Source organism: Bacillus sp. T2.9-1 (genome assembly GCF_950097965.1).
Lineage (GTDB): Bacteria > Bacillota > Bacilli > Bacillales > Cytobacillaceae > Niallia > Niallia hominis.
This window is the reverse complement of sequence record NZ_CATNHG010000057.1, coordinates 1-81,125: the sequence shown is the minus strand read 5'-3', so window position 1 is coordinate 81,125 and position 81,125 is coordinate 1. Positions and strand designations below refer to the sequence as shown.

Sequence of the window (81,125 nt, the reverse complement as noted above, 5' to 3'; positions counted from 1 at the left end):
TCGGTGTTTGTCAACATAGTTGTCGCATTTAGTTACTTTAGTGTTGTGTTCAGTCAAGGCTACCGCGCTACGCTTGCTGGCCTGATGATTTGAATGGAAAGGAAATCCATTCTTTCCATTCAAATCATCAGGGAATAAAGTGTATTAAGGCGGACTCAACGTTACCTTTTTCCCTCATCACGCATTGGATTAAGTGCTACTTTTTCAATAGGTGTCCAATTTCTTAGACTCCTCGCCCAGCGTTCTGGATGCTTCGCTTTTGCGGCTTCATATACGTCTTTTCTCTTTGTCAATATGGTTACGTGTTCTCCGGCATGACACTGTGCCGGTGTTACATAATTCAGCCCACTATGCAGATGAATATGATTATACCAATGGACAAATTGGTGTGCCCATTGTCTGGCTTCTTCAAGTGAGGTAAAGCCCTTATGCGGATAATCAGGGCGGTATTTAAGTGTTCGAAACATGGCTTCTGAATAAGGATTATCATTGCTTACACGTGGTCTTGAAAAGGAACTTTGGATCCCCAACTTCTCAAGTAAACTTAAAAAGGTCTCAGCTTTCATCGGACTCCCATTGTCTGAATGCAACACCAGTGGTGCCCCTTGGATTTTCTCATTAATGACTGCTTTTTTTACAAGTGATTCAGCGTGTGTCGCTTCTTCCTTTTCCCATACTTCCCACCCAACTGCTTTTCTACTAAATAGATCGAGTATTAAATAGAGGCGATAATACAAGCCTTTCACAGGTCCACCAAGCCACGTAATATCCCATGTCCACACCTGATTTGGCGATGTGGCCAGATGACTCTCGGGGATTCTTCGTGTTGGCTTTTGACTACGTCCACGGTGGTGTTGCATCTTTCCTTCACGTAAAACACGGTAAAACGTAGATTCTGACGCAATATATGTTCCTTTATCCGCAAGCTTTGGGACAATTTGTGTCGGCGGTAAGTCGGCATATTCTTCTTGTGTAACAACCTCGAGTATTTCCTTTTTCTCTTCCTCGGACAACTTATTTTTTGGAACAGGTCTTTTCGCAAAGGGACGCTGATCGACCTTAACCTTACCATCTGCCACCCAGCGCTCGTAGGTTCGTACACTAATATAAAGTTCCTCACAAGCCTTCGCTAACCGCGCACCATTTTGATTGGCTTCTTGGATGAGTTCTACAGCTAATGCGCGATTTGATGGGCTAATCATTCTTCCTCGTCGTCCCCCCAAATCGCTTGGGCCTTTTTTCTAAGTAATAATAACGCCGCAGCTTCCGCTAATGCTTTCTCCTTCTTTTGAAGATCTTTTTCTAACTGTTTTGCCCGTTTCTGTTCTTCCTTTAACGCACCAGATAACTGCTTTGATTGATCAAATACTTGTCCGTTTGCCTGGAGACAAACAGATCGCCATAATTCAATCTGTTCACGGTACAAACCCTTTTTACGACAGTATTCAGCCAATTCCGTTTCGTTCATCGCAAAGGTCTCCATCACGATTAAAAACTTATCTTGACTGGTCCATTTGTCACTTGTTTGTCCATTGCCAGGCGTTGCCACACCAGCTTCACGTGCAGCCTTACGCCACTTGTACAACGTTGGTTCTGTGATGCCTTCTTCCTTCGAGATAGTAGCCACTGATTCGTTATGTGGTGGCATCATTCGTTTAACAATTGCCTCTTTTTGTTCCTTCGAGTATCGTACTCCATTTTTTTCTTTCATATCGATCGACCTCCGTGTTATTTACTTAAAGTATAACACTAAAGTATCATACGACATCTATCCTAACAGAGGGGGTTATCCAAAAGGATAGAGGGTTTTTGATTTTCAATCATAAATGGACAAATGTGTTTTTGTATATTATACTTTGTTTTATTAAAATAAAAATATATTATTATATACAATCCGCCGGTTAATAAAGTAATGAAATAAAGTTATTGAGGTGACAATTAAATATAATAATCAGGAGGAAACAATGACTAATCAACATATACAATTAAATCGAGCTGTTCATAAATCAGCCGTTTGGATGATTATTGTAGGAATAATCTTTATTGCTGCCAATTTAAGAGCTCCGTTAACATCAGTCGGTCCAATAGTAGGATTTATTAGGGATGATCTTCAACTTTCCAATACATTGGCAGGGATGATTACCACATTGCCATTATTATCTTTTGCCCTTTTTTCCCCGTTTGTACCTAAATTGGCTCGTGAATTTGGGGTAGAAGTCATGATTTTGATGTCTATTATCTTTCTTACACTAGGCATTATTTTACGTTCATTATCAGGGGTGGCTGCTTTATATATTGGTACTGCTGTGCTAGGTTTGGCGATCTCGATTTCTAATGTGCTATTACCTAGTCTGATTAAACAAGAATTTCCAACACGAATCGGATTAATGACAGGTGTATATTCTATTTCGATGAACCTGTTAGCTGCTATTGCGTCGGGAATTAGTGTTCCAATTGCCATTGGGCTTGGATTTGGATGGCAAGGTGGATTAGGGATTTGGGGGATGCTTAGCTTCTTATCAATTTTATTCTGGTTGCCTCAAGTAAAACATCTCAAAAAGGAAACCGTCGCTGTTTCAAATAAAGTAGTGGATAGTCAGGTGAATTTGTGGCGTTCTCCACTGGCATGGCAAGTAACCCTGTTTATGGGGTTACAATCGATGGTCTTTTACATACTTATCGCATGGCTGCCTGAGATTTTACAGCAACAAGGAATAAGTTCAGACCAATCTGGTTGGTTGCTTTCTGTTATGCAATTAGCGTTACTTCCCTTTACTTTTATCGTGCCAATTATTGCAGGGCGAATGAAAAGCCAGCAGTCCTTAGTCATTATAACTAGCGCCTTACTTCTTGCAGGAACGCTTGGATTAATGTATGGAAGTGCGAATTTAATTGTATGCTGGATCATCATGATAGGTATTGGGGGAGGATGTGCCTTCAGTTTAGCGATGATGTTTTTTGGCTTGCGAACGGAGAATGGTAGACAGGCTGCAGAACTATCTGGGATGGCTCAATCAGTTGGTTATTTACTCGCTGCTATTGGTCCCACCCTTTTCGGATATTTACATGATGTAACGAATAGCTGGACTATTCCGTTATTCATTTTAGCTGGCGCGTCATTGTTGCTCTTTGTATTTGGATTAGGAGCAGCAAGAGATCGGTATGTAGGCTCCATTAAATAGCTTATCTTTAGCGAAGGTCTCGATGTATTTCTGGTAGACCTTCGTTTTTTTGTGTATTTGTACAAAGGAAGCAGAAAGAAGGATGAATAACTGGAGATTATTGCTAAATCGATATAAAGTTTTGAGGAGCATTTCTGGGGAATAGTTAAAGGACTAAAACAATTGGAGGGAGGATTATTGATGAATAATTATAATGCAGATCCCAACAAGGTAGAAGAAACAGTGAAGGACATGGACAGAAAAGCAATCCATGACAAGCTAGAGAATTTTAATGAGTTTAAATCTTACCTTAGCAGTAAAATAGAAGTAGGAAAAAATCTCGGCATGGATGAAGAACAATTAGCGAAAGGCGCAGAAAAGGTTGCTGGTTATCTTGCTAAAAATGCTGAACCGCAAAATCGGGAGGAAGCACTTCTTCAGGAACTGTGGAAGGTAGGTAACGAAGAGGAACGCCATAAATTAGCACATATGCTTGTGAAATTGGCAAATTAATATTTATTCAGGATTCCATTCCTCGGGAGATAAAAAGAAAACTCGTCTTTGGCGAGTTTTCTTTTTTTGCAAAAAATTAAAATAAAGTGAGACCAAATGATTAAGTCTTTCGTAGAAGAAATAGAGAAGCATCATATATAGGATGAATGATAAACAGTAATAGATTGTAATAACAGGGAGGCAGAAAACATGCATTTAAAAGAATATATAGATTCTACCTTTCCTGGTCTTGTTTTGAAGCCAGGTCTTAATCAGCAATGGAAGAACGGCTTTCATTTTAATTTAGCTAAAGAACTTTATCCATTAAAGGAAAGTACAGAGATTGGGTTGATACGGAAGAGGTAGAAAGACTGTTTAGCTCACAGCCGCATGTAGCTGAGAATCAAGGTGGGAGATAGCTGCCTGTAAAGGTCTGATAAGTGCAATTAACGATTAGGGGGAATTGTATGAGAAAAATCAGTGGGATAGTAATGATTATTATTAGTTTAGTACTAGCTTTTGCTAGTGCTTTGAGTTTTAAAGATGATTTTATCTTTGCCAATATACTATTATGGGTGATTAGTTTTCCGCTCTATATCAGTGGTCAATTAATTAGAACTTCAAAATATGAATTTAAACAGCGAGGCAAGCGTTGGGTATCTATTTATCTATTTTTCTTTCTCATTCTCCCTTTACTAATGTTTTTATTTGAGAGTTATCAGGATTTAAAGGAAACTACCTTTGTAGATGAACAGTTTATCACTTATGAACCTGCATCAGGGGATTTAGGAGTGATAGCGCTTGTTGGCTTTATGATTCTTCTCTCCTTATTTGCCGGACGATTTCTTAATCCGGGTTTAAAACGGAAAGGGTTACTAAATAGCATCATAATAGGGACCATAGTATTCTTAATTGGATTCCATTATTTTATGTTCACTGATTATAGGGGAATACATGAGGAAAAGGGATTGATATCAAGCAATTGGAAAGGGGAGAAAGACATTATAGGTTTTGAGGAGATAGAAAGTGTCTTTGTGGAACCTTATGTTCATTATGCAAATTTGAATATTCCTTCCGATGACACTAAATTTTCTTGGAAAGTAATCTTTCAACCTAATAATCAAAAAGAGAAAGTAATTTATCATTATACTTTAGTGACAAAATCTGGTTTAGAAGAAATGGTTAAAATAAAGACAATATCACAGGAGAATAATATTCCTTTTAATGTAGGTGAAATGGATCAAGAAACGCGGAAGTGGTTTGATCTAGATTTAGAAGTAGAAGAACTAGAGGAAGAACGCTATTATGAGCTTTTTGAAGTGAATAATAGATAGGCCAGCAGCGCTATTTTAAATGTGGATATTTCGAAAAAAGGCAATAATTCTTCTGGAATTATTGCCTTTTTAATAGTAGCTTTTTAACAGTTTTAATCGTTTTCTCTATTTTTCGACAGAAACATTCATAATAGCATTTATTTTTCTCATTTATAATTGACAGAAAAATAAAAACCAAGTATTATAATTGAGAATGATAATCATTAACTATTATAAAGACTAGAAAAAGGAAAGGACATACATATGTTTAAAAAACGCCAAAAGTCATTTATTCAAATTTTCTTATTCTCAGTTGTTGCAATTCTTTTACTAGCAGGTTGTTCAAGTCAGTCATCTCCGAAAACGGATGAAGAAAAGTCCGCTGATTCCAATACAGATTCTCAGTATCCAATCACGATTAAACATGCGTTTGGTGAAAGCGTAATTGAAGAGAAGCCAGAACGCGTTGCTACTATTGCGTGGTCCAACCAAGATGTTGCACTTGCACTAGGCGTTGTTCCAGTTGGTTTCTCTGCAGCAAATTATGGTGTTCAAGATGATAGCGGCATGTTACCTTGGACGGCAGAAAAACTAGAAGAGCTAGGTGAAGAAAATCCAACCATTTATCAAGATACTGATGGTTTAGATTTTGAAGCGATTGCCGATTCGAATCCGGATGTTATTCTTGCAGCATATTCTGGTATTACACAAGAAGAATATGATACTTTAAGTGAAATTGCACCAGTGGTTGCCTATCAAGAAAGTCCTTGGGTAGCGTCTTGGCGTGAACAAGTAACGTACAATTCAATGGGAATGGGCATGGAAGAAGAAGGAAAACAGCTTATTGCCGATACAGAAAAGTTTATTGCTGATAAAGCAAATCAATATCCTGAAATAAAAGGGAAAAAAGCAGCATTCGTAAGCATGAATGGTTCTGATTTATCGAAGTTTTACATCTACTCTCCAACAGATCCTCGTGGTGAATTCCTTACAGAGTTAGGGATGGAGTATCCGGAAAGTATAACAAGTCAAATGACGGACCCAACTAGTTTCTATTTGGAAGTAAGTGCTGAAAATGCTGATATATTAAATGATGTTGATATTTTCGTTTCCTATGGAAATGATGAAACACTTGCGGCTTTACAGGCTGATCCGATTTTCGGGAAAATTCCAGCTGTAGAGAGAGGATCTGTTGTGATTATTGAGGATAATACGCCACTTGCAGCAGCAGGAACACCAAGTACACTTTCCATTGAATATACTCTCGATGAGTACTTAAAATTACTCTCAGAAGCTGTAAGTAAAGTGAACTAAATGGATCATACATCCGTTTTAAAAAATAAGCAGTTAGTAATACCGAGAAAGTTTATGAGCGTATTATTATTTTCTATTATCTTACTCGGTATAAGTATATTGGCGTCTCTTGCTTTTGGCTCTCGTACAGTTGGCTGGAATGAAATAATGGATGGATTATTCCATCCTGACATACAGTCCCATGGGGCAAATGTTGTTCGTCAAAGAATTGCTAGAACTGTATTTAGTTTAATGTGTGGTGCTGCATTAGGAGTTTCTGGGGCTCTTATGCAATCTGTCACACGTAATCCGATTGCAGATCCTAGCATATTAGGAGTAAACACAGGTGCAGCACTATTCGTTGTTTGTGGAATATCCTTTTTTCATATTGGCACTGCTGGTCAATACATTTGGTTTGCATTAGCAGGGGCAATCTTAACTGCCATTTTTGTATTCGGAATTGGTTCGATGGGGAGTGGCGGTGCCACCCCCCTTAAGCTCGTTTTAGCGGGGGCGGCGACAAGTGCTGCTTTATCCTCTCTAGTAATGGCCATTATGATTCCGCGATCCAATGTGATGGATCAATTTAGATTTTGGCAGGTGGGCAGTGTTGGGGCTGGAAATTGGGATTCTATCTCTATTTTCGTTCCTTTTCTTCTTGTTGGTATATTAATAGCCTTTTTTTCTGCTCCAGCCTTAAATGCTTTAGCATTAGGGGATGAAGTAGCTACAGGATTGGGTGTACGGACCGGCACACTTAGACTTGTTGCGGCATTTGGAGGAGTATTATTGTGTGGTGCAGCAACAGCGCTAGCAGGTCCAATTGGCTTCATCGGTCTGCTTGCAACACATGTGATTAGACTCCTTATTGGACCTGATTTGCGTTATATTATCCCCATGTCAGCTGTAGCTGGAGCGATTATACTAACCATTTCAGATGTATGTGGCCGACTTCTTGGTAGTCCTGGTGAGCTCGAAGTAGGAGTAGTCACGGCATTTATTGGTGCTCCAATTTTAATTTTAATAACTATGAAAGCGAAAATGCGTGCGTTATGATGAATGAATCAATGAGTCTAATTATGGTAGGTAGAATAAAAAGACGTCGTCGTTTTATACTTGTAACTTGGCTTCTTGCAATCATTGCTTTTGCGCTATGCTGTACGATGCTTATGTTAGGAAACACGATTTATCCCGTTACAGATGTAATTAGTGTGTTACTAGGTGAACAGGTAAAAGGAGCCTCCTTTTCGGTCGGAACGATACGATTTCCACGAATGGTTGCCGGTGTTTTCGCAGGATTTGCTTTTGGTATTTCTGGACATGTATTTCAAACAATGCTTCGTAATCCTTTAGCAAACCCAAATGTTATTGGAATAACAGCGGGTTCAAGTGCTGCTGCGGTTTTTTGTATTATTGTTCTTCATGCAAGTAGTACGTTTGTTTCGATTGCTTCTATAATCGGTGGACTAGCTACCGTAATCGTCATTTTTCTATTATCAAAAGGAAGTTCTTTTTCGATTGGTAGGTTAATATTGATAGGAATTGGAATACAGGCAATGTTAAATGCGGTAATATCCTATTTATTGCTTATCGGACAGCATCATGATGTTCCTACAGCGATGAGATGGTTAAGTGGTAGTTTAAATGGAGCTAAAATGGAGAATCTTTATGCCCTTATGGTTACTGTCCTTATCTTTGCACCTATCATTATCTTGCTTGGAAAGCGATTAGATATGTTAGAGCTTGGGGAGCAAACAGCAACGTCTCTTGGAGTTAATACAGATAGAACAAGGGTTACTTTGATTATCAGTTCGGTACTAATCATTGCTTTAGCTACTGCTACAACAGGACCCATTGCATTTGTCGCATTCCTTTCTGGACCTATCGCAAAAAGGTTAGTAGGTATTGGTTTTTCTAGTGTTATACCAGCAGGTCTTGTGGGGATTATTTTAGTTTTAGCATCTGATCTTATTGGGCAATTTGCATTTGTTGCTAGATACCCAGTTGGAGTGATAACAGGTATACTAGGTGCTCCATACTTAATCATGCTATTAATTCGAATGAATCGAAAGGAGGAATTGTAATGGATAAGATACATGAATTTCGAGCGGAAAAGTTAACCTCGGGCTATGAAAATAAAATGATCTTAGAAGATATTGAGCTTGAGATTCCGAGTAATAAAATAAGTGTGATAATCGGAGCGAATGGCTGCGGGAAATCAACTCTTTTAAAAACACTATCTAATCTAATTAAATCTTCGTCTGGTAATATTACCCTTGATGGAAAGTCGATTAGTAAGTTCCCACCAAAGCAATTGGCTCGAATTCTTGGCATTTTACCGCAATCTCCTATTGTGCCTGAAGGAATAACGGTAGCAGATTTAGTTGGACGAGGGAGATTTCCTCATCAATCTTTCTTGAGTGGTTGGTCAAAAAAGGATTATGAAGCGGTTGCCGATGCAATGGAAATTATGAAGATAACGGAATTTGCCAATCGTGATATTGATGAGCTATCCGGTGGGCAAAGACAGCGTGTTTGGATTGCGATGGCATTAGCCCAGCAAACAGATATTTTATTTCTTGATGAGCCGACAACTTTCTTAGATATCACTTATCAAGTAGAAATTTTAGATCTGTTAACCGATCTAAATCGGAAATACGGGACAACGATTGTAATGGTTCTACATGATATCAACCTTTCTGCACGTTATGCAGATTATATTTTTGCGCTGGAACAAGGGAGACTTGTAGGAGAAGGAAAACCAGCAGATATTATTACGAGTACATTAGTTGAAGATATTTTTGGCCTCAATTGTACAGTTATTAATGATCCAGTCTCTGGTACTCCTTTAGTTGTCCCTAAGGGCAGGTATCACGTCAAAATATAGAGGAAATCAATATAGGCATATTTTTATGGAAAAAAACCCTTCAAGTTTTAAAGCTTGAAGGGTTTTTTCGATTGCTTAAGATGTTATATATGGAGCAAAATGCACTTGTGGAAAGAAAGTCTTTAGAACCATTTCCTTAGAGAAATCTTTATTTTATAAATAACGTTATAATTTTTGGGAATATTATCTGTTATATGCCAATTTAAAGGATGATTATCATGTCCCTCGCTATTCTAGCATTGTTAGCTTGTTTCGTGTTGATTGTATTTGCGATTGTTCCTAAAGGGTTAACACTTACTGAAATGGTTTTTTTTTACTTTATAATCGGAATATCAACGATTACTTTGTTTACTATACTTGATGTTAATTTGCAATGGGTGCCACTTACTCGAAGTGTGGAAGGTTCTTTTGCCATGTATATATGTCGCTTTATTGTAATACCCTTTCAAATTCTTTTGTCTGTATGTGTACTTCAATCTAATTGGAAAGCAAAATGGCGATGGGGAGCTGCGGCAACCATTCTTTTATGCTTATCATTAGAAGACCGAATATATTTGAGAACTGATATCCTTACATTCCTTAAATGGAACGAATATTACTCTGTTCTTATGTATGGGGTGTTTATGCTATCAGTATGGTGGATAGCACGCTGGTTTATTGGCCTAGATAAAGGAGAAATGAAAAAAAATGAATGAAATACGCTACGATAATAGTTTTAATACGAATGAGTGGAGTATTATCATTTCACTCCTTGTTGGATTTTTGGTGGTGTTCATACTTCCAAAACGATTTCCCAAAAAGACAACCAGTGTGTATCTCATGTGTGGCGTTTTTTTTGGTTTCTTGTTTGATCATACTTTAAGTGTATTGCCAGTTCGTTATTATATAATCAATGATAGTTCTTCCTTTGAACTTATGGATTTTTTATCCCATGTGATGTATGCGCCAATCAGTTATCTTTTCTTTTATTTATACGATCTCTTTAACATCAAACCTAATTTTATTATATTGTATATTTTAGGTTGGGCACTTGTAAGTGTTGGAGTTGAGCGGCTTTGCGGTATCATTGGTATTTTCCACTACCAACATGGATATACCATCTATTATTCTTTTGTTATTTATTTATTAGTGATAAGCATTTGGGTGATCTTTTATAGAATGATTCAAGAATATGGAGAGGAACAATATTAGCTATCCTTGATAAGTATAAATAATAGCCTTGATTAGAAAAAGAAAGAATGCGAATGAGAAGAAGATATTACTTCTTGTTTTTGCCTGAATTTTAACCTAAATAGACCTTTACAAACCTCTATTAACAGGAGTAAGATACAAAAAAATAATAAATTTCAAGTAATGTCGCTGAATTCTCCATTGTAGGAGGAGCGGAGGACCCAATTCTTTTGTGAGTAATCACTAGGGGTGAGTCCTTTTTATGAAAGGTAGGGTTATTTCTTAGACCCGAATCCGACTGCTAACTTCGCAAGCGTTGTAAGAAGAGTGAATCGAACTTGTGCTCATTGCGTAATTCATGGACCACAGTAGGATACCTCTGTGGTTTTTTGGCGTGTGAATTTTAGAATGAAAAATGATGGAATCTAAAATTCCGCGCAAGCTATGAAAGAATCATTTTGTAGGACGTTATGTTGGATGGAAGAAGGGGAAAGAATGAGGATTCCTAAGAAAAAGGATATAATTGCATTAAGCCCACCTCAGATTCTTATTTTCGTATTTTTAGCTTTTACAATACTAGGTACAGTCCTTTTAAAAGTACCTTTGGCTACAAATGGAAACATTTCATGGATAGATGCGTTATTCACGTCTACTTCTGCCATGACAGTTACTGGTTTAGCCGTAATTGATACCGGAGCTTCGTTTACCTTATTCGGAGAAATTGTGATATTATGTTTAATCCAGCTTGGTGGATTAGGAATTATGACGTTTGCTGTATTAATTTTTATGACCTTAGGGAGAAAGATTGGATTTAAGGAACGTCTTCTTATCCAGCAAGCCTTAGGGCAAACATCTATTGGCGGAATTATTAAATTAGCGAAGCAGTTATTTTTATTTTCCATTATTCTTGAGACTGTTGCGGCAGTTCTACTAGCTATCAGGTGGGTTCCAGAAATGGGATGGGGAAAAGGGAGTTATGCAGCAATTTTTCACTCTATTTCTTCCTTTAATAATGCTGGATTTTCTATCTGGCCAGACAATTTAACTAGATATGTAGCAGACCCCGTCGTTAATATCATTATTTCTTTTCTCTTTATTATTGGGGGAATAGGTTTCACTGTTGTGTTTGATTTGTGGAAGAAATCGGAGTTTAAAAAACTTACCCTGCATACAAAGATGATGGTAGTTGGAACATTTGTCATTAATATTATTGCCGTGTTTCTTGTATTCAGCTTTGAATATGATAATCCTCAAACATTAGGAGATTTATCCTTGTCTGGGAAAATCCAAGCTGCTTATTTTCAAGGTGTAGTGCCAAGAACGGCTGGTTTTAATACAATTGATATTGGAGCCTTAAATGAATCAACCTTGTTTTTAATGATTCTACTTATGTTTATAGGGGCAGGAAGTGGTTCTACTGGTGGAGGTATTAAACTAACAACCTTTCTTGCTATCGTATTATCCGTTCTCTCTTTCTTACGAAATAAAGATGAAATCGTTGTTTTTAATCGATCTATTGATGATAGAACCGTTGTAAAATCATTGGCAATCACAATAATAAGTCTTTCTGTTATATGTGTAGCTATTTTTATTTTGGATGTAACCGAGAATAATGCAAGATTCTTTGAAATTGTGTTTGAAGTAGTCTCTGCTTTTGGCACCTCAGGCTTATCGATGGGATTAACAGGTGAATTAACGCCGATAGGGAAAATGGTGATTGTTTTTGTTATGTTCGTTGGAAAAATAGGACCGTTAACGTTAGCCTTTTCTTTAGCAAAACCAAATAAATCGAAAATTCGATACCCGAAAGAAGATATTTTAACTGGGTGAGGAGAGTTCATATCTATGCGTAGAGAACTCTCCCACTCCTTAATGCTTCTCTTTTTCAAATATAAGAATAGCTTCTTCTAAAAAATCGATAATTTCCTTTCTGATAGGATAGAGATTTAGACTGGATGAGATTTTTTCTGATTTACGAACCTCCCAGAATTTTTCTTCCAATTCTTTTTCCCCATTAAATGTTTCTGAAGATAATAACAGTATTTCTTCAGCTATCAGTTGTGCATCTCTTGAATGGGGTGCTTTTTGTTCCTCTAAACAATATTCTATTCGTTTAATGAGGTGAATCCATTTCGTTATATCTTTAGGATCATTTTCTAATTTAGGTAGCTTTTCATTAAGTAACCTCTGTTCTTCTTTATTAAATATAAACTTGATTATTTTTTCTTTCTTATTTAATTCTGTTTTTTCTTTTGTAAATAAAGGAATGAGCTCTTTCCATTCGAGTTCTTCTTCTAATTTAAGAATATTAAGTAATGTGTTCGTATAATTAAGGGATTGTTGAAGCTGTTTGAGATGATTCTCTAGTTGTTCTTTATGAATGGTGAGTGTTTCGAAAATCGTGATATGGTTGATTATCTGCTTTATATCATGTAAAGAAATAGAGGCTGCCTTTAGTAAAATAATTTTTTCAAGTAAAAAAACATCATTATCGTTATATAATCTTTTTCCGTTATCTTCCTTCTTAGAAGGTACAACTAATCCAATTTCGTCATAGTATCGTAGAGTCCGTATTGAAATAGATAGTTTTTTGGAAACTTCTCCTGTTGTATAAAAATTCATAAAAATGCCCCCTAATAAGTGCTTGCAGGTTACGTAACGTGACCATTTAAGCTAAATGTAACATATCAACTGTATAGGAGGAATAATTAAATGAAGCAGGAAAAATTGATTTGGGGATATAAGGAACTGTTTGCGATACTTTTGCTCATTCTTGTGGCTGTTCCAATTATTATTGAAAATATAGGACAGCGTATATTTCAAGATATCTTCCAAAATAACTTGTATGCAGGAACATTGACCGGATTAATAATGGCGGTGGTGTTTATGTGTGGACTTTATCTAATTGTATTAAAACCAAAACAATTGAAGTGGGTAGCTATCGGGCTAAAGCCATTTCCGAGGAGTGATTGGAAAGTAATAGTAGGTGGATTTCTTCTCTTATTTGTAATGAGCATTATCATTTTATTTATAATGGATGTTATGAAAATAGGGATAGATAATAGTAAAACGGAAGCATTGAAGGATGAAAGTACTTGGTTTACTTTTAGTATAGCTTTTATCTCTGCAGCAATAATATCGCCTATATATGAAGAGATTTTATATCGTGGTTTCTTATACAAGTGGTTTCGGCTGAGGTGGGGAAAAGTCTTGGGCATATTATTAAGTTCCTTGATTTTTATGATTGTTCATATTCCAACCTATAACACGTTACCAGTAAACTTTGTTTCTGGAGTTATATTGGCTTGGACTTATGAAAAGAGTGGGTCTATTATGCCGGGGATTATTATTCATGGTTTGTTTAATGGCATTGCTGTGATTTTGACTACGATGTCTTTCTGATATTAAATGATCTATTCACTAATTAGGATAGAATTTTTTTGTATTTTATTGTATCAAATTGTGATATTACATTTTAATAGTAGAATAATAGCATATTTTGTCAGAAAATATGCTATTATTGTTATATTCGAAAAACAAAGAGAGTGCATTTGAAACAACATGGGGGAATAAGATGAAGACCTGGATGCGAATAAATCTATATTGGATGATACCAGGTGTGCTGATTTTATTAGGACTGTTTTTATTGTTTGTCCAAAACTTTTCCAAAGTGACAGCACAGCCGGAATCAGATTGGAGCAGAGGATTATTAGTTGGCCAATCTGAGGTAAATAAATTACCAGCAATAAAAGAAACAGAGGATGGCCATTACTTGTTCTCCTTTTTTCAGAAAAATAAATTAAATACGGCAGCAATGAATAAGGAGTTTCGTATAGAAAAAGAGAAGGAATATGATATTCCGGTAGATAAATGGACACAAATTTATCAAGGAAATGATCAGCTTATTTATTTTGACTATAAAAATATTTATGACCAAAATAAGACGGAATTAGTTGCTGATGTAGAGAAATTCTACCCGCTGGATTCGTCTATTCTATATGTAAAAGAAAATACGCTATTTCTATTAAATCCTGAAACAAAAAAATCTTCGAAACTGATGGAGATTAATCTAGATAAGGAAAAGATTTCTATTGAAGAGAATGATGAGGGCATACATATTCTCTTGTTTACCAAGGGAAAAAGTAATGTCGAGCTAACTTTATACCGTCTGCAGGATGGAAAAATAAATCATTTATATGAAACAAAGGTAAAGGTTGATCCTGGAAAGATAGTAAATGGGATTTCCTTCACTTTTGAGGAACAGAAACTAGCATTATTACTTCAAGAAGAGCTGGAGTTAACACAAGGTAAACCTGAGTATTTTAACTATTTTGTAGAAATTGATATTGCAAGCACCCAACCGCCTGTACAGTATGAGTTAGCATTTCAGGATCCTGCAATAGAGAACGGGAAATTAACGGAAATTTCGGATGTCGCCTTTACTTATAGGGATGGAAAACCGAGTCTTTTATTTAAAGCGAATGGTTTTACGGAAACGAAATATAATGAGAAGAGTGGATTCAATATTTATGAATCTGAAATAGGAGAAGAGGGAGATACCAAAACGGAACGGCGCAGTAATACAGCGGCGATTTCCACTATTCCTCAATGGTTAGATGAGAATACAATTGTTTGGATGGATCTTGATGGAGATGGCAATAAAGTTTATGTTTCTTCCAATGACCTGTCGGGGATAAACAAGCAAATTAAACATACATCGGAAGATTGGCTGCAGGCGCTTGGAAAAACATTTGGAATGCTTTCTACTTCCTTTTTTGCTTTTGCTCTTTCTTTCATTTGGTTAATATGGCCAATCCTATTTGTAATAGTTATGTATTTGTTTTTCAGTAGAAAAGTAGATTATGATCGACCATGGATTTTTTATACGGGAATCGGTATTTATTTAGTCGCCGCCGTACTATTTAAGGATCGTTTCTTTGTACCTAATATATTATCAAGTGCACCGGGATATTTAACCTTTTCAGGCAGTCCTTATGTCTATCTATTATTATTTGCCGTTATCGCATATCTTTTATCTATGTTAACGAAACATGTGAATGAATGGATAGGGGCACCAAGAATTATCTATTTTGTTGGTGTACATATTATTTTATTAACGATATTTTTTGGACCATATATTATTTATTAAATGGAGTGGGAAGAAGATGAATGATGGAGAGCACTTTATATAACGAGATTTTATTTGGATTCGGGCACCACCAATTATAAATAGAGGAATAGCCGATTTCATATAATTGGAGGGAATAGAATGCGGACAGAGAAGCAGATGCAAGATTTAGTGCTGAAAGTGGCTAATGGGAATCATAGAGTGAGAGCTGTTTGTATGAATGGATCAAGAACCAATCCCAATGTACCAAGAGATCCTTTTCAAGATTTTGATATTGTGTATATCGTGGATAATATGAAATCTTTTTTGAATGAGCCTGATTGGGTGGATGTCTTTGGAGAACGAATCATTATGCAAACACCAGAAGATTCTTCTCTATTCCCATCAACGCTTGGTGGGCGATTCTCTTATCTTATGTTATTTGCAGATGGGAACCGGATTGATTTAACGCTTATTCCGATTGAGCAAAAGGAGAGCTACTTCCAAGAGGATGGGCTGACATTGGTTTTATTAGATAAGGATGGTAATCTTCCACATGTCCCGCCTAGTACAGATAAGGAATATTGGGTAAAAAAGCCGACAGCGGAACAATTCGCTGACTGTGTGAATGAATTCTGGTGGGTATCCACTTATGTGGTTAAGGGATTATGGAGGCAAGAAATCCTCTATGCGATTGATCATATGAATATAGTAAGAGCAATGCTTTTAAAAATGCTAGAATGGAATGTTGGCATCAAAACAGAGTTCTCGCTTAGTGTGGGCAAAAATAGTAAGTACTTAAAGCAATATCTTGATGAGCATTCATGGGAGAAACTGCTGGAGACCTATCCTAATGGAGAGTATGACCAAATATGGAGGGCATTATTTTCAATGACGGCATTATTTGAGAGAGTGGCTTTAGAAGTTGGAAAACAGTTAGATTTTTGTTATCCATTGGAAGAGACGGATAAGGTAAAAAGCCATTTAAGGCATGTTTATAAGTTACAGCCTGATGCAACGGAAATATATTAAAGTTTTTGGCGGTCATTTGCAAAGCAGATTGACCGCCTTTTTAGAAAAGTGTGTATTTTTTTTAAATAAAAAGCTGGATATCCGACTTTAAGGCATCTTCCAAATACACCTTTGCATCAACAATTTCTACTTCTGGATAAAATTCTTCTTGTTTGAATCCTAGAATATCTACAGATAGTTTACAGGCAAGAAACTTTATTTGTTTTTTTCGAGCCCCTTTTAAGAAAGCTATTAGTGGAGGTGCCTCTTTTTCATCGAGCATCTCTTGCATCATCCTTTTACCGATGCCAGCATAGTTCATTCTTGATAAAGGGAGCTTTTCCACGTCTTCTGGGGTAAGAACGCCAAACATTTTTTCATAAATAGACTTACCCTCCATATCGATTTTTTTCTGGATCTCTAAGCAATAAGAGGCCCCAAAATGTGAAAAACATCGTAACTTCTATATTTAAATCACGGGCACTATTTGCAAGAATTAAGCCTGCCATCGCTTTATCATATTCGCCACTAAACATTAATAAATTTAATCTTTTTTCCACTGAATTATCCCTTCTTTGTTTTAGAATATTCTTAGCATCCTATCAAAGGGTGTTTGGTATACAGACTTCACTAGATTGTCATAATTAATGGAGGGAAAAGGGAAATAAAAGATACGGGAGGAGAAGAACTAATATGTACTATCGAAAGTTTACAGTAAATGATTTTCCATTATATTATCAGCTAGTATCTGATAAAAGTGTGATGGCACTTATTACAGAGCGAGCAATACCAGAAGAAGAGGCCAAAATAAATTTTCAGAAATTACTATATCGCAATGAGACATATAATGTGTTTGGTTCTTATGCTTTTTTTCATCCAGAAGCGGAAGCGTTTATTGGACTTGGTCATTTGACTGTAAATGAACGGAAAAAGGAGGAGGCAGAACTTGGCTATATGCTTTTACCTGATGCATGGGGGAAAGGATATGGAAGTAAAATCGCGGGAATCATACTATCATTAGCAGAACAAACAAATGTAAAGGTCGTAAAGGCAATTATTGATCCGACTAACATTGCATCGAAGAAAATCTTAATCAAGCTGGGGTTTACTTCTGAATGGATTGGAGACATGGATGGTTTGCCTGGAGAGGTTTTAAGAAAGGAATGAAGAGAATGACCAAAAAAAGGAACTATTATTAGAAAATCTTTTAGAAGTGGTTGAATATGTTTATATGTTCACGTATTATCTAAATTATATGAATTTTTTAAAGGAGTATTAGATCATGCAATCAAGAATTTCTTTTTCCACCTATGCTCTGATTGGTACGATGCTTTTTGGTATGTTTTTTGGAGCAGGCAATTTAATTTTTCCTATCCAGCTCGGACAGCTTGCTGGTACGAACTTTTGGCTAGCACTAGCGGGGTTTCTGGTTACGGCTATTGGACTGCCATTTCTCGGAATATTAGCAATTGGATTATCAGGAAGTAACGGTGTGCGCGAGCTTTCGGATCGTGTTCACCCAGCATTCGGATTTCTCTTTTCTCTCTTTCTTTACTTAACAATTGGACCGTTTTTTGCGATTCCTCGTACAGCTACAGTTCCGTTTGCAGTTGGGATTGAGCCATATATAGAGAATGGATATATTCCGCTTTTTTTGGCTATTTTTAGTTTTCTTTTCTTTTTGCTGGTTTACTATTTTTCATTAAATCCAGCAAAGATTATGGATGTGATTGGAAGATATTTAACGCCCGCTTTTTTAGTGTTTTTATTTTTATTAATTATTGTAAGTCTTGTTCGTCCAATGGGGAGCTTTCAAGAGCCACAAGGAACCTATATAAATAGTGCTTTTATGACTGGATTTAAAGAGGGTTATAATACAATGGATGCCCTTGCATCACTTGCCTTTGGGATTGTTGTGATTAATGCAATCAAAGGGAAGGGGATTAGCGATGTAAAAAGTATTGCCAAAACAACTTGGAAATCAGGAATTTTTGCCATGTTGTTAATGATGCTTATTTATGGATTTATCACCTATATGGGATCTTCAAGTGTACAAGCTGTGGGATCTTTTGAAAATGGCGGGCTTATCTTTGCCGCTGTCGCAAAACATTATTTTGGTTCTTTCGGTGGAATACTGCTTGCAATTATTATTGTACTTGCCTGTTTAAAAACTAGTATCGGATTAATTACTTCTTGCAGTGAGTTTTTTCATGAGGCGTTCCCGAAGATTAGCTATAAAGCCTTTGTGCTAATCCTATGTGTTGTTTCTTTCTTATTTGCAAATCTAGGCTTAAACAAAATTATTCAATTTGCTGTGCCTGTGCTTATGTTTTTATATCCCTTAGCGATTGTGCTTATCTTACTTGCACTTTTTTCGCCATTATTTAAAGGAAAGCAGAGTGTTTATTTAACGGCCATTGTCTTAACGTTGTTCGTAAGTATACTGGATGGTTATCAGGCACTTATAGATAGCATTCCAGAAGCTAAGCTCGGCTTTTTTGAGCAAATTGGGAATTTGTATGAAAATATTCTTCCCTTTTATGAAATAGGATTGGGCTGGGTTTTACCCGCATTTATTGGAGCTTTGATTGGGTATTTGGTTCGTAAATAGGACAAGGAAAGATAGTTCTCTTTCTTCCTTTTTAGGGAAGCAAAAGAACTGTCTTTTTATTTACTCTAAATCAGCTTCTAAATTTGAAATTTGTCCTTCGTCGTATAGATAGGGATACCTGATTCGGTAAGTGTTTCAATATCGCGGTAAATTGTTCGAACGGAAACTTCAAACTTCTCGGCTAATTCGTTTGCTGTTATCGATTTTCTTTCTAGTAAGATATAGACAATTTGAAACAATCTACTTATTTTCATATGTAAAAGCTCGCTCCTTATCCTAGATAATGAATCCTTTAAAAAAAGTTGAGGCTGTGACAAAAGCATTTCAACTAATAATAAACACGAACTTTTGTATAGTTAATATACATAAAAGTTCGTGTTTTTCAGTTTGGAAAAAAGTTTAAAAACGAAGTGAAATGGAGCGGAGGACGCTCGACTCCTGCGGGAAATAGAGGAAAGGCTGAGACCCCGCAGCGCATGCGAGGAGGCTTAGCTTCCTCCCCGGCGCATCGTGCGTCTGTAGCGCAATGGAACGACTTAGTTTTTACACTTAACTATATTTAAAAACTTAGATAACCATCATGAGAAAGTAGCTTTATTTAAGAGCTAAATTAGAGATTGTTCGTCTTTAAAGATTGGTTATTTAGTTTTGTCCCAGCCTCCTCCTTATATTAGAAATGTAAGTAAAATATAGGAGTGATAGGAATGGAACAAACAAAAGCGAAAGTTATAATCATAACAGGAGCTTCTAGCGGTATTGGGGAAGCTACAGCAAAATTGCTTGCAAAGAAGGGAGCAAAAATTGTTCTTGCGGCGAGAAGAGAAGATCGACTCCAAAAGGTATGCAACGAAATAGAAAAAGAGGGAGGAGACTCAATTTTTCTTAAAGTGGATGTCTCTTCTACTCAAGATATGCAAGAATTAATAAAGTTCACTTTAGAACATTATGGAAGAATCGATGTACTAATAAATAATGCAGGAGTTATGCCGTTGTCACAATTGCAGGAATTAAAAGTTGATGAATGGGATCGAATGATTGATATTAATATAAAAGGTGTATTGTATGGTATTGCTGCTGTTTTACCAACCATGCGAAACCAAAAAGGAGGACATATAATCAATATCTCTTCTGTTGCTGGTTATCAAACAAGTCCCACTTCAGCGGTATACAGTGGGACAAAGTATGCTGTCCGAGCAATTACCGAAGGGTTGCGACAAGAGGAATCACCAGAATCAAACATCCGTACTACAATCGTATCACCTGGGATTGTGAAGACAGAATTAACAAATTCAATAAGTTCCAGAGAGGTTAAGGAAATGGTGTCTAAAACAGAGGGGTTTTCTATTTCACCCATAAGTATAGCAAGGTCCATTGCCTTTGCGATTGATGAACCCGAAGATACATCCATCAATTCCTTTTAGGTAGTGAACCGTCCCTCTGTTACCATTTTAATGGTGGTTTATCTAATTGGGCTTGTATTCCTAGCTCGTGTGCTGCAGCTAAAATAAATTCTTTTCGGAAGAAGTAGCTTTGATGGCTCACGATTTTGCCATTCTCTATTTCTTGTGATTGAATATCATGAATTTTTAATCCGTCGTCGGTTGCGGCTAAAACGATAATAACTGGTTTTCCCCATAGTATTTTTTCTACTGCTGTATGACCAGGTAACCCATAGATTAGGGAGCCGTTACGCATTTCGTCTTTAGAATATTCTTGGAAGCCAAGGAATGCTTCGTATTGAGCTTGATCACTATATAGGCGTAACATCTTATCTAAATTTCCTTCATTGAAAGCTTGCAAGTATGCCTGAATCGTTTCTTTCTGTGCAGAATTAGTTCCTGCATAATTTTCGGATTTAGAAAAGTCTAAAGAAGCGATTTTTTTCCTAGCCCGTTGAACAGCAGAATATACCCCACCCGGAGTACTTTTTACAATTCCAGCAACTTCTTCAGCGCTAAAGTGGAAAACATCGAGAAGAAGAAAGGCCGCTGTTTGTTTCGGCGTTAAATTTGATTCCAAGGAAAGTAGAATCTCTTCTAAGAGTAAATGATCAGAAAAAGCAATGGAGGGAGTTTGAATATCATCTAATATTCCAATCTCTCTTTTTCTTTTTCTGCATTGATCAATCCAAGCGTTTGTTGCAATTCGAAAAAGGTAGTTCTTTTTATCTGTAATCTCATGCCACCTTTGCGGAGCCATTCCAAACGATTTAATGATGGTATCTTGATATAAGTCTTCTCCATCCCATGGAGACCCTGTAATATATTTACAATAGTTCCATAAGGCTTTGGAGTGGGATGCAATCATTTCTTCAAATTCATGTAATAGTTTTCTAGATTCATCGGTAAAAATTTTTGTAAAATGCTTTTCCATTGTTTTTTCCCTCCTTAACTTCTTTCACATGTATAACGGTTAGGTAGTGCAGAATTATACGGGATATGTATATTATTTGGTTAATTTTATCATCGAAAGAAAGGAGAAGCGAGGTGATTGAATCTAAATATGACATGATGTTGTCTAGGTAAATGATTTATACTATTAGTAATATTAATGAAAAGAGGATGGTTATATGGAAACTAGATGTGCATGGGCAAATTCTAGTGAAATGATGCGAGATTATCATGATAAAGAATGGTGTGTGCCAAGTCATGATGATCAGTACTTGTTTGAACTGTTGGTGTTAGAAGGAGCACAGGCTGGATTGTCTTGGTCAATCGTGTTAAAAAAGCGAGATGCATATAGACAAGCTTTTCATCATTTTGATTTAGAATACTGTGCAAACTTAACAGAATTAGATATGGAAAATATCAGAACCAATACGGAAGTTGTGAGACATCCGTTAAAGATTAAATCGGTTAAAAGCAATGCATTAGCAATCATGGAGATACAAAAAGAGTTTGGCAGTTTTGCGGAATTTTTATGGGCTTATGTAGATGGAAGTCCAATCGTATCCAACTGGCAATATGATAGCCAAATTCCTGCAGAAACCAATCTTTCAAAAAAAGTCAGTAAGGATTTGAAAAAAAGAGGCTTCAAATTCGTCGGCCCTGTAACCATTTATTCCTATCTACAAGCCATCGGGATAGTTAACGATCACATTAGTAGCTGTGCCTTTCATGGGAATTAAGAATGCGGGGGAACCAGATAGGCATTTTCCTGATCCCTCGCTTTTTTGTTCATAATATGATAAAGGGAAGCGGGACAACTGTCCTTGTAATTACTTAAATAATAGAGGAGTTTCTTCCCATAATGTATGAGCAGCTTCTTTATCAATAGCCCATGGTTTGACACCGATTCTATCGGTGTCGTCTGTAGCTATGGGAGCAATGTCTCCATTTTCGCAATAAACGCCACCATATCCTGCTAGTTGTTGGCTAACTGCACACCATACGATGGTTGCAGCACCTTCTTTGATGGTTTTGTGTTCATTATTGTAGCTATCGTAGCCTCGTTCTCCGTTCTTATTAATTGCTCCCATTTCCGACAATTCTTCATCTGTTAAATTATGAGAGAGGTTTGTAACAATACTTCCTGGATGTACCGCAAAGGATCGAATATTGTCTTTTTTATATAATTCATCAAGCGCAACACTCAATAAGGAAACTGCTGTTTTTGATTGCCCATAAGCCACCCACTTATCATAGGGGGTGTCGATAAAGTTAGGATCACCAAAATGAAAAGGAGAGAACCAATGAGCTCTTGAGGTTATCTGGACAACTTTTGCACCATTCGCTTTCTTTAGTTCTGGCAGCAATGCTTTCGTCATTTTCCGACAGAAGACTCCTTCTTCCATTGTGTGCAGGGCTTTAGCCTAACAAAAAGAGGGAGATGGATGTCGGTTTGCGATAGCCAAAACACATCCTCTTATAGTAAAATAAGAACATATATTCGTGTTAGGGGAGTGAGCGCAGTGATCGTTAATAAAGCATATAAGTTTCGTATCTATCCCAATAAAAAACAAATGGAACTCATCAATAAAACGATTGGTTGTGTGAGGTTCACATACAATTTCTTTCTAGGTAAGCAGAAAGACAAAGACGCTTATTGGTATATTGTTGAAAAAATGGTTCAAAATAGTCAACTTTCAACGAATAATTGGAAAGAAAAATGTTTGAACAAATATGAAACAGTAAAGGCAATTCCAGAATTAAAGAAACACTATTCTTTTCTGAAAGAAGTGGATAGTATTGCTTTGCAGAAATCGGTTGAAAACTTGGCTGATTCTTTTAAACGATACTACAAAAAGCAAAATAAGTACCCACGCTTTAAATCGAAGAAGAATCCTGTGCAATCCTACACGACAAAGCATACAAACGGAAATATTGCGGTTGAAGGTAACTATATGAAGCTGCCTAAACTTGGCCTTGTTCGCTTTGCCAAAAGTCGTGAAGTCGAAGGCAAGATACGGAGTGCTACCATTAGACGCAATCCGTCAGGAAAATACTTCCTTTCCATCTGTGCAGAAGTGGAAGTGATAGAGTTACCTAAAACACATTCCGCTATTGGAGTAGATGTTGGGCTAAAAAATTTTGCTATTCTTTCAGATGGTACAACTTTCTCTAACCCTAAATTCTTTCGCACATTGGAAGAAAAGTTAGCTGAATTTCAACGAATCATGAGCAGACGAACCGTTGGTGGCTCAAACTGGTATAAAGTCAAACGAAAAGTGGCCCGCATTCACGAGAAAATGGCAAACGCAAGAAAGGATTACTTGCACAAAATCTCCACTGATATTGTCAAAAACCACGACATAATCGGGATGGAAGATTTGTCCGTATCAAATATGTTAAAAAATCACAACCTTGCTAAAGCCATTAGTGAAGTATCATGGTCAGCATTCAAAACCATGATGGAATACAAGGCAAAATGGTATGGAAAACAAGTGGTGACAGTGGCAAAGAACTTTCCATCCAGTCAGCTTTGCTCCTGTTGTGGCTACCAAAACAAAGTTGTTAAAAATCTTGGCTTACGTGAATGGGAATGTCCAAAATGCCATACCCATCATGAAAATCGAGATATTAACGCAGCAATCAATCTCAAAAAGGAAGCGTTAAGACTTCTAACCGCAGGAACTGCGGGGGTAGCCTACTAAGATAACTGAAGGATACTTTGGTGTTCGTAGGAATCTCCCCCTTCAATCAGACTGTAAGGTCAATAAGGGGTGAGTAGTTCAAGTAACTAATTTAATAGTACTTAAAGGCTCTGCCTGTGTGTAGAGTAATCGGAATTAGTATGCCTATTTTTAAATAAGCCTTTCATTAGCGGTTATAAATGGGATGGAAAGGGGGAGAATTGTCCTCTCTTTTGTATTTTCTATTTTCTTCCTTCCAGTTATTTCAAAACACAGGCTGCAAAGACCTGTGTTTTTTTATAAGCAGAATGGAGGAATATAAATGGAAGAAAGACAAAAAGCGATAGTAGTAGGAAGAAGACTATAATCGTTATAGGGAATATATTGTTTAATAGAAAGAGAGCGACAGTTTTATTAATTCTTGGAAAGAGGGGATGGAAGGAACCGTTCCTTCCATCCCCCTGCTTCATTCTACAACCTGTATATACATGGAAAAATCTGCTGATTCTCCATTTACGATTAAAGTTCCATCGTCGGTGAAACGTGGAACGACTAATCGTTCGTTAATGTTATTAAAAGTTGGTAGTTCCTTTAAGACATCGTCTTGTAATTGATATAATTTTACTGTATCGGAGTTGTTCTTCTTTACACTTAATGCAATGAATTCCTTATATATAGCAAAATTATTAAACGGAGGCGTTTTTATTTGATGAAAATTGCCATTAGAGAGATCAATGTAGCCTAAAATAGTTGGGCTCTCGTCTTCATTTGAAAATGCGGCATATATTTTATTGTTTACTAAGGTAACATATTCTGCTGATTTATAAGGAACTTTATATTTTCCAATCTGTTCAAGAGTTGTAATATCATAGACATAGAACACTGTTTCATTGCTGTTATTTGTTTTGAATTGTTCAGGAATAACAAGGATGTTCTCATATAAATCAGCCTTGCTATTTCTTCCAATTCCTAAGTTTTCATGTATAATGCCTTCCTCCATGGTTGTTAAGTTTATCCAGTTATATCCATAAGCATCACTATAAATCATCCTATTCTCTTTAAGCTGTAAATCCCCAATAACATTGTTTAGTTGTTTGGGCTGCATTTGTGTTTTTCGATTTAAAATATAAATGTCATCATTTCCTTTTCCCCAAACAAGCCAATTTTCATTCGCGGCCATTTTATAAATATCAATATCTTCCGTAGACTTAACAAGTACTTGCTGTGAGTGAGATGTAAGTGAATAGGAATAGATTATTTTGTTATCGGCAAAAATTAATTCATTCGTACTTCTTATAAAAATAGAACGAATGAAAGAAGAGTAATCTACGTTCGGAATGGTTATCTTTTCTAATGGTGTGTCAAATGTTTCGTATGAAGAAAGCCGATTTAATAGAGAAGGTCCAATTAAAATAATAAGGAGACCTATGATGGCGAGTGTACTGAATATAGGACGGAATAATTTTCTTCTAGGAGGAGTTGATCTTTTCATGTGAGTATTGGCAGTTTGTAAAATTTTTTGTTTATTTTCTTTGGAAAGAGTTATATCACTAGGGATTGTTTCATCTAATAATTGTTTAATATTTTTTGACATGTTTCATCTCCTCCTCGCTAATTGTTAATTGCACTTTTTTTCGTCCTCTTGCTAATCTAGTTTTAACTGTGTTGCTGGAACAATTTAATATATCACTAATTTCTTTTACCGATAATTCTGCATAATAATATAGCCAAATTACTTCCTTATATTTTATTGGAAGTCTATTAAGTATGGCAGCAATATACGATTTGTTTTCTTGCTTTAAATAAGCATCTTCTGGTGATTCTTTATCAATAAGAAATATACTAGCAAGCTTGGAAACTTCTATTTTTCGAAAAGCCCAGCTTTTAAAATAATTTCTGCATTCATTTACAGTTATCCGGTATAAATATGTTTTAATGCTGGATCTACCTTCAAATTGATCGAGATTTAAGTAATAACGGATAAACACCTCCTGCACAATATCCTCGGCTTTTTGTTTGTCTTTCACGAGAGCAAAAGCAAGTCGGGTTAAATAATGACCATAGGTATCCATCGCGTTTGTAAGCAATTTATCTCTTTCTTGCTTCTCCAAATTCCCCTCCCCTTTCTATCTATTGATTTAGACAAAACAAATAGAAAAACGGTTTCTTTATTTAAGGATTTTTGAACCATTTTATATAAATTAATTCTAGCACTATATTTACTAACCTCTTCATATAATTAAAAGAGGAAGAAGAGGGGGTACTTTAGGTGAATATTTTTGATTGCGTTATTATCGGTGCAGGTCCAGCTGGAATGAGTGCTGCGCTCATATTAGGGAGAGCAAGGCGAAATATTGCCATATTCGATGATGGGACAAATAGAAATAGGGTTAGCCATGAATCCCACGGTTTTATTACAAGAGACGGGATAAGCCCTCAGATGTTTAAAGAGTTAGGAATGGATGATTTAATGAAATACACGAATATTTCTTGTTTCAAAGCTAGGGTAACCAACATTGAGAAGGCTAGAGGTGAAAGGGGACTACTGCTAGTTAAAACAAAACATCATGATGAATACTTAACGCAAAAGCTTATTATTGCAACTGGTGTTCAAGAGGTAATCCCAATTCCGAATGCAAGACTATATTATGGAAAAAGTCTGTTCAGTTGCCCTTACTGCGATGGATGGGAATTACGGGATCAAGCGCTAATTGTTATTGCCCATACCGAAGCACAAGTCTTACATATGGGGAAACTGGTTTATAATTGGTCAAAAGATTTAGTCATTGCGACAAATGGAGCGGCAGTTTCAGAGAAAATAACAGAGGATTTTCAGAAAAGAAATATCTCTATCATAACAGAACCGATTAAAAGGCTATTAGGGGAAAATGGCTATCTTCAGCAAGTCGAGTTTAAATCTGGACAAAGGATTACGAGAACAGGTGGTTTTATCGTTCCTTCCTATTATCGATCTAATCAATTTGTGGAGCAGCTTGGGTTAGAGGTTCATCCTAATGGAGTTGTAGCGACGGACGGATTTGGTCGTACCACTTGTAAAAATGTTTATGTGGCAGGAGAAGCAGAAAAAGCAGGCGCATCCACTGTCGTCCTTTCTGCTGCAGACGGTAGTAGGACCGGGGTGGCAGTAAATACAGACTTAGTAATGGAGCAGTTTTAAAAGAAGCGGAGGGAGTAGAATCCTCCTGCTTCCATTAGAAATGATTTCCTATCCTCTTGTCATTGGCAGCTGGTTGCTGCTATTTTTAACGAGTAAATATTGAATAACATCAATATTGCTTGCTTTAAAGGAAGCGGCACATGCTTGCAAATATAAGTCCCACATCCGGATAAAACGTTCATCTTTTATTTTCCGAACTTCCCCTAGATTAGCAATAAAGTTAGCATGCCAAATTTCTAATGTTTTTTGATAATGGCGGCGAAGACTTTCTAAATCAACTAATTGTAGACTTGCTGTCGTCATATGATTAACAAGCTCCGAGACACCAGGAATATATCCGCCAGGGAAAATATATTTATTGATCCAAGCGTTGGTTGCGCCACCTTGCTGTCGTGATATTCCGTGAATCAAGGCTACTCCATCTTCTTTTAGCAAATGGTGAACCTGCTGGAAGTATGCTTGTAGATTCTCTTTGCCTACGTGTTCAAACATCCCCACACTAGTGATCCGATCAAATGTCTTATCCTTTAAATCACGATAATCCATTAAATAGACGGTTATGCTTTCTGATAATCCTTTTTCTTTTGCCATTTTCATCACATAGTCATACTGTTCTTGACTTAAGGTGATGCCGGTTGCCTTAACTTGATAGTCTTTTACAGCGGTAAAAATAAGATTTCCCCACCCACAGCCAATATCTAATAAATGTTGGCCAGGAGCTGGATTTAATTTTTTTAAAATATGATCAACCTTATTTTGCTGTGCAGTTTCTAATGTATCTTCAGGAGTTTGGAAATAGGCACAGGAATAAGTCATGGAACGATCTAGCCAAATTTTATAAAAATCATTGCCAATATCGTAATGATTTTGGACATCTTCTTTACTTTTTGTTTTAGTATGGGACTGTTTGGGAAGAAATTTTCTAAATTTATTACTTTGCATAAAGCTGGATGCATTTTCATAGGCAGAGGCAATTAAATCCTCTAAACTGCCTTTTATTTCTATTTTTCCATCCATATACGCTTCTCCTAAAGCTAATGAAGCATTATTGTAAATATCTTTCATACGAATAGGCTTTTTGAAAATAAGTTCTATTGCAGGATCGCCGTTACCATAGACAGCTGATTTACCATCCCAATAAGTAACCTTAACTGGAATGGTGAAGGAATTGCTTAAAATAGATTTATATATGGTTTTCTCGAACACACCATTCACCCCTTAATCCCCATTGTTTATGTATAATTTTACCTCTATTTCATGAAATATGTGGTCAATATGCTCAAATGGAATAATAGGTGGATATTTTGAGGAAAAAATCATTCCTTGCAAGAGGGAGAATGGTAAGATGGAAATAGGCAGTATAAACGAAAAAGAGGTGAATTAAATGGAATTTATAAAGGCAGAAGCCAATAGGTTAGCAGAAATTAATAGGATATATGTAAAGTGCAAAGAAAATCTAATCAAAAAAAATATCTTTCAATGGGACGAACACTATCCAAATGTGGACTATTTTCAAGAATGCATAGAAAATAAAATGCTATTCGTTTTATTAGAAGAAGATAAGATTGTAGGACATGTGGTATTAAATGAATGGCAAACAGAGGAGTGGAAGACCATTCGATGGATTGGAAATAATCCTTTGATTATTCACTCTCTCATGATTGACCCCAGTTACCAAGGTAAAGGAATAGGGGCAATAATGGTCAAGCGTATGGAAGAATACGCTCTTTTAAATGAATATGATAGCATCCGATTAGATACATTTTCCGGAAACCCTCAAGCTCTTAAGTTATATAAAAAGCATGGATATGTAGAAAAGGGGGAGGTTATCTTTGTCTCTAAGCCTGTTGGACATCAAAAATATCTTTGTATGGAGAAGGAATTAATATGAATATTACCGCTATTACCGAAACGAACCGTGAAAATGTACGATCATTTTTCCAATCTCATTGGGGAAGCGCGGAAATGGTACTTTCTACAGGTATTTATGATTGCAGTGCTTTAGATGGATTTATTGCCTGGAATATAGAAGGAGCAATGATTGGTTTAATAACCTATATATTAAGAGATACAGAGTGTGAAATTATCTCTTTAGACAGTATAGAGGAAGGAAAAGGCGTAGGGACAAATCTTTTACGCACGGTTGAACAATCAGCCAAACAAGTTCCATGCAATCAGGTCAAAATAATTACCACAAATGATAATGTACTAGCATTAAAGTTTTACCAAAAAAGAGGCTATTACTTATCGGAATTGTTAGTGGACGCAGTAAAGGAAGCTAGAAAGATCAAACCAGAAATACCTTTGCTTGGGAACCATGGTATTCCTATTAGAGATGAAGTGGTGCTTGTTAAGACGCTTTCTATAAAATAATGACGCTGAGGTGATTAATTTGGCTATAACATTGGAACTTTATCAAGAAAAATATAAGCAGGAACTAGAAGAATATTTTTTATCGGAGGAGCAGTTATACTATACTAGTATGCCGCTTGATGCTTTAGAAAAATGTATAACAGAAGAAAATCGTCATCCTATCGTCATTTTAAAGGATGGTGCGGTTGCTGGTTTCTTTGTCCTACATGGATGGGAGGGAGTAAAGGCATATAGTGAGAATAAAGAGGCTATTCTAATGCGGGCTTATTCTATCCAGCATTCTTTTCAGAGACAAGGGGTAGGAAGGAAATCTGTGGAGCTATTAATCCCTTTTGTGAAAAAATATTATCCAGCAAAAAAAGAAGTAATTTTGGCTGTTAATGTGAAAAACACCAGAGCGCAATATGTTTATCAGAAAGCAGGGTTTGAGGATACTAGAAGAAGAGTGATGGGAAGGAAAGGAGAACTAATTATTTTCAATCGGAAAGTATAGATAGGACTGTTCTTAAAGAACAGTAAAAAATAATAGTTGCAAAATGCAAATAATAACGTATAATGAAAGTAGCTTCAATATTTTAACAAAGGAAGGAGGAGCTAGGATGGAAAATCTCCGTGAGATTTTACAAATTACCATGAGAAGATTCGGTGTGCTTGATAAAAATTGTTGTTCTGTTGGAAAAACAGAAATATCGCTTGTCCAAAGTCATATTTTATATGAAATTGATAAGAGAAGTAATCCGTCAATGCAAGAAATAGCAGAGCTTCTTGGAATGGACATTACAACCTTTAGTAGGCAAATTCAATCTTTAGCAAAAATGGAATTAGTGAATAAGCAGCAATCCATGACAGATAAAAGAGTATATGTACTCCATTTAACAACACAAGGAAAAGCAATTGCGACTTCTATTGATACGCAAATGAATCAATATTTAGAGGAAGTTCTCTCTTTTATGTCAGACTTTGAAAAAGAAACCGTCATTCGTTCGCTAAAGTTATTGAATAGTTCCATGGCAAAAAGCAATATGTGCTGTCATCCAGTTAAGTAATGAGGAAAATAAAGTGGCTGTGTTAGATATATTTCCTAATATAGCCTGTGTATAATGCTTGTATTTTACAAGTAAAAGGAGGGATGTTAGATGTGGTACGAAGTGCTGAAAAACTTCGCATGGTTAGTAATGGAATTAACTGTTCTTTTTGTGGTTGTATCTTTTGTTGTTAACTTGCTACAAGGCTTTGTTCGCTATGACAAAGTGGAGATATGGATGAAAAAGACCCCACCCATTGTTAGTGCGCTTATTGCAGTTGTTTTTGCTTTTATCACCCCTTTTTGTTCCTGTTCTACCATACCGGTTGTGGTGAATTTATTGAAAAATAAAATCCGTTTTAGCACCGTTATGATTTTTCTATTCACTTCCCCAGTTCTAGATCCAACTATCCTTACCGTGATGGTTGTTCTAATGGGATGGGAAGTAGCTCTCTATTATACAGTAATCACGACGATTCTTTCGATTATCCTTGGCTTTGCACTAGAGAGATGGGGGTTCGAAAAAGAAGTGAAAAATGTCATTATAAAAAATGCTCTTCAAGCAGAGAAGAGATTTAGCTTAAAAAACACGGTTTCAGAAATTTTAACCTTAATGAAAACTGTTTATCCCTTTTTGTTAATAGGGGCAGGTATTGGAGCGGTGATAGGAGGAATCGTGCCGACAGAGTTTGTTGCAACCTACTTAGGCGGAGAGAATTGGTGGCTGATTCCGATTGCTGCAATTATCGGTATTCCTTTATATATTCGGTTATCGTCAATGATTCCGATTTCTCAAATTCTGATTGCCAAAGGGATGGCACTTGGACCGGTAATGGCAATGATGATTAGCTCAGCAGGAGCAAGTCTCCCGGAGTTAAGCTTATTAAATAGCATTTTTAAGCGAAAATTAGTGTTTGCGTTTGTATTATCCGTTTTCTCGATGTCCACGATTTCAGGCTTTTTGTTTTATTTTATATAAGGGAAACCAATTCGTAGGAGGAATGATTTATCATGAACATTTTGAAAAAAATATTCAAAAAAGAGCAGAAAAATGATTGCTGTAACATTATGATAGAAGAAGTAGGAGAAAAGCAAGAGGGCTGCTGCGAGGGAAAGGAGGAGAGAAAGGATGAGCGTAAAGCTTGAGAAGATTTTGAAAGCGCATTGGACAGAGATAGCAGCTATCTATAGATTGGGTATTCAATCTAGACAAGCCACTTTTGAGACTGATGTTCCAGATTGGGAGAAATGGAGCAGTAGTAAAGATCTGTCTACCAGTTTTGTTTTAATAGATGAAGAGGCGAATAGAGTGATTGGTTGGGCAGCTATCAGTAAAGTATCGAATCGCTGTGTGTATCAAGGAGTTGGGGAGCATAGTGTTTATTTACATCCTGATTATCATCACAAAGGTTATGGGAAATTCTTATTAGATGAATTAATTGAACATTCTGAATCAAATGGCTACTGGACACTGCAATCAGGTATTTTTCCAGAAAATATTGCGAGTATCCAGCTTCATAAAAGCTGCGGATTTAGAAGTGTTGGGATTCGTGAGAAAATTGGAAAGCTAGACGGTGAGTGGAGAGATGTTGTATTGATGGAAAGAAGAAGTACGAAATATTGACTTTTTAAGCCGAGAAGGAGGAAGGTTACCTTCTCGACTCTTTCAGATTATACGGAAGGCTGCTCTAAATTCAACGTCATAAACACACTATTCGGATCTTCCTCATAATCCGAAAATGGCCCGCAATACTCAAATCCTAATCTTTCATACAGTCTTTTGGCAGGCAGGAAAGCATCCATGGAACCTGTCTCTAAACTTAATCGACTATAGCCACGATTTTTGGCTTCAGCGATAATATGAAGAAGTAGCTTCTTTGCTACGCCTTTACGCAAATGATGAGGAGATGTCTTCATAGACTTTATTTCGCCGTGCTTGTTATCTAGTTCTTTTAATGCACCGCAGCCGGTTAGCTCCCCGTCCTCCCATGCACTCCAAAAGGTTACTTCTGGTTTTCTCAATCCTTCCACATCAAGAGCATGTATGCTTTCAGGAGGGGAGTGGAGGGTCATGCTATGTAAGTGATCTTCCAATAAAGCAATGACTTCTTTTGAGGTAACATGATCGATAATAATTTTCATCCCATCAATCCTTTCTAATTATTTATTCCTATTTTACTTTTTTCCTTATTCGAGTGGAATGATTATGCATAATTTAACTGGAAATATTTAATGAAATATCTTTATTTAAAAATATTTGCCTTAGAGGTATTTTGTTTGTTATGATATTCACATTAGTTTTAAATTTGTAAGAGGGAAAGGAAAATGCAATAAAATGAATGTATTAGTAGTAAAAGCAAACAATCGCCCAGCTTCTGAAGCTGTATCAAGCAAAATGTATGAAACGTTTATGGAGTCTATTAAAGGTGCTGAAAACCTTAATGTAAATGTATATGATGTATATGCAGAAGATACTCCTTACTTTGGTCAAGAATTATTCGATGCTTTCGGTAAAGTACAAAGCGGAACAGAATTAACAGATATAGAGCAACGTTTATTAGCTGCAAAACAAAAAGCAATGGATGCTTTAACTGCTGCTGATTTAGTAGTATTCGCATTCCCGCTTTGGAACTTAACTATTCCAGCTAAATTACAAACGTTTATTGATTATGTATATGCTGCAGGTTTTGCATTTAAATTTGATGCAGAAGGTAACATGATTCAACTAATGACAGATAAAAAAGCAATTATTTTAAACGCTCGTGGTGGTATTTACTCTACTCCAGAAGCTGCTTCATCTGAAATGGCTGTTAATTATATGCGTGCAGTATTTGGTGGCGTATTTGGAATGGAAATTATGGATGAGGTTATTATCGAAGGACATAACGCAATGCCTGATAAAGCTGCTTCTATCATTGAAGAAGGTTTACAAAAAGTTGCTGCTGTTGCAAATAAATTAGTAGCACAAACTGTTTAATAGAAATTAACTAGATTAAATAGAGTAACTCCGTCTGAAAATAATTTTTCAAACGGAGTTTTTTTATGGGAAAAAGTTTATACTAGGAAAGGGCAAATTTAGGACATATGTCCTTTTCCTATTTTTAGAATTCGATTATCTTTATAAAGGAAATTAAATAGCAAGGAGTCGAACAAATGAGAGGTATATTATTTGCGTTTATGGGTGGTGCCTTTATTACCCTGCAAGGAGTGGCGAATGCAAGGATTAGCCAGGATATTGGTTCATGGCAAGCCGCTACCATTACTCAGTTTACGGGATTTGTGTTAGCCCTTATCATTTTATTAGTAGTGAAAGAAGAAGCATTTTCAAAATATAAACAAGTAAAGCCATTATATTTAACGGGAGGTTCCTTTGCATCGGTCGTTATTTTTAGCACGATTACAGCGATGCATTTAATAGGGGCCACACTAACCATTTCCACTGCTTTAATTGCCCAGCTGTTTATGACCTTTATTATAGATAGCAATGGTTGGTTCGGTTTGGAGAAGCAGCAGATGAAGATGCCGCAGTTTATAGGAATTGGCATGATGATATTAGGTGTTCTTTTATTAAAAATGTAAGGAGACCCATCCGTGAAAGAGATTGGAAATGTAGAGCAAGTAGAAGAATATATGCGTAAATTTCAATTAGAAGCTATTTTTCCGGAAAAATTGAAAGTGCATTTACATCTTTATGCTTTTAACCAAGGAGAATTTATTTGTACGCAAGGACAGGCATCTGAATATCTTTACATTTTGGTAGATGGAAAGATGAAAATATATACAACGACAGCAGAAGGAAAAACGTTAATTCTTTCTTTTAAAACACCAATAGAAATGGTTGGGGACGTTGAATATGTACGAAATACTGATATTCTTAATACAGTTGAAGCGATAACAGATGTAGTGGTAATAGGTGTCCATAAGCGGCATTTAAAGCAATATGCGAGTGACTATGCACCATTCCTACAGTTTTTGCTGGATATCATAACAAAGAAATTCTATATCAAATCGAACTCGATGCGATTCAATTTGTTCTATCCCGTAGAAGTAAGATTGGCTAGTTATTTATTGTCTGTTTCTTTTGATAAAGAGGATCCTTTATACAATCAGGAACGGAATGAAATTAATTTAAAGGATACAGCGAATTTAATTGGCACTAGTTATCGCCACTTAAATAGAGTGATACAGCAATTTTGTCAGGATGGTCTGATTAAACGGAAAAAGGGATTTATTGTGGTGAAAAATCGGGATGGTTTAACAAGCTTAGCTGGAAAAAGTATTTATGAAGAAGGATTGGGTGAATAAAACATGATATATGGCTTACTTATTGCGTTTATTAGCGGTAGTCTTGTTGGGGTACAAAACATCTTTAATAATCGTGTCAATCAGAAGGCGGGTCTTTGGGCTACGACTACTTTAGTATTAGCGCTAGGATTTATTGCTTCTTTTATTCTTGGCTTTATTACAGAAGGAATGGGTCTTTTTCATCTAGAAAATATGCAGACATGGTACTGGTTCAGCGGGATTATCGGTGTTGGTGTTGTTGTTTGTATGACAAAAGGAATCAGGCATTTGGGAGCAACGTATGCCGTTTCGATTTCCCTGTCCTCTCAACTTGTTTTTGCCTTATTATTCGATTCTTTTGGCTTATTGGGATTAGAGAAGGTTCCATTTACCCCACAGCAGTTAATAGGGGTCCTAGTCATCATCGGTGGAATTCTTGTTTTCAAAATGGGAGGAGCTTCAGAAAAGAAACAGCCTGTGAAAGAACTGGCGAAACGATAGGAGAGTATTTGTATGCAGGGGATAAGGAAAGATGATGGCAAAGCTATCGCGAAGACGAATCAAGCAATGGAGGAAGTAAGGGACGTAAAGAAGTATCAAACTCTGCTTTTCGATGTAGATGATACACTGCTGGACTTTGCAGCTGCGGAAGACCAAGCTTTTCGGTTATTGCTGCAGGAGCAAGGAGTCTCTTATAAGGAAGAATGGAAAAGACAGTACCAACAGCTAAATCAAGGCTTGTGGAAATCGTTTGAAGCAGGGGGAATTACGCGTGATGAGGTTGTTAATACAAGGTTTACTTTATTCTTTGAGAAGATGGGCAAGAAAGTAGATGGAGCTTTATTAGAACAAAGCTATCGTGAATATTTAGGAGAGGGAAACCAGCTGCTAGATGGAGCGATGGATTTAATCGCAAAGATTTCAAATCATTTTGATTTATATATTGTGACGAATGGCATGTCGGCAACACAAGAGAAACGATTAAAATCATCTGGTCTATATCCATTCTTTAAAGCTATTTTTGTCTCAGAGGATACGGGCTATCAAAAACCAATGAAGGAGTTCTTTGATTATTGTTTCGATCGAATTCCTTCCTTTAACAAGGAAACGGCTTTAATCATTGGCGATTCACTAAGCGCAGATATTCAAGGCGGGCATAATGCGGGAATCGATACTTGCTGGATTAACCCACTAAAGATGGATAATAGCTTGGATGTTCAGCCAACTTACGAAATCGCAAAATTAGAAGAGCTATTCCTTCTTTTAAAGAGAGAAAAACAATCGAGCCATTAAAGGAACGATTGTTTTTTATTATCCTTGTCTAATTTTCGAACAAAACCAATGCAGGTTCTTGAAAGGAGAAAAGTGCATGTTTCTGTCAATAAAGTATCATACCAATGCCAGCCTTTATTATATTTTATTAAATTTGTGTATTTTTCTAATAGAACCTCTATAAATGTCATTGGAATACTAAAGTAAAATGATTTGAGTATAATTCCAGGCAATTTGGAATGTTGGCTTATTTGATTATAAGCAACGCAAGTGATTGGGAATAATAAATAATCAAATAAAATATTAATTTGAAAATGCTTTGGCAGAAACCGCACAGGGAAATTGAGCCATTTTTTTGAAGTGACAATGCTATCCACAAAACTGGATAAATATCCTTTAAAAAAGAAGACGAGAAACCAGTCCTTTGCTGGTTTTTTTCTAAAGATAACTGGTAAAAGTCCAATTCCCAAAAGGAAAAGGAATCTTAATATTTTCCGTTCCACTTTCATCACCTGTCTTATTAGCAATATATCCGTCCATATGGTAGGGATAGTTTTTTCATAGTTTATCCAAAGGGAGAGAAAATATGAAAAAAGCATCTGTTCTGATGCTTTTAAGAAAATCTTCTTTTTTATAATGCGCTTTTTCGTTTAATTAATTCCGACTGAAGTAAAACAGTCTTTGGAATCTTTCGTTGATCCAGAATCTGTTCGAGGAGTAAAGAAACACCTGTTTTGCATAGTTCCGGTATATCAATATGAAAGGTAGTCAATGGAGGTGAGACATACTTTGCGACACTAATATTATTCACGCTTATGATACTAACTCTGTTTGGAATGGATATATTATATTCATTAAAAGCCTGAAGACTGCCAACTGCAATCGGGTCAGAAGCAATAAAGAAGGCTGTGGGCAATTCCTCTTTTAAGTCGTCCATTACTTTTTTTGTAACCCTGTAGCCATCATTTACGGAAAAATGTCTTTCGCCAAAAATATACCTTTCGTCAAGTATTCCCAAATCCTTCATATGCATTCGAAACGCCTTAAATGATGCACAAGGGTTCTCCAATGCAACCAAGCAATATCCACAGACACTTCAAAAGCATTATCATAGTTTCTGGAAGAAGGATATTAGTGTTGATATTGTAACATTAAATCAAGATCTTACTTCTTATGATCTCGTGATGGCACCAATGCTTTATATGATGTCTAATGAAACCATTTCAAAGTTAGAAAACTATGTTGCAAATGGTGGAACGCTCGTAAGTTCTTATATTAGTGGGCTTGTTAATGAGACAGACCTTGCCCATCTATCAGGGTGGCCAACGTCCTTAAAACGTATATTTGGGATGGGAGTAAAAGAAACAGATACACTTTATCCAAAAGATCGAAATGTGCTTGCTTATAATGGAAAGCAATATGAAATAAAGGATTACTGTACTATTTTGGAAGCGAAAGAAGCAGAAGTGTTAGGCACTTATATGGAAGACTTTTATCAAGGAAATCCTGCGGTTGTAAAAAATAGCTATGGGAAGGGAAAAGCTTATTTTATAGGTGCTAGAACGGAACAAGCATTTTTAGATGATTTATATGGGGATATCCAAAAGGAAATGAATCTCCAAGTGGAAAACGAAATTGTCCATGAAGATGGTGTATCGGTCCAAAGAAGGGAATCGGATGAGCATTGCTATTTATTTGTCATGAATTTTACAGAACAAAAGCAATCGATTACGGTAAAAGAGCCTTTATACGACCTGCTTACAGAGGAGATAAAGCAAGAGCATATAGAACTTTTACCTTATGAAGTAATGGTATTGAAAAAAGAAAAGTAATATAGGCAATAACCAAAAAGGACGACAGATATTGTCGTCTTTTTGGTGCGTGCTAGGTTGTGACCATAGCACCGCCATTTACATGAATCGTTTGTCCCGTCATATATGAGCCGTCGTCTGAGGCAAGCAGTACGTATACTGGGGCAATTTCGTATGGTTGGCCAGCACGTTTCATCGGCACATCCGAACCTAATGTAGCAATATTTTCAGCGGGTTGCGATGCGGGTTGGATAGGTGTCCAAAATGGGCCTGGCGCAACGGCATTAACCCGAATGCCTCTGGTAACAAGATTATTAGCGAGTGCCCTTGTATAGCTGACAATTGCCCCTTTTGTAGTTGAGTAATCAATTAATTGGCTTACGCCGATATAGGCAACTAGTGATGTTGTATTCACAATACTAGCTCCTTTTTTCAAGTGAGGCAAGGTTGCCTTTGTTAAGTGAAAACAAGCGTGAATATTAACATCGAAGGTTAGGTCCCATTGTTCATCAGATATCGCTGTTAAGTCATTCTGAAAAAATGGAACAGCTGCATTATTAGCCAAAATATCAATTTTACCAAATGTTTCTAGCGTTTTCTGGACAATAGATTCACAATGTTCTTTTCTTCTCAGACCTCCTGAAATAAGCAAGCAAGAGCTTCCATAATGCTCGATAGCCTGTTTGGTTGTTTCGGCATCTGTATGTTCATCATAATAAGCGATAACAATATTTGCCCCCTCTTTTGCAAAAGCCACTGCCACCGCTCTACCGATTCCACTATCCCCACCAGTGATAATGGCAATACGTCCTTTTAATTTACCTGTTCCGATATATTTAGGATTATCAAAAATGGGCAAGGGATCCATTAGGTATTCAAAACCGGGCTGCCTTGATTGCTGTTGCGGCGGAAAAGACCATTCGATTTCTTCACATTTTGTTTCAGATCCATAATGCTTCTTATTTGTCACAGAATTAACCTCCATCCATATGATTTTTTCGGCTACTTAGTAAACATTAATATGGGTAAGGAGGAGAGGAAATGTCTAGATAAGGATGAGCAGTAGGTGAAGGTTGTGTGTAATGATTGATTTGATTTGTTATTCCTCCATTTTGTTCACACCCTGGTGGTGGTCCAAGAATTGTAGATTGTTTGATTGGGGCGATTGCGTTTGCGTAGGCAGTTTCATTTACGCAATATGCTCTGTTAGCAATTTCTTTTGGCAAAAAGCGTAAAAAATCAGAACCAAACACAATATCCGGTTTGGGCTGATCAAAGATAGTAAGGAAATGCGTATTATTTCGCAATGCTACTATCCAATGAAACCAACCTTTTGGAAATTGGGATGCTTGCCCTGGCATTAGATGGTAAGTCATAATGCTTTGAGTAAAGGGATTGAAGACAGACGTCATAGCTTCTCCACTAATGACGAATACAAGTTCATTTACATTTGTGTGCCAGTGCGGCTGAACAATGATTCCCTGATTAAGATGCACATTGAATAATCCAGTATGTATAGCCGGCATTTGATCAGAAAATAACTGTGTAATGTAATTATAAGAATCCCTTCTATAATTAACAGACTGGGTCGAATCACCAAAGAGCTGGAAGGAAGGAGAAGCTGGATTAACAGACATATACAAGCCTCCTATTTTTTAAGTAGAAAATTAATATGGATTACTAGCTTAAATATATACAAAACGAGGTTGCCCTATGAGTGGAAAATTGGTTTTGATTTGCAATGGAGATGATTTAGAGTTGTGGAGTTGAGTAAAAGTTTGAAAGGATTAGGGGAAGCTATAATATATGCTCCGAATTAAAGGGATACAATCTAACTTCGCAGAAATAGTCCGAAAAAAGAAGATATGATCCAAACGATGAAAATATGAACCAAACGCCAAAATATAATTCCAAACCTAAACAAAAAACACCACCCAATCAAAAATGATTAAAGTGGTGCAATATATTCATAACCTAATCTCAATCGTGGAAATTCATACCATCTGTTACTTCTTTAACAATGCCAGCACGAATGACAAAATCGCCAAAGTGTTCATTTTCTATGCGTTCTTTTGCAAAACGTGGGAGCAAGACGCGAAGTTCAGACAAGATTTCTTCCTCGCCGACATTTTCGCGATATAGTTTGCTTAAACGGCTTCCGTTGAAGGCAGCGCCTAAGTACATATTGTATTTTCCAGGACCTTTCCCAATAAAGCCGATTTCTCCTAAAGCATGGCGAGCACAGCCATTTGGACAGCCTGTCATACGAATCGTAATTTCTTCTTCTCTCAACCCGTTTTCATCGACAATTTCTTCAATCTTATCAATTAAGACTGGTAAGTATCGTTCTGCTTCTGCCATCGCAAGCCCACACGTTGGTAGGGACACACAGGCAATAGAATTGCGACGAAGTGCGGAGAAACGTTTGCCATCCATTATGCCGTATTGCTCTATTAAATGAGCAATCTGCTTTTTATTGCGGCTTGATACATTGGCGATTACTAAATTTTGATTAGCTGTTAATCGAAAATCGCCAGTATGTACTTTAGCAATTTCGCGTAAACCGGTCATTAAAGGATAGCTTTCATAGTCTTTAATGCGACCGCCTTCGACAAATAAAGTGAAATGCCATTTTCCTTTGATTCCTTTTTCCCAGCCATAGCGGTCGCCATTATGATTGAAGTGGAATTCTCTCGCATCTTGCAGCTTCCAGCCTAAACGATTCTCTAATTCTTCCACAACATTCTCTAAGCCGAGGCGATCTACGGTATACTTAAACCGAGCATTTTTACGAACAGAGCGATTTCCGTAATCACGTTGAATGGTAATAACTTTTTCAGCAAGTTCTAAAATTTGTTCTGGTGTACAGAATCCAATTACTTTTGCGAGCTGAGGATAAGTTGCTTTATCTCCATGGGTCATTCCCATTCCGCCGCCAATGGCAACGTTAAAGCCAACTAATTCTTCCTTCTCCGTAATAGCGATAAACCCAAGATCTTGGGAGAATACATCGATATCATTAGAAGGAGGAACTGCAATTCCAATTTTAAATTTTCTAGGTAAATATAATTTTCCATACATTGGCTCTACTTCTGTTTCCTCCACACTTGGAGTGAAAGCTACTTTTTCCTTATCTAACCATAGCTCATGATAAGCTTGTGTACGAGGCAATAAATGATCACTTAATTTTTGAGACCATTGATATACGTCACTATGCAATGCTGATTGATAAGGATTTGGATTACACATTACATTACGGTTTACATCACCGCAAGCTGCAATTGTATCTAATAAGGATTGATGGATATCTTGGATTGTTTGTTTCATATTCCATTTTAAAATGCCGTGCATTTGGAATGCTTGGCGTGTTGTCAATTTTAATGTATTATTTCCATACTTCTGTGCCAATTCATCCATTGTTAACCATTGTGCTGGTGTAGCTACCCCACCAGGAGTTCGGACGCGGAGCATAAATTGATAGGCAGGCTCCAATTTTTGTTTTGCGCGCTCATTTCGAATATCACGATCATCCTGTAAATAGCTTCCGTGGAATTTCATTAAGCGGTTATCATCCTCTGAAATGCCTGAGCTTAATTCTTCCTCCATGGATTCCTTTAAAGTTCCACGTAAGTAATTGCTTTCTTCTTTTATGCGCTCCACATCACTTGGTGGTCCTTCTGGGGCTTTTAATACTTGTTTTGCCATTTTAGAAAAACTCCTTTCCTGCAATATTATTAGTAAACATCTCGTTGGTAACGTTTGTTTTGTTTCATGGCTGCTACATATTCCTCAGCTTGTTCTAAGGACATTTGACCTTCTTTTTGAATAATAGCAAGAAGAGTTTGATGAACATCATGCGCCATATGCTTTTCATCTCCACAAATATAAAGAACAGCTCCTTCTTCCAGCCATTCAAATAGCTCTTTACTATGCTCAAGCATACGGTGCTGAACATATACCTTTTCTGCTTTATCACGAGAAAAAGCAATATTCATTTTCGTTAACACACCATCTTTAAGCCAATTTTGCCATTCTGTTTGATAAAGGAAGTCTGTGACAAAATGCTGGTCTCCAAAGAATAGCCATGATTTTCCTTCTGCTCCTATTTCTTCTCTTTCTTGCAAGAAAGAACGGAATGGTGCAACTCCTGTCCCAGGACCAACCATAATAATAGGTGTGTCTGGATTTTCTGGAAGCTTGAAATTTTCATTGTTTTGTATATAGATAGGCAGCTTATCTCCTGGCTGAATACGCTCAGCAATTTGAACAGAGCAGACACCGCTGCGATCTCGTCCGTTTGCATGGTAACGCACGGCTCCGATGGTTAGATGTGCTTCATCTGGATTTGCCTTATAGCTGCTGGCAATGGAATAAAGACGAGTCGGCAGTTTACGAAGCAAGGATGCGAATGTTTGTGCATTTGTCTCTAACGGTCCAAAATCTCGGATAAGATCTAATATGTCACGACCATTTATATATGCTTTTAGTTTTTCTTCATTTCCTTTAGCTAGTAGCTCGTCTAGAGATGGATTTGCTGCTATTTTTGCAAATTTTTCTAACAGTGGCTTTGTTAAAACAGTAATTTCATAGTATGTTAATAAAGCTTCGCGAAATGCTAGAACTTCCCCTTGTTTATTTATCGTTACACTTTCTGTAGGAGAGAATCCTAGTTCTTTTACTAAAAGATCTACTAGCTCTGGATCATTATTAGGAAATATCCCGAGGCTGTCGCCAGGCTCAAAGCTAATACCAGAATCCTCAAGAGAAAGTTCTACATGCAATGTTTCTTTATTGGAACCTTGACCATTTAAATTAATGACGTCAAGTATCTCTGCATAATACGGATTGCTGCGGGAATAGCCAGAATCTCGAATAGATTGTGGTATTGTGCTTATTGGATTAGGGGCTGTTGACTCTGCTTGAAGGTTCAAGCCGTTAACAACACCTGAGAACCATTCGCTTGCTGGCTCCTCATAATCGAGATCACAATCCACACGTGGGTAAAGTCTCGTTCCGCCTAATTCTTCTAAACGGGAATCAAATTGTTTTCCTGTTTCACAAAAGAACTCATAAGAGCTATCGCCAAGCGCCAACACCGAGTATTGGAAATCCTCAAGCTTTGGAGCTCTTTTTCCATGCAGGAATTCATGGAAAGCTATTGCGGTATCTGGTGGATCACCTTCTCCATGTGTGCTAACAATAATAAGAAGATTTCGTATTTTTTTAAGATTATTAGGCTTAAAATCAGCCATTGATTGTACTGTTACATTAAATCCCAATTCCTTTAAGCGACTGCCGTGATCCTTGGCAAGGCTTTGTGCATTCCCAGTTTGCGATCCAAAAAGAATGGTAATGTCTTTTGTAATGGGAGTAGCTACCTGTTGTTCCGTTAATGAAGTAGTTAGGCTAGGTTCTCCTGCTGTTGTTGCGATTGCTGCTGTGGAAGCAGATAAATAACCATTTAGCCAAATTTTCTGTGATTCAGTTAAAGTTGGTAAAAGACGGTTTAATAATTCGGTTTGTTCTTGATTAAAGGGACTGTTTATTACTTGAAGCTGCAACACTTTCACCTCGCATAGATAATAGCATTTCTTTTTATAGTTTGATTAGTAAGATAATTCTTGAGATTTATTTTATAATGAAAAGAGAGGATTGTCACTGTGAATTTATTAATCCTATCAGACAAATCGGATTAGAAAATATAAAAGTAGCCTGTTACTTTTTTGAACAAGCAGGGGGATAATATTTTTTCTAAAGATTAGTCTTTATAATTTTAATTGCACTACAAAAGCTATCTGATAAGGATTCACCTAATAAATGACTGTGTTAGGCGTCATAATGGCATACAATTCAACCATGAAAGTGGTCTGCCTAAACTTTCCTCGTATTACACGTACTCTAATTGTACTTTACTGTAAATAAAAGAATGAGTAAAATACATATAATTAATTGCAACTATTAGTAATTCTAATAACTGAAAGCTAAGATGGAGGAAAAGTATGCAATATGATGCGTTAAAGACATTTGTGACACTTGTTGAAGTGAAGAATTTTACAAAGACAGCAGAAATGCTCCTTATGAGTCAGCCTAGTGTTAGTCTGCATATAAAAAACCTCGAAAAAGAATTCCAGACAAAATTATTGGAACGCTCACCAAAGTATTTAAAAGTAACGCCAACAGGCCAGATGCTATATGATTGTGCCGTTCAGATGATTCGCTTATATGAACAGACGAGACAGCATATCTTGGAGCACCATCATGCAATAAAAGGGGAACTGAAAATAGGCGCAAGTTTTACGATTGGCGAATATATTTTGCCTTCCGTACTGCTTGATTTGCAAAAGCAGCATCCTGAATTGCAAATACAAGTAACGATTGGAAACACAGAAGAAATTGTCCAAGCAGTAAGATTATATGAAGTAGACATTGGTTTAATTGAAGGGCAGACAAATGATAAGGAACTGCAGGTTATTCCTTTTATGGAAGATGAGCTATACATTGTCGCATCTATGAATCACCCTTTAGCATACCGAGAAGAAATTTCGATTTCAGAACTACATGATCAAGCGTGGATTACAAGAGAGGTTGGATCAGGGACGAGAGAATACTTAAATCATGTCATTCGCTCCAATGGCTTAAGAGCCCAATCCTTCTTAACCATTAGTAGTAATCAAGGCATCAAGGAGACACTGATTAATGGAAATGGTTTATCGCTTTTATCAAAAAGTGTCATTGAAAGGGATGTAAACAACGGGAATCTGTGTATTATTTCAGTGATAAATACTCGCTTTACAAGAAGGCTATCCTATTTATTTGCACCAATTATGAAGGAGAAACAAAATGTTCTTACCTTTATTGAGACATTAAAGGAGACATTTCCCTATAATGATTAATCATTGGCTGTTCCTATAGGAGTCAAGTGGTCACCTCTCCAAACCAACTTAATATTCGCTTTCAAATAAATTAATTCTAATTTAATTTGGAAAAACTATACTTTTTCAGTGTCCTCATCATTTAAGGTGGGACATATGTATAACAGCAAGTAATTAATCTCATTCTAAAGGAAAAAGCAGAAAATCCTTCTTATATCATAGAAAAATAACTAGTGTTTGTAGTATGATAACAAAGGAATTTTATTAAAAGAAGGAAAAGCAAACGAACTGCTTTTTCTAAATAAGGAGAACTACTTGCCTATGAAAAAAAGAAACAAAACAACTCGTTTGGTTCTACTAGGTCTGCTTACCGCAATTATTATCATTCAAACCATTGTTCCGATATTAGGATATATTCCGACTCCTATACTGAGTTTAACGATTATTCAGGTTACAGTTATTATTGCAGCTATCGTGTTAGGGCCAGTAGATGGTGCAATTATTGGAGGCGTTTGGGGAGTCATTACGTTCGTTCGAGCGTTCACCTATCCAACAAGTCCCCTTGCACCAATTATTTTTACAAACCCATTAATATCTGTTTTTCCAAGAGTGATGATTGGGGTAGTGGCAGGGCTGTTATTTTACAAAGTGCTGAAGGATAGAATGAATGAAACGATTGCGATGAGTATTTCTGGTGTGATTGGTTCACTAACCAATACGATTCTTGTGTTAGGATTTGTCTACTTATTTGTAAGAGAGAGCTATGCAAATGCAATAGGCGTGAATGTTGAAGATCTTCTGCCAGCGATACTAGCGATAGTTGGCACAAATGGTGTACCAGAAGCAATTCTATCAGGGATTCTTACACCAATCATAGCTAAGCCGTTGTTAAAGATAAGAAAAAAATAAGGAACGGAAAATGAGGCTGGGACATAAGCATTTCAATCAATAATAAACACGACTTATAATATAATTAATTCGCATTAATGTTCGTATTTATTATTTCAGACAAAGGTTTAAAACGACTTAGTTTTAACACGTGACTATAGTTAAAAACATAGATAACCATCATGAGAAAGTAGAAGCTTTATTTAAGAGATAAATTAGAGATGTTAGTTGTTACAGATTGGTTATTTCGTTTTGTCCCAGCCTTATTTTTGCAACAAGGTTCTTTTTTTATTATCGGTCATGCACCAGTAAAATGTTTTTTTATATAATGATAACAATTATTCCTCCTTAAATACTAGGAAATAAAAATATAATTCCGACTAAACAACTAGAAAAACTTATTGACAATAATAGCAATTATGATAAAATTTAGAAAATAACGATGCTTATCAAGAGTGACTGAGGGAATTGGCCCAAAGAAGTCCGGCAACCTGCTAAAGTGCAAGGTGCCAAATCCACCAAAATGGATAGCCATTTTGAAAGATAAGGTAAGAATAATTACCTGCTATCTTTCCGAATGGAAGGATTTTTTTAGCTTTTATGCATGATTTCTACATGGATAAATCCAAGCAGTCATTTGGTAAGAGTTTTCGGTACAATAAATGTCTGGCGCAAGCGCTATGCAAATGGTTAATAAGGATTTCACCTTTTTTAAGGAGGGATTTGTTGGTGGGGGAAACAAATCAGCTGGACAAAGTGAAGACTCAATTAGAAGAAATTTTAAAAACAATGCAATTTGGATCTGTCACGTTAGTGGTACAGGATGGGAAAATTATTCAAATTGAAAAAAATGAAAAAATACGCTTAGGAAAATAATTTAGGCGTTTTATAAAGAAGCTGACTAGACAAACTAGAGGCAACTTTAACTGAGAAAGTGGTTAAAGCTGCCTTTTTGCATAAAGTGGCATTTAATCAACGGGATAGTCGATTAAAGAAAATAATGGTTGGTTATACGCAGATAACCAGATGCTTACGCTTTTCTAATAGGGATGGAGGATTGTTTATGAGTGAGTTATTAACCTATGAAACAATTGATACGTATCCTCCTGTTGACTTTTCGAGTGAAACGGAGACAAAGGGAGCTTTAGAGGTTTTAAAGTGGGCCTATGATACGTATAAAGATGATATTGTTTATGCTTGTAGCTTTGGAATTGAAGGGATTGTGCTAATCGATTTAATCTCGAAAATAAAGAAAGATGCTCATATTGTCTTTTTAGATACAGATGTACATTTTGATGAAACCTACGAATTAATTGATAAAGTGAAAAAACGGTATCCTGATTTGCAAATAGAAATGAAAAAGCCGGCTATTACATTAGAGGAACAGGCAGCTCAATATGGAGAGGAGCTTTGGCTATCTAATCCAAATAAGTGCTGTGAAATTAGGAAGGTGATTCCTTTAAATGAAGTATTATCTGAGCCGATTGCTTGGATATCTGGACTTAGAAGAGAACAGTCGGAAACAAGAAAAAACACACAATATCTTAATAAAGATAATAAATTTAAGTCAATTAAAGTTTGTCCACTTATTCATTGGACATGGAAGGATGTTTGGAGATACGCCCATAAGAATTCTTTAGATTACAATATTCTTCATGATAAAGGCTATCCTAGCATTGGCTGCAGAACATGTACACAGGCAGCTATTAATATGGATGATTTACGTTCTGGAAGATGGTCAGGAAAAGGAAAAACAGAATGCGGGTTACACTTACAATAATGAGTAGAGGTACACGGGTATGATCGTTGTTCTAGCAGGTATTATGTCATTGTTTTTTGCAATGAACATTGGCGCAAGTGGTGCAGCAGCAAGTCTTGGTGTTGCATATGGATCAGGCGCTATTCCTAAAAAGAGAGTAGCTTTGCTCATATGTGCAGTTGCAATCTTACTGGGGGCAGTTATTGGCGGAAGTGAAGTAGTAAAAACAGTTGGGGAAGGGTTAATTCCAAGCAATATCCTTGATGCCAAAATCGTTTTAATCATATTATCATCAGCTGCTCTTTCCTTATTTATTGCGAATATAATGGGGATTCCCCTTTCGACAAGTGAAATTACAGTTGGTAGTGTAGTAGGAGTAGGTGTAGCTTTTAAAAGCTTATATATTGCGAATATATTATGGATTGTCTTTTTTTGGATTTTAGTTCCTATCGTTTCTTTTTTTATTGCTTTAGGGGCTGGAAAATATATAAGAAAGCTTGAAAGTCAAAATGAATGGATACGTAATCCAAGTAATGAAAAATATTTATCTATTTTCGTCATTATCGTTGGCTGCTTTGAAGCTTTCTCTGCAGGGATGAACAATGTCGCAAACTCTATTGGACCATTAGTTGGTGCAAACATGATATCTATGCAAACAGGAGTAGTTGTAGGTGGTTTTTTCATTGCAATTGGAGCCTTTTTGTTAGGCGGAAGAGTACTTCAGACCAATGGGAAGAAAATTGTCCAATTTAGCAAGCTTGAAGGAGGACTCATTTCAGGAACAGGTGCAACACTTGTTATGATTGCTTCTATATTTGGATTGCCAGTGCCATTAACACAGGTCACAAGTTCAGCAATTATTGGCATTGGAGTATCAAAGAATGGATATGGAATGCTGAAAAAGAAATTAGTGCTCAGAATATTTAAGGTATGGATTGTTTCGCCAGTCTTATCATTAGTTATTTCTTATAGTCTAATTCAAGTATTCATAAAAGCAGATATCTATAATGTACTTATAATTCTTAGTGTTTGTATTGCAACACTTGGAATTATAAGCTTGATGAAAACCATTCGAGAAGATAATAGCACTATTTATGAAGACGGTGGCGGGATTTAATAGAACGAACTGGAAAAAGGACTTTTATACCTAAAAAAACAATCAAAAACGAAAGGTGTGTTAAAAATGGCTTTAAGTCAACCACACGGTGGAAAATTAATTAATTTATACGATCCTAAATATGATGTATCTGAACTAAAGGTAGAACTAGAAATTGACACGGTTGCACTTAGTGATCTGGAGCTAATTGGAAACGGAGCATATAGCCCGCTAACCGGATTTCTATCACAAAAAGATTATGAAGCAGTTGTGGAAAATATGCACTTATCTACTGGAGAAGTGTGGAGTATTCCTATTACATTACCTATTTCACAGGAACAATCAGAATCTATTAATCTTCACGATACAGTTAAATTAGTATATCAAGGAGAAGTGTATGGTGTACTGACAGTAGAGGATATTTACATTCCAGATAAAGATAAAGAGGCAGTATCTGTTTACCGTACAGATGATTTAGCACATCCGGGTGTTAAGAAAATGTTTGACCGAGGAAATATTTATCTTGGCGGACCAATTAAACTAGTAAAGAAAGTAGATAAAACAGATTTTAGTAGTTTTTACTTAGATCCAGCAGAAACAAGAGCTGTGTTTGCGGAAAAGGGCTGGAAGACAGTAGTAGGGTTCCAAACAAGAAATCCAGTTCACCGTGCTCATGAATATATTCAAAAATCAGCGCTTGAAATTGTCGATGGTCTATTTTTAAACCCATTGGTAGGAGAAACAAAGTCTGATGATATTCCCGCAGATGTTCGTATGGAAAGCTATCAAGTCCTATTGAAAAACTACTATCCAGAAGATCGTGTTTTCTTAGCTGTATTTCCAGCTGCTATGCGCTATGCAGGCCCAAGAGAAGCGGTGTTCCATGCGATGGTAAGAAAGAACTATGGCTGTACTCATTTTATTGTAGGTCGTGATCATGCAGGAGTTGGAAGCTACTATGGAACATATGATGCACAAAGAATCTTTGCTCAATTTACCCAAGATGAGCTAGGCATTAATCTTTTATTCTTTGAACATAGTTTCTATTGTAAGAAATGTGAAAACATGGCTTCTACAAAGACTTGCCCACACGGTAGTGAACATCATGAAATTTTATCTGGTACAAAGGTTCGTGAACTTTTAAGAAACGGAGAAATTCCACCAAGTACATTTAGCCGTAAAGAAGTAGTGGAAGTGCTAATCAAAGGGTTACAAAAACAAGAAATCCATTCTTAAAGGAGAGAGAACGTTTTGAGCCAAAGTACAAATATCACATGGCATGATCATGCTGTAACAAAAAAGGATAGAAGAGAAAAAAATAAGCATCATAGCTATGTCCTATGGTTTACAGGGTTATCTGGCTCTGGAAAATCGACGGTTGCAAATGCTGTCGCCAAAAGATTATTTGACGATCAGACAAATAGCTATGTCCTAGATGGAGACAATATTCGTTTTGGAATTAATAAAGACTTAGGATTTTCTGATGAGGATCGAAAAGAAAACATCAGAAGGATTGGAGAAGTAAGTAAGCTTTTTGTAGATAGTGGGCATGTAGTACTAACTGCCTTCATTTCTCCATTTCGTGAAGATCGTGATAGGGTTAGAGCTTTATTAGAAGAAAACGAGTTTATTGAAGTATATATAAAGTGTTCTTTAGAGGCTTGTGAAGCAAGGGATCCGAAAGGCTTGTACGAGAAGGCAAGGAAAGGCATCATTAAAGATTTTACAGGGATTAGTTCTCCATATGAGGAGCCCGTTCATCCCGAAATAGTAGTGGATACAGAAAAATATTCTATTGATGAGTGTGTGGAACAAATCGTACAATATTTAAAAGAAAAAGAATATTACATCTCTTAATGTAGGGAAAAGGAGAAACCTGGGCGTGGTCTGTGGGATAACTATCCGTTCATTGGTATTTCCTTTCCCCTCTTTTCATTAACCTAAGAGAAACAACGAGAAGGGTGGATAAAATGGGGAAAGTATATCTAGTTGGTGCAGGACCAGGAGATCCAGATTTAATAACGGTAAAAGGACTAAAGTGTATCAAAAATGCAGATGTTATCTTATATGATCGCTTAGTAAATCGAGAGTTATTAGAATATGCAAGACCTAAGGCAGAACTGATTTATTGTGGCAAGCTTCCCCATCACCACGCTATGAAGCAGGAATTGATTAATCAAACACTAATTAAGCATGCCAAAAAAGGAAAGACAGTGACAAGGCTAAAAGGTGGAGATCCATTTGTATTTGGACGGGGAGGAGAAGAAGCGGAAGAATTAGCCAAAAATCAGATTCCCTTTGAAATTGTGCCAGGAATTACAGCAGGCATTGCTGCACCAAGCTATGCAGGTATTCCGGTGACGCACCGTAATTATGGATCCTCCTTTGCTTTTGTAACAGGGCATATGAAAAATGGGGAGGAAGACCATATAAAATGGGAAGCACTTTCGCAAATTGATACCCTTGCTATCTATATGGGAGTAAAAAATCTTCCATCTATTCAGTCAAAGCTGCTCTCTTTTGGAAAAAATAGCACAACCCCTGTAGCTTTAATAAATTGGGGGACAACTCTAAAGCAAAAGACGATTGTAACGGATTTGCAGCATATGATAGAAGATGCGGTAAAAGGGAAAATTGAAAATCCATGTATGATTGTCATTGGAGAGGTAGTAAAAATGCGAGAGAAAATCCAATGGTTTGAAGAAAGCTTCGGAGAGGACATGCCAAAAGAGGTGGTTTTATAGTGGAGGCAATATTATATATCTGTCATGGAAGCAGGGTAAAGGAAGCCAGTGAGCAGGCTATCTCCTTTGTAAAGAAGTGTATGGAGAGCAATGAATTTAAAGGGATACAAGAATACTCCTTTTTAGAATTGTCGGAGCCTTCCATAGAAGAGGGGTTTCGAAATTGTATTGAAAAAGGAGCCACTACTGTTTATATCATCCCTGTGTTGCTTCTCACGGCAGCACATGCTAAAAAAGATATTCCGGAAATATTAGAAAAACTTTCGATAGAATATCCCGATGTTCACATAAAATATGGCAAACCAATCGGTGTTCATCCTCAAATGGTTGAAATTGTTGCAGATAAGATTAAACGTACATCTATTTATAAGAAAACAAAGGAGGAAGTACTTGTTATTCTTGTTGGGCGTGGCAGCAGTGACCCAGATGTAAAACGGGATCTATGCAAAATCGCTTCCCTAATTGAAACGGAAGTAGACCGAATTGTTGTACAGGATTGCTATTTAACTGCTGCACAGCCTAGCTTTGAAGAAGCGCTTCAAATGGCTGACCAATCTTCCTATCGCCATGTGTTAGTTATTCCATATCTTTTGTTTACCGGAGTTTTAATGAAATCGATGGAAAAAACAATAAATAAAATAAAGAGTATCGATAAAGAATACGTCCTCGCTCCTTATTTAGGCTATGACCCATTAATAGCAGGGATATTAAAAGAGAGAATAGATGAAATGATGGTAGGTAATGAATATGATCTCATTACTAGTTGAGCTAAAAGATAGGCATTGTGTGGTAGTTGGTGGCGGCAAGATTGCCTATCGAAAGGTAATGATGCTTTTAGAGGAAGAAGCCAAGGTGACGGTAATCAGTCCTAAAGCATGCAGCGAAATAGAAGAGCTTTCAAAAGGTGAGAAAATAAAGCTGATTCAAAGAAAAGCAGTTGAAGAAGATTTTTCCCATGCTTTTCTAACCATTGCTGCAACAAATGAGGTGGAAGAAAATCGCCGTATCACGCAAAGACTTAAATCGATCAGCTTAGTAAATGATGCATCTGCCTATGAAGAGGGAAATTGTCAAATCCCAGCTAGCTTTAAAAAAGGGCGATTACATTTAAGTGTTTCTACGAATGGTGCCAGTCCAAAATTGGCTAAAAGAATGAAGGAAGTATGGCAAGAGAAGTATGATGATAACTATATTGCGTATATTGACTTTTTATATGAGGTTCGAAACCTTTTAAAGCAAAAATCACTTCCTCCTGAAGTTTCCCATGCAATCTTAGAAGAAATATTAGATAATGCCTATAAAGATTCAGGTGAATTACGACATATTTACTATAAAAAGCTCTTGAACCTCTAACCAAATGAGATGGTTTAGGGTTTTTTTTTATATGCTTTTTTGGACAGGCAGTTATATTGTTTGAAGCACTGCCCCCATTCTAGGAAGTAGACTTTACTGCGCTCTTAACATTTGATCGTTCTTCTAGTGGCTTCAAGTTTCATCCAATTATCATATTGTATCCTTGTCCCGTTTAACATATAATTTTTGTATAATGGTATTATTTTCATAACTTTTAAAAAAATCCCGACCAGTTTAAACATGGCGCTCATTTAAATTGGTAGATTAATAGGAGGATACATGAGATTTAGTACAAAGCTTTATTTTGGTTTAGGAATTATCTTTGTTTTAATTACCATTCTAATTATTGTACTTATGGGTATGCTTCGGCAGCAAAATGACAACATGCATGTACTTGTTACTGATAAGACAGAAAGAATAGATGCTGCATATATTTTAAAAAATGAAATTAATAACTTAAGTAGAGAAATCTATGAATTGTCCTCGCAATCGTCTATAGATTTAAATGATAGAACAATTAGTCAAATGGAAGAAACACGTAAGGAAATAAATAAAGCGTATAATTTCTTGATAGATCAAGACAAAAGAGAAGAAACGCAGGAATTATTAGTCCAGTTTTCAACCATCTATGATGTCTTTGAAGAAAAGGGTCAGCAAATAGTGGAAGCAGAAGACAAAAAAATGGATTCGGATTTTTGGATTAGAGAAAATGATGAAAAAAATAGGCTGTTAGAAATTGCTACCTCCTTATATTCGATACAGCTTAAAGATATGCAAGATGATCTAGAAAGTTCAAAGAAAACCTACGATATCGTTGTAGTGATGACATATATTTATATAATTGTCGGAGTTGTCAGCAGTATTGCTATTGCCATTTATTTAATAAGAGGGTTAACAAGAAACTTAAATAAAGTCACAACTGTCATGTCTGGTGTCTCTTATAAAAAGGGAATAAAATTTCCTCGATTAGAAATTGATTCAAAGGATGAAGTAGGAGAAATTGCGCGTGCTTTTAATGAAATGGTAACGACTTTAGAAAAGTATTCCAAAGATGAAATAGAAAGCAGGGCAAAAGCAGAAGAAAAAAGCTGGTTAGATTCACGTTTGGCAGAAATTACAACAGGTTTTTCAATGGTAGAAACAATGGAGGCGCTTGCTGATTATTTTATTTGTCAGATTACACCAGTAGTTGGAGCACAATATGGAATCTTTTATCAAATAAATAAACAGGAACAAGCGCACTATCTAGAAGAAATAGCTCAATATGCCTTCCATGACCAAGGAAGGTCCCCGATTATACAGCTAGGAGAAGGATTAGTAGGACAAGCAGCGAAGGAAAATAAAAGTATCAGTTTAATAGACATTCCGAAAGAATACATAAAGATTAAATCTGGTTCAGGAGAAGCAGAACCAAAACAAGTTCTTATTCATCCGATCTCCTATGAAGGAAAAGTATTAGCCATTGTGGAACTTGCCTCTTTACAATATTTTAGACCTGTTCAACAACGCTTACTTAAAGAGGTGGTGGAATATTTAGGTATATCCATTCATGGGATTATCAATCGACTGGAAGTTAAGCGATTATTAGAGGATGAGCAACGTTTAACAGAGGAGCTGCAAAGTCAATCAGAAGAGTTACAGGCTCAACAGCAGGAATTAATGGCGATTAATGAGGAGCTACAGACACAATATCGAGTTTCAGAGGAGAAGAATGCAGACCTTGAGCAAATAGGGAAAGAGTTAGAGGAAAAAGCGGAACAGTTAGTCTATAGCTCCCAATATAAATCTGAGTTTTTGGCAAATATGTCTCATGAGCTTAGAACCCCTTTAAATAGCATGCTAATTTTATCACAAATGTTAGTGGAAAAAGAAAATGAAAATTTAAATGCGAAACAAATTCAATATTTGCAGACCATTTATTTTTCTGGAAATGAATTATTAAGATTGATCAATGAAATATTGGATTTAGAAAAAATTGAGACAGGCATGATGGAAATAATAGTAGAACCAGTAAAGATGGAGGAAATTCAAAGTTGTCTGAAAAACCAATTTGCTCCTATTGCTAATAAGAAAAAACTTGATTTTTCAATAAAAATGGCGAAAGAGGTTCCCACTTTTATTGAAACAGATGCCCATCGTCTGAACCAAGTATTAAAAAATTTATTGTCAAACGCTTTTAAATTTACGGAAAAGGGAAGGGTAGAATTGTCTATTCGATTGGAGAATTCTACTAAGTTAGCTAATGCTAATGAAGGCGTAGTATCCTTCACCGTAAAGGATACTGGGATTGGAATTCCAAAGGAGAAAATGGATATAATCTTTGAGCCTTTTAAGCAGGCTGATGGAACAATTAGCAGAAGATATGGGGGGACAGGTCTGGGGTTGTCAATCTGTAAGGAAATTACTCATTTGCTAGGAGGTAGATTGGAGGCAATCAGTATGGAAGGGATGGGAAGTTCTTTTTCTATCTATTTACCTACAATGGGCCAAAAACAGAAGGATGCGGTATTACTTAATGAGAGATTGCTAAAGGAAGAGAGCTACCAACAGACTGCTGCAGCCAATGAAGAAGTGATCGATATAATCCATTCTAATGAGAATGCTAATCTGAAAGGGAAAAAGGTATTAATTATAGATGATGATATCCGTAATATTTTTTCCATCCATGCTGCATTGGAAGAGTACAATATTGATATCCTTTATGCGGAAAATGGCAGGGATGGCATAAGTCTTTTAGAAGCAAATCCAGACGTTGATCTTGTATTAATGGATATTATGATGCCTGAAATGAGCGGCTTAGAAGCTATTTCCATCATAAGAAAAAAGGAGGATTTTAAAACATTGCCCATTATTGCAATAACTGCAAAAGCGATGAAACATAATCGAGAACAATGTATAGAAGCAGGTGCATCTGATTATATTAGTAAACCAGTAAATTTGGAACAGTTATATTCGCTAATTCAAGTTTGGCTTTATAAAGAATAGAAGGACGATACTGATATTCAAGTAATGTTAGTAAATGGCTTGTTAATAGATAGGAGGCTCAAATATAATTATGCAATATTCGGCTCAATCTATAGAACAAAAGAAAAATCTATCTGCTTCAGTATCGGAACCAATCTATATTTTAATGGTAGATGACTTACAAGAAAACCTCTTAGCGTTAGAAGCAGTGTTAAACAATTCTCAGTATCATTTAGTTTTTGCAAAATCAGGGGAAGAAGCTTTAAAATTCATTTTGACATATGATTTTGCCGTTATTTTGTTAGATGTCCAAATGCCAGGGCTAAATGGGTTTGAAACAGCAAAATTGATTAAAGAACGAAAAAAGTCCCGTCATATACCTATTATTTTTATTACCGCTATCAGTCAAGATATGCAACATATTATGCAGGGATATCAAGTAGGTGCCATTGATTATATTGTAAAGCCATTTAATCCAGAAGCGTTGAAAAGCAAAGTGGCTCAGTTTGTTCAAATCTATGAAAGCCATACGAAAAGCCTCCATGAGATGAACTGGCAAACAACATCTGAATTGGAAAAAATGAATAAGGAACTAAGAATAACCAAAATGGATTTAACTAAAAATGCAGTCTTTTCTTCAATCTTACAGAAAGCATTGCAGGATACGATTGTTACTTTTGATGAAGAAGGAACAATTATTAGTGTAAATCCAAGTGTAAGAAGAATGTTTGGCTATGTAGAAGAAGATTTAATCGGTTCTTCTATTGAAGTGCTTTTACATTCGATTGAATCAGAGGTTTCTATAGAGACACCTATTACCTTTGATATGTTAGTTCCAAATTTTATTGGTAGAATGATAGAGGCAAAAGCTAAGCGAAAGAATAATATTGTTTTTCCTGTTGATCTATATATTGGGGACGCAATGGTTGAAGATTACCAACTATTTGTGTGTACGATTCGTGATATTTCCGAAAGAAAAGAGGTAGAACGCTTAAGAAAGCAACAAGTGGATCAACTAGAACATGCCGTGGAAGAAAGGACGCTAGAACTGCTATCCATGAATCATAAGCTACATAGAGAACGAGAAGAAAAATCGAAGGTAACAGATGATCTAATGCTTTCGGAAGGACGTTTTCGGCAAATATTTGAAGCAAGTCCATGCTTGATGGCAATACGCTCCATGGAAGAGCCTGCATTTATTGCTGTAAATAAAAATTGGGTAAAGAGTACAGGATATACGATGGAGGAGCTAAAGCAAGACGGCTATCATTGGAAGATTTTCAAAGATGTAAATGGAATAGAAGAGAACTTTCATGAGGAAGATTGGCAGTTCCCTTTAAAAAATCAAAGAGTCATTTTCACGATAAAGAATGGAGAACAAAAGCAGGGGTTATTATCCACCGAAATAATAACAATTAAGAATAATAATTGTGTATTAATTGTATTAAATGATATAACAGAAAGATTGGCTTTAGAAAAGGAAATGGCAAGGCTAGATCAATTAAATCTAGTCGGAGAAATGGCCGCGGGCATCGCACATGAAATTAGAAATCCAATGACAACAGTTCATGGATTCCTACAAATTGGAAAATCTAATCCATCTAATCTGTCATTAGAACATATGGAATTAATGATTGATGAATTGGATCGAGCTAATAAGATAATCAAGGAATTCCTTACGTTAGCCAAAAACAAGACAAGTGATAAGAGGCGATATTCGTTAAATAGAATTATTGAAATCATATATCCATTAATTAATGCAGAGGCCTTATTGACAGGAAAAAAGGTTAATCTTCAATTAGGAGTTTGTCCAGAACTCTATTTGGATGAGAAAGAAATACGGCAGCTTTTACTTAACCTTGCATTAAATGGATTAGAGGCAATGGAGACAGAAGGAATTCTTACAATAAGAACATTCTGTAAAGGAAAGCATCTTGTGTTGGAAATTATCGATAGCGGTAATGGGATTGATGAGGAAATATTAAAGAAGCTAGGAACGCCTTTTTTTACAACGAAGGACAATGGTACAGGACTGGGACTTGCAGTATGTTATCGAATAGCAGAACGTCATATGGCAAGAATAAATGTTCAGACAAGCGAGAAGGGCACGAAATTCTCAGTATACTTTGAAATAGAGCAAGGAAAATAGAGATTGGCTTAGTCAGCAGTCTTCTATTCTTCTTTATTGGGATGATTTTCGCTCTGTTTAGTAATAAGAAGCCTGTTTTAATAGCGAAATATTTTTAAAGGAAAATCTTGCAGAACCAGCGAACTTATAAATAAAAAATAGGAAGAAGGTGGGGATTTGTATGGTTCCACAGAGGGTTTCATTGCTAACATTAGGAGCTTTGAGATTACCAGAATTGCGTAAGTTTTATCAACTTCTAGGATGGGAGGAAACGGAAGCTAGCTCAGATGAATATGCTGTTTTTAAGACCGCTGGTGTTTTCTTAACATTGTTTCCTTTAGAGGAATTGGCGAAGGATGCTGGGGTGGAGCTTCAAAGTCCGATCGAAGGCTTTAGGGGAGTTACTTTTGCAATCAATGTAAATGCAGCAGAGGAAGTAGATAGTGTTATGGAAAAGGTGAGAATGGCAGGCGGGAAAATTCTTAGAGAGCCAAGTGATGCTTTTTGGGGCGGCAGAACCTCTTATTTCGCAGATCCAGAAAATAATCTTTGGGAAGTAGCTTGGAATCCGAGTTCCGTTTTTGATGAAAGAGGAGCAATGATTGATTTTTAAAAAGAAATGCAGAGGGCAGCAGTTTAGGATTAGCCCCTGGATGCTAGGAGTAGTTGTTAAATGGACTTGAGAAATTTAATTAACAAGAGGCTGGGCCAAAACTAAATAACTAATCTTTAAAGACGAACAATCTCTAATTTAGCTCTTAAATAAAGCTTCTCATGATGGTTATCTATGTTTTTAAATATAGTCAAGTGTAAAAACTAGGTCGTTCCATTGCGCTACAGACGCACGATGCGCCGAGGAGGAAGCTGATCCTGCGGGGTCTAAAGCGTCTCTATTTCCCGCAGGAGTCGAGCCGTCCTCTGCTCCATTTCACTTCGTTTTTAAACCTTTTCTAAAACGATAAAAACGATTATTTATGAGTATAAATTGTACAATTGTTCGTACATATTGTTAGTTAAATTGCTTACGTCCCAACCTCTTTACCTATTATTTATGCTTTACAAAGTCCATCACATAGCGAATATATTTATCATCTCTTGCCAGCCATACTCCATAATTTCTGCGTAGGAAAATTTCTCCTTGCATGAAGGTAGAAAAAGTTTGTTGGAGCTTTGTTTTTTTCTGGTTAATGGCCCACTGGTTTCTACTCACCTGATAAAGGAAGAACACTTCGTCCTGCTTGTTTTCAAATAGAGTACCAAGTGGAGAATCCTTTTTATTGTATTCATTCTTTTTCGGATCTTCACGTAGTGGTTCTAATGCAAAGGTATCTAAGCAGTAATTTTGGTAAGCCTTATCGGTTAAGTTGCAGCCAGAAGCCTTCACATGACCGCCACCTCCATAGGTGCCAGCTACTTTTGATACATCAACATGGTCATGAATTGTACGGAAACCAAGTTTTTTTCCGCCAATATTAACAATTGCTATGTAATCTAAATGAGGATATTCCTTTCCAAGCTCATTCCCTAATTCAGAATGATATTGTTCGGCATAAACCACGCCAGCATATAAACCATCAATTTCTTTTTGGACAAGTTCCCGTCTTTTGCGGCGAATATAACGGTCAATTTTTTTCTCTTCCATATCTAGTATTTGTACTTCTAACTCATCAAAAAAGAAGTGATCATTTGCCTTTAAGCGTGTTACCATTTTTTCAACGAATTCGTCAAAAGAAATAAGATAAAAAAGTGCGTTTAAACGTTGTGCTGCTAGATTATTGTTTTTTTCCCAATATAGCAATAGGTGGGATTTTGAGGTTATCTCCATCCTTTCCCCTGCTCCACACCGTACGTGCGATTTTCACCGCATACGGCGTTCCATCTTTCTTGTTAGATTAAATCATCTCTAAGTTACAAACCTTGCGATATGAGTTTAACTTGTTCAATTGGTTTGTGTTTAAGTTTAGTCCATTTTTCAATCGCTGAATTGTATTGCTATCCGTTGCATGTACTAATTTGTGTACATCAACATGAATAATTCTTAGATTTTTGTACTCATCCGTACCACCGATATCTGAAGGAATAAAATGATGGCAATGTACTAAATCGGCTTCTAAGAATTCTCCAGTAATTTCACATTTGCCCTGTACCATACTGTATCTTGAAATTCTATTGTCCATAAATTCAAGACTATATCCTACAAATTGATGTTTAGCGAGTATCGTTATTTGATACCCAATATCCGCTTGTAGTTTACTATGAATCAACTGTCTTCCCCGTTCGGTGAAAACCGTAAGATTTTGGTTAAAGTTCATAGCTGGACTGAATTTAATATCCGTTATTGGGTATAAAAACCTTCCACTGATTTTCCAAGTCTTTGCATTATTTTTACCATAGAACTTTTTATACGAAGGCGGTGCATTTGCGGTTGACACAAACTTTCCAATCGGACGAAAACGATTGTATTGCAGTCGAGATAGGTCGTAGGCAATTCTTGCAAATACTATGGATACCAACGAACTATGCTTGAAGTATCCATGAACTCCTAAAACAAAACTATTCCATTTCTGAATATTTCCTGCTGTTGGAGAGTTTCGTATTTCTAAAATTATTTCTCTGCCTCGTGCCTTTATTCTCTTGATACTTTTATCTCTGACATCACTACGAGTGACAAAACCACTTTTATGTTTAACTGCCCTAATTCGATAACCCAAGAACTCTGTCCCTTGTTTCCTAAGATTTATTACTTTGGACTTTTCAGGTGAAATATCCAAATTCAATCTATCTTTCAGATAAAGTCTAACTGCATGATACCATTTGTATGCTGTCTTAACATCTGTAGTTAAGATTTTGAAGTCATCCGCATATCTTACAAGATAACCTTGTTTGAGTTTGGTTTTCTTCAACGCATGGTTTCTGTGACTGTTAGTTGAGTAATCGAAATGTGAGGGATGGTCTTCCCATTGACTTGCTATCCACATATCTAAATCATGTAAAACTATGTTGGATAGTAGTGGTGAAAGAACTCCTCCCTGAGGAGTACCCTTTGTTGGTATTCCTACATTTCTGATTGGCGCTTTTAGAATTTTTCCAATTATCACAAGAACTCTTCTGTCTTGAATTCCCATATTCCATAATTGCTTGATGAGAACCCTATGGTTTACATTATCAAAGAATCCTTTGATGTCCATATCTACTGCATACTGCAATTTTGCAGTTTTGACTAGAAAGTTACATCTTGATATTGCATGATGTGCACTTCTTAGTGGTCTAAAACCATAACTATGTTTGAAGAATTTTGCCTCGGCAATTGGTTCTAAAATTTGCTTAATCATTTGTTGGATTAATCTATCCAACATTGTAGGTATCCCTAAAGGTCTTGTATCACCATTTTCTTTGGGAATCAAAACTCTTTTAACTGGTTTCGGCTTGTAGTTGTTTAGAGATTTACGAATTGTTCTTATAAAATCATCTTTACCGATGTTTTTATATTCTTCAATCGTGTAAGTATCCGTCCCAGGTGTCCCAGAACCCTTGTTTTTCTTGATTTTCCTGTAAGCCAGAAGGATATTTTCTTCAGATATTATTAGTTCATAAAGTCTGTTGAATTTCTTATCTTTTTGACTTTCTTTGTACAAGGTAGAGAATGTTTCCGTCATTGAATAGTATTCCCATTGACGTAAAGTCGTCTTCATTGTGGCTAATCACCAAATTCCTGTGCTTAGTTCCCACATTCCTACTCGACCGATGAAGTTCACTTTTAGATAATTTAACTAACTATATTCAGAAAGACTTGGGGCTATCCCTCCACGTTCATTACACGTTTCATTGGTACTGTGCCCCTACTCTCACAAGGATTAAACATGTTGCCATGTAACACTCCACTGATAGGTGTTTAATAAGTGTTCCTTGCTTTCTACGTTCCGATTCCTTTAGCTGTTACCATACGGACTTAGGTGGTTACTATAAGCCTGTGCACATTATAGTGTCATTGTTCACTATCCCGAATTTCGTCCCATGGGAAACCTACTTTTCGGTATTGCACGCCACAATAGTGGCAGTGGACTTTCGTACCACTTCGACATCTAGACCCTTACATTCGCAACTTCGTCAGATTCTTATGAATCATTCTCACCATATCCGTTTTATAGCCCTCCGACCTATCTGTAACCATATAATCCATTTATAGACTACTTAGGTTACATTCAGCCGACTTCACCAAGCTTCACACCCATGACTTCTATCAGAGCCATACGCATGTTGGAGTATTAAGGAAAGTGCTTCGGTTCGACATGATAAACCTCATTCCACTTTTCAAGGAATCAGTTGTTGCTAACATTGTCTTTAAGACTTGTTAGCCCCTCCATTTCCAGCTTTTTATGCTGTTATAGGAGAACGCATCGCACCCCATGTATCATATTGTCTTACTAACTCAACAAATTCTGCAATGGCTGGAGAGGGACTCATATATTCATTTTTGACAAGGTATTCATATAATAAAGAAGTGGCACTTGTTAGTGTTCCTTCATCATCTTGAACAGACACAAAGCCCCATTCAAAATCATTTAAATGAAGAGCTGTCTTATGATGGTCAATAAGTTGTACTTTTCCACCCTTTTTATAATAGTCATCTAGTCGAATCGTATTTTCTTCATTGACAGAAAGGTCGGTAATAAAGAGAAAGGTATCTTCTGTTTTTTGATCTAAGAACTTTTCTACTTCTTGGTTCAGAAAAGAAACGGAGTTATAACGAACCTCTACGTCCTCTCCGAAAGCAAGTTTTGCAATAATGCCGCAGCCGACCCCATCAAGGTCATTATGCGATAATAGTTTGTACATTTTTTTCACCCCTGCCCAATAGTATAATCTAATATGGAAAAAATAGAACAGCTAACAGCCAATTTCTTTTAGAAAAACTTCTAATGAAAAGAAAAAAGGTGTCTCAAATAGGTTTTCACCTAGCTTTGAGACAGCCTTGATATGGTTATTTCATGCCAATGTATACATTTTCGCCGTCTATTTGAATTTCTTTCATATTCTCTATTCTTTCAAAGAAAAGCTGATGAATAATAACTCCTTTATGGATAAGAAAATCATATTCTTTCATTGTTTTGATAAAAGTGGTAGACCCATCAATAAATAAATCGATTTTTTTATCAATAGGCAGATTTTTATCTTTTCGCAAATCCTGAATAGACCGAATGAGTTCCCTGATATTTCCCTCCTTTTTTAATGCTTCCGATATAGTAGTATCGAGCATCACGGTGAAATGTTTATTGGAGGCCTCTTCATAACCAGGCAAATTCGTCTTTCTTTGGAGTATTACTTCTTCTTCTGTTAAGGTAATGCTTTCTTTACTTTCTAGTTTAACAGTTAAATATCCTTTATTTAGAAAGAAATTTATTTGTTCTTCTGTAGCATTCTGTAATATATCTTTTGCACTCTTTACGTTTTTCCCTAACTTAGGTCCTGCCTTTTTAAAATCAAGCTTTAGGGAATAATGAACGTAATCATCGGCAGAATCTACCCAGTTGATGTGTTTCACATTCAGTTCATCTTTTATAATCGACTCAAACTGTAAAAATTCGATAGCTTCGTTATTGTTTGCGGACACAATCAGTAAAGTTGCTAACGGTTGTTTTGTTTTTATTTGATAACGGTGACGAAGGCTTCTCCCTAGCTCCACCACTTCTTTCACTTTTTCCATTTGCTCCTCTAATTGCTTATCTCTCCATTTTGAAATAGTAGAAGGAAAGCTAGTTAAGTGGACACTTTTCCCTGTTAAAGCAAGATGAATGCTTTCAGAAGTAAAAGGAATAAATGGAGCCAATAATTGTGATAAACGAATTAATACTGTATAAAGGGTTTGAAAAGCAGAAACTTTATCTTCTGGCATTCCTGCTATCCAAAATCGTTCTCGATTTCTGCGAATATACCAATTGCTCACGTCATCCATTAATTCCCCGATTTTTCTGGCTGCATTTGTAAGCTGATAATTTTCCATCTCGTTTTTTACCACAACCGTTGTTGTCGTTAATCGAGAGAGAATCCAACGGTCCATGATAGGAATGTTTTTGATCTTTGGCAATTTCGGATCAAAGTGATCAATTTCTGCGTATAAAGAGTAGAAATGAAATAAACTTAAGAATGTATCAATCATTTTTGATTTTGCTTCTTGGACATTTTTTTCTGAGAATCTTTTTTGGTTCCATGGAGCGCTATCTGCAACAAGCGCCCATCGCAGAGCGTCTGCACCATATGTTTGGATAAGCTCAATCGGATTTAGTGCATTCCCCTTACTTTTGGACATTTTTTGTCCGAGTTCATCTAATACATGCCCTGTGGCAAGAACATTTTTATAGGGAACTTCTCCCGAATAAAGGACAGAAACTGCTAAAAGAGAATAAAACCATCCTCTTGTTTGATCAATGCCTTCTACAACAACATCTGCTGGAAACTGTTTTTGAAACAGTTCGCTATTTTCAAATGGGGTATGATATTGGGCAAAGGGCATGGAGCCACTATCGAACCATACATCAATTACCTCAGGTGTCCGGTACATATCTCCACTGCAGGATGGACAAGTAAAGACAAGTTCATCTACATATGGTTTGTGCAATTCCACATCATCAATCGGAGTTTTGTTATAGTTTTTTACCTCAGAAATGCTTTTGGGAGCAATCTCCTTTTGACAGGATGTGCATTGCCAAACATTTAAGGGAGTTCCCCAATATCGATTACGACTAATATTCCAATCAACTAAACCATCGAGGAAATTTCCAAATCGACCATTCTTTATATGCTCAGGGTACCAAGTTACTTCTTGGTTTTTGGCAACCAACCTTTCCTTTGCAGCAGTTGTTTTAATAAACCAGCTTTCTGTGGCATAATACAAAAGCGGTGTGTCGCAGCGCCAGCAATGCGGGTAAGAATGTTCATATTTCTCTTTATGGAATAACAATCCTTTTTGATGGAGTAGCTTGATTATCTCTACATCAACCTTCCCGTCTTTTACAAAGGAACCGGCTAATGGTGTAATGCTTTCCTTGTACCTTCCCCTTTCATCCACTACATGGACAAAAGAAAGATTGTTTGTCTGCACAAGACGATAGTCATCCTCACCGTACGCTGGAGCGATATGGACAATTCCTGTTCCGCTATCGTTTGTGACGAAATTACCATGATGAATGGTGTGCCCTTTTTCCACTTGAACGTATGAAAATGGTGCTGTATAGGAAAGTCCTACTAATGTTGATCCCTTCAAAGTTTCAAGGACTTCCCCTTCTAAGCCGATTACCGGCTGTAATCTATCTTTTGCAACGATGAATATTTCCTCTCCTACTTTTACTCTAACATAGTCTAAATCTTTGTGAACCGCTAAGGCGACATTTGCTGGCAATGTCCAAGGAGTCGTTGTCCAACCGAGTATATATTCGTTTTCTTTTGTGGCAAGCTTAAATTTAACTGTTGCACTCAAGTCTTTTACATCTTTATAGCCTTGTGCGACCTCATGTGAGCTCAAGGAGGTTTGGCAGCTTGGGCAGTATGGTGAAACGCGATGCCCTTTATATAACCAGCCTTTTTCGTGAATAGTACCAAGGATATTCCAAACCGATTCGATGTATTCATTACTCATGGTCATGTAGGGATGATCCATATCAACCCAATATCCTAATTCCTCTGTAAAGGTTCGCCATTGTTTTTCATAGGAAAATACACTATCTTTACATTTTTCAATAAAAGGAATAATGCCATAGTTCTCAATTTCTTGTTTTCCAGAAATACCTAGCGCCTTTTCGACCCCTAATTCAACAGGAAGTCCATGTGTATCCCAGCCTGCTTTACGAATGACTTGTTTGCCGTTCATTGTTTGAAATCTTGCGATGATGTCTTTGATGGTTCTTCCAAGTGCATGACCGACGTGTGGGAGGCCGTTGGCAGTTGGTGGTCCTTCGTAAAAAACAAAGGTGTCATTGTTATTGCGCTGTTCGATTGACTTTGGAAAAATTTGTTCTTCCTCCCAATAGGCCAGGATTCTTTTTTCACGAGCTCTGTCTGTTTCTTTTTGTACTTCCATCTATATCCCTCCATCTATTTAATAAACATTCCAGTATAGAAAGATATTTTTAGGAAAAAAAAAAACACCCGTCCCTTTAGTAAGGGACGAGTGTATTATCATAACCCGCGTTACCACCCAAATTCTGTTTGACAAAAAACAAACAGCGCTTAGTCAACGTACTATCATACGTGTTCCTTTTAACGGTGGAAATCCGTCAAGACTTACTAGTTGTTCAGCCTTGCATCTCAGAGATGATTTTTTCGTTTCGGTTACCTTACTGGCTTTCACCATACCCAGCTCGCTAAAAGGGATATCAAAACGTACTTTTTCTCTTCATTGATTTCTATGAATTGGAATGTTTTGTATAGGATAGCACTTTTAATGGAGAATTTCAAGGGACATTTGCCTATATCAAGCAAAGGAGGAAAGCCGGATAAATAGGATTTTTTAGCCACAAAACTGTCATAGTATCCCGATTGGTATTTTGTTAGAATGGTAGGTAGTGATTATTAGGTTTGAAAGGAAGTAGAGAGATGAAAAAAGTATTGAATATAGCCTTCTTTTATACAATTTTAGGTTTAGTTAGTGGCGTTTACTATAGAGAGTTTACGAAAATGAGAGATTTCACAGGGGAAACGCAGCTCTCTGTTGTTCATACTCACTCGTTTGCTTTAGGAATGATGATCATGCTAATCGTCTATTTATTCTGTTATACGATGAAAATACATACACTTAAAAATTTTGATTTGTTCTTTTATTTTTATAATATTGGTTTACTATCAACGATTACATTAATGGTGATAAGAGGAACTCTGCAAGTGCTTGAATTTGATTTATCCAGCGGTTTAGATTCTGCCATCTCTGGAATTGCCGGATTAGGGCATATTTCTATAACTATTGGTTTAGTGATTTTTTTCCTTCTTTTGAGAAAGAATCATAGCGAGAATATTCGAACGAAATAGGAAAAAATGTTTTTCCGAAGTTTATAAGAATGATAAATTTGCTTCGGAAAAAACATTCTAGATTCATGATCAACTATGCGCCTCCTTGTTTATATAATGGGAAAGAGCCAATAAAGGAAAAATCTTATTATAACTATGATAATAAATGTAGAATTGTTTCGGTAACCCAATACCTGTAGGATAAGTAATGGCGCGTTCCTCTTTCTTTTCGTCTAGTAAGTAACGAATTCCCCTTTTCACTTCTTTGCTTGCTCCTTCTCCTGCCGCAATTAAGGCATCAACAGCCCAAGCTGTTTGTGATTCCGTGCTAAATGGTAGAGGAACATAGATGGAAGTTTCACAGCTCCTACAAGATTCTCCCCATCCTCCATTGGAGTGTTGGATTTTTTTCAGCCAACCAATTGCTTTTTGGATTGCTGGGTGATTTGGTTTCATGCCAACTGCTGTTAACCCTGTAAGTGCTGCCCAAGTCCCGTAAATATAACAAACACCCCATCTGCCATACCAAGAGCCGTTTTTTTCCTGATTATTGATTAACCAGCTGACGGCCTGCTTTATATGAGGATGTGTGTCGTTAAGATGAGCAAAGTTTCCAAAGTATTCTAATACTCTTCCAGTTAAATCAGCGGTAGAAGGATCCACGGCAGCATCCTTTGCATTATCGATTGGAACCATCTTGAGAATGTCCCAATCGGTATTCTTTTCGAACGCTGCCCACCCTCCATCTTTATTTTGCATGGATAATAAATAGTTTGTGCCTTTTTGCCAAGCGTAATGAACCGTTTTGTTTGATGAGGCGGTTGCGGTTAAGGCCCGTAAAACGGCAGAGGTATCATCATTGTCAGGATTATTCGTATTAATATCAGAAAAGCCCCATCCTCCTGGTTCCGAATTTGGGTTATGAACCTGCCAATCTCCTTTTTTTGTATGTTGTTTTGCTAGCAAATAATTAGTTGCTTTTATTATTGGAGTAGATTCAGTAGGTATTCCAGCTTGTTGTAATGTATAGCTGATTAAGCCTGTGTCCCAAACCGTGCTGGTGGAGTTCTCTAGGTGACTTTGCTTACCTTTTTTATCGATAAGGGATGTGAGTCCAGCAATTGCTTTTTGAATTACTGGAGAATTTTTTTTATAGCCAAGGGCAAGTAATGCATAGATCATAAAGAAAGTTGCACTCGCATAACTGTAAAGTGTCCCATCCTCTTCTAATCGATCTAGCATGTATTTTTCTGCAGATTGAAAGCCTAAGTGATGAAGATAGGCTGGAAACTTTCCGATTCGTTTCATTTCTTTCCAAAGAAATGTAAGGGGATTTCGCTCTTCTTCTAGGTGATCAAAGGATGGATAAAGAGCTATATCTCTTACAAATAGGTCATCTAGCGGTGGCTTGGTTTTTGTTTGGATTGTGAATTTTTTATTGGCTGCTATTAACATCGGAATGAAGTGAATCCGAGCATAGGCACTAAATTGGTAGAAATTGAAAGGCTGAAAGGTTGGCAAGAGTAAAAATGTCATTGGAATGTAGATCATATGGGACCAAGGGTAGAGACCATTCACGGATAGCATCCATTTTATCATAAAATGAGCCTTCGCTAGGCCGCCGTGTTTTAAAATAAATGCTTTTGCTTTCTGCATTTGTGTGTCTTCCTTTGCATAAAGGCCAGAATATAATAGGGCAGTGTAAGCAATTATGGTAGCAGAGAGATGGCCGTTTGGTTCATCGCTATATGCTTTCCAATAGCCTTCTTTATGCTGGGCGTTACGCAGTGTTTTGGCTAAAAGGTGGATGTTTTCTTCTTCTGTGTGAATGTTTAATGCTCGAATGGTGATGATATAAAAAGCATCTGTCATTAAGCTTCCTTGAAACCGGAAATGAAAAGAACCGTCTGACTTTTGTAGCTCGACAAGCTCTTTTATGCGTTTTTGTTGCTCTTTTTCAACAGAGTGGAGAAATGTATTCAATATAATCACCTCAAATGTAACATCGTATTAGTAAACTTTATGCTTCTTAAGGAAAGTCATATTCAGAAATATTTATATTTTCTTTTTTTAGTAGTTGAAATTAGGGGGAGAGAGGTCTATAATGAACATAATTTAATGGAGCGAACATGTTGATCAGAAGGAGTACCCTAAGAACCTTTTTCGAAAGAGAGCAGTCGGTAGCTGAAAAGATTGTGCAAAAGCCTTAGGAGAAGACATCTGTGAGTGTTACTTTGAACGTATTATGCTAGTAGAGGTAACCGGTTATCACCGTTATGATACAAGTGGTTTCTGTATGAAACAATTTGGGTGGTACCGCGGATAATCCGTCCCTTTTATAGGGGCGGATTTTTTTATGTTTTTTTTAGACGAATATTTAGTGTCTAGCCCTGGGCACCCAGGGGCTGATGGGCTTTTCTAATAAGGAGGTGAGTGCCGTGGACGATGATGATGATAACGATATGAATCAAAATTTTACTAACTTTAGGAGGAACAGTTATATGGAATCTTCAAAAAGGGTGCTCATTTCTGAGTGTAATATGCTTATTGGTAAAGAGGTTGTTTTAAAGGGCTGGGTGAAAAAGATTCGCCAGCTAGGAAAAGTAGGCTTCTTGTTATTGAGAGACCGCACTGGGTTGCTGCAATGTGTATTAGAGCAAGAGCAGAATCAGGTGAAAATAGAGACAGAGAGTGTTGTTCAAGTTACCGGAATTCTTGTAAAAACAGATAAAACAGCAAATGGAGTGGAACTTCAAGTTAGTGAAATCCTCGTACTAGCTGAAGCTGATTTATTGCCATTTGAAATTAATAAGAAAAAACTGAATGTCGGCTTAGATCATTTACTGAATCATCGAGTTCTATCCTTAAGACATGAACAAATAAACGCAATATTTACGATTCAATCCGTGTTCGTGAAAGGTTTTACAGATTTTCTCATGCAAGAAGGGTTTACCAGAATTTTCACTCCAAAAATAGTTTCACAAGGAGCAGAAGGCGGGGCAAATGTTTTTACCTTTAACTATTTTGATAAAAGTGCCTATTTAGCACAATCCCCTCAATTTTATAAACAAATGATGGTAGGAGCGGGCTTTGAAAGGGTGTTTGAAATTGCCCCTGTATATAGGGCGGAAGAGCATAATTCATCTAGACATTTAAATGAATATATTTCGTTAGATGTAGAAATGGGATTTATTGAAAATGTGGAGGAAGTAATGGAGATGGAGAAGCGAGTTCTTCAATATGTTTTCCAATATGTGAAGGAGCGTTGTCAGAAGCAGCTGGACGTTCTTCAGGTCGACATACCAGTGTTGAACGAAATCCCTAAAATGACATTAGCAGAAGCACAGGCTATATTAAAAGAGACATATCAAAAGGACTCTCCAGAAGGAGATTTAAATACAGAAGGGGAAAAATGCATCGGAAACTATGTTAAGGATAAATATGGAAGTGATTTTGTGTTTATAACAAACTATCCGAGAGCAACAAGACCGATGTATACCATGCCAAATAAGGAAAATCCTGAGCTGACAGATTCTTTTGACCTTTTATATAAAGGAAGTGAAATTACCTCTGGCGGGCAAAGGATTCATCGTAAAGGAGAGCTAATAGCTTCTTTTAGAGAAAAGGGACTAAATCCGAATGAATTTAAGGCATATATCGATTCTTTTGCATATGCTATTCCACCGCATGGAGGATTTGGAATTGGTTTAGAACGGATTATAATGAAGTTCCTAAACCTTGGTAATATTCGCGAAGCAAGCGCATTTCCGAGAGATTGTGATAGGCTTATTCCATAAAAGGGTTATTTAAGTCTAGTACCCATAAATAAAAACTAGCCCCTTACTCGTAAATTCGTAGGTTAATTTGGAAAAATGTTTTCTAGAAAACATAACCAAAGCAGAGCTACATTTACGAAAGGAGCTAGTTTTATTATAATATCCCGAATTTGATTGATTGAAACATAAAAAGGAGCATATTTTTATAAAATTTTAATTATATGGGTTTCTTTTCTATCTAGAAAAGGTATAGGACAAGGAGATAGATTATACATAGTTGGAGGGGGAAACATATGATAGAGGATCTAGAATTAGTACTTGATGCAAAAGCTGTGCTTGGAGAAGGACCATGCTGGGATTTTAGAAACAATATTTTATATTGGGTAGATATTGAAGGAAAAAAAGTACATATGTATAACCATATTTCTGGTGAGCACAAACAGGTTCAACTAGAACGTGAAGTATCGGCTGTTATCCCTTGTATAACAAAAGATACAGAATTTATTGTTACATTAGATAATGGCTTTCATCTTTTAAATATAGAAACAGAGCAACTAAAGTTTATTGGCGATCCAGAGCGAGATTTAAAACAGAATCGTTTTAATGATGGGAAATGTGATGCTTATGGTCGTTTATGGGCAGGTACAATGTGCAGAGATGGAAAGACGAAAGATGCAGCACTATACTGTCTTGATAATGAAGGAAAATGGACGGAAAAAATAAGTCATTTGAGTATTTCGAACGGCATGGCATGGACTAGTGATAATGAATACTTATACCATATTGATACACCTGCTCAAACAGTAACACGTTATGAATATGATTTGGAAACAGGAAAATTAGGAAAAGCAAAGCAGATTATTGATTTTTCAGAGGAAGAAGGATTCCCAGATGGTATGACAATTGATAGCGAAGGAATGCTATGGATTGCTCATTATGGTGGAGGAAGAGTGTCTAGATGGAATCCAGAGAGTGGGGAAAAATTAAGTGAAATATGCTTGCCAGTACCGAATGTGACTTCTTGTACATTTGGAGGGGAAAAATTAAATGAGTTATATATAACGACAGCGAGATCTGGTTTGGATGATGAAGAATTAAAAAAGTATCCACAATCAGGAGGGTTATATAAAATCAAGCTACATATTCAAGGGGTAAAAACGTATTTATATCAAAACTAATTCGTAGATATTGGCTATAAAAAAGAGCTAATCAAACAGGATAATCATTTGATTAGCTCTTTTTTTATTTAACAACTAAAACCGGACATTTTACTCGTTTGATTACTTTATGACTAACACTTCCCAATACCATTTCTTGCAAGGAATTTAATCCGCGACTGCCAATGACAAGTAAGTCAAAGCTATTTTGATTTGCATACTCGACAATTGTAGGACCCGGCTCTCCATGAAGAAATAGTAGATTATAAGCGATATTATTGGATTGTAAGTATTCTTCCATTGATACGAATTTTTTCCGCCTAGTAAGTTCTAAATCAGCCTTCCCTTGAGCGTGCAATACATCATATTTCGATTGAGTGATATCTAGGACATGAACAACTGTAATTACAGCATTCTTCTGAAGGGAAGCTAATTTCACTGCTTCTGTTGTTGCTCTTAACGAGTTTTTTGAACCGTCAATTGCTAAAAGAATAGTAGAATACATGATTTACGCTCCTTTTGAGTTAGTGATCAGATAATTTCGCATTTTGTTTGGGAAATACAGCAAGTTTATCTACAATCTTTTTACTTGCAGAATCTAAGCCAGTAATGGTAACTGTATTTTGATTTTCCTTCAGCTTTAACGCAATTTTATCAATGGCACCGACTGCAGAATCATCCCATACATGAGAATTAGTAAAATCAATGGAAATTTGTTTGTTTTTAATCGTTGTATCAAATGCTTGAACAAAGCTATCAACAGAAGCAAAAAATAGTTGTCCTTCCACTGCATAGTTGTAGCCTTGCGATGTTTCCTGTTTATGCATCTTCACATGGGAAATCTTCGCAGCAAATAAGACAGCACTTAAAATAACTCCAGCAATTACCCCTATGGATAAATTATCGGTTGCGACAACAATTATCACGGTTACGAGCATAACGATTGCATCTCCTTTTGGAGCAGTAACTAAGTACTTGAAGGAAGACCAGTCAAAGGTGCCGATACACACCATAATCATGATGCCAACTAGGACTGGCATAGGAATTTGTACAACAAGACTTCCTAATACCATTATCAAAAACATAAGAAAAACACCTGCAACAAATGTAGAGAGTCTTCCTCTCCCACCTGATTTCACATTGATAACAGATTGACCAATCATCGCACAGCCAGCCATTCCGCCAAAAAATCCTGTAACAATATTAGCTATTCCCTGTCCCCTTGCTTCTCTGTTTTTATTGCTGTCTGTATCTGTTGCATCATCAACGATAGAAGCAGTTAATAAGGATTCCAATAAACCAACAATTGATAAAGCTAGCGCATATGGGAAAATAATTGCTAACGTCTCAAAGGAAAACGGTACATTTGGAATAAAGAAAGATGGCAATGATTGCGTAATTTTTCCCAAATCACCAACAGTAGCTACATTTACATTTCCAAAAATAGCAACAACGGTTAAAATAATAATAGCAATTAGTGGTGCTGGAATGACTTTTAAAAATCGCGGCAAGATATACACAATTAATAACGTGATGATTACAAATAAATAAGTAATGTTTGTGACGTTAATAAGATGTGGCACTTGAGCCATAAAAATTAAGATCGCTAAAGCATTAACAAATCCAATCATCACTGCTCTCGGGATAAACTTCATGAGCTTCGCAATTTTTAATACGCCGAAAATAATCTGAATTATCCCTGTAAGGATTGTAGCAGCAAATAAATATTCTAATCCGTAATCTCTAACTAATGGCCCCATTAATAATGCCATTGCTCCTGTTGCTGCTGAAATCATACCAGGTCTTCCACCTGTAAACGAAATAACCACAGCCATAGTAAAAGAGGCATACAATCCAATCATCGGATCTACCCCGGCAATGATAGAAAATGCAATCGCCTCTGGTATTAATGCAAGAGCAACGACCATTCCTGATAAAATATCCCCACGGATATTTGAAAACCATTCCTTTTTTATTTTTTCAATCAAATGATTCACCTCAATATCTTTCTGCTTGATACAAAGAAGTCTACCATGTTTTTTCCCAAAAAGGAATATATTTTGGGAAAGTTTTTACAAGCAGAGAATTTCTATCTATAATAATGAGAAGAGATAATGTTGGAGGCAATTAAGATGAAATATGGTTATATGCGACCTACCATTGCAGATACTAGCTGCGAGCAGCAGTTAAAAATACTGAAACCTATATGTGAGCAAATGTATCAAGAAGAACATGATTCGGCAAAAAATAGATCAAAGCTATCGGAAGTAATAGCCTCTCTATTAAAGGGAGACAAAATTGTTGTAGCGCAGTTATTTACCATTGCAGACTCGAGTAGGCATCTGATGGAGTTATTAGAAATACTTGAAGACAAAGGTGCTTATTTACAATCAATAAAGGAAGATATTGATACAGAAAGAAAAAAGGAGTATTCGTTGTCTGAAATGCTATCTCATTTAATTGAATTCCAGAATGAGATTATTCGGGAAAGAACAAAAAAAGGCATGGAATACGCGAGACAGCATGGGAAAGCAAGTGGAAGACCGAGAAAAGCTGATGAAAATGTAAAAAAAGCAATGGAGATGTATCAGTCGAAAAAATATACATTAAAAGAAATAAAAGAAGAAACAGGAATTAGTAAATCTACATTATATAGGTATTTAGAGCATTAATGGGGGATTTCATTTTTAAAGAGTGACAGGAAGAAGCGGAGTTTATCAAAGGAACGAAAGCAAGAAATAAGTCGTTCATCCGTGGAATGAACGACCAAGTCGAAGTGAAAACGAGTTTTTTAGTTTGTCTTAAGTAACTGTTTTACGATTCTACCTAAAGAATTTTCCTCCATAAAAGGAGCTAGCTTTGCTAGTGATTGAGGAGATAGCCTATCAGCATCCATATTGGATAATAATTGATCAATAGCATCCTCTTCTAAAAAAGGAGCAAGTTCAATCAGCTGTTCTAATTCTATTTCTCCATCAACTGCTTTATCCACTAGTTCATTAAAGGATGCTTCTCCTATAAAAGGAGCCATTTTTTGTATGAAAGACCATTCCGCCTTACTTGATGCGATTGAAACTAAGTGTTCAATCGTATCTTCTTCTAAAAAGGGAGCCAAGCCAATTATATGTTCCTCATTAAACATGTCGTCTATTCCTTGCAAGACAAGATTATTTAAAGCTGTATCACTAATAAAAGGAGCCATATTTGTGATGAACTGCCAAGTTAATTGCCCATTTTGCACTTTCCATATTAAGCTGCCTATATATTCTTCATCTAAGAAGGGTGCAAGCTGCACTAATTCTATAGGTTCAATCGATTCGCTAATGACTTGATTGGCGATTGAGTGTAAGGTGCTAGAAGATAAAAAAGGGGCAATTCGTTGAACAATCTTCCAATCAATAGTTCCTTTTGTTGCTTGTATGACGATTTCATCTAATGCTTCTGTTGACAGAAAAGGAGCTAGATGAACAATTGTGTCTAAATCCCAAGCCGTTGTATCCATTTTTTCAGATACTTTACTTAGTTGACTAGTTTTAATAAGAGGGGCGATATCAATAAGCTCCTTTACGTCGGCGGCTCCTGAATTAATTAAATCCGCAACTTCCTCGGTTTGGTCGGCTGATAAATGTTCAACCATTTTCCCGATTTGCTTGGAAGGTTTTGGCTGTTTAATCCCAGCGTTCATTAAGAGATCAATAGAAACCTCCAATTCATTCGCAATAATGGGAATGGTCATAATATCAGGAAGGGATTCTCCTCTTTCCCATTTCGATACTGCTTGGTGACTGACATTTAATTTATCCGCTAATTCAACTTGCGTAAGATCCTTTTCTTTTCTTAATTTTGATATATAAGCACCAATTTTTCGTGAATCAACCATACTTGTCATCTCCTCTACTTTTCCAGTGCGCACTGTCTAATTCGATACTAGCATACTTGCCAAAACATGCCTATCAACGGCTAGTTGAATAGCTTAAAAATAGTGATTCTACTGGTGGTAGACTTGTTTTTGCATGATGGTTTCTAGGGGAAAGCAATACAACATTAGAACATAAAAAAGAGGCTGGGACAAAACTAAATACCTAATCTTTAAAGACGAACAATCTCTAATTTAGAACTTAAATAAAGCTACTTTTTCAAGATGGTTCTCTATGTTTTTAAATATAGTTAAGTGTAAAAACTAAGTCGTTCCATTGCGCTACAGACGCACGATGCGCCGGGGAGGAAGCTGAGCCTCCTCACTGCGAGGCCACTGAAAAAGTATATTACCTGGTGAATCATTAGTTAGCAAACCATTCTAACTTAGTGTAGGTTTTTGTTTTCCGAGGCTTACCGCACGACTCACCGGGGCGAGCGCCGAGCCGCTTCACAGCTCACGCTCCTGCAGGGTCTCGGACTTTCTCGCATCTCCCGTAGGAGTCGAGCGTCCTCCGCTCCATTTCACTTTGTTTTAAAACCTTGTTCTAAAACGAAAAACGAACAATTATGCATGTTAATCGCATAATTGTTCGACTTTGTTGCTAACTGAAATGTTTATGTCCCAGCCTCCTATTATAATCTTACACTAATACGCCTTCTTTATATTCTTTTGTTAATGTTGGCCAGAATTCTTTATTTGCTTCAATTAAATCATCAAGAACTGCTTTCGCTACTTTAGCAGAAGGTAAGGTTTTATTTAATGTGAATGCTTGTAATGCTTTTTCATAAGAACCTTCCACAATGGCTTGCACTAAAATTTTCTCCGATGCTAATTGTTGGTCAATCATTGCTTTGTAGAAGTAAGGAATGTCTCCAACAAATTCAGGTTTAGGACCATCACTTGTAATAAGCGCAGGCACTTCAATCATCGCATCATTTGGCAAGTTTGGAATTGTTCCATTGTTTTCTACCATTACTAAATATCTTTTTCCGAGGTTTTGAGCAAGAGATACTGTTACATCTACAATAAATGTTCCGTGTACACCAACTGCAAAGGAATCTTCTAAAATACCAGTCTCTTCATATTTATCTACTGTTTCAAACAATGTTTTTTCACGGCCATCCATTACTTCGTTCGCACGAGTGTATTCCTTATTTGAAGTTTCCACAATATGATCTGGGAACAGATAGTATTGTAAATATGGATTCGGCAGATATTCTGGAAAATGATCCATGATTAGTTTAATATTCTTAAAGGTTTTAATCCAGGAAGAATCTGCATGACGATAGTCAATTTTTGAAACATCTTCTGTTAGTAATCCATGTTTATATACATGCTCACGAATTTCTGGCAATCTTTCTACCCCATCAACTTTAATGCTTGTAAACCAGCCAAAGTGATTTAAACCAAAGTAGTCAACATCTAATTCTTCTCTTTCTACTCCGAGGATTGCTGCAATATTACGCATTGTTGCAACAGGCATATCACAAATGTTTAAGACTCTTGAATTTGGTCGAAGCTTACGAACACCTTCTGCCACAATGGATGCTGGATTGGAGTAGTTTACAATCCATGCTGTTTCTTTAGCATATTTTTCTACATAATCGATCAGCTTAATCATTGGAGAGATAGTTCTCAGTCCGTAAGCCAATCCGCCAGGTCCACATGTTTCTTGCCCAACTACATGATGGGAAAGGGGAATTTTCTCATCGAGTTCACGCATTGCATATTTTCCAACTCTCATTTGGGCAAATACAAAGTCTACATCTTCAAAGGCTGTTTGTGGATCTGTTGTATCAATGACTTTAATTTTATCTGTATATTCTTCAATGACGGCCTTTGCAGCTACGACTACTTTAGACTGTCTTTCTCCGTCAATATCGTAGAAGCGAATTTCAGAAAGTGGTAGATCTTCTAATCGGTCCATTAAGCTACGAATAATTCCTGGAGTGTATGTGCTTCCCCCGCCTGCAACTGCTAATTTATATGTTTTCATCTTAAATTCCTCCTAATTGTTGGTCTACTTGATCTCGAACAGATTTAACATTTAAACCATATACGACTTGGACATTATTTCCTGATTTGATAATTCCTTTGGATCCTGTTTGTTTTAATATCAGTTCATCTACTGCATTTGGATCTTTTAAAATTAGGCGTAATCTTGTATAGCAATTATCAACATTTTCAATGTTTGCTTTTCCGCCCAATGCATCGACAATAGTTGCCCCTAAAGCTGATGGCGAATCATTTGTCGTTCCACCAGATACAGCTGCCTCTGCATTAGCTAATTCATTTGTTTCAGCTGCTATCATATCTTCTTCACGACCTGGTGTTTTTAAATTAAATTTAAGAATTAAGAAGCGGAAAAGGATAAAATAGATAACTGCCATTAGTAATCCTACTAAGATAAACATTGGCCAGTTGGACTTTGTTGTTCCAAGCGGTAAATTATATAGTAAGAAATCAATAAATCCATTTGCGCCAATTGCATGTACATGAAAGATACTTAAGAGCATCATACCCACACCAGAAAGAACAGCATGTAGGACAAACAAGATTGGTGCGGTGAAAAGGAAAGCAAATTCTAAAGGCTCTGTTACTCCTAGTAAGAAGGAGGTAAAGGCTGCAGGAAGAAGAATTGCTTTTGCGATTGTTTTTTTCTTTTTATCTGCAGTTACATACATTGCTAGTGCTGCTCCCATAAGTCCAAACATTTTGCTTAAACCGCGAGCATCCCAGTTCACTGTACTGCTTAATACTTTAATGCTTGAGTCTGCCATTTCGGCAAAATAGATATTTCGGGCGCCATAAATAATTTCATTTCCGATATTTGCAACTCCACCTAATTCTGTGTAAAGAAATGGAGTATACACTAAGTGATGTAATCCAGTTGGGATGAGAATTCTTTCTAAGAATCCATAAATAAGTAATCCAACTACTCCTAAATTTTTAATGCCGCTGGCTACAGCTGTAATACCATCTTGTACGAATGGCCAAAATTCTGCGGCAAGTGCTCCTAAAATCATCGCACTAGGAATGGCTAAAATAGCTACAAAGCGATGTCCTGAGTATATAGCCATAACACCTTTGAATTCCGTGTCGCAGTATTTATTGTGCAAAATTCCAACTAGAGCACCTAGAAGAATTCCAGAAAAAACACCCATTTCCAATACTTGAACATTTAATACCATTGCTTGACCAGATAATTGCATTTGCTCTGGTGCTACTAAGCTACCAGTTAAACTTAATATTTGATGCATTGCATTTATGAAAATAACGAAGGTAACTAAGCCAGTTAAGGCAGCATATCCTTTATCTTTTTTAGCTAAGCCAATCGGAATACCGACAGCGAAGATTAAAGCTAGGTTTTGCAAAATCGATACAGCGGAGGAAGATATAAATTTCCCTGTATTTTGAATTAATGGATTTTCTAAAATCGGAATATATTGTGCTAAGTTTCCGTTTCCGAAAACATTTCCAAATGCGATAAATAGACCGATAATCGGTAGAATGAGAATTGGTGCAAATAAAGATTTTCCGAAGAGCTGAAGACCATTTACTACCTTTTTCATCTATAAAACCTCCCTTTGTTGGTAAGCGTTGTCATATCTTTTTAATAACCAAAGTATATAATTGAACAGGTAAATTTGAAAGGGTTTGCAAGGATTGTGTACAATGTCTTTCAATCCTGTAACATGTTACAAGGCTTAAGTGAAAGAAAGAGGATGTTCGATAGCATCCTCTTTCAACAGTGTATATAAAAAAAGTATTAATATTCTTTAACAATCCCTCTTTTAATCGCTACGATTAAAAGTAAATCAATGAGCATAAACATATTGGATTCAAAAGAGGTAACTTCGAATTCTTGTTGAGACTCAATGGTAGGATCGAGGACGGTAAAGACAATATCAGCAATTTTGGCGGTAGAGCTTTTATTGTTTCCGGTAAAAAGGATTGTTTTTACGCCTTTATCCTTTGCGATTTGCACTTTCTCTAGTACTTTAGCTGTTTCACCTGAGCGAGAAAAAGCAATGAGCAATTTGTATTTTTGAATATTATTGAGAAAAATCGCTCTACTGTCGCTTGTTGTTGAATTGGAAACATAATAACCAAAGAGCTCTAGTTTTTTTGCAAAATAGCTAGAAAAAAGCGTAGAAAAGCCTGCACCATAAAAGTAAATCATTTTATTTTCATTAATTTGCGCAAGAAATAGTTCGATGCTTGTTTCATCAAGGGAATCGATTGTTTGTTTATAATTTTGCTTAAAGGAAGAAACAGCATCTATCAATGGTTGATGAATACTATCTACATATTCTACTTCTTGATCAAGCATTTTTGTTACTTTTAAATTTAGGTTGTAAATAAATTCACTATAGCCACTAAAACCAAGTTTTTTACAGAGGCGGATAATGGTTGCTGTGGATACAAATAGATCATTTGCAGCTGCTCGAATGCTTAATGTTTCTCCTGCTAATTTCTTCTGGATAAGGAAATAGGTGATCTCTTTCTCTGCTTCTGTTAAGTTTTTATCATTTGCATAATCAAGAAACAGCATATCTATATTTTTCAAACCTCTCATCATTCCTTGTTCGTATTTTCGGCCTATATGTATCTCTTATTATAATGAATATATAGGGTATTATGTTTTACTTTTTTGCTGTGGTAAGCATAATTTAAAAAAGGATGCCAATACTACTAAACACAATGTAAATTCTGGAGGTTTTACTTCGTGTCTCAATCAAATATAAAGCTAACATCCTCAGAAATAGCTTCCCTGTGGACATCTTATATGAATAATTGTATGTCAAAGCAGGTTCTAACGCATATGCTTCAGCATGTAAAGAATCGAGAAATCTCTAATGCGATTCGTTTTTCTTTTCAGTTTGCCCAAAAACAAGAAAAGCGTTTTATAAAGATTTTTCAAAAAGATGATTTCGCCATTCCTCATGGATTTACAGAAACAGATGTTAATACCAATGCTCCTGCCTTATTTACAGAAACCTTTTGTCTAGCATATATTAATCAAATGGCGAAAGCAGGCTTATTGGCTTATGGAGGGTTCCTTGCAATGAGTACAAGGGAAGACCTCAGCGCTTTTTATCACCATGGATTACATAATACTTCCAAGCTTTATCATTTAACGAATTCAATATTAGAAAAGAAGGGTCTGTTAATTCGATCACCGCATACTTCCATTCCAAAGAAAATTGACTACATAGATAGCAAGAAATACTTAAGTGGTTTCTCTTTGTTCCATAAAAAAAGACCCTTAAATGCCGTAGAGGTTTGGACTAACCTAAAATAGTGAGACAATATAAAACACCTCCAAAATGGCAATACTTGAGATAAGTATTGTGACATTATTCGGAGGTGTTTTTGCGTGGGCAAAAAAACTGTATATACAAAAGAGATTA

At 36.5% G+C, this 81,125-nt stretch carries 74 protein-coding genes, 4 pseudogenes, 2 riboswitches and 2 other annotated features; of the genes and pseudogenes, 51 read left to right on the top strand and 27 right to left on the bottom strand.

Annotated elements, in window-relative coordinates; genetic code table 11:
• Positions 1-161 precede the first annotated feature (161 nt).
• Positions 162-1,711 (bottom strand): IS3 family transposase gene (locus QQZ16_RS04400; protein WP_284561140.1). Its coding sequence is split into 2 segments (ribosomal slippage): positions 162-1,234 and positions 1,234-1,711, totalling 1,551 coding nucleotides; the frame shifts between segments, so codons are not numbered across the junction.
• A gap of 253 nt (positions 1,712-1,964) precedes the next feature.
• Between QQZ16_RS04400 and QQZ16_RS04395 the strand changes: the two genes are divergently transcribed.
• The 11 genes from QQZ16_RS04395 to QQZ16_RS04345 all read left to right on the top strand — a co-directional run bounded on the left by QQZ16_RS04395 (position 1,965) and on the right by QQZ16_RS04345 (position 12,146).
• Complete coding sequence (locus tag QQZ16_RS04395; protein ID WP_109769211.1) at positions 1,965-3,182, top strand: CynX/NimT family MFS transporter; 1,218 nt, start codon at positions 1,965-1,967, stop codon at positions 3,180-3,182.
• Positions 3,183-3,413: 231 nt separating this feature from the next.
• A complete protein-coding gene (locus QQZ16_RS04390) occupies positions 3,414-3,674 on the top strand; it encodes a DUF3243 domain-containing protein (RefSeq protein WP_419181466.1) in 261 nt (86 codons plus the stop codon).
• A gap of 189 nt (positions 3,675-3,863) precedes the next feature.
• Positions 3,864-4,019, top strand: a complete 156-nt coding sequence (locus tag QQZ16_RS04385) for a hypothetical protein (RefSeq protein WP_235251573.1) — start codon at positions 3,864-3,866, stop codon at positions 4,017-4,019.
• A gap of 101 nt (positions 4,020-4,120) precedes the next feature.
• On the top strand, positions 4,121-4,987 hold the full coding sequence (locus QQZ16_RS04380) for a hypothetical protein (protein ID WP_235251574.1): 867 nt from the start codon (positions 4,121-4,123) through the stop codon (positions 4,985-4,987).
• A gap of 243 nt (positions 4,988-5,230) precedes the next feature.
• Positions 5,231-6,280, top strand: coding sequence for an iron-siderophore ABC transporter substrate-binding protein (locus tag QQZ16_RS04375; protein ID WP_235251575.1), 1,050 nt, complete (start codon positions 5,231-5,233; stop codon positions 6,278-6,280).
• Positions 6,281-7,315 (top strand): FecCD family ABC transporter permease, encoded by a 1,035-nt coding sequence (locus QQZ16_RS04370; protein WP_235251576.1) that lies wholly within the window; start codon positions 6,281-6,283, stop codon positions 7,313-7,315.
• Positions 7,312-8,343 carry a FecCD family ABC transporter permease gene (locus QQZ16_RS04365; protein ID WP_109769215.1) on the top strand — a complete coding sequence of 344 codons (1,032 nt, stop codon included), beginning with the start codon at positions 7,312-7,314 and terminating at the stop codon, positions 8,341-8,343. The genes QQZ16_RS04370 and QQZ16_RS04365 overlap by 4 nt, the downstream gene beginning before the upstream one ends.
• Entirely contained in the window at positions 8,343-9,146 is an 804-nt protein-coding gene (locus QQZ16_RS04360) for an ABC transporter ATP-binding protein (RefSeq protein WP_109769216.1), read from the top strand. Before QQZ16_RS04365 ends, QQZ16_RS04360 begins: the two co-directional genes overlap by 1 nt.
• A 218-nt stretch (positions 9,147-9,364) precedes the next feature.
• Positions 9,365-9,841 carry a hypothetical protein gene (locus QQZ16_RS04355; protein WP_235251577.1) on the top strand — a complete coding sequence of 159 codons (477 nt, stop codon included), beginning with the start codon at positions 9,365-9,367 and terminating at the stop codon, positions 9,839-9,841.
• Complete coding sequence (locus tag QQZ16_RS04350; protein ID WP_109769218.1) at positions 9,834-10,337, top strand: hypothetical protein; 504 nt, start codon at positions 9,834-9,836, stop codon at positions 10,335-10,337. Before QQZ16_RS04355 ends, QQZ16_RS04350 begins: the two co-directional genes overlap by 8 nt.
• Before the next feature lie 156 nt (positions 10,338-10,493).
• A riboswitch (cyclic di-AMP (ydaO/yuaA leader) is annotated at positions 10,494-10,647 on the top strand.
• 146 nt (positions 10,648-10,793) lie between these two features.
• A complete protein-coding gene (locus tag QQZ16_RS04345; protein WP_284561139.1) occupies positions 10,794-12,146 on the top strand; it encodes a TrkH family potassium uptake protein in 1,353 nt (450 codons plus the stop codon).
• A 39-nt stretch (positions 12,147-12,185) separates the two neighbouring features.
• Here the strand turns inward: QQZ16_RS04345 and QQZ16_RS04340 are convergent, their stop codons facing one another.
• Positions 12,186-12,938, bottom strand: a complete 753-nt coding sequence (locus tag QQZ16_RS04340) for a MerR family transcriptional regulator (RefSeq protein ID WP_109769219.1) — start codon at positions 12,936-12,938, stop codon at positions 12,186-12,188.
• 90 nt (positions 12,939-13,028) lie between these two features.
• Between QQZ16_RS04340 and QQZ16_RS04335 the strand changes: the two genes are divergently transcribed.
• From QQZ16_RS04335 to QQZ16_RS04325, 3 genes are all read left to right on the top strand, one after another.
• Entirely contained in the window at positions 13,029-13,718 is a 690-nt protein-coding gene (locus QQZ16_RS04335; protein ID WP_109769220.1) for a CPBP family intramembrane glutamic endopeptidase, read from the top strand.
• A 172-nt stretch (positions 13,719-13,890) separates the two neighbouring features.
• Positions 13,891-15,465 (top strand): hypothetical protein, encoded by a 1,575-nt coding sequence (locus QQZ16_RS04330; RefSeq protein ID WP_235251578.1) that lies wholly within the window; start codon positions 13,891-13,893, stop codon positions 15,463-15,465.
• 120 nt (positions 15,466-15,585) lie between these two features.
• Complete coding sequence (locus tag QQZ16_RS04325) at positions 15,586-16,455, top strand: aminoglycoside 6-adenylyltransferase (protein WP_235251579.1); 870 nt, start codon at positions 15,586-15,588, stop codon at positions 16,453-16,455.
• A 61-nt stretch (positions 16,456-16,516) separates the two neighbouring features.
• Here QQZ16_RS04325 and QQZ16_RS04320 read toward each other — a convergent pair.
• A pseudogene (locus QQZ16_RS04320) lies at positions 16,517-16,994 on the bottom strand (DsrE/DsrF/DrsH-like family protein).
• A gap of 133 nt (positions 16,995-17,127) precedes the next feature.
• On the opposite strand from QQZ16_RS04320, the gene QQZ16_RS04315 reads away from it, so the two are divergent.
• Together QQZ16_RS04315 and brnQ are read left to right on the top strand one after the other, a co-directional pair.
• The gene (locus QQZ16_RS04315) at positions 17,128-17,601 is read left to right on the top strand and encodes a GNAT family N-acetyltransferase (protein ID WP_235251580.1); all 474 of its coding nucleotides are present in this window, start codon (positions 17,128-17,130) and stop codon (positions 17,599-17,601) included.
• Positions 17,602-17,716: 115 nt separating this feature from the next.
• The gene (gene brnQ / locus QQZ16_RS04310) at positions 17,717-19,045 is read left to right on the top strand and encodes a branched-chain amino acid transport system II carrier protein (protein WP_235251581.1); all 1,329 of its coding nucleotides are present in this window, start codon (positions 17,717-17,719) and stop codon (positions 19,043-19,045) included.
• 89 nt (positions 19,046-19,134) lie between these two features.
• Here the strand turns inward: brnQ and QQZ16_RS04305 are convergent.
• Positions 19,135-19,368, bottom strand: a pseudogene (locus tag QQZ16_RS04305) (helix-turn-helix transcriptional regulator); the annotation flags it as partial.
• A 381-nt stretch (positions 19,369-19,749) separates the two neighbouring features.
• On the opposite strand from QQZ16_RS04305, the gene QQZ16_RS04300 reads away from it, so the two are divergent.
• On the top strand, positions 19,750-20,466 hold the full coding sequence (locus QQZ16_RS04300) for an SDR family oxidoreductase (RefSeq protein WP_235252574.1): 717 nt from the start codon (positions 19,750-19,752) through the stop codon (positions 20,464-20,466).
• 19 nt (positions 20,467-20,485) lie between these two features.
• Here QQZ16_RS04300 and QQZ16_RS04295 read toward each other — a convergent pair whose 3' ends face one another.
• Positions 20,486-21,418, bottom strand: a complete 933-nt coding sequence (locus QQZ16_RS04295) for a sigma-70 family RNA polymerase sigma factor (RefSeq protein WP_235252572.1) — start codon at positions 21,416-21,418, stop codon at positions 20,486-20,488.
• A gap of 196 nt (positions 21,419-21,614) precedes the next feature.
• On the opposite strand from QQZ16_RS04295, the gene QQZ16_RS04290 reads away from it, so the two are divergent.
• Positions 21,615-22,172 carry a DNA-3-methyladenine glycosylase I gene (locus QQZ16_RS04290; protein WP_235252570.1) on the top strand — a complete coding sequence of 186 codons (558 nt, stop codon included), beginning with the start codon at positions 21,615-21,617 and terminating at the stop codon, positions 22,170-22,172.
• A gap of 90 nt (positions 22,173-22,262) precedes the next feature.
• Here QQZ16_RS04290 and QQZ16_RS04285 read toward each other — a convergent pair whose 3' ends face one another.
• Entirely contained in the window at positions 22,263-22,811 is a 549-nt protein-coding gene (locus QQZ16_RS04285; RefSeq protein WP_235252568.1) for an SDR family NAD(P)-dependent oxidoreductase, read from the bottom strand.
• Positions 22,812-22,955: 144 nt separating this feature from the next.
• Between QQZ16_RS04285 and tnpB the strand changes: the two genes are divergently transcribed.
• Positions 22,956-24,137, top strand: coding sequence for an IS200/IS605 family element RNA-guided endonuclease TnpB (tnpB, locus tag QQZ16_RS04280; protein ID WP_109768683.1), 1,182 nt, complete (start codon positions 22,956-22,958; stop codon positions 24,135-24,137).
• A 445-nt stretch (positions 24,138-24,582) separates the two neighbouring features.
• Here tnpB and QQZ16_RS04275 read toward each other — a convergent pair whose 3' ends face one another.
• The gene (locus tag QQZ16_RS04275) at positions 24,583-25,710 is read right to left on the bottom strand and encodes a hypothetical protein (RefSeq protein ID WP_109768681.1); all 1,128 of its coding nucleotides are present in this window, start codon (positions 25,708-25,710) and stop codon (positions 24,583-24,585) included.
• Positions 25,694-26,227, bottom strand: coding sequence for a sigma-70 family RNA polymerase sigma factor (locus tag QQZ16_RS04270; RefSeq protein WP_109768680.1), 534 nt, complete (start codon positions 26,225-26,227; stop codon positions 25,694-25,696). Before QQZ16_RS04270 ends, QQZ16_RS04275 begins: the two co-directional genes overlap by 17 nt.
• 158 nt (positions 26,228-26,385) lie before the next feature.
• On the opposite strand from QQZ16_RS04270, the gene QQZ16_RS04265 reads away from it, so the two are divergent.
• Complete coding sequence (locus QQZ16_RS04265) at positions 26,386-27,294, top strand: NAD(P)/FAD-dependent oxidoreductase (RefSeq protein WP_109768679.1); 909 nt, start codon at positions 26,386-26,388, stop codon at positions 27,292-27,294.
• Between the two features lie 48 nt (positions 27,295-27,342).
• On the opposite strand, the gene QQZ16_RS04260 is transcribed toward QQZ16_RS04265, so the two are convergent.
• Positions 27,343-28,500, bottom strand: coding sequence for an SAM-dependent methyltransferase (locus QQZ16_RS04260; protein WP_235252578.1), 1,158 nt, complete (start codon positions 28,498-28,500; stop codon positions 27,343-27,345).
• 178 nt (positions 28,501-28,678) lie between these two features.
• On the opposite strand from QQZ16_RS04260, the gene QQZ16_RS04255 reads away from it, so the two are divergent.
• The 7 genes from QQZ16_RS04255 to QQZ16_RS04225 all read left to right on the top strand — a co-directional run bounded on the left by QQZ16_RS04255 (position 28,679) and on the right by QQZ16_RS04225 (position 32,315).
• Complete coding sequence (locus QQZ16_RS04255) at positions 28,679-29,185, top strand: GNAT family N-acetyltransferase (protein ID WP_109768677.1); 507 nt, start codon at positions 28,679-28,681, stop codon at positions 29,183-29,185.
• Positions 29,182-29,667, top strand: coding sequence for a GNAT family N-acetyltransferase (locus QQZ16_RS04250; protein ID WP_235252566.1), 486 nt, complete (start codon positions 29,182-29,184; stop codon positions 29,665-29,667). Before QQZ16_RS04255 ends, QQZ16_RS04250 begins: the two co-directional genes overlap by 4 nt.
• Before the next feature lie 19 nt (positions 29,668-29,686).
• Positions 29,687-30,160, top strand: a complete 474-nt coding sequence (locus QQZ16_RS04245; protein WP_235252564.1) for a GNAT family N-acetyltransferase — start codon at positions 29,687-29,689, stop codon at positions 30,158-30,160.
• Positions 30,161-30,266: 106 nt separating this feature from the next.
• Positions 30,267-30,713 (top strand): MarR family winged helix-turn-helix transcriptional regulator, encoded by a 447-nt coding sequence (locus tag QQZ16_RS04240; protein WP_235252562.1) that lies wholly within the window; start codon positions 30,267-30,269, stop codon positions 30,711-30,713.
• Between the two features lie 90 nt (positions 30,714-30,803).
• Entirely contained in the window at positions 30,804-31,670 is an 867-nt protein-coding gene (locus QQZ16_RS04235; protein ID WP_235252561.1) for a permease, read from the top strand.
• Between the two features lie 32 nt (positions 31,671-31,702).
• Positions 31,703-31,837: a hypothetical protein gene (locus QQZ16_RS04230; RefSeq protein WP_268817950.1), complete on the top strand. Its 135-nt coding sequence runs from the start codon at positions 31,703-31,705 to the stop codon at positions 31,835-31,837.
• Positions 31,821-32,315, top strand: coding sequence for a GNAT family N-acetyltransferase (locus QQZ16_RS04225; protein ID WP_109768673.1), 495 nt, complete (start codon positions 31,821-31,823; stop codon positions 32,313-32,315). Before QQZ16_RS04230 ends, QQZ16_RS04225 begins: the two co-directional genes overlap by 17 nt.
• 47 nt (positions 32,316-32,362) lie before the next feature.
• Here the strand turns inward: QQZ16_RS04225 and QQZ16_RS04220 are convergent, their stop codons facing one another.
• A complete protein-coding gene (locus tag QQZ16_RS04220; protein ID WP_235252559.1) occupies positions 32,363-32,833 on the bottom strand; it encodes a GNAT family N-acetyltransferase in 471 nt (156 codons plus the stop codon).
• A 193-nt stretch (positions 32,834-33,026) separates the two neighbouring features.
• On the opposite strand from QQZ16_RS04220, the gene QQZ16_RS04215 reads away from it, so the two are divergent.
• From QQZ16_RS04215 to QQZ16_RS04195, 5 genes are all read left to right on the top strand, one after another.
• Complete coding sequence (locus tag QQZ16_RS04215) at positions 33,027-33,668, top strand: FMN-dependent NADH-azoreductase (RefSeq protein WP_109768671.1); 642 nt, start codon at positions 33,027-33,029, stop codon at positions 33,666-33,668.
• Between the two features lie 176 nt (positions 33,669-33,844).
• Positions 33,845-34,270 carry a DMT family transporter gene (locus QQZ16_RS04210; RefSeq protein WP_235252557.1) on the top strand — a complete coding sequence of 142 codons (426 nt, stop codon included), beginning with the start codon at positions 33,845-33,847 and terminating at the stop codon, positions 34,268-34,270.
• Between the two features lie 12 nt (positions 34,271-34,282).
• Positions 34,283-34,996 carry a Crp/Fnr family transcriptional regulator gene (locus QQZ16_RS04205; protein ID WP_235252555.1) on the top strand — a complete coding sequence of 238 codons (714 nt, stop codon included), beginning with the start codon at positions 34,283-34,285 and terminating at the stop codon, positions 34,994-34,996.
• A gap of 3 nt (positions 34,997-34,999) precedes the next feature.
• A complete protein-coding gene (locus QQZ16_RS04200; protein WP_109768668.1) occupies positions 35,000-35,476 on the top strand; it encodes a DMT family transporter in 477 nt (158 codons plus the stop codon).
• 66 nt (positions 35,477-35,542) lie between these two features.
• Positions 35,543-36,268 (top strand): YjjG family noncanonical pyrimidine nucleotidase, encoded by a 726-nt coding sequence (locus QQZ16_RS04195; protein ID WP_235252576.1) that lies wholly within the window; start codon positions 35,543-35,545, stop codon positions 36,266-36,268.
• Here QQZ16_RS04195 and QQZ16_RS04190 read toward each other — a convergent pair.
• The gene (locus tag QQZ16_RS04190) at positions 36,265-36,717 is read right to left on the bottom strand and encodes a CBO0543 family protein (protein WP_251627889.1); all 453 of its coding nucleotides are present in this window, start codon (positions 36,715-36,717) and stop codon (positions 36,265-36,267) included. The two genes, QQZ16_RS04195 and QQZ16_RS04190, sit on opposite strands and share 4 nt — an antisense overlap.
• 161 nt (positions 36,718-36,878) lie before the next feature.
• A pseudogene (locus QQZ16_RS04185) lies at positions 36,879-37,292 on the bottom strand (substrate-binding domain-containing protein); the annotation flags it as partial.
• Between QQZ16_RS04185 and QQZ16_RS04180 the strand changes: the two are divergent.
• Positions 37,240-38,079: a beta-galactosidase trimerization domain-containing protein gene (locus QQZ16_RS04180; RefSeq protein WP_342395192.1), complete on the top strand. Its 840-nt coding sequence runs from the start codon at positions 37,240-37,242 to the stop codon at positions 38,077-38,079. The pseudogene QQZ16_RS04185 and the gene QQZ16_RS04180 sit on opposite strands and share 53 nt — an antisense overlap.
• 52 nt (positions 38,080-38,131) lie before the next feature.
• On the opposite strand, the gene QQZ16_RS04175 is transcribed toward QQZ16_RS04180, so the two are convergent.
• The 4 genes from QQZ16_RS04175 to QQZ16_RS04160 all read right to left on the bottom strand — a co-directional run bounded on the left by QQZ16_RS04175 (position 38,132) and on the right by QQZ16_RS04160 (position 43,619).
• A complete protein-coding gene (locus tag QQZ16_RS04175; protein WP_284561138.1) occupies positions 38,132-39,043 on the bottom strand; it encodes an SDR family oxidoreductase in 912 nt (303 codons plus the stop codon).
• Positions 39,044-39,074: 31 nt separating this feature from the next.
• The gene (locus tag QQZ16_RS04170; protein ID WP_109768664.1) at positions 39,075-39,695 is read right to left on the bottom strand and encodes a cupin domain-containing protein; all 621 of its coding nucleotides are present in this window, start codon (positions 39,693-39,695) and stop codon (positions 39,075-39,077) included.
• A gap of 343 nt (positions 39,696-40,038) precedes the next feature.
• The gene (gene cysI / locus QQZ16_RS04165; protein WP_109768663.1) at positions 40,039-41,763 is read right to left on the bottom strand and encodes an assimilatory sulfite reductase (NADPH) hemoprotein subunit; all 1,725 of its coding nucleotides are present in this window, start codon (positions 41,761-41,763) and stop codon (positions 40,039-40,041) included.
• 29 nt (positions 41,764-41,792) lie between these two features.
• Positions 41,793-43,619 carry an assimilatory sulfite reductase (NADPH) flavoprotein subunit gene (locus tag QQZ16_RS04160; protein WP_284561141.1) on the bottom strand — a complete coding sequence of 609 codons (1,827 nt, stop codon included), beginning with the start codon at positions 43,617-43,619 and terminating at the stop codon, positions 41,793-41,795.
• A gap of 438 nt (positions 43,620-44,057) precedes the next feature.
• On the opposite strand from QQZ16_RS04160, the gene QQZ16_RS04155 reads away from it, so the two are divergent.
• The 13 genes from QQZ16_RS04155 (at position 44,058) to QQZ16_RS04095 (ending at position 58,475) form a co-directional block, all read left to right on the top strand.
• The gene (locus QQZ16_RS04155) at positions 44,058-44,951 is read left to right on the top strand and encodes a LysR family transcriptional regulator (protein ID WP_284561137.1); all 894 of its coding nucleotides are present in this window, start codon (positions 44,058-44,060) and stop codon (positions 44,949-44,951) included.
• A gap of 300 nt (positions 44,952-45,251) precedes the next feature.
• On the top strand, positions 45,252-45,839 hold the full coding sequence (locus tag QQZ16_RS04150; RefSeq protein WP_031535115.1) for an ECF transporter S component: 588 nt from the start codon (positions 45,252-45,254) through the stop codon (positions 45,837-45,839).
• A gap of 422 nt (positions 45,840-46,261) precedes the next feature.
• Positions 46,262-46,368: riboswitch (SAM riboswitch) on the top strand.
• Between the two features lie 197 nt (positions 46,369-46,565).
• Complete coding sequence (locus QQZ16_RS04145; protein ID WP_268817803.1) at positions 46,566-46,694, top strand: YezD family protein; 129 nt, start codon at positions 46,566-46,568, stop codon at positions 46,692-46,694.
• A gap of 187 nt (positions 46,695-46,881) precedes the next feature.
• Complete coding sequence (locus QQZ16_RS04140) at positions 46,882-47,598, top strand: phosphoadenylyl-sulfate reductase (protein WP_031535113.1); 717 nt, start codon at positions 46,882-46,884, stop codon at positions 47,596-47,598.
• A 19-nt stretch (positions 47,599-47,617) separates the two neighbouring features.
• On the top strand, positions 47,618-48,694 hold the full coding sequence (locus QQZ16_RS04135) for an inorganic phosphate transporter (RefSeq protein WP_031535111.1): 1,077 nt from the start codon (positions 47,618-47,620) through the stop codon (positions 48,692-48,694).
• A 66-nt stretch (positions 48,695-48,760) separates the two neighbouring features.
• Entirely contained in the window at positions 48,761-49,909 is a 1,149-nt protein-coding gene (gene sat / locus QQZ16_RS04130) for a sulfate adenylyltransferase (protein ID WP_031535110.1), read from the top strand.
• A gap of 15 nt (positions 49,910-49,924) precedes the next feature.
• Positions 49,925-50,530, top strand: coding sequence for an adenylyl-sulfate kinase (cysC, locus tag QQZ16_RS04125; RefSeq protein WP_031535108.1), 606 nt, complete (start codon positions 49,925-49,927; stop codon positions 50,528-50,530).
• A 113-nt stretch (positions 50,531-50,643) separates the two neighbouring features.
• Entirely contained in the window at positions 50,644-51,417 is a 774-nt protein-coding gene (gene cobA / locus QQZ16_RS04120; RefSeq protein ID WP_031535105.1) for a uroporphyrinogen-III C-methyltransferase, read from the top strand.
• A complete protein-coding gene (locus QQZ16_RS04115) occupies positions 51,417-52,184 on the top strand; it encodes a sirohydrochlorin chelatase (protein WP_031535104.1) in 768 nt (255 codons plus the stop codon). Before cobA ends, QQZ16_RS04115 begins: the two co-directional genes overlap by 1 nt.
• Positions 52,165-52,770, top strand: coding sequence for a precorrin-2 dehydrogenase/sirohydrochlorin ferrochelatase family protein (locus QQZ16_RS04110; protein WP_065429086.1), 606 nt, complete (start codon positions 52,165-52,167; stop codon positions 52,768-52,770). Before QQZ16_RS04115 ends, QQZ16_RS04110 begins: the two co-directional genes overlap by 20 nt.
• A 279-nt stretch (positions 52,771-53,049) precedes the next feature.
• Positions 53,050-55,755, top strand: a complete 2,706-nt coding sequence (locus QQZ16_RS04105; RefSeq protein ID WP_284561136.1) for a hybrid sensor histidine kinase/response regulator — start codon at positions 53,050-53,052, stop codon at positions 55,753-55,755.
• Positions 55,756-55,825: 70 nt separating this feature from the next.
• Complete coding sequence (locus tag QQZ16_RS04100; RefSeq protein WP_284561135.1) at positions 55,826-57,883, top strand: response regulator; 2,058 nt, start codon at positions 55,826-55,828, stop codon at positions 57,881-57,883.
• Positions 57,884-58,043: 160 nt separating this feature from the next.
• Positions 58,044-58,475 (top strand): VOC family protein, encoded by a 432-nt coding sequence (locus QQZ16_RS04095; RefSeq protein WP_031535096.1) that lies wholly within the window; start codon positions 58,044-58,046, stop codon positions 58,473-58,475.
• Between the two features lie 432 nt (positions 58,476-58,907).
• Here the strand turns inward: QQZ16_RS04095 and QQZ16_RS04090 are convergent, their stop codons facing one another.
• The 4 genes and pseudogenes from QQZ16_RS04090 to ileS all read right to left on the bottom strand — a co-directional run bounded on the left by QQZ16_RS04090 (position 58,908) and on the right by ileS (position 65,936).
• A complete protein-coding gene (locus QQZ16_RS04090) occupies positions 58,908-59,687 on the bottom strand; it encodes a hypothetical protein (RefSeq protein ID WP_192840958.1) in 780 nt (259 codons plus the stop codon).
• Positions 59,688-59,754: 67 nt separating this feature from the next.
• Positions 59,755-61,554, bottom strand: coding sequence for a group II intron reverse transcriptase/maturase (gene ltrA / locus QQZ16_RS04085; RefSeq protein ID WP_031535091.1), 1,800 nt, complete (start codon positions 61,552-61,554; stop codon positions 59,755-59,757).
• A gap of 712 nt (positions 61,555-62,266) precedes the next feature.
• Positions 62,267-62,698, bottom strand: a pseudogene (locus QQZ16_RS04080) (oligoribonuclease); the annotation flags it as partial.
• Between the two features lie 145 nt (positions 62,699-62,843).
• Positions 62,844-65,936 (bottom strand): isoleucine--tRNA ligase, encoded by a 3,093-nt coding sequence (ileS, locus tag QQZ16_RS04075; protein ID WP_251627878.1) that lies wholly within the window; start codon positions 65,934-65,936, stop codon positions 62,844-62,846.
• 79 nt (positions 65,937-66,015) lie between these two features.
• Positions 66,016-66,264 (bottom strand) — a binding site (T-box leader).
• A 187-nt stretch (positions 66,265-66,451) separates the two neighbouring features.
• On the opposite strand from ileS, the gene QQZ16_RS04070 reads away from it, so the two are divergent.
• Positions 66,452-66,880, top strand: a complete 429-nt coding sequence (locus tag QQZ16_RS04070; protein ID WP_031535088.1) for a DUF2871 domain-containing protein — start codon at positions 66,452-66,454, stop codon at positions 66,878-66,880.
• A gap of 69 nt (positions 66,881-66,949) precedes the next feature.
• Here the strand turns inward: QQZ16_RS04070 and shc are convergent, their stop codons facing one another.
• Positions 66,950-68,842, bottom strand: coding sequence for a squalene--hopene cyclase (shc, locus tag QQZ16_RS04065; RefSeq protein WP_251627875.1), 1,893 nt, complete (start codon positions 68,840-68,842; stop codon positions 66,950-66,952).
• Between the two features lie 140 nt (positions 68,843-68,982).
• Positions 68,983-69,197: a binding site (T-box leader), on the top strand.
• A 163-nt stretch (positions 69,198-69,360) separates the two neighbouring features.
• On the opposite strand from shc, the gene aspS reads away from it, so the two are divergent.
• A complete protein-coding gene (aspS, locus tag QQZ16_RS04060; RefSeq protein ID WP_031535086.1) occupies positions 69,361-70,656 on the top strand; it encodes an aspartate--tRNA(Asn) ligase in 1,296 nt (431 codons plus the stop codon).
• A gap of 272 nt (positions 70,657-70,928) precedes the next feature.
• The gene (locus QQZ16_RS04055) at positions 70,929-71,813 is read left to right on the top strand and encodes an SMP-30/gluconolactonase/LRE family protein (RefSeq protein WP_031535084.1); all 885 of its coding nucleotides are present in this window, start codon (positions 70,929-70,931) and stop codon (positions 71,811-71,813) included.
• Between the two features lie 64 nt (positions 71,814-71,877).
• On the opposite strand, the gene QQZ16_RS04050 is transcribed toward QQZ16_RS04055, so the two are convergent.
• Positions 71,878-72,297 (bottom strand): universal stress protein, encoded by a 420-nt coding sequence (locus tag QQZ16_RS04050; protein ID WP_031535082.1) that lies wholly within the window; start codon positions 72,295-72,297, stop codon positions 71,878-71,880.
• 19 nt (positions 72,298-72,316) lie between these two features.
• Positions 72,317-73,780, bottom strand: coding sequence for a SulP family inorganic anion transporter (locus QQZ16_RS04045; RefSeq protein WP_031535079.1), 1,464 nt, complete (start codon positions 73,778-73,780; stop codon positions 72,317-72,319).
• Between the two features lie 144 nt (positions 73,781-73,924).
• Here QQZ16_RS04045 and QQZ16_RS04040 point away from each other — a divergent pair, with 144 nt between their 5' ends.
• Positions 73,925-74,464 (top strand): recombinase family protein, encoded by a 540-nt coding sequence (locus QQZ16_RS04040; protein WP_031535078.1) that lies wholly within the window; start codon positions 73,925-73,927, stop codon positions 74,462-74,464.
• A 119-nt stretch (positions 74,465-74,583) separates the two neighbouring features.
• Here the strand turns inward: QQZ16_RS04040 and QQZ16_RS04035 are convergent, their stop codons facing one another.
• The 4 genes from QQZ16_RS04035 to QQZ16_RS04020 form a co-directional block, all read right to left on the bottom strand.
• The gene (locus QQZ16_RS04035) at positions 74,584-75,672 is read right to left on the bottom strand and encodes a helix-turn-helix domain-containing protein (protein WP_284561134.1); all 1,089 of its coding nucleotides are present in this window, start codon (positions 75,670-75,672) and stop codon (positions 74,584-74,586) included.
• A 679-nt stretch (positions 75,673-76,351) separates the two neighbouring features.
• Positions 76,352-77,707, bottom strand: a complete 1,356-nt coding sequence (locus tag QQZ16_RS04030; RefSeq protein ID WP_284561133.1) for a 6-phospho-alpha-glucosidase — start codon at positions 77,705-77,707, stop codon at positions 76,352-76,354.
• A 1-nt stretch (position 77,708) separates the two neighbouring features.
• Positions 77,709-79,283 carry a PTS transporter subunit EIIC gene (locus tag QQZ16_RS04025; RefSeq protein ID WP_031535071.1) on the bottom strand — a complete coding sequence of 525 codons (1,575 nt, stop codon included), beginning with the start codon at positions 79,281-79,283 and terminating at the stop codon, positions 77,709-77,711.
• 197 nt (positions 79,284-79,480) lie between these two features.
• Positions 79,481-80,290 (bottom strand): MurR/RpiR family transcriptional regulator, encoded by an 810-nt coding sequence (locus QQZ16_RS04020; protein ID WP_231512495.1) that lies wholly within the window; start codon positions 80,288-80,290, stop codon positions 79,481-79,483.
• A 150-nt stretch (positions 80,291-80,440) separates the two neighbouring features.
• On the opposite strand from QQZ16_RS04020, the gene QQZ16_RS04015 reads away from it, so the two are divergent.
• Complete coding sequence (locus QQZ16_RS04015; RefSeq protein WP_284561132.1) at positions 80,441-81,016, top strand: DUF3231 family protein; 576 nt, start codon at positions 80,441-80,443, stop codon at positions 81,014-81,016.
• Positions 81,017-81,125 lie beyond the last annotated feature (109 nt).

Excerpts from the sequence above, each read along its gene's own strand:
- QQZ16_RS04395 (WP_109769211.1), top strand. The coding sequence starts at position 1,965 with ATGACTAATCAACATATACAATTAAATCGAGCTGTTCATAAATCAGCC.
- QQZ16_RS04390 (WP_419181466.1), top strand. The coding sequence starts at position 3,414 with ATGGACAGAAAAGCAATCCATGACAAGCTAGAGAATTTTAATGAGTTT.
- QQZ16_RS04385 (WP_235251573.1), top strand. The coding sequence starts at position 3,864 with ATGCATTTAAAAGAATATATAGATTCTACCTTTCCTGGTCTTGTTTTG.
- QQZ16_RS04380 (WP_235251574.1), top strand. The coding sequence starts at position 4,121 with ATGAGAAAAATCAGTGGGATAGTAATGATTATTATTAGTTTAGTACTA.
- QQZ16_RS04375 (WP_235251575.1), top strand. The coding sequence starts at position 5,231 with ATGTTTAAAAAACGCCAAAAGTCATTTATTCAAATTTTCTTATTCTCA.
- QQZ16_RS04370 (WP_235251576.1), top strand. The coding sequence starts at position 6,281 with ATGGATCATACATCCGTTTTAAAAAATAAGCAGTTAGTAATACCGAGA.
- QQZ16_RS04365 (WP_109769215.1), top strand. The coding sequence starts at position 7,312 with ATGATGAATGAATCAATGAGTCTAATTATGGTAGGTAGAATAAAAAGA.
- QQZ16_RS04360 (WP_109769216.1), top strand. The coding sequence starts at position 8,343 with ATGGATAAGATACATGAATTTCGAGCGGAAAAGTTAACCTCGGGCTAT.
- QQZ16_RS04355 (WP_235251577.1), top strand. The coding sequence starts at position 9,365 with ATGTCCCTCGCTATTCTAGCATTGTTAGCTTGTTTCGTGTTGATTGTA.
- QQZ16_RS04350 (WP_109769218.1), top strand. The coding sequence starts at position 9,834 with ATGAATGAAATACGCTACGATAATAGTTTTAATACGAATGAGTGGAGT.
- QQZ16_RS04345 (WP_284561139.1), top strand. The coding sequence starts at position 10,794 with ATGGAAGAAGGGGAAAGAATGAGGATTCCTAAGAAAAAGGATATAATT.
- QQZ16_RS04340 (WP_109769219.1), bottom strand. The coding sequence starts at position 12,938 with ATGAATTTTTATACAACAGGAGAAGTTTCCAAAAAACTATCTATTTCA.
- QQZ16_RS04335 (WP_109769220.1), top strand. The coding sequence starts at position 13,029 with ATGAAGCAGGAAAAATTGATTTGGGGATATAAGGAACTGTTTGCGATA.
- QQZ16_RS04330 (WP_235251578.1), top strand. The coding sequence starts at position 13,891 with ATGAAGACCTGGATGCGAATAAATCTATATTGGATGATACCAGGTGTG.
- QQZ16_RS04325 (WP_235251579.1), top strand. The coding sequence starts at position 15,586 with ATGCGGACAGAGAAGCAGATGCAAGATTTAGTGCTGAAAGTGGCTAAT.
- QQZ16_RS04315 (WP_235251580.1), top strand. The coding sequence starts at position 17,128 with ATGTACTATCGAAAGTTTACAGTAAATGATTTTCCATTATATTATCAG.
- brnQ (WP_235251581.1), top strand. The coding sequence starts at position 17,717 with ATGCAATCAAGAATTTCTTTTTCCACCTATGCTCTGATTGGTACGATG.
- QQZ16_RS04300 (WP_235252574.1), top strand. The coding sequence starts at position 19,750 with ATGGAACAAACAAAAGCGAAAGTTATAATCATAACAGGAGCTTCTAGC.
- QQZ16_RS04295 (WP_235252572.1), bottom strand. The coding sequence starts at position 21,418 with ATGGAAAAGCATTTTACAAAAATTTTTACCGATGAATCTAGAAAACTA.
- QQZ16_RS04290 (WP_235252570.1), top strand. The coding sequence starts at position 21,615 with ATGGAAACTAGATGTGCATGGGCAAATTCTAGTGAAATGATGCGAGAT.
- QQZ16_RS04285 (WP_235252568.1), bottom strand. The coding sequence starts at position 22,811 with ATGACGAAAGCATTGCTGCCAGAACTAAAGAAAGCGAATGGTGCAAAA.
- QQZ16_RS04275 (WP_109768681.1), bottom strand. The coding sequence starts at position 25,710 with ATGTCAAAAAATATTAAACAATTATTAGATGAAACAATCCCTAGTGAT.
- QQZ16_RS04255 (WP_109768677.1), top strand. The coding sequence starts at position 28,679 with ATGGAATTTATAAAGGCAGAAGCCAATAGGTTAGCAGAAATTAATAGG.
- QQZ16_RS04250 (WP_235252566.1), top strand. The coding sequence starts at position 29,182 with ATGAATATTACCGCTATTACCGAAACGAACCGTGAAAATGTACGATCA.
- QQZ16_RS04240 (WP_235252562.1), top strand. The coding sequence starts at position 30,267 with ATGGAAAATCTCCGTGAGATTTTACAAATTACCATGAGAAGATTCGGT.
- QQZ16_RS04235 (WP_235252561.1), top strand. The coding sequence starts at position 30,804 with ATGTGGTACGAAGTGCTGAAAAACTTCGCATGGTTAGTAATGGAATTA.
- QQZ16_RS04230 (WP_268817950.1), top strand. The coding sequence starts at position 31,703 with ATGAACATTTTGAAAAAAATATTCAAAAAAGAGCAGAAAAATGATTGC.
- QQZ16_RS04225 (WP_109768673.1), top strand. The coding sequence starts at position 31,821 with ATGAGCGTAAAGCTTGAGAAGATTTTGAAAGCGCATTGGACAGAGATA.
- QQZ16_RS04220 (WP_235252559.1), bottom strand. The coding sequence starts at position 32,833 with ATGAAAATTATTATCGATCATGTTACCTCAAAAGAAGTCATTGCTTTA.
- QQZ16_RS04215 (WP_109768671.1), top strand. The coding sequence starts at position 33,027 with ATGAATGTATTAGTAGTAAAAGCAAACAATCGCCCAGCTTCTGAAGCT.
- QQZ16_RS04210 (WP_235252557.1), top strand. The coding sequence starts at position 33,845 with ATGAGAGGTATATTATTTGCGTTTATGGGTGGTGCCTTTATTACCCTG.
- QQZ16_RS04200 (WP_109768668.1), top strand. The coding sequence starts at position 35,000 with ATGATATATGGCTTACTTATTGCGTTTATTAGCGGTAGTCTTGTTGGG.
- QQZ16_RS04195 (WP_235252576.1), top strand. The coding sequence starts at position 35,543 with ATGGAGGAAGTAAGGGACGTAAAGAAGTATCAAACTCTGCTTTTCGAT.
- QQZ16_RS04175 (WP_284561138.1), bottom strand. The coding sequence starts at position 39,043 with ATGGAGGTTAATTCTGTGACAAATAAGAAGCATTATGGATCTGAAACA.
- QQZ16_RS04170 (WP_109768664.1), bottom strand. The coding sequence starts at position 39,695 with ATGTCTGTTAATCCAGCTTCTCCTTCCTTCCAGCTCTTTGGTGATTCG.
- cysI (WP_109768663.1), bottom strand. The coding sequence starts at position 41,763 with ATGGCAAAACAAGTATTAAAAGCCCCAGAAGGACCACCAAGTGATGTG.
- QQZ16_RS04155 (WP_284561137.1), top strand. The coding sequence starts at position 44,058 with ATGCAATATGATGCGTTAAAGACATTTGTGACACTTGTTGAAGTGAAG.
- QQZ16_RS04150 (WP_031535115.1), top strand. The coding sequence starts at position 45,252 with ATGAAAAAAAGAAACAAAACAACTCGTTTGGTTCTACTAGGTCTGCTT.
- QQZ16_RS04140 (WP_031535113.1), top strand. The coding sequence starts at position 46,882 with ATGAGTGAGTTATTAACCTATGAAACAATTGATACGTATCCTCCTGTT.
- QQZ16_RS04135 (WP_031535111.1), top strand. The coding sequence starts at position 47,618 with ATGATCGTTGTTCTAGCAGGTATTATGTCATTGTTTTTTGCAATGAAC.
- sat (WP_031535110.1), top strand. The coding sequence starts at position 48,761 with ATGGCTTTAAGTCAACCACACGGTGGAAAATTAATTAATTTATACGAT.
- cobA (WP_031535105.1), top strand. The coding sequence starts at position 50,644 with ATGGGGAAAGTATATCTAGTTGGTGCAGGACCAGGAGATCCAGATTTA.
- QQZ16_RS04110 (WP_065429086.1), top strand. The coding sequence starts at position 52,165 with ATGATCTCATTACTAGTTGAGCTAAAAGATAGGCATTGTGTGGTAGTT.
- QQZ16_RS04105 (WP_284561136.1), top strand. The coding sequence starts at position 53,050 with ATGAGATTTAGTACAAAGCTTTATTTTGGTTTAGGAATTATCTTTGTT.
- QQZ16_RS04100 (WP_284561135.1), top strand. The coding sequence starts at position 55,826 with ATGCAATATTCGGCTCAATCTATAGAACAAAAGAAAAATCTATCTGCT.
- QQZ16_RS04095 (WP_031535096.1), top strand. The coding sequence starts at position 58,044 with ATGGTTCCACAGAGGGTTTCATTGCTAACATTAGGAGCTTTGAGATTA.
- QQZ16_RS04090 (WP_192840958.1), bottom strand. The coding sequence starts at position 59,687 with ATGGAGATAACCTCAAAATCCCACCTATTGCTATATTGGGAAAAAAAC.
- ltrA (WP_031535091.1), bottom strand. The coding sequence starts at position 61,554 with ATGAAGACGACTTTACGTCAATGGGAATACTATTCAATGACGGAAACA.
- ileS (WP_251627878.1), bottom strand. The coding sequence starts at position 65,936 with ATGGAAGTACAAAAAGAAACAGACAGAGCTCGTGAAAAAAGAATCCTG.
- QQZ16_RS04070 (WP_031535088.1), top strand. The coding sequence starts at position 66,452 with ATGAAAAAAGTATTGAATATAGCCTTCTTTTATACAATTTTAGGTTTA.
- aspS (WP_031535086.1), top strand. The coding sequence starts at position 69,361 with ATGGAATCTTCAAAAAGGGTGCTCATTTCTGAGTGTAATATGCTTATT.
- QQZ16_RS04055 (WP_031535084.1), top strand. The coding sequence starts at position 70,929 with ATGATAGAGGATCTAGAATTAGTACTTGATGCAAAAGCTGTGCTTGGA.
- QQZ16_RS04050 (WP_031535082.1), bottom strand. The coding sequence starts at position 72,297 with ATGTATTCTACTATTCTTTTAGCAATTGACGGTTCAAAAAACTCGTTA.
- QQZ16_RS04040 (WP_031535078.1), top strand. The coding sequence starts at position 73,925 with ATGAAATATGGTTATATGCGACCTACCATTGCAGATACTAGCTGCGAG.
- QQZ16_RS04035 (WP_284561134.1), bottom strand. The coding sequence starts at position 75,672 with ATGGTTGATTCACGAAAAATTGGTGCTTATATATCAAAATTAAGAAAA.
- QQZ16_RS04030 (WP_284561133.1), bottom strand. The coding sequence starts at position 77,707 with ATGAAAACATATAAATTAGCAGTTGCAGGCGGGGGAAGCACATACACT.
- QQZ16_RS04025 (WP_031535071.1), bottom strand. The coding sequence starts at position 79,283 with ATGAAAAAGGTAGTAAATGGTCTTCAGCTCTTCGGAAAATCTTTATTT.
- QQZ16_RS04020 (WP_231512495.1), bottom strand. The coding sequence starts at position 80,290 with ATGAGAGGTTTGAAAAATATAGATATGCTGTTTCTTGATTATGCAAAT.